Origin of the sequence: Campylobacter sp. 2014D-0259, from assembly GCF_008000505.1 — a bacterium.
In the GTDB taxonomy this organism is placed as follows: Bacteria; Campylobacterota; Campylobacteria; order Campylobacterales; family Campylobacteraceae; genus Campylobacter_D; species Campylobacter_D jejuni.
The window spans coordinates 463,713-566,677 of sequence record NZ_VOAQ01000024.1 but is presented as its reverse complement, the minus strand read 5'-3'; the positions used below and the strand labels follow the sequence as shown (position 1 = coordinate 566,677).

98 protein-coding genes, 1 tRNA gene and 6 pseudogenes (1 of these 105 only partly in view) are annotated in these 102,965 nt (G+C 30.4%); 68 read left to right on the top strand and 37 right to left on the bottom strand.

Annotated features, from left to right (window positions below; genetic code table 11):
- A partial coding sequence (locus SR63_RS07435; protein ID WP_187106438.1) for a cache domain-containing protein occupies window positions 1-1,081 on the bottom strand: 1,081 nt, incomplete at its 3' end.
- 78 nt (window positions 1,082-1,159) lie between these two features.
- Here SR63_RS07435 and SR63_RS07430 point away from each other — a divergent pair.
- Window positions 1,160-1,591 carry a MerR family transcriptional regulator gene (locus SR63_RS07430; RefSeq protein ID WP_002825971.1) on the top strand — a complete coding sequence of 144 codons (432 nt, stop codon included), beginning with the start codon at window positions 1,160-1,162 and terminating at the stop codon, window positions 1,589-1,591.
- A 7-nt stretch (window positions 1,592-1,598) separates the two neighbouring features.
- On the opposite strand, the gene SR63_RS07425 is transcribed toward SR63_RS07430, so the two are convergent.
- Both SR63_RS07425 and SR63_RS08755 read right to left on the bottom strand, forming a co-directional pair.
- Complete coding sequence (locus tag SR63_RS07425; RefSeq protein ID WP_014517134.1) at window positions 1,599-1,922, bottom strand: ArsR/SmtB family transcription factor; 324 nt, start codon at window positions 1,920-1,922, stop codon at window positions 1,599-1,601.
- A 9-nt stretch (window positions 1,923-1,931) separates the two neighbouring features.
- A pseudogene (locus SR63_RS08755) lies at window positions 1,932-2,036 on the bottom strand (permease); the annotation flags it as partial.
- On the opposite strand from SR63_RS08755, the pseudogene SR63_RS07420 reads away from it, so the two are divergent.
- The 4 genes and pseudogenes from SR63_RS07420 to SR63_RS07405 all read left to right on the top strand — a co-directional run.
- Window positions 2,026-2,121, top strand: a pseudogene (locus SR63_RS07420) (NAD(P)-dependent oxidoreductase); the annotation flags it as partial. The pseudogenes SR63_RS08755 and SR63_RS07420 sit on opposite strands and share 11 nt — an antisense overlap.
- Before the next feature lie 175 nt (window positions 2,122-2,296).
- On the top strand, window positions 2,297-3,472 hold the full coding sequence (locus tag SR63_RS07415) for an MFS transporter (RefSeq protein WP_002855517.1): 1,176 nt from the start codon (window positions 2,297-2,299) through the stop codon (window positions 3,470-3,472).
- Between the two features lie 57 nt (window positions 3,473-3,529).
- Window positions 3,530-3,949 (top strand): cupin domain-containing protein, encoded by a 420-nt coding sequence (locus tag SR63_RS07410; RefSeq protein WP_038402185.1) that lies wholly within the window; start codon window positions 3,530-3,532, stop codon window positions 3,947-3,949.
- Between the two features lie 106 nt (window positions 3,950-4,055).
- Window positions 4,056-4,811, top strand: coding sequence for a carboxymuconolactone decarboxylase family protein (locus SR63_RS07405; protein WP_014517132.1), 756 nt, complete (start codon window positions 4,056-4,058; stop codon window positions 4,809-4,811).
- A 77-nt stretch (window positions 4,812-4,888) separates the two neighbouring features.
- On the opposite strand, the gene SR63_RS07400 is transcribed toward SR63_RS07405, so the two are convergent.
- The 5 genes from SR63_RS07400 to hsdR all read right to left on the bottom strand — a co-directional run bounded on the left by SR63_RS07400 (window position 4,889) and on the right by hsdR (window position 12,075).
- Window positions 4,889-6,379: a class I SAM-dependent DNA methyltransferase gene (locus SR63_RS07400; RefSeq protein WP_014517131.1), complete on the bottom strand. Its 1,491-nt coding sequence runs from the start codon at window positions 6,377-6,379 to the stop codon at window positions 4,889-4,891.
- Between the two features lie 144 nt (window positions 6,380-6,523).
- Window positions 6,524-7,735: a restriction endonuclease subunit S gene (locus SR63_RS07395; protein ID WP_002858909.1), complete on the bottom strand. Its 1,212-nt coding sequence runs from the start codon at window positions 7,733-7,735 to the stop codon at window positions 6,524-6,526.
- Window positions 7,732-8,364, bottom strand: a complete 633-nt coding sequence (locus tag SR63_RS07390; protein WP_002867091.1) for an RloB family protein — start codon at window positions 8,362-8,364, stop codon at window positions 7,732-7,734. Before SR63_RS07390 ends, SR63_RS07395 begins: the two co-directional genes overlap by 4 nt.
- Window positions 8,354-9,676: an AAA family ATPase gene (locus SR63_RS07385; protein WP_002867090.1), complete on the bottom strand. Its 1,323-nt coding sequence runs from the start codon at window positions 9,674-9,676 to the stop codon at window positions 8,354-8,356. The genes SR63_RS07390 and SR63_RS07385 overlap by 11 nt, the downstream gene beginning before the upstream one ends.
- Window positions 9,677-9,765: 89 nt before the next feature.
- Window positions 9,766-12,075: an EcoAI/FtnUII family type I restriction enzme subunit R gene (gene hsdR / locus SR63_RS07380; RefSeq protein WP_002867089.1), complete on the bottom strand. Its 2,310-nt coding sequence runs from the start codon at window positions 12,073-12,075 to the stop codon at window positions 9,766-9,768.
- Window positions 12,076-12,205: 130 nt separating this feature from the next.
- On the opposite strand from hsdR, the gene SR63_RS07375 reads away from it, so the two are divergent.
- Window positions 12,206-13,282, top strand: a complete 1,077-nt coding sequence (locus tag SR63_RS07375) for an NAD(P)-dependent alcohol dehydrogenase (RefSeq protein WP_002867088.1) — start codon at window positions 12,206-12,208, stop codon at window positions 13,280-13,282.
- Between the two features lies 1 nt (window position 13,283).
- On the opposite strand, the gene SR63_RS07370 is transcribed toward SR63_RS07375, so the two are convergent.
- Both SR63_RS07370 and rrpA read right to left on the bottom strand, forming a co-directional pair.
- Window positions 13,284-13,733 (bottom strand): lipocalin family protein, encoded by a 450-nt coding sequence (locus SR63_RS07370; protein ID WP_002867087.1) that lies wholly within the window; start codon window positions 13,731-13,733, stop codon window positions 13,284-13,286.
- Window positions 13,721-14,067 (bottom strand): annotated as a pseudogene (gene rrpA, locus SR63_RS07365) (MarR family transcription factor RrpA). Before rrpA ends, SR63_RS07370 begins: the two are co-directional and overlap by 13 nt.
- A gap of 99 nt (window positions 14,068-14,166) precedes the next feature.
- Between rrpA and SR63_RS07360 the strand changes: the two are divergent.
- Both SR63_RS07360 and SR63_RS07355 read left to right on the top strand, forming a co-directional pair.
- On the top strand, window positions 14,167-14,745 hold the full coding sequence (locus tag SR63_RS07360; RefSeq protein WP_002858903.1) for an NAD(P)H-dependent oxidoreductase: 579 nt from the start codon (window positions 14,167-14,169) through the stop codon (window positions 14,743-14,745).
- 32 nt (window positions 14,746-14,777) lie between these two features.
- Window positions 14,778-15,674 carry a DMT family transporter gene (locus SR63_RS07355; RefSeq protein WP_002858902.1) on the top strand — a complete coding sequence of 299 codons (897 nt, stop codon included), beginning with the start codon at window positions 14,778-14,780 and terminating at the stop codon, window positions 15,672-15,674.
- Here the strand turns inward: SR63_RS07355 and SR63_RS07350 are convergent.
- The 4 genes from SR63_RS07350 to tupA form a co-directional block, all read right to left on the bottom strand.
- Window positions 15,671-16,636 carry a biotin-dependent carboxyltransferase family protein gene (locus tag SR63_RS07350; RefSeq protein WP_002867084.1) on the bottom strand — a complete coding sequence of 322 codons (966 nt, stop codon included), beginning with the start codon at window positions 16,634-16,636 and terminating at the stop codon, window positions 15,671-15,673. The genes SR63_RS07355 and SR63_RS07350 overlap by 4 nt on opposite strands.
- Window positions 16,617-17,357, bottom strand: a complete 741-nt coding sequence (pxpB, locus tag SR63_RS07345; RefSeq protein WP_002867083.1) for a 5-oxoprolinase subunit PxpB — start codon at window positions 17,355-17,357, stop codon at window positions 16,617-16,619. The genes SR63_RS07350 and pxpB overlap by 20 nt, the downstream gene beginning before the upstream one ends.
- Window positions 17,358-17,366: 9 nt before the next feature.
- Window positions 17,367-18,134 (bottom strand): LamB/YcsF family protein, encoded by a 768-nt coding sequence (locus SR63_RS07340; RefSeq protein WP_002867082.1) that lies wholly within the window; start codon window positions 18,132-18,134, stop codon window positions 17,367-17,369.
- Between the two features lie 141 nt (window positions 18,135-18,275).
- The gene (gene tupA, locus SR63_RS07335) at window positions 18,276-19,085 is read right to left on the bottom strand and encodes a tungstate ABC transporter substrate-binding protein TupA (RefSeq protein ID WP_002877290.1); all 810 of its coding nucleotides are present in this window, start codon (window positions 19,083-19,085) and stop codon (window positions 18,276-18,278) included.
- Between the two features lie 78 nt (window positions 19,086-19,163).
- Between tupA and tupB the strand changes: the two genes are divergently transcribed.
- The 7 genes from tupB to SR63_RS07300 all read left to right on the top strand — a co-directional run bounded on the left by tupB (window position 19,164) and on the right by SR63_RS07300 (window position 26,758).
- Entirely contained in the window at window positions 19,164-19,850 is a 687-nt protein-coding gene (tupB, locus tag SR63_RS07330; RefSeq protein ID WP_002873802.1) for a tungstate ABC transporter permease TupB, read from the top strand.
- Between the two features lies 1 nt (window position 19,851).
- Window positions 19,852-20,847: a tungstate ABC transporter ATP-binding protein TupC gene (tupC, locus tag SR63_RS07325; RefSeq protein ID WP_012006789.1), complete on the top strand. Its 996-nt coding sequence runs from the start codon at window positions 19,852-19,854 to the stop codon at window positions 20,845-20,847.
- Window positions 20,848-20,984: 137 nt separating this feature from the next.
- A complete protein-coding gene (acs, locus tag SR63_RS07320; RefSeq protein ID WP_002862181.1) occupies window positions 20,985-22,958 on the top strand; it encodes an acetate--CoA ligase in 1,974 nt (657 codons plus the stop codon).
- Between the two features lie 81 nt (window positions 22,959-23,039).
- Window positions 23,040-23,864 carry a UTP--glucose-1-phosphate uridylyltransferase GalU gene (galU, locus tag SR63_RS07315; RefSeq protein ID WP_063674809.1) on the top strand — a complete coding sequence of 275 codons (825 nt, stop codon included), beginning with the start codon at window positions 23,040-23,042 and terminating at the stop codon, window positions 23,862-23,864.
- Entirely contained in the window at window positions 23,858-25,078 is a 1,221-nt protein-coding gene (locus SR63_RS07310) for a glucose-6-phosphate isomerase (RefSeq protein WP_002867077.1), read from the top strand. The genes galU and SR63_RS07310 overlap by 7 nt, the downstream gene beginning before the upstream one ends.
- A 126-nt stretch (window positions 25,079-25,204) precedes the next feature.
- Window positions 25,205-25,654, top strand: a complete 450-nt coding sequence (locus SR63_RS07305; protein WP_002867076.1) for a Dps family protein — start codon at window positions 25,205-25,207, stop codon at window positions 25,652-25,654.
- Between the two features lie 66 nt (window positions 25,655-25,720).
- The gene (locus tag SR63_RS07300) at window positions 25,721-26,758 is read left to right on the top strand and encodes a DUF4143 domain-containing protein (RefSeq protein WP_002867075.1); all 1,038 of its coding nucleotides are present in this window, start codon (window positions 25,721-25,723) and stop codon (window positions 26,756-26,758) included.
- On the opposite strand, the gene SR63_RS07295 is transcribed toward SR63_RS07300, so the two are convergent.
- Genes SR63_RS07295 through coaE form a run of 3 tightly spaced genes read right to left on the bottom strand, consistent with a single transcriptional unit; the run spans window position 26,755 to window position 28,815 of the window.
- Entirely contained in the window at window positions 26,755-27,489 is a 735-nt protein-coding gene (locus tag SR63_RS07295; RefSeq protein WP_002877301.1) for a glucosaminidase domain-containing protein, read from the bottom strand. The genes SR63_RS07300 and SR63_RS07295 overlap by 4 nt on opposite strands.
- Window positions 27,464-28,213: a diaminopimelate epimerase gene (gene dapF / locus SR63_RS07290; protein ID WP_002867072.1), complete on the bottom strand. Its 750-nt coding sequence runs from the start codon at window positions 28,211-28,213 to the stop codon at window positions 27,464-27,466. Before dapF ends, SR63_RS07295 begins: the two co-directional genes overlap by 26 nt.
- A complete protein-coding gene (coaE, locus tag SR63_RS07285; RefSeq protein ID WP_002867071.1) occupies window positions 28,210-28,815 on the bottom strand; it encodes a dephospho-CoA kinase in 606 nt (201 codons plus the stop codon). Before coaE ends, dapF begins: the two co-directional genes overlap by 4 nt.
- A 60-nt stretch (window positions 28,816-28,875) precedes the next feature.
- Between coaE and purM the strand changes: the two genes are divergently transcribed.
- Both purM and SR63_RS07275 read left to right on the top strand, forming a co-directional pair.
- Window positions 28,876-29,865 carry a phosphoribosylformylglycinamidine cyclo-ligase gene (purM, locus tag SR63_RS07280; RefSeq protein ID WP_002877303.1) on the top strand — a complete coding sequence of 330 codons (990 nt, stop codon included), beginning with the start codon at window positions 28,876-28,878 and terminating at the stop codon, window positions 29,863-29,865.
- A gap of 59 nt (window positions 29,866-29,924) precedes the next feature.
- On the top strand, window positions 29,925-30,902 hold the full coding sequence (locus SR63_RS07275) for a glycosyltransferase family 9 protein (RefSeq protein WP_002779495.1): 978 nt from the start codon (window positions 29,925-29,927) through the stop codon (window positions 30,900-30,902).
- 24 nt (window positions 30,903-30,926) lie between these two features.
- Here the strand turns inward: SR63_RS07275 and dcuC are convergent, their stop codons facing one another.
- Window positions 30,927-32,384 carry a C4-dicarboxylate transporter DcuC gene (dcuC, locus tag SR63_RS07270; protein ID WP_012006787.1) on the bottom strand — a complete coding sequence of 486 codons (1,458 nt, stop codon included), beginning with the start codon at window positions 32,382-32,384 and terminating at the stop codon, window positions 30,927-30,929.
- Between the two features lie 206 nt (window positions 32,385-32,590).
- On the opposite strand from dcuC, the pseudogene cas9 reads away from it, so the two are divergent.
- The 3 genes and pseudogenes from cas9 to cas2 all read left to right on the top strand — a co-directional run bounded on the left by cas9 (window position 32,591) and on the right by cas2 (window position 36,855).
- A pseudogene (gene cas9, locus SR63_RS07265) lies at window positions 32,591-35,544 on the top strand (type II CRISPR RNA-guided endonuclease Cas9).
- Window positions 35,541-36,431 (top strand): type II CRISPR-associated endonuclease Cas1, encoded by an 891-nt coding sequence (gene cas1 / locus SR63_RS07260; protein ID WP_002867064.1) that lies wholly within the window; start codon window positions 35,541-35,543, stop codon window positions 36,429-36,431. The pseudogene cas9 and the gene cas1 overlap by 4 nt, the downstream one beginning before the upstream one ends.
- Entirely contained in the window at window positions 36,424-36,855 is a 432-nt protein-coding gene (cas2, locus tag SR63_RS07255) for a CRISPR-associated endonuclease Cas2 (RefSeq protein ID WP_002780988.1), read from the top strand. The genes cas1 and cas2 overlap by 8 nt, the downstream gene beginning before the upstream one ends.
- A 428-nt stretch (window positions 36,856-37,283) precedes the next feature.
- Here cas2 and SR63_RS07250 read toward each other — a convergent pair whose 3' ends face one another.
- Genes SR63_RS07250 through cueO form a run of 4 tightly spaced genes read right to left on the bottom strand, consistent with a single transcriptional unit; the run spans window position 37,284 to window position 40,689 of the window.
- Complete coding sequence (locus tag SR63_RS07250) at window positions 37,284-38,474, bottom strand: molybdopterin molybdotransferase MoeA (protein ID WP_002867063.1); 1,191 nt, start codon at window positions 38,472-38,474, stop codon at window positions 37,284-37,286.
- Between the two features lie 3 nt (window positions 38,475-38,477).
- The gene (locus SR63_RS07245; RefSeq protein ID WP_002867062.1) at window positions 38,478-38,924 is read right to left on the bottom strand and encodes a molybdopterin synthase catalytic subunit; all 447 of its coding nucleotides are present in this window, start codon (window positions 38,922-38,924) and stop codon (window positions 38,478-38,480) included.
- On the bottom strand, window positions 38,925-39,146 hold the full coding sequence (locus tag SR63_RS07240; RefSeq protein WP_002867061.1) for a MoaD/ThiS family protein: 222 nt from the start codon (window positions 39,144-39,146) through the stop codon (window positions 38,925-38,927).
- A gap of 1 nt (window position 39,147) precedes the next feature.
- Window positions 39,148-40,689, bottom strand: coding sequence for a multicopper oxidase CueO (cueO, locus tag SR63_RS07235; protein WP_002874621.1), 1,542 nt, complete (start codon window positions 40,687-40,689; stop codon window positions 39,148-39,150).
- Window positions 40,690-40,812: 123 nt separating this feature from the next.
- Between cueO and nspC the strand changes: the two genes are divergently transcribed.
- The 13 genes from nspC (at window position 40,813) to putP (ending at window position 58,230) form a co-directional block, all read left to right on the top strand.
- Window positions 40,813-41,961 carry a carboxynorspermidine decarboxylase gene (gene nspC, locus SR63_RS07230; RefSeq protein WP_002877469.1) on the top strand — a complete coding sequence of 383 codons (1,149 nt, stop codon included), beginning with the start codon at window positions 40,813-40,815 and terminating at the stop codon, window positions 41,959-41,961.
- 303 nt (window positions 41,962-42,264) lie between these two features.
- Window positions 42,265-42,978: a molecular chaperone gene (locus tag SR63_RS07225; RefSeq protein WP_012006785.1), complete on the top strand. Its 714-nt coding sequence runs from the start codon at window positions 42,265-42,267 to the stop codon at window positions 42,976-42,978.
- On the top strand, window positions 42,953-43,144 hold the full coding sequence (locus SR63_RS07220) for a twin-arginine translocation signal domain-containing protein (protein WP_002851537.1): 192 nt from the start codon (window positions 42,953-42,955) through the stop codon (window positions 43,142-43,144). The genes SR63_RS07225 and SR63_RS07220 overlap by 26 nt, the downstream gene beginning before the upstream one ends.
- A complete protein-coding gene (locus SR63_RS07215) occupies window positions 43,144-45,948 on the top strand; it encodes a formate dehydrogenase subunit alpha (RefSeq protein ID WP_022552433.1) in 2,805 nt (934 codons plus the stop codon). Before SR63_RS07220 ends, SR63_RS07215 begins: the two co-directional genes overlap by 1 nt.
- Complete coding sequence (gene fdh3B, locus SR63_RS07210) at window positions 45,945-46,586, top strand: formate dehydrogenase FDH3 subunit beta (protein ID WP_002851264.1); 642 nt, start codon at window positions 45,945-45,947, stop codon at window positions 46,584-46,586. The genes SR63_RS07215 and fdh3B overlap by 4 nt, the downstream gene beginning before the upstream one ends.
- Window positions 46,583-47,515: a formate dehydrogenase subunit gamma gene (locus SR63_RS07205; protein WP_002855824.1), complete on the top strand. Its 933-nt coding sequence runs from the start codon at window positions 46,583-46,585 to the stop codon at window positions 47,513-47,515. The genes fdh3B and SR63_RS07205 overlap by 4 nt, the downstream gene beginning before the upstream one ends.
- 166 nt (window positions 47,516-47,681) lie before the next feature.
- The gene (fdhD, locus tag SR63_RS07200) at window positions 47,682-48,464 is read left to right on the top strand and encodes a formate dehydrogenase accessory sulfurtransferase FdhD (RefSeq protein ID WP_002867056.1); all 783 of its coding nucleotides are present in this window, start codon (window positions 47,682-47,684) and stop codon (window positions 48,462-48,464) included.
- Window positions 48,457-49,194 (top strand): winged helix-turn-helix domain-containing protein, encoded by a 738-nt coding sequence (locus SR63_RS07195; RefSeq protein WP_063674803.1) that lies wholly within the window; start codon window positions 48,457-48,459, stop codon window positions 49,192-49,194. Before fdhD ends, SR63_RS07195 begins: the two co-directional genes overlap by 8 nt.
- A 113-nt stretch (window positions 49,195-49,307) precedes the next feature.
- Window positions 49,308-51,410, top strand: a complete 2,103-nt coding sequence (gene ccaA, locus SR63_RS07190) for an aspartate chemotaxis receptor CcaA (protein WP_002858883.1) — start codon at window positions 49,308-49,310, stop codon at window positions 51,408-51,410.
- A gap of 110 nt (window positions 51,411-51,520) precedes the next feature.
- Entirely contained in the window at window positions 51,521-52,093 is a 573-nt protein-coding gene (gene yedF, locus SR63_RS07185) for a sulfurtransferase-like selenium metabolism protein YedF (RefSeq protein ID WP_002860696.1), read from the top strand.
- Window positions 52,094-52,102: 9 nt separating this feature from the next.
- A complete protein-coding gene (gene selD, locus SR63_RS07180; protein WP_079254163.1) occupies window positions 52,103-53,125 on the top strand; it encodes a selenide, water dikinase SelD in 1,023 nt (340 codons plus the stop codon).
- 129 nt (window positions 53,126-53,254) lie between these two features.
- Window positions 53,255-56,743 (top strand): proline dehydrogenase family protein, encoded by a 3,489-nt coding sequence (locus SR63_RS07175; RefSeq protein WP_002867052.1) that lies wholly within the window; start codon window positions 53,255-53,257, stop codon window positions 56,741-56,743.
- Window positions 56,744-56,760: 17 nt separating this feature from the next.
- The gene (gene putP, locus SR63_RS07170; protein WP_002867051.1) at window positions 56,761-58,230 is read left to right on the top strand and encodes a sodium/proline symporter PutP; all 1,470 of its coding nucleotides are present in this window, start codon (window positions 56,761-56,763) and stop codon (window positions 58,228-58,230) included.
- Between the two features lie 15 nt (window positions 58,231-58,245).
- Here putP and yedF (SR63_RS07165) read toward each other — a convergent pair whose 3' ends face one another.
- Window positions 58,246-58,473, bottom strand: a complete 228-nt coding sequence (yedF, locus tag SR63_RS07165) for a sulfurtransferase-like selenium metabolism protein YedF (RefSeq protein ID WP_002867050.1) — start codon at window positions 58,471-58,473, stop codon at window positions 58,246-58,248.
- Window positions 58,474-58,476: 3 nt separating this feature from the next.
- The gene (gene yedE, locus SR63_RS07160) at window positions 58,477-59,685 is read right to left on the bottom strand and encodes a selenium metabolism membrane protein YedE/FdhT (protein ID WP_002877467.1); all 1,209 of its coding nucleotides are present in this window, start codon (window positions 59,683-59,685) and stop codon (window positions 58,477-58,479) included.
- 140 nt (window positions 59,686-59,825) lie between these two features.
- Here yedE and SR63_RS07155 point away from each other — a divergent pair.
- The 30 genes and pseudogenes from SR63_RS07155 (at window position 59,826) to SR63_RS07010 (ending at window position 88,319) form a co-directional block, all read left to right on the top strand.
- Window positions 59,826-59,923: transfer RNA gene (locus SR63_RS07155), tRNA-Sec, on the top strand.
- Between the two features lie 27 nt (window positions 59,924-59,950).
- Window positions 59,951-61,201: an adenylosuccinate synthase gene (locus tag SR63_RS07150; protein WP_002862151.1), complete on the top strand. Its 1,251-nt coding sequence runs from the start codon at window positions 59,951-59,953 to the stop codon at window positions 61,199-61,201.
- Complete coding sequence (locus tag SR63_RS07145; RefSeq protein WP_002867049.1) at window positions 61,198-61,626, top strand: flagellar export protein FliJ; 429 nt, start codon at window positions 61,198-61,200, stop codon at window positions 61,624-61,626. Before SR63_RS07150 ends, SR63_RS07145 begins: the two co-directional genes overlap by 4 nt.
- Complete coding sequence (locus tag SR63_RS07140; RefSeq protein ID WP_002851265.1) at window positions 61,619-62,137, top strand: MotE family protein; 519 nt, start codon at window positions 61,619-61,621, stop codon at window positions 62,135-62,137. Before SR63_RS07145 ends, SR63_RS07140 begins: the two co-directional genes overlap by 8 nt.
- Window positions 62,138-62,229: 92 nt before the next feature.
- A complete protein-coding gene (locus tag SR63_RS07135) occupies window positions 62,230-62,781 on the top strand; it encodes a DUF507 family protein (protein ID WP_002851269.1) in 552 nt (183 codons plus the stop codon).
- Complete coding sequence (gene carA, locus SR63_RS07130; RefSeq protein ID WP_002867048.1) at window positions 62,781-63,899, top strand: glutamine-hydrolyzing carbamoyl-phosphate synthase small subunit; 1,119 nt, start codon at window positions 62,781-62,783, stop codon at window positions 63,897-63,899. The genes SR63_RS07135 and carA overlap by 1 nt, the downstream gene beginning before the upstream one ends.
- A complete protein-coding gene (locus tag SR63_RS07125) occupies window positions 63,896-64,555 on the top strand; it encodes a sulfite exporter TauE/SafE family protein (protein WP_002867047.1) in 660 nt (219 codons plus the stop codon). The genes carA and SR63_RS07125 overlap by 4 nt, the downstream gene beginning before the upstream one ends.
- Window positions 64,552-65,763 carry a butyrate sensor histidiine kinase-like phosphatase BumS gene (gene bumS / locus SR63_RS07120; protein ID WP_002932343.1) on the top strand — a complete coding sequence of 404 codons (1,212 nt, stop codon included), beginning with the start codon at window positions 64,552-64,554 and terminating at the stop codon, window positions 65,761-65,763. The genes SR63_RS07125 and bumS overlap by 4 nt, the downstream gene beginning before the upstream one ends.
- A gap of 2 nt (window positions 65,764-65,765) precedes the next feature.
- Window positions 65,766-66,446 (top strand): butyrate response regulator transcription factor BumR, encoded by a 681-nt coding sequence (gene bumR / locus SR63_RS07115; RefSeq protein WP_002855907.1) that lies wholly within the window; start codon window positions 65,766-65,768, stop codon window positions 66,444-66,446.
- A gap of 125 nt (window positions 66,447-66,571) precedes the next feature.
- Window positions 66,572-68,038, top strand: a complete 1,467-nt coding sequence (gene ccoN, locus SR63_RS07110; protein ID WP_002851405.1) for a cytochrome-c oxidase, cbb3-type subunit I — start codon at window positions 66,572-66,574, stop codon at window positions 68,036-68,038.
- Window positions 68,039-68,050: 12 nt separating this feature from the next.
- Window positions 68,051-68,716 carry a cytochrome-c oxidase, cbb3-type subunit II gene (ccoO, locus tag SR63_RS07105; protein ID WP_002855439.1) on the top strand — a complete coding sequence of 222 codons (666 nt, stop codon included), beginning with the start codon at window positions 68,051-68,053 and terminating at the stop codon, window positions 68,714-68,716.
- A 4-nt stretch (window positions 68,717-68,720) separates the two neighbouring features.
- Window positions 68,721-68,984 (top strand): cytochrome c oxidase, cbb3-type, CcoQ subunit, encoded by a 264-nt coding sequence (locus SR63_RS07100; RefSeq protein ID WP_002851307.1) that lies wholly within the window; start codon window positions 68,721-68,723, stop codon window positions 68,982-68,984.
- Entirely contained in the window at window positions 68,984-69,847 is an 864-nt protein-coding gene (locus SR63_RS07095) for a cbb3-type cytochrome c oxidase N-terminal domain-containing protein (RefSeq protein WP_002851306.1), read from the top strand. The genes SR63_RS07100 and SR63_RS07095 overlap by 1 nt, the downstream gene beginning before the upstream one ends.
- Window positions 69,844-70,065: a DUF4006 family protein gene (locus SR63_RS07090; RefSeq protein ID WP_072224426.1), complete on the top strand. Its 222-nt coding sequence runs from the start codon at window positions 69,844-69,846 to the stop codon at window positions 70,063-70,065. The genes SR63_RS07095 and SR63_RS07090 overlap by 4 nt, the downstream gene beginning before the upstream one ends.
- Window positions 70,062-70,163, top strand: a complete 102-nt coding sequence (locus SR63_RS07085) for a hypothetical protein (protein WP_002858872.1) — start codon at window positions 70,062-70,064, stop codon at window positions 70,161-70,163. The genes SR63_RS07090 and SR63_RS07085 overlap by 4 nt, the downstream gene beginning before the upstream one ends.
- Window positions 70,160-70,762: a hypothetical protein gene (locus SR63_RS07080; RefSeq protein WP_002851454.1), complete on the top strand. Its 603-nt coding sequence runs from the start codon at window positions 70,160-70,162 to the stop codon at window positions 70,760-70,762. The genes SR63_RS07085 and SR63_RS07080 overlap by 4 nt, the downstream gene beginning before the upstream one ends.
- Window positions 70,749-71,270 (top strand): FixH family protein, encoded by a 522-nt coding sequence (locus tag SR63_RS07075; RefSeq protein WP_002877447.1) that lies wholly within the window; start codon window positions 70,749-70,751, stop codon window positions 71,268-71,270. The genes SR63_RS07080 and SR63_RS07075 overlap by 14 nt, the downstream gene beginning before the upstream one ends.
- The gene (locus SR63_RS07070) at window positions 71,267-73,633 is read left to right on the top strand and encodes a PD-(D/E)XK nuclease family protein (RefSeq protein WP_002877440.1); all 2,367 of its coding nucleotides are present in this window, start codon (window positions 71,267-71,269) and stop codon (window positions 73,631-73,633) included. Before SR63_RS07075 ends, SR63_RS07070 begins: the two co-directional genes overlap by 4 nt.
- Window positions 73,630-76,395, top strand: a complete 2,766-nt coding sequence (locus SR63_RS07065) for a RecB-like helicase (protein ID WP_002877438.1) — start codon at window positions 73,630-73,632, stop codon at window positions 76,393-76,395. Before SR63_RS07070 ends, SR63_RS07065 begins: the two co-directional genes overlap by 4 nt.
- A gap of 83 nt (window positions 76,396-76,478) precedes the next feature.
- Window positions 76,479-76,904: a 50S ribosomal protein L13 gene (gene rplM / locus SR63_RS07060; RefSeq protein ID WP_002779321.1), complete on the top strand. Its 426-nt coding sequence runs from the start codon at window positions 76,479-76,481 to the stop codon at window positions 76,902-76,904.
- Window positions 76,905-76,906: 2 nt separating this feature from the next.
- On the top strand, window positions 76,907-77,296 hold the full coding sequence (rpsI, locus tag SR63_RS07055) for a 30S ribosomal protein S9 (RefSeq protein WP_002851459.1): 390 nt from the start codon (window positions 76,907-76,909) through the stop codon (window positions 77,294-77,296).
- A 124-nt stretch (window positions 77,297-77,420) separates the two neighbouring features.
- A complete protein-coding gene (gene cadF, locus SR63_RS07050) occupies window positions 77,421-78,380 on the top strand; it encodes a fibronectin-binding outer membrane protein CadF (RefSeq protein ID WP_002867041.1) in 960 nt (319 codons plus the stop codon).
- On the top strand, window positions 78,380-79,021 hold the full coding sequence (locus SR63_RS07045; protein ID WP_002867040.1) for an HAD family hydrolase: 642 nt from the start codon (window positions 78,380-78,382) through the stop codon (window positions 79,019-79,021). Before cadF ends, SR63_RS07045 begins: the two co-directional genes overlap by 1 nt.
- A 92-nt stretch (window positions 79,022-79,113) precedes the next feature.
- Complete coding sequence (gene nifJ, locus SR63_RS07040; RefSeq protein WP_002877436.1) at window positions 79,114-82,674, top strand: pyruvate:ferredoxin (flavodoxin) oxidoreductase; 3,561 nt, start codon at window positions 79,114-79,116, stop codon at window positions 82,672-82,674.
- Window positions 82,675-82,697: 23 nt separating this feature from the next.
- Window positions 82,698-83,010, top strand: a pseudogene (locus SR63_RS08570) (transformation system protein).
- Entirely contained in the window at window positions 82,988-84,400 is a 1,413-nt protein-coding gene (gene mshL, locus SR63_RS07030) for a pilus (MSHA type) biogenesis protein MshL (protein WP_002867037.1), read from the top strand. Before SR63_RS08570 ends, mshL begins: the two are co-directional and overlap by 23 nt.
- Window positions 84,393-85,001 (top strand): ATP-binding protein, encoded by a 609-nt coding sequence (locus tag SR63_RS07025; RefSeq protein ID WP_002862129.1) that lies wholly within the window; start codon window positions 84,393-84,395, stop codon window positions 84,999-85,001. The genes mshL and SR63_RS07025 overlap by 8 nt, the downstream gene beginning before the upstream one ends.
- 3 nt (window positions 85,002-85,004) lie before the next feature.
- The gene (locus tag SR63_RS07020; protein WP_002867036.1) at window positions 85,005-85,592 is read left to right on the top strand and encodes a hypothetical protein; all 588 of its coding nucleotides are present in this window, start codon (window positions 85,005-85,007) and stop codon (window positions 85,590-85,592) included.
- On the top strand, window positions 85,582-87,141 hold the full coding sequence (locus SR63_RS07015; RefSeq protein ID WP_002867035.1) for a GspE/PulE family protein: 1,560 nt from the start codon (window positions 85,582-85,584) through the stop codon (window positions 87,139-87,141). The genes SR63_RS07020 and SR63_RS07015 overlap by 11 nt, the downstream gene beginning before the upstream one ends.
- On the top strand, window positions 87,138-88,319 hold the full coding sequence (locus SR63_RS07010) for a type II secretion system F family protein (protein WP_002851165.1): 1,182 nt from the start codon (window positions 87,138-87,140) through the stop codon (window positions 88,317-88,319). The genes SR63_RS07015 and SR63_RS07010 overlap by 4 nt, the downstream gene beginning before the upstream one ends.
- Here the strand turns inward: SR63_RS07010 and SR63_RS07005 are convergent.
- The 10 genes from SR63_RS07005 to SR63_RS06960 all read right to left on the bottom strand — a co-directional run bounded on the left by SR63_RS07005 (window position 88,312) and on the right by SR63_RS06960 (window position 96,011).
- The gene (locus SR63_RS07005; protein ID WP_002867032.1) at window positions 88,312-89,076 is read right to left on the bottom strand and encodes a TSUP family transporter; all 765 of its coding nucleotides are present in this window, start codon (window positions 89,074-89,076) and stop codon (window positions 88,312-88,314) included. The two genes, SR63_RS07010 and SR63_RS07005, sit on opposite strands and share 8 nt — an antisense overlap.
- 3 nt (window positions 89,077-89,079) lie before the next feature.
- Window positions 89,080-89,844 carry a TIGR02757 family protein gene (locus SR63_RS07000; RefSeq protein ID WP_002877433.1) on the bottom strand — a complete coding sequence of 255 codons (765 nt, stop codon included), beginning with the start codon at window positions 89,842-89,844 and terminating at the stop codon, window positions 89,080-89,082.
- Between the two features lie 16 nt (window positions 89,845-89,860).
- A complete protein-coding gene (gene flgK, locus SR63_RS06995) occupies window positions 89,861-91,687 on the bottom strand; it encodes a flagellar hook-associated protein FlgK (RefSeq protein WP_002867029.1) in 1,827 nt (608 codons plus the stop codon).
- A gap of 9 nt (window positions 91,688-91,696) precedes the next feature.
- Window positions 91,697-92,131 (bottom strand): flagellar protein FlgN, encoded by a 435-nt coding sequence (locus SR63_RS06990; RefSeq protein WP_002826016.1) that lies wholly within the window; start codon window positions 92,129-92,131, stop codon window positions 91,697-91,699.
- Between the two features lie 44 nt (window positions 92,132-92,175).
- Complete coding sequence (flgM, locus tag SR63_RS06985) at window positions 92,176-92,373, bottom strand: flagellar biosynthesis anti-sigma factor FlgM (RefSeq protein ID WP_002779262.1); 198 nt, start codon at window positions 92,371-92,373, stop codon at window positions 92,176-92,178.
- A 62-nt stretch (window positions 92,374-92,435) separates the two neighbouring features.
- Window positions 92,436-92,777: a hypothetical protein gene (locus tag SR63_RS06980; protein WP_002784057.1), complete on the bottom strand. Its 342-nt coding sequence runs from the start codon at window positions 92,775-92,777 to the stop codon at window positions 92,436-92,438.
- Window positions 92,777-93,823 carry a flagellar basal body P-ring protein FlgI gene (locus tag SR63_RS06975; RefSeq protein ID WP_002826014.1) on the bottom strand — a complete coding sequence of 349 codons (1,047 nt, stop codon included), beginning with the start codon at window positions 93,821-93,823 and terminating at the stop codon, window positions 92,777-92,779. The genes SR63_RS06980 and SR63_RS06975 overlap by 1 nt, the downstream gene beginning before the upstream one ends.
- 58 nt (window positions 93,824-93,881) lie before the next feature.
- Window positions 93,882-94,565 carry an RsmD family RNA methyltransferase gene (locus SR63_RS06970; RefSeq protein ID WP_002867028.1) on the bottom strand — a complete coding sequence of 228 codons (684 nt, stop codon included), beginning with the start codon at window positions 94,563-94,565 and terminating at the stop codon, window positions 93,882-93,884.
- On the bottom strand, window positions 94,558-94,941 hold the full coding sequence (locus tag SR63_RS06965; RefSeq protein WP_002826012.1) for a hypothetical protein: 384 nt from the start codon (window positions 94,939-94,941) through the stop codon (window positions 94,558-94,560). The genes SR63_RS06970 and SR63_RS06965 overlap by 8 nt, the downstream gene beginning before the upstream one ends.
- Window positions 94,938-96,011: a DUF5644 domain-containing protein gene (locus SR63_RS06960; protein ID WP_002867027.1), complete on the bottom strand. Its 1,074-nt coding sequence runs from the start codon at window positions 96,009-96,011 to the stop codon at window positions 94,938-94,940. Before SR63_RS06960 ends, SR63_RS06965 begins: the two co-directional genes overlap by 4 nt.
- Window positions 96,012-96,097: 86 nt before the next feature.
- On the opposite strand from SR63_RS06960, the gene SR63_RS06955 reads away from it, so the two are divergent.
- From SR63_RS06955 to SR63_RS06945, 3 genes and pseudogenes are all read left to right on the top strand, one after another.
- Window positions 96,098-96,919, top strand: a complete 822-nt coding sequence (locus tag SR63_RS06955) for a thiamine-phosphate kinase (RefSeq protein ID WP_012006780.1) — start codon at window positions 96,098-96,100, stop codon at window positions 96,917-96,919.
- Window positions 96,888-98,006: a tRNA pseudouridine(13) synthase TruD gene (gene truD / locus SR63_RS06950; protein WP_002867024.1), complete on the top strand. Its 1,119-nt coding sequence runs from the start codon at window positions 96,888-96,890 to the stop codon at window positions 98,004-98,006. Before SR63_RS06955 ends, truD begins: the two co-directional genes overlap by 32 nt.
- Window positions 98,007-98,123: 117 nt before the next feature.
- Window positions 98,124-98,435: pseudogene (locus tag SR63_RS06945) on the top strand (hypothetical protein); the annotation flags it as partial.
- A 162-nt stretch (window positions 98,436-98,597) separates the two neighbouring features.
- On the opposite strand, the gene prfB reads toward SR63_RS06945, so the two are convergent.
- Window positions 98,598-99,695, bottom strand: a complete 1,098-nt coding sequence (gene prfB / locus SR63_RS06940; RefSeq protein WP_002867022.1) for a peptide chain release factor 2 — start codon at window positions 99,693-99,695, stop codon at window positions 98,598-98,600.
- A 73-nt stretch (window positions 99,696-99,768) separates the two neighbouring features.
- Here prfB and rimO point away from each other — a divergent pair, with 73 nt between their 5' ends.
- Together rimO and tilS are read left to right on the top strand one after the other, a co-directional pair.
- Window positions 99,769-101,088, top strand: a complete 1,320-nt coding sequence (gene rimO, locus SR63_RS06935) for a 30S ribosomal protein S12 methylthiotransferase RimO (protein ID WP_002867021.1) — start codon at window positions 99,769-99,771, stop codon at window positions 101,086-101,088.
- On the top strand, window positions 101,078-102,043 hold the full coding sequence (gene tilS, locus SR63_RS06930; RefSeq protein WP_002867020.1) for a tRNA lysidine(34) synthetase TilS: 966 nt from the start codon (window positions 101,078-101,080) through the stop codon (window positions 102,041-102,043). The genes rimO and tilS overlap by 11 nt, the downstream gene beginning before the upstream one ends.
- Here tilS and SR63_RS06925 read toward each other — a convergent pair.
- Complete coding sequence (locus SR63_RS06925) at window positions 102,026-102,739, bottom strand: EI24 domain-containing protein (protein ID WP_014517120.1); 714 nt, start codon at window positions 102,737-102,739, stop codon at window positions 102,026-102,028. The genes tilS and SR63_RS06925 overlap by 18 nt on opposite strands.
- Window position 102,740: 1 nt before the next feature.
- A protein-coding gene (gene dut, locus SR63_RS06920; RefSeq protein ID WP_147498413.1) for a dUTPase crosses the window boundary here: on the bottom strand, window positions 102,741-102,965 show its final stretch. Its footprint extends 465 nt past the window's final position; the window shows 225 of its 690 coding nt (coding positions 466-690); its start codon lies beyond the right edge, outside the window; it ends in the stop codon at window positions 102,741-102,743.

Below are 102,965 nucleotides of genomic sequence, written 5' to 3'. Positions count from 1 at the left end.
CATTGATAGCATTTGAGATTTGTCCAAATTCATCATTGCTTTTTACTTCTATAGTAGAAACATTTTTTGTTTTATGGTTGATAAAATCAAAGAATGAAGTTAAACCTGTTTGGATAGCTGCAAGTGGAGAGAGGTATTTTGATACGATGAAATAAAGGAGGATTACGCTAAATACTACTACAATAATGACAACAATGGCTTGAATAAATGCAGCTTTATGAATAGGTTTATTTATAATATCAGCGCTTTCGGTAATACAAGCTGTATAAGCAAAGACTTTAGTACAAGTTCCAAGTCTTTCTTTGCCGTCTAATCCATAAGTAAAAAAGTTATAGTCTCCATGTGTTTTATATGCATTTAGAACAGGAGAATGATCAATGGATGGATTTAATAATTCTTTATTGGTTGCTGCAAATATTTTATTTTTTTGATCAAATAAAAAAGTATTTCCAGGAGTTTTTGCAACTAAATTTTGCAAATCTTCTGATGGTATATCGACACCCAGTACTCCTATGATTTTGCCATCTTTATAAATAGCTTTAGAATACGTTATTACATATTGTTTTAAATTTGTATCTAAATATGCTGGTGTAACAAAAATATCATTTGTTTTTAAGGCTTCTTGATACCAATCTTTTGTCTTTATATCTAAATCATCACGTAATTCAGGCATTTTTGCATCATTAGATTTTTGACTAAGTAAAACTTTTCCATTGTTTAAACCTAAATAAACATTTAGTGCATTTATACTATGACGATAATATTTCAATATTGGACCAACATTGTTAATAATATTTTCTTCAGTGATTAAAGATTGATAAGGTAAGTTCGTGATATCTTTTTCTAAAGCTCTAGTAAAAGATTGATTTGTGGAACGGAAATCTTCAACGGTAGACTGTGTGACTTTAAGTAGATCAGTTTGATTTTTAAGAGCGCTTTCATGTAGTGAGGTTTTTGTAAAATAAAAACTTACAATACCTAGAACAATTAAGGCAAAAATTGCAATTAAATTTGCAATGAGGGAAAGTTTGATTTTAATACTATTCATTATTTTCCTTTTAATCTTTGTTATTTTTAGCATAAAACTAATAATTTGGCTATTATTTTATCACAAAAAAAATAAAATAAATTTTTATTTTTATCTTAAAAAGGAGAAAATATGGCTTATACTATAAAAAAAGTAGAAAAAGAAACAAAAATTAGTGCTCATACTTTAAGATTTTGGGCTAAAAAAGGTTTGTTTCCTTTTGTTCAAAAAGATGAAAATAGTGTGAAATATTTTTCAAAAAGCGATATAGAATGGGCAAAATGGATAGAATGGCTTAGAATTTCAGGTATGCCAATAGAACAAGTCAAACATTATATAAAACTTTGCTCTTTGGGTATAAAAACTGCCAAAGAGAGACAAGAGATGTTAAAGCAAACAAAGAAAAAATTACAAAACCAGATTAAAACATTAAAAGAAAGTGAAAAAGTTTTAAGCAAAAAGATAAAAATTTATGAAGAAATGCTTGCAAATGAAGTCGATGGGTTTAATCCAGAAAGCAAGGACTATCAACCTTGTGATAAATTGCATAAGTTTAAGGGTTGATTTTATATTAAGGGCAAATTTGGGTAATAATATTTTCATTTTTTTTAATAGCATTTTTAAGTTCTAAATTTTTGATATTTTCAAAAAGATCTAAATGCAGTTTTAAAAGCTCATTATTAATCCCATAATACGCCCAAGTTCCTTGACGCCTTACATACAAAAAACCTGCATCTTTTAAAATTTTTAAATGTCTTGAAAGTCTTGATTGACCCATGTTTAAAAGTTCTTGTAAATCACAAACACAAAGTTCTTTGTATCTTAAAAGATGATACAAAATCAAAATCCTACTTTCATTATTGATTGCTGAAATAATGGTTAAAAATTTTTGCATTTTATTTCCTTAAATTAAATTAATAAAAATTCCAAAAGATATAGCCACGCCTAAAATAATCATAACCAATAAAAATAAAAATTTTATTTTAAACATTTGTTTGAGTAAAATAAGCTATAGTGATTATGCTAGTGCTATGATAGACATAGTGCTTAATTCTTGCGATAAAAATACACGCATTGGAGTAATAAGCCTATAAATAAAAGATATCTTATGCTTTTAAGGCATCTTTTATTTCTTTTAAATGCTTATTTTGAAGTTTTAGATTTTTCTAAAGATTTTATTTAATATAGATAAATATTTTTATTTTAGGTTATTGACTTAGACCTACTCTCATCTTTTATACTTTTAAAAATATTAATTGAAAGGATAAAATGAAAAATTTAAATAAAGCTTCAAATGCTCAAATTATTCTAGTATTTTGTTTAGGGGTATTTGGGATTTTGAGCACAGAACTAGGGATGATGGGTATAATTCCTATTGTTTCTCAAAATTTCAGTGTAAGTATTTCAGATGCGGGTTGGTGTGTGAGTATTTTTGCACTCGTGATAACTTTTTGCGCCCCTATTGTCCCGCTACTTTGTGCAAATTTCAATCCTAAAAAACTTATGCTTATTTGTTTAGCTGTGTTTATCTTAAGCTCGTTAACTTCTGCTTTTGTGGGTGAATTTTGGCAATTGCTTATTTTAAGAGCTATTCCTGCTTTTTTTCATCCTATTTATATAGCTCTTGCTCTAAGTATGGTTACAAATTTAGTCGAAGATAAGAAAGAAATTCCAAAAGCTACAGCTAAGATTTTTGCAGCAGTTAGTGCTGGAATGGTTTTGGGTGTACCTATGACTAGTTATTTTGGTGGAAATTTTAGTTTTAAAATGGCAATGTTATTTTTTGTATTTTTAAATACCTTATCTTTTATAGCAACTTTATTTTTTGTTCCTGATTTTAAAAAAGTAAATTCTGTAAAAATAAGCAAACAATTGCTTATTTTAAGATACCCGCTTTTATGGATTAGCATACTTTGTGTTATTTGTATAAATGCTGGAATTTGGGGTTTTTACTCTTATTTTTCTGATTTCTTACATAGTGTAGGAAAGATGAATTTTACTTTAATTAGTATTGTATTGGCTATTTATGGTTTTTCAAATATTATAGGCAATTATATAGCCGGAAAGACCCTTGTTAAAAACGCAAATTTTACTTTGATTTTAACACCTTTAATTATGATAGGATTTTATATTTTACTTTTTAGTTTTTATAGTGAAATTATACTTATAATATTTGCCTTTATATTAGGAATTTTAGCAGGTGTGATGAATAACGGCACGCATTTTATGATAAGTTATCCCTTTCCAAAGGCTGCTAATTTTAGCAATGGACTTTTTATAAGCGTGGCCAATATAGGATTAAGCACCGGAACTGCTATTTGTGGACTTGTGATTTCTTTGAGTGATACGCGTTATATTATCGTAAATACTATTGTTTTGTTGATTTTAGGAATTATCATGATTTTTGTAAGAAGTAGGATAGAAAAAATGAAATTAAGATTTTAAATTTTTACTTGACTTAGAGTAGCTCTCATGTTTTATAATACTAAAAAAGGAGGTAAAATGCAAGAATTAGAAAAAGCAGGAATTCATGGAAGTTTTAAAGGCGATAGTAAATTTTTTAGCAAAAATGTAAAAGTTTCTATGATGTTTAAATCAAATGAGTGGAGAAATTTTAGTGGGGCTTTGGTTGAATTTGAAGCCAGTGCTAGAAGTGCATGGCATACTCATCCTCAAGGACAAACCTTAATCGTAACAGAAGGCGAAATCATCACAAAAGTTCCAGGGCAAAAAGCCTTTATAGCTAAAAAAGGCGATGTGATAAGCTGTCCTATAGGAGTAAAGCATTTTCATGGTGCAACTAATACAAGTAGTGGAGTACACATAGCACTTACAGGCGAAAAAGAAGGTAAAAATGTAGAATGGCTTGAGCTTGTAAGCGATGAAGAATATGAAAATGCCTTAAAAGAAGCAAGAGAGTAAAGAAATTTGTAAATAAAACACAAAAATTTTATAAAAACTTTTATGTTTTTGGAGTATTTTAAATGCTCTTTTTTCACAAATTTTAAAAACCACAAAGGATAAAACCATGCAATTAAGACAAAAAGCAAGAGAAATTTTTGAAAAACTCTTAGGAGGAGCAAAAAAGGATCAACTTTTTGCAAGTGATAAGGAGTTTTTTACTAATCACATTAATTTTACTTTTGGCGAGAGTTTTGTAAAAGCAAATTTGGATACACAAAAATATTTTTTAATCACCCTTGCTTCTACTTTAGCAGTAGGTGGAAAAATAGAGTTTAAAGCTTTACTTCAAGGTGCAATCAAGAACGATATAAGTCCTATTGTCATTAAAGAAGTGATTTATCAAGCTACGCCTTATGTGGGTTTTGCTAGAGTATGTGATTTTTTAAGCCTTTGTAATAAAGTGTTTAAAAAACTAAATATCGCCTTAGTTTTAACTCCACAAGGTACTACTACGCAAGAAAATCGCAAAATAAAAGGCAGGGAAATACAAAATGCTATTTTTAGTGAAGCCAATATCACTAAAATGATAGAAACTACACCAGAAGATAAAGCTTTTATAAATGATTTTTTGAGTGCGAATTGTTTTGGAGACTACTATACACGCATGGGACTTGATCTAAAAACTAGAGAGCTTTTAACCCTTGTATATCTTATCTCACTTGGTGGGCTCGACAATCAAGTAAAAGCTCACATACAAGGCAATCTTAACATGGGGCAAAGTAGAAAAGATTTGCTAAATATCATTGCAGCTCTTATTCCATATATCGGTTATCCAAAAGCTTTAAATGCCCTAAATTTGTTTGATGATATTAAAAAGTAGAATACAAGCAATGAATATTTATTGTAAATTGAGCTTAGAAGTTATTTGTAAATTAGTTTTTATCAAAAAACTTGCAATTATTTTAGTATGCTTTTAAGTTCATTTAGATATTCTTGTTGTGTTTTTAGATTTTCTTCTAAAGAATTTAAAATCTCTTCGCTAGTTCTTAGGATTTTTTCTTCTTTTACATTTGGATTTTTAGCACTTAGATCATAGTTTCTTTCTTCAAGCTCTTTTTTGCTAACAAGCCAAGAATTAGCAGTGATTTTTCTTTCTTTGTAGTATTTTAGAAATTCGTTAAAATGTGCGTATTCTAAAGGCTTATTTTTAGTAAGTTTATAAGGCGGTATAAGTTCGTAGTAATACACCTTATCATCATTTGCTTTTAAAATACTATTTAAGCCTTTTGAGAAAAATAATACATTTGTTTTTACCGCACTATAAGGCAAAAATACTCCACTTGGCAAACTCAAAACGCATTCTAAATTAAAATCATCTAGTAAATCTTTTTTTACACTCACAAAGGCATTTGAATTTTGAAAAAGCACACCTTCAGGCACGATGATCGCACATCTTCCATTGTTTTTTAAAGATCTTAAAATGTGTTGTAAAAACAAAAGTTCAGTAGCGTTTGATTTTATAGGAAAATTTTCTTGAATTTGTTCTTTTTCTTTACCTCCAAAAGGTGGATTTGCAAGGATTACTTCGTATTTTTCTTGTTCTGTTATATCTGTGATTTTTTTACTTAAAGTGTTTGTTTTTATGATATTTGGACTTGAAATTTCATGAAGTATCATATTCATAACGCCCATTGCATAGCTAAGCGGAGTTTTTTCTTTACCAAAAAGAGCATCATTTTTTAAAAATTCAAGCTCTTCTACGCTTAAATTTGCTTTTTTGCCTTTGGTTCTGTCTTTATATAAAATATGTAAAAAACTCTCAACTAAAAATCCACAACTACCACAAGAAGGATCATAAATTCTTTCTTTTGGTTTAGGATCTATTACTTCCACCATAGCCTTTATCAAAGGACGAGGGGTGTAAAATTCTCCACTATTTCCACCATCGCTACCCATATCTTTTAGAAGTTTTTCATAAACTTCACCTAAGGCAAATACTTCATCTTCTTTATTAAAACTAATCTCATCAATGATATTTATCACTTCTCTTAAAGTATGTCCATTTGCTATGCGATTGTCTATAAATTCAAAAATTCCACCGATTTTATACTCTATACTTTTAAAATCATCATTATTTTTAAAATTTTTAAGATAAGGAAAAAGCTCTTTATTTACAAATTCAAGCAAATCCGATCCACTTAAAGCATTTTTTACATCAAGTTTGCCATCTTTTTTAGGTGCTGCCCAAACACTCCAGCTAAATTTTTCTTGCAAAATGCTTTTATAATCTTTGCCATCTAAAAACGCTAAATCTTTTAAATTTGTCTCATAATCATCTAAAAATTTTAAAAAAAGTATCCAGCCAATCTGCTCTGTATAGTGCATAGCACCACTTATGCCATCATCTCTTCTTAGAATATCTGTGATTTTATCGATTTTGTTTTGCATTTTCTCCCTTTAAAGCTTTTAAAATAGTTTTATCAAAGTCTAGTTTTATTTTTTATTTTTGTTTTTGAACTGCAATATGTTAAAAAAATCAAAAATTTTTAACATATCAAGCCAATGTGTTAAAATTTGGCAAATTTTTTAACATTATAATTCTCCCTTAAAAGCCTTATCAAGTAAGGATTGCTTAAGCTCTTCATAATCTTTTAGCTCTTTAGTGTAAAGCTCTTTTAAAGCCTTTGCCTTTTCAAACACAAAATCTAAATGCTCTGCGATTTGCTCTTGCTCTTGTAAAGGTGGTAGGGGGATTTGTAGGGATTTGCCATCTTTTGTTCCAAGTCTAGGCATTCTTGCACCATAGGTTAAACTTGAGATTCTATCGTGCAAAAAATTGGCAAATAAATAATAATAAATAAAATGATTTGTTATGGAATTACCCGTAGAAAATGGCATTATTTCAGAAGAGCAAGCCCCATTATCATCAGCTATAATCACTTTTTTAAGATATGGACGCAATGTTCCAAATAAAATATCACCCTTGTTAAATTTAATTTTATTGCTTTTACTTTGTCTATCCTGAAATAACACTTTTTGCAACAAAACACCGCTTTCTTTTTCTATATCTTCAAGTTCTAAAATCCAATCATTACCTTTTAATTGACTAGGTTTTACTTGTGATGTTTTTCCATAGTTGCTAGTATCCCCTAAGCTTTTCCATTCCCAAGATTGTGGGAGTTGATAATTTTCTTTAGTATTATCATTAAGTGGATTAAAAGCCTTTTGTAAAGCACTTTGCATAAGCTCATCAATATTTGCTAAATTTTCTTTTGCTTTTTTGATATTTTCATCAATCTTACTAAAAGCAAAATCCAAAATCCCCACTATCCTTTCTTGCTCTTTTATGTCTTTTGGATAAATAATTTCGAGTTTGGAAAATTCAGTCTTATTTAAAATAGCTAAAGTTGTTTGTGGTGCTTTTGAAAATAATATAGACTGAAATTTAGAAGATATGCAATAATAATAAATATACTCGGAAATTATATTTTTATGAGGAATAATTGCGTTTATTTGTTGGTTACAACTCCCAATAACTTTAGTTAGTGCTACTTTACCTAAAGAACCTATACAAACCACAAGAATTGTTTTAGGTGGAAGCTGTCTAGCTTTGCCAAAACCTAGTTTTGATAGATTATCTCCAGCATTTTCTAAAAAATATCCTTGCTCGAAATCACTCGGCTTAAAAAATGGATAATCTTTTCCATAAAAATCTAAATTACTTTTACTAGGTGTTGAACCCGTAACAATTTCACCTATCTCGCTAAGCGTTTTAACTTCCCAACCCTGCGGTAAATTTGTCATTGGTTTATTCTTGCGCTGTTTAATTCTTGAAATTTAAGTGCAAGTTTATCCATAAAAGTATATGAGCTTGTATAGTTATTTTTTTCTGCTTCTTTATTCGCTTTTTGAGCATTTGCAATAGCTGTACTAAGATTTTGCTTTATAATGCTTGTAAAATTATAATCCTTTTTATAATCTTTTATATGTTTTTTTAAATCGCTCTCAATTAATTCATTACAAGGACTATTTGTGCTAAATGATTTTGTAGTGTATGTAAAATGTAAAAGTATCCAAAATTCAAAACAAGGATTTGAGGTAATTGCTTCAAATTTGTATTTTTCACATTCTTGCCTTGCTTTGTCAAAATCTGAATGCGTATCTTTATCAAATACACAATAAACTTTATTATAGGAATAATCTTTATTTTTTTCTTTGGTAAACTCTACTATTTGTGAAGGGTTTGGTTTTTTACTTGAAATAATATTTATGCTTACATTGCTTAATCTAAAAAAATCTTTTAATTGATTTAAATAGTTTTTTTCCGTTTTTTCACCTTCGCATACTATAAGTATAATTTCATTTTTTTTTCTTTTTGCTTCTCTATCTCTTGTTTTTGTATTTCTTTTTTTGCGTAAATCATCAGTTCCCATTATCACTCCATGATGATAGTATTTCTTTAAAATAAGGCAAAGCCCCAAAACGCCCTAAAAGATAATCATTTTCCAAATTTGTTTTATCTCTTCTCTCTTCACTCTCTTCAAAATCACTCAAAGGATAAAGCTTGGTTGCTTTATTTTGTTTTTCGCAAAACCAAATTTGATCTCTTCTAAAGATATCTTGATTTAAAATGGAAGTATCATGAGTGGTAAAAATAAGCTGAGCATTTGATTTGTTTAAATCTTCATTATGAAAAAGATTTACTAAGAATTTTGTCATTAAAGGGTGTAAGTGAGTATTTAGCTCATCTATTATTAAAATGTTTCCTTTTTTTAAAGAATCAATCCAAATACCTGCTATATTAAAAAATTTTCTTGTGCCATCTGATTCATCGTTAAAATTTAAAAATTTTATTTGATTTTTTTGACTTAAGTGTATAAAAGATATATCTTCTAGTATTTTTACATTTTTTAAATTTTGAATATTTTTAACTTCTTGAATGATTTTTTCTTTGAGTTCTTGTGGAATATTTTGAAGATTTGATGGTAATGAGTTTTCATCAATATCGCTTGTTTTAATCTCTACACCTTCTATATCTAAATCAGCTATTTTAAAAAAACTATTGACTAATTCTTTGTCTTTTTTATATTCATTAATCGTGATACTTTTTCCATTACCCCAACCATTTGAATTTGCTATTTGGAGTTTAAGATTAAAAAAATCAAATACAGGTTTTAATTGCTCATTGTTTAATTGAATAGCCACAGATAAAAACAAGGCATTATCTCTAGTGCTATTTTCCCATAGTTGTTTATAAATTTCATCAGCTAAAAATTGATCCCCAAAAGAATAATTATATCTTCCTTCTTTTTTATTATAAATTCTTTCAAACCAATTTTGCTCGGTATTATTTTCATCAAAAGTTAAAAGCCATTCTTCTAAAATTTTTTCAGAATTTAAAATAAAGCCATATTGATACTTTGTGTCATTTTGTATAAAAATAATTTCAAATTTTGTAGGTTTATCATCTTCATCCCCTAGCAAGAAAGGTGTTATAGGTAACTTATCTCCCCTTTGCGTATTTGCGCTTGATATAACGATGGTTTTCATAGTTTGCAAAGCTTTTACAATATTCGATTTTCCAGAAGCATTTGCCCCATAAATCACACTACTTTTTAGCAAAGCTAATTTTTTATCGCCATTGGTATGAGAATCAAAAAAAGTATTATCCTTGCTTGCCATCATACTTAAAATTTGCTCATCTTGAATGGATAAAAAATTTTCTACTCTAAATTCTATAAGCATATTTTTTCCTACTTTTTTCTTAAAATATATAGATAATTATTTTTTAGAGATTATTTTAACTAAAAATCTCAAATTTATCTTTAAACATATCACCTCGCATAAATCTCCCTTTGTAAATCATCAAAACTTTGTTTTAGAATTTCTAAGCCACCAAATTCATCGGCCAATTCTCTTACATTGCCTAAAGAACTAAGCTCTATAAGCGGTTTTAAGCCATCATCAAAATCTTTTATGCCGTATTCTTGATATCTATTTAGTAAAAATTCTATAAATTTTATAGCCTTTTCTTTTTGAAAGCGTTTTAAAAACTCACCATTTTCTACTTGTAAAACACGCTCTTGCCTTGTTTTTATCTCGGCATTAAAGCTTAAATGCGCTAAAACATCGTATATATCACAATCTTTTTGAAAAATTTTTCTTAGATCTTTTAAAGCATCTTCATCTACTCCATCATTTGCAAGGGCTTTTAAAAATCTTTCTCTATTTTTTTGATCACTCCAAATTTCACGCAATTTTGCTTCATCATCATAATACTCACCAAGCTTTCCTATCAAAAATTCTAAAAATTCTTTAGTGCTAAGTGGCTTACCTTGTGCTCCTACATAGCTTGTAGTTATATCTAAAACCTTAAGCTTTGTGCCTTTTAAGTGTATAGTGACGCTCTTTTTTTCTTTGCTTTCTTCTTTTGTTTGTTTTATTTGCTCTTTAGTAATTTTTTCTTGTTTGTTTTGCTCTTTTAGTTCTTTTATTTTTTCACCATCCCATTTTGGATCATAAAAAAGCTTAGTAGCGCCAACAAAATCAAGTATGGTAAAAAAGTCTTTACCTTCATATACTCTAGTTCCACGTCCGATGATTTGCTTAAATTCCACCATAGAGCCTATATTTGCTAGTAAAACGATATTGCGGACATTCTTAGCATCCACGCCCGTTGTAAGCATTTTAGAACTTGTAAGTATGACAGGAAAGCTTTTATCATTGTCTTGAAACTGCTTTAGATAATCAAGCCCTATTTTACCTTCATCACTCGTAACTCTTACACAATAATCATCTCTTTTAACACTTTTATATTTATCTATGGCTCTTTTTACCTCGTTTGCATGAGCTTGATTTGCACAAAAAATTATAGTTTTATCCATGGGATTTATAAGCTCTAAAATTTTCTTAGCGATAAAGTCATTATAGTTTGGTAAAAAGATATTTCTTTCAAACTCACTTTGTTTATAAAAGCCTTTTTCAAGCTCACCTTGTATCAAATCATCAGGATTATAGGTATAACCATCACTCAAAGTTGTTTTTATGAGTTTGACTTTATAAGGGGTTAAAAATCCATCTTCAATACCACTTTTAAGACTATAATCATAAACACTCTCACCAAAATACTCATAAGTGTCTATATTTTCTTCTTTTTTTGGAGTAGCGGTTAAACCAAGCTGAGTTGCATAGGAAAAATACTCAAGCACAGCTCTCCAGCTTCCTTCTTCGTTTGCTCCACCTCTGTGGCACTCATCTATGATGATAAGATCAAAAAAATCTTTTGGGTATTGAAGATAAAATTTGCTCTCTTGTTCTTCTTGGGTGTTTTCTTGTTCTTTTGAATTTGCGGCTAAGCTTTGATAAATTCCAAAGAAAACATTTGCATTTGTTATGATTTTTCCATCATTTTTCTTTATTTCTTCAGCACTAATTGCCTTACAATCACTTTCTATAGGATTAAATTCTCCTAAGGCTTGATCTCTTAAGCTCACTCTATCACATAAAAATAGTATTTTAGGCTTTTGATCTTTGTTTTCTTTATTCCATCTTGCCTCTAACAAACGATAACACAAATTAAAAGCTATGGTTGTTTTTCCTGTGCCTGTAGCAAGAGTGAGTAAAATTCTATTTTTGTTATTTATAATAGCTTCTATGACTTTGTCTATGGCTATTTTTTGATAATACCTTAATTCTTTTTGCGGAATATACATAACATTTTGGGTTAAAAGCCTGTATTGCCATTCTTTGACATTGCCATAAATCCTATCAAAAAGCTCTTTAGGACTTGGGAATTTATCTATATATTTACCACTATGACTTCTTATATCGTATTCATAAATTTTTTCTCCATTGCTACTATATACAAAAGGCACATTTAAAATTTTTGCATATTCTATGCCTTGAGATAAACCATCTAAAGGATCTTTGCTAAATTTTTTAGCTTCTATTATAGCAAGGTTGTTTCCTTCATATCTAAGCAAATAATCTGCAAATTTTCTTTGTGCTCTTTTACCACCTAAAAGCTTTCTACCATCTGTAAAATAATAATTTCTTTTTATATTTTCTTCATTCCAAGAACTATCATAAAGCTTTGCATCTATAAATTTTACTCTAGTATCATCTTCTGAATACAAATTTTGCATTTTTACCCCAAAGTGAAATTAAATTTTATAATTATAGCATTTATACTAGTTTTTAAAAAAATTATTTTCACTCTTGACTTATAGCTACTCTAATGTTTTATAATTATAAAAAATCAAAAAAGGAGCGAAAATGCAATACAAAATTTTAGAAAACAATCGCATCGCAAGTAAAGGCTATGCAATGCTTAGTAAAGATGCGAAATTCACACCCTTTGAATTTAGCCGCCACGCTATTGGTGATAATGATATTTTGATTAAAATCCTATATGCAGGTATTTGTCATAGCGATATTCACACCGCAAGAAGCGAGTGGGGAGAAGCTACTTATCCTTGCGTACCTGGGCATGAGATAGCAGGAGAAGTTATCGCTGTGGGTAAAAATGTGAGCAAATTTAAAGTAGGAGATTACGCAGGGGTTGGTTGTATGGTAAATTCATGCGGTGAGTGCGATGCTTGCAAACGCTCACAAGAGCAGTTTTGCGAAAATGGCAAAACCATCTTTACTTACAATAGTTGCGATGTATTTCACGGCAATGAAAACACTTATGGGGGCTACTCAAACAACATAGTTGTAAGTGAAAAATTTGCCATTTGTGTGCCAAAAAATGCACCAATGCATAAGGTTGCGCCTTTGCTTTGTGCGGGCATTACCACTTACTCGCCTTTAAAATTTTCTAAGATAAAAGAAGGCTCAAGCGTTGCTATAGCAGGCTTTGGCGGACTTGGTATGATGGCTGTAAAATACGCTGTTAAAATGGGTGCAAAGGTTAGCGTTTTTGCTAGAAATGAAAACAAAAAAGCCGATGCTTTAGCTATGGGTGTAAGCTCATTTTACACAAGCACTGATAAAAACGCCGTAAAAGAACGCTTTGATTTAATCATCTCAACCATTCCAACGCCTTATAATCCTGCAATTTATTTGGATTTACTTAAATTTGGTGGCGAAATGGCTATAGTTGGCTTACCACCTGTGGAAGATAAGGTAAATATAGGCATAAACGAGCTTGTACATAAGGCAGGTAAAAAGGTTTATGGCTCGCTAATTGGCGGTATTGCTGAAACTCAAGAAATGCTTGATTTTTCTTTAAAACACGAAATTTATCCAGAAACCGAGCTTATCACACCACAAGAAATCGATAAAGCTTATGAAAATCTAACCTCAGGAAAGGCTAAATTTCGCTATGTTATTGATATGACAAAAGAATAATTTAATACTTATCAAAAATCACATCGCTAACGCTAAATCCCCTTTGCTTAGCGATGTCTAAAAGCTCTTTTATGCTTTTTTCATCAATTATATTTCTTGCTAAAATCCAAAGATATTTTTTATCAGGACTACCCACAATGGCAACTTTATACTCGCTATCAATAAAAATGATTTCATAATTCACCTTATTAAAAAGGTTCATAAAGATATTAAATCTCACTGCTAATTGCCTATTTGAAACGATTTTTGCCTTGCCTTTTATGCTTGAAATTTCATTTTCTTTACTGCAAAAATTCTCAATTTCTACATAAGGAACGCCATTTTTATATTTAAGCTCGTATTTTGCCTTTGAATTTAGGCAAGATTTTTGAAAAAAAGCAGGTTTTCTAGCCATTTCAAGCCATTCTCCCATATAATTTTGCAAAGAAAGTTCGCCAATTAATTCAAGCATTTTTTTCCTTTTTGTCTTTCTCGCCCCATTTGCACATAGCTTGTAAAATAGGAATTAAACTTTGTCCGCGTTTGGATAAGCTATATTCTACCTTGGGTGGAATTTGAGCGTATTCTTTTCTGATAATTAAACCATCATTTTCTAGTTCTCTTAAGGTATTGGTTAAAGTTTTAAAAGATATGGAGCTTAAAAAGCGTTTGAGTTCATTATAACGCACGATTTCATAGCGAAATAAGCAGTATAAAATACTCATTTTATATTTTCCATTAATTAATGCTAGAGTATAGTTAAATCCGCATTCTTCGAAATTGCACTGAGAATTCTCTTTAGTCATTTAACATTCCTTTAGTATAGTATCTTACTTTATTTTCTGTATTGAAAATGATATTATGCTAAGTTATAATTGTATCATAAAATTTAAAAAAGGATAAAAATGAAAAATATACTCTTGCTTAATGGCGCTAAAGAATTTGGAAATTCAAAAGGACAGCTTAATTTAACATTGCATAATCATGCTTTAGAAATTTTAAAAACATTAGGATACGAAGTAGATCAAACTCATATAGATCAAAGATATGATCCTAAAGAAGAGATACAAAAATTTATAAAAGCTGATGCTGTGATCTATCAAATGCCAGCTTGGTGGATGGGCGAGCCTTGGATAGTTAAAAAATATATCGATGAAGTGTTTGGTTTGGGTGCTGGAGTGCTTTTTAAAAATGATGGAAGAACTCATGAAAATCCTAGTAAAAACTATGGAAAAGGTGGTTTAGATCATGGTAAAAAATACATGTTTTCTCTCACTTGGAATGCACCTCTTGAAGCCTTTAATGATAAAAATGAATTTTTTGAAGGAAAGGGTGTGGATATGGTGTATTGGCATTTGCATAAGGCTCATGAATTTATAGGTATGAAAGCTTTACCAACTTTTATGTGTAATGATGTGGTAAAAAATCCTCAAGTGGAAAAATATCTAAACGAGTATGAACTACACTTGAAAAAAATTTTTTAAAAAATTTGACTTAAAAATTTCAAGGTGTAACATTGACTCGAACAAAGTATTTGTATATCTTGCTTGTTTTAGCTATGTTTTTATGGGGCTCATCTTGGCCTACTTCTAAGATTTTATCAGCTTATGCTGATACTTCTGTGATTACTTTTTGGCGTTTTTTCTTTGTTTTGCTAGGTTCTTTGATGGTATTGGGCTTTTTAAGAATTCCTTTAAGCCTTGAAAAATCCATTTTAAAATGGGTGCTGATAGCAGGAATTTTAAATGGGCTTTATACTTTTGTATTTTTTATTGCCATTAAGCATGGTTTAGCTGGAAAAGGCGGTGTTTTGGTTACAACTATGATTCCTATTTTTTCTTATTTGATATTTATGATAGCGATATTATTTCAAAAAGATAAAAAATCAACTCACAAGATCATAAAGAGTGAAATTCTAGGCTTATTTTTAGGTTTATTATCTGGATTTTGTTTGTTAAATTTAGGGAGTTTAGAAGATTTATTTGGCAAATTTAATATTTTATTTTTAACTTGTTCTTTTATTTGGGCTTTGATAGCAGTGTTTAATCATAAAGCCAAAGGAGTTCACCCTTTGGCGATTAACTTTTATATTAATCTCATTTCTGTTTTAATGTTTTCTTGGGTATTGTTTGATGTAAAAAGTTATGAAATTTTTCATTTTGAATTTAAATTTTGGATCAGTATGTTTGTCGTTGCTTTTTTATCAACTATTATAGGTACTAGTATTTATTATTATGGGATTCACATTTTAGGGAGCGTTAAGGCAAATTCTTTTGTTTTAATCACTCCTGCTAGTGCTTTAATTTGTAGTTATTTTATACTAGATGAGGTGCCAAATGCACTTACCTTGTTAGGTTGTGCCTTGGCTATAGGTGCTATATATTTTATCAATATTTATGGTAAAAAAGCTTAGATTAAATTTTCAAAATCAAGATTGATTTTTTGATCCATGGCTTTAAATTTCATTTCTCTTTGTTTATAAAGCTCTAAGGCTTCTTGCATGCTAATGCTTTGAAATTTAAAGCTAGAACCTAACTTAGCTTGTGCGAGTAAGCTTAGATCATTTTCTATAACCGTGCCTATTTTTGTATAACCTCCTGTGCTTTGTCTTCCTGCCATTAAAATGATAGGAATACCACTTTTTGGCACTTGTATGCTTCCAAAAACTGCAGGATCTGAGATGATATCTGCTGAGTTTTTATGCTCTATACTTTTGCTAGATTCTGCATAAATTGCCATTCTATCGCTTTTTGAACCTACTTTATAGCTAGTATTTAAAAAAGTATCTATGCCTTTTTGAGTAAAAGCATCTTCATTTGTTCCTAAAATAACGCGTATAATAGGCTCTTTATGGCTTTTAAAAAGAGGATTTTCACATTCTCTAGCTTCTAAATTAAAAGGTATAAAAGTATTATGAGTATTTAAAATATCATCTTTTTGCAAAGCTCTTCCTTCAAAAAATCCAACTCCCATTTTAGCATCGCTGGATTTAGAGTTTAAAAAGCTTTTTATTTCAAAGCCACCTGCTACGCATAAATATCCACGAAAACCTATTTTTGCTAAACCAAGCTCTAAAATATCGCCTTTATTTGCTTTATACACCTTGTAAGTTTTGATTTTTTGATTATTAAGCTTTGCCTCAAATTCAGCCCCACTTAAAACAAAATAATTCCCATCTAAAAATTCGTATTTTCCACCTTTTAAACAAAGTTCAACTCCTGCTTCATCTTGTTTGTTTCCAAGTAAGATATTTGCCATTCTTAAAGCATCTTCATCCATAGCCCCACTTCTTGCTATGCCAAATTTAGCAAATTTTTTTCTACCAAAGTCTTGCAAACTTGAATTTATAGATGCTTCAATGATTTTTATACTCATAAATTTCCTTTTGATAGACTTTTTTAGCAACTTGCTCTTGGATATCGAAAAATTCATCTTTTGAAATAGCTTTAAATTTTAAAAACATACCCGCTTTTAAAAGAGTAGGATTTTTTTCATCTTCTTTATCAAAAAATTCCAAAGGTGTTCTAGCAATGATTTGCCAACCCCCTGGGCTTGATATAGGATAAACTCCTGTTTGTTTATCGGCTATGCCTACACTTCCAGCTTCTATTTTTGCTCTAGGGCTTGAAAGGCGTGGGGTAAAAAGCCTTTCATCTAAACCTCCAAGATAAGGAAAACCTGCCATAAAACCTAGCATAAAAACAAGATAATAAGGCTTAGTGTGAAGAGATATAAGCTCTTCTTTTGAAATTTGATTGTGTTTGCACACAAATTCTAAATCCAGTCCAAATTCTTCATCATAACAAAGTGGAACTTCTATACAAAGACTTGAGTTTTGTTCTGCAAGTTTAATATCCTTTTTAATTTTTTCCAAAAAATCAAGCAAGGAATTTAAAGAAAGTATACAAGGATTAAAATATATAAGCAAGCTTGCATAAGCACTTACTAACTCATCAATACCATAAATTTCACCTTCTTTTAGGGCTTTTTGTATCCTTTGTTCTGTACTTAAAACATAAGCATTGATTTGAGGTGAAATTTCTTGCTCAAAACGTAAAAGCAAAGCCTTGCTTCCGCTAAAATGCACACTAAACATTGCTAAAACCTATATAAAATTTTCCAAAGCACAAATTTGAATTTGTTCTTTTTCTAAATTTTCTTTGATTTTTTTAACAAATTCTAAAGCTTTTATATTATCCCCATGAACACAAATACTATCGGCTTTCAAATCAATTTCTTTGCCATTTATGCTTGTAACTTTGCTTTCTTTTATCATTTTTATCACGCGTTTGATAGCTAAATTTTCATCGTGTATTAATGCCCCTTCTAATTTTCTTGAAACTAAAGTGCCATCATCATTATAAGCACGATCTGCAAAAACTTCATTAGCATATCTTAAACCTTTTTTCTTAGCCGCTTCATTCATAGCAGAATTACTAAGCCCTAGAAAAATAATATTTTCATCAAAACTCGCCACTGCCTCACAAAGTGCTAAGGCTAAATTTTCATCAATAGCTGCCATATTATAAAGTGCACCATGGGCTTTAAAATGCTGTATTTTCATACCTTTTGCCTTGGCAAAGCCAAATAAAGCTCCTAGTTGATACAAGGCATAGTTTTTAGCCTCTTCAAAGCTTATTTGCATATTGCGTCTTCCAAAACCCAAAAGATCAGGATAAGATGGGTGTGCTCCTATGCAAACACCATTTTGCTTGGCTAAATTTAAGGTTTTATCCATGACACAAGGATCACCCGCATGAAAGCCACAAGCGACATTTACTGAGCTTACAAATTTTAAAATTTCTTCATCCATTCCCATTTTATAGGCGCCAAAACTTTCCCCTAAATCACTATTTAAATCCACTTTGAACATTATTTGACCTTGTATATTTAATTATTGATTTTATTATATCTAAAGAAGAATTTTAAATAAGCTAAAAGTTTTGAAAAATAAATAAAAAAGTTACAATAAGTAAAAAATGATATTTTAAGCAGGTTAAAACCTGCTTAATTTTTAGTCTTTTCTCGTTTTTGCATCAATCACAAATAAAGGTTTATTAAGAAGTTTAAAATCAGCAATAAAATTTAAAGTCTTATCACTTGTTACCCATTTAATAAATTTGCTAGCTTCTGTATAATTTACATTTTTACAATGCTTAGGATTTGTTGCTATAACAGAATAGAAATTTTTAAGACTATCATCGCCTTCATTTACAATGACTAAGTTTGGATTTCCTTTTTCATTGGCTTCATATTTGATATAGGTACCACGATCGGTTAAAATCACACCTTTTTTTTCTTCAGCGATTTTAATGCTTGCTAACATGCCTTGTCCGCTTTGTTGATACCAGCTTTGTTTTTCAGGAACACCGCCAAGATTTTTCCAAAGACTTTTTTCTTTATTATCAGTGCCTGATTTATCACCTCTTGAGATGAAAGTGAGTTTTTCATTTTTGATAAGTTCTAAGCTTTCTTTTAAATTTTTACCTTTAAATTTAGAAGCTAAAGATTTATCTGCGATGATGATAAAATCATTATACATCACAGGAGTTCTATCTACACCAAAACCTTTTTTCATAAATTCTTTTTCAGCCTTTGGAGAATGCACAAAAAGCACATCAGCATTGCAATCTTCACCCATTTTTAAAGCTGCACCTGTTCCTACCGCAACCCATTTTAAGGTATTGCCACTTTCTTTTTCATAAAGAGGCTTTAGGGCATCTAAAAGTCCTGTATTGTCAGTGCTTGTTGTGGTTGCCATTTTAAGTTCTGCTGCACTTGCACTTAAAGCTAAAGCAAGGGCTAAAGAAATGATTTTTTTCATTTTTTCTCCTTATAAATTTACATAAAAAAATATTTTAGCATAATTATGCTAAAATTACTTATTTTAAAAAGGATATTTTTGGATTATATTTTTGATGGTTTTAAACAAGCTTTATTTTTACTTTTCAATGCCGATGAAAGCGTAATTTCGGCTATAAAAACTACACTTTTAAGCTCAAGTATTTCTATAGTTTTGGCTTTGCTTATAGGTTTTCCTTTGGGATTTATCTTAGGCTTTTTTGATTTTAAATTCAAACGCTTTATAAAACTTATCATAGATACTAGCCTCTCTTTTCCAACAGTTGCAGTAGGGCTTATACTTTATGCATTGATTTCAAGTCGAGGACCTTTAGGGGAATTTGGACTACTTTTTACTATAAAGGCTTTAATTTTAGGGCAGTTTATTTTAGCGCTTCCTATAGTGATTGCGCTTTTTTCAAATTTGATAGAAAATATGAATAAAAAACATTTTTTACTTATAAAATCTTTTCATCTAAGTCCTTTAAAACTTGTTTTAACCATGATTTATGAATTACGCTTTGCTTTGATTAGCGTCGTTGCACTAGCTTATGGACGCATTGTAGCAGAAGTAGGAGTAGCGATGATAGTAGGTGGAAATATCAAATACGACACTAGAACCATAACCACAGCTATTTCACTTGAAACCAACAAAGGCGAATTTGCTAGCGGTATAGCTTTGGCTTTGGTTTTAATTCTCATTGCCTTTTGTTTAAATTTCATCACACACAAACTCAAAAGAACATAAAATGATAGAAATTTCTAATCTTTTTTTCAACTATCAAAACAAAGAAGTTTTAAAAATCAAAAATTTAAAACTTGATACGAGTAAAATTAACATCTTAATGGGAGCGAATGGAAGTGGAAAATCTACATTTTTAAGAATATTAAAATTTTTAGAAGGAGATTTTTCAAAAAATATTTCTTATTTTGGAAATTTTAAACTTAATAATAAACAAAAGCGTGAAATTTATTTGCTTTTTCCAGAGCCTATTTTGTTAAATCGTAGCGTAAGGGCAAATTTTTTATTTACCTTAAAAACTTATGGGATTAAAGAAGATATTGAAGAGCGCATAAAAGAAAGTTTGATGTGTTTAAATTTAAATGAAAGTCTTTTAAATAAATATCCTAATGAACTTTCATCAGGACAAAGTCAAAAAATAGCTTTTGCTATAGCTTTAAGCGTAAGAGCGAAGTATTATTTACTTGATGAACCGAGTGCTTTTTTGGATAAAAATACTACACTTTTATTTAAAAAAGCTATTCTTAAAATGCACGAAAATTTCAATACAGGTTTTTTAATCGCAAGTCATGATAAACATTTTTTAGATTCTTTGGCTCAAAAAAAACTTTATTTACACAGTGGAGAAATTTTAGAATTTGAAAATACTAATGTTTTTGAACTAGAAAATCAAGGTGTGAAATTTTGTAATTTTATAGATTTTAGTAATTGTAAAAAATATAAAGATTTTAAAAAACCTCCAAGTAAAATTGCTATTGATCCTTATAAAATTTCTTTTTTTAATTCTAAAAATATCCCAAAAAATAATTATGAGTTTATTTTAGAAAAATGTTATATTATAGCACTTAGAAGCAGGAAAAGTGATGTTTTTATAAGGGTAAGTTGTATGGATAAAATTTTAGAATTTGCCTTAGAAAAACAAGAATTTTTAAAATTCGATTTAAAATTATACGAAGAACTCAGTCTTTATTTTTATGAAGATGCAATATGTTTCTTAAATTAACATACATTATAAATTTTAAATAAAATATTACAAATATTCCCATTTTTTATAAAATTTATCTTAATTATTTTTTAAATTTGTATTTAATACAAATAAACTCTTATATAATGTTTAAAAATAACCATAAAGGAGTTTTTATGCTTAATCAAAATAATCAAGAGCTTTTTAAGCCAAGTAAAGAATTTTCTCGTAATGCTCGTATAAAAAATTTATGTGAATACTATGATTTATGCGATGAAGCCAAGGAAGATTTTGAAGGTTTTTGGAAAAGACAAGCACTTGAGAAGATCGAGTGGTTTTCGCCTTTTTCAAGAGTGTTAAATGAGGATAAAGCTCCATTTTATAAATGGTTTGAAGGTGGAACTTTAAATGTAAGTTATCAATGTCTTGATCGTCATATGAAAACAAGACGCAATAAAGCTGCTTTGATTTTTGAAGGTGAAATGGGGGATTATGAAGTTTATACTTATAGAAGATTATTGCATGAAACTTGCAAGGCGGCCAATTTGCTTAAAAAATTCGGAGTAAAAAAAGGCGATAGGGTTGTAATTTATATGCCTATGATTCCAGAAACAGCTATAGTAATGTTAGCTTGTGCAAGGATTGGGGCTATTCATAGTGTGGTATTTGGAGGGTTTTCTCCTGAAGCCTTAAGAGATAGAATTATAGATGCAGGAGCTAAACTTGTAGTAACGGCTGATGGTGCTTTTCGTCGTGGCAAACCTTATATGTTAAAACCTGCAGTAGATAAGGCTTTAAGTGAAGGGTGTGAAAGTGTAGAAAAAGTACTTATAGTTATACGCAATAATGAGCCTATAGAATATATTAAAGGAAGGGACTATGTTTATAACGAACTTGTGAAAAATGAGTCTTATAAGTGTGAACCCGAAATCATGGATAGCGAGGATTTGTTGTTTTTGCTTTACACTTCAGGATCAACGGGCAAGCCAAAAGGAGTTATGCATGCAAGTGCAGGATATATACTTTGGGCACAAATGACTATGGAATGGGTTTTTGATATTAAAGATTATGATAATTATTGGTGTAGTGCTGATGTGGGTTGGATTACAGGACATACTTATGTAGTTTATGGGCCTTTAGCATGTGGAGCAACGACTATAATGCATGAAGGAACTCCTACTTATCCAAATTCTGGGCGTTGGTGGAGAATGATAGAAGAGTATCAAATAAGCAAATTCTACACTTCGCCAACTGCCATAAGAATGCTTCATGCTGATGCACCTGATGAGCCAAGAAAATATGATTTAAGTACGCTTGAAGTGCTTGGAACGGTTGGAGAGCCTATCAATCCTAGTGCTTGGAAGTGGTTTTATGATGAAATAGGGGGAACTAAAAGTCCTATAGTCGATACTTGGTGGCAAACAGAAACAGGTGGGCATATGATCACGCCTTTACCAGGCGCTACTCCTTTAAAACCAGGTTGTGCTACCTTGCCTTTGCCAGGAATTTTTGCAGAAGTTATTGATGAAGAAGGCAATAAAAAAGATGAAGGTGAAGATGGATTGCTTTGTATAACCAAACCTTGGCCTTCGATGATTCGTGGAATTTGGGGTAATGATGAACGCTATATAGAAAGTTATTTTTCTCAAGCTAAAAAAGATGGAAAAGCTGTATATTTTAGTGGCGATGGTGCTTTTTATGATAAAAATGGTTATATAACTATCACAGGAAGAACAGATGATGTGGTTAATGTTGCAGGACATCGTATAGGAACGGCTGAAATTGAAAGCGCTATTGCTAAACATCCAAGTGTAGCAGAATCAGCTGTAGTGAGTATTTTGGATGCGATTAAGGGCGAGTCACTGTTTGCTTTTGTGGTTTTAAGTCCTGCATCCAGTTGTGATCTTGGCGGAGCTATAGAAACTTTAAAAGAACTTAATGACATTTTAAGAGTAGAAATAGGACCTATAGCTAAAATAGAAAAAATTCTTTATACTCCAGGTTTGCCAAAAACTAGAAGTGGTAAAATAATGAGAAGAATTTTAAGAACTATAGCAAGAGGTGAAGAAATCAAACAGGATATTTCAACGCTCGAAGATTCTGGAGTAGTAGAAACTATTGTTAAATTAGCTAAGGCAGAGTTTGAATAACAAGGCAAAAAGAACTTTGCCTTGTTGCATAAAAATTCATAAAAATAAGCTATAATGATAAAAAAATAAAAGGAAATTTTTATGCTTCAAACTTGTATTTTCCCTGCGGCAGGTTATGGGACGAGATTTTTACCTGCAACAAAAACTTTACCTAAAGAGATGTTACCTATCTTAACTAAGCCTTTGATCCATTATGGGGTTGATGAAGCTTTGGAAGCAGGAATGGAAAATATGGGCTTTGTCACAGGGCGTGGAAAAAGAGCTTTGGAGGATTATTTTGATATTTCTTATGAACTTGAGCATCAAATTTCAGGTACAAAAAAAGAATACTTACTTGATGAAATTCGCTCTTTGATCAATCGTTGCACCTTTACTTTTACAAGACAAAATCAAATGAAAGGATTAGGTGATGCGGTTTTAAAAGGTAAACCTTTGGTTGGTGATGAAGCTTTTGGCGTAATTTTGGCTGATGATTTGTGTGTCAACGAAGAAGGCTTAAATGTTATGGCTCAAATGGTAAAAATTTATGAAAAATATCGCTGCACCATCATAGCTGTGATGGAAGTACCAAAAGAACAAGTTTCAAACTATGGAGTAATTTTTGGAAATTTTGCAGAAGAAAATCTTATCATGGTTAATTCTATGATAGAAAAACCAAGTCCTGATGAAGCTCCAAGTAATCTTGCTATCATAGGAAGATATATTTTAACTCCTGATATTTTTGGAATTTTAGAAAATACTAAAGCGGGAAAAAATGGCGAAATTCAACTTACCGACGCGCTTTTAACTCAAGCAACCAATGGTATGGTTTTAGCTTATAAATTTCAAGGGAAACGCTTTGATTGTGGAAGTGTAGAAGGCTTTGTAGAGGCTACAAATTATTTTTACGAGAAAAGTAAATGTTAAACAATACACTTTTTTTTAAACAAAGTGAAATTCACACTATAAGCTCTTATGCAAATCGTATTAATGATGAGGTAAAAAGTGGAGATATAGGGTATTATCATCTTATTGACACGAGCTTAAGCCTGATTGATGAGAGTTTGGCTTTTATCAAAGACAAAGAACACATAAAAAATATTGTTTTAGTGGGAATGGGTGGTTCAAGTTGCGGTGTAAAAGCCTTGCGTGATATGCTTTTTAATGAAAAAAGTAATCAAAGAGAACTTTTTATACTCGATAACACAAGTTCACATTCTTTTAATAAGACTTTAGAAAAAATCAAGCTTGAAGAAAGTTTGTTTTTAATCATCAGTAAAACAGGTAGCACTATAGAAGTCGTATCGCTTTTTAAACTTCTTATTGAACATTTTAAACTTGATATGCAAGAATTAAAAAAATACTTTGTTTTTATTACCGATAAGGATTCAAAACTTCATCAAGAAGGTGAAAATTTAGGTATTAAATGCTTTTTTATCCCTGCAAATGTAGGAGGTCGTTTTAGCATACTTTCAGCCGTAGGTATAGTTCCGCTTTGTTTTTGTGGCTATAATGCCAAAGCTCTTTTGGAAGGAGCTAAAGCTTGTTTTGAAGATTTTTTTACTCACAAAAAAGATGAAATTTTACAAAAAGCCTACCATTATTGCACGCATAAAAATGCCAATATCAATGTACTTTTTTCATATAGTGATGCTTTTAAAGGCTTTAATGAATGGTATATTCAGCTTATTGCTGAAAGTTTAGGTAAAAAGCAAGGCTATAAACGCATAGGTTTGACTCCTATTGCACTTATTGGCGCAAGAGATCAGCATAGTTTTTTACAACTCATCATGGATGGACCTAAAAATAAAACTGTAACTTTTTTAAAAATCAAAGACGCTCAAAAAGCACCTATTATCCCTGATATTCATTTTAAATTTTTAGATTCTTTAAGCAATAAAGTCAATCTTCACGAACTTTTAAACGCTCAATGTGATGCAACTATGCACGCTTTAATCGCTGAAAATTTGAGTGTTGATGTGATAGAACTTGAAAAACTTGACGCTTGGCATGCGGGATATTTGATGTATTATTATGAACTTTTTACTTCAACTTGCGGTGTTATGCTAGGGATTAACACTTATGATCAACCTGGTGTGGAAGTTGGAAAGTTGATCTTAAAAAATATATTAAATTCTTAATCAAAATTCATTAAAAAAGAGTATAATGATTTTAAGTTAAAATTATAATAAAAATTTTTAATTAATAATAATTATTATTTAAGAATTTTATGTTATAATTTTAAAAATTAAAAAAAGGAGTCAATCATGTCAGTTACAAAACAATTATTACAAATGCAAGCAGATGCTCATCATCTATGGGTTAAATTTCATAATTATCACTGGAATGTAAAAGGTTTGCAATTTTTTTCTATACACGAGTACACAGAAAAAGCTTATGAAGAAATGGCAGAACTTTTTGATAGTTGTGCTGAAAGAGTTTTACAACTTGGCGAAAAAGCTATCACTTGCCAAAAAGTTTTAATGGAAAATGCAAAAAGTCCAAAAGTTGCAAAAGATTGCTTTACTCCGCTTGAAGTCATAGAACTGATCAAACAAGATTATGAATATCTTTTAGCAGAATTTAAAAAACTCAATGAAGAAGCAGAAAAAGAAAGCGATACTACAACAGCTGCTTTTGCGCAAGAAAATATCGCAAAATATGAAAAAAGTCTTTGGATGATAGGCGCTACTTTACAAGGTGCTTGCAAAATGTAATTTAAGGGGCTTTATGCCCCAATTATACAAACTAGGTTATAATATCCTTTTTTAAAGGATAAAATTTTGAAAGTACTTAATTTTTTTTATGAAAACCACCCTAAATTTGAAGTAAGTTATGAAAGAAAAAATCAAATTTCAAAACCAAATATTATCATAAAAGGCCCACGATTTTGTGGTAAAAAAACACTTATTTTTAATTTTTTATCTCAATTTAAAGCAAGTGAAATTTTGTTTTTAGATTTATATGATACACGCTTTGAAAAACAAAGTTTAGAAAGACTTGCTGATTTTCTGAATGAAAATTTACAAATTAAAATTCTTTGCCTTTATAATTTGGATTTTATCCCTAATTTAGAAAAAATTAAAATTCCCATCATCTTAAGTACAAATATAAAAGATTTAAATATAAATGGGTTTGAAGAGCTTGAACTCGATTATTTTGATTTTGAAGAATTTATTAGTGTAAGTAAGAAAAATTTACCTATAAATAATTTAGTAGGTCTTTTTTTACAAAGTGGACGCAGTAAATTTGGAGAAAAAAACATACTTCTAAGACAAAGCTTCACTCTTTTAGAATTAGAAATTTTAAAGTATTTAGCTTTAAATTTGGGTCAGCAAATCAGTATTTCTAAGATATTTATAGAACTCAAAAAAAGATTAAAAACTTCAAAAGATAGTGTTTATCAAGCTATAAAAAAATTAGAAAATACTTATGTGATCTATACTTTAAAACATGATGAAAAAAAACTTCAAAAGATTTATTTTAAAGATTTTGGCCTAAGAAATAATCTTTGTATTTCAAAGGATTTTTCACATTTATTTGAAAATTTAGTTTTAAGCGAGTTGTTTAAATTTAAAGAAGAATTTTTTTATAACAAATACTTTAACTTTTATAGCCAAATATCTAAAATTGCTTATATTTCAAGTCCAACTTTAGATATTGATTTGATCAAGCTACGTGCTAAGAAAATTTTACCAAAGGCTTTAGAACTTGGAATTTTTCATGTGATTTTTATCACTCTTTCAAGCGAGGATAATTTTTTTGAGCAAGGGGTTAAATTTGAAGTCATATCTTTTGATAAATTTTCACTTGGATTTTAGGTGTTGTTTGAGTTTGTATCGTATTTTTCAAGGTTGTATCGTTTGATGATTTTTGTAATAAGATTGATATAATATCCCTTGCGTTCAGAATAAGAATCTAAAGTTTTAATAGCCTCTAGCCCTGTTATCTCTTTGCCTTCGCTTTCAAATTTAGCTCTTGCATCGCGAAACTTTTCATAAGCAAAATGACGATTTAAATTTAAAACATAAGAGTCAACACTATCTTGCAGACTATCAAAAATTTTAATTTTGTGTTTTTTATCTGGATGTCTTAAATCAGGAATTAAACCTTTCTCACCCCAAGTCCATTCTCCAAAAAGATTGTTTGCTTCTCTTGCGAAGCGACTGGTACCTGTAGCACTTTCAACTAAAGCTTGGGCTATACCCATGGATTTTGGAATTTTTTGAATACGTTTTTTATATTCTGCAAAATCATAAAGATTTTCAATGCGATATTTGTTTTTTATCGTGATAAGTTTTTCAAGATTTATTTGGTTTGAAGTCCTAAAGCCTGTTTTGTAAGCATCTTTAAAAAAGGCTTCGATAAAGGCTCTTTCTTGTTCAATTTTTTTAAAGCTTTGATCAAACATTTCATTCATTTTTGTAAAAAAAATTTGCCTTTTTTGATCTATATCAAGTTTGTAATATTCCTCTCCAAATCCACTCTTTAGATCATCAGCGGCAAAAAGTGGGATTAGAAAAAGACTAAGAAAAATTATAATTGGCTTCAAAACAATACTTTACCTTTCCTTCAAAAAACAATTCTTCATTTTTATATGCAAACCCTACCTCTTCACCACTTTTAGGAGTTATTTTAACTTTATTTTGTACTTTTTTATTTAAAAATGCCAGATAAAAACAAGCCCCCATTCCTGTGCCACAAGCTAAGGTTTCATCTTCAACTCCGCGTTCATAGGTGCGAACTTTTAAATGATTTTCATCTAAAATTTTTACAAAATTAACATTGGCATTATATTTTTGTCTCATTTTTTGACAAAGCATTGTATCAAATTCATCTAAATTTTGACAAAAATGTACTAGATGTGGAACTCCAGTGTTGCAAAGTTGCCAAGTTTTTCCTAATTCTTCAAAAGTATTTTGCACGCTTTTTATTTTGCCTAAAGATACTTCAACTTTATCTTGATTTACCTTTGCTTTTATTACTCCTGCACCAGTTAAAAAACTCATGTTAGGATTTATTTTGTTAATATGATGTACAAAATGTGCCGCAGCCCTTGAGCCATTGCCACACATAGCAGCCCTTGAGCCATCGTTATTATAAAATTCCCATTCAAAGTCGTATTTTTCATGAGGTAATATCACGATAAAGCCATCCGCGCCTATACCCTCATAACGATTACAAAGTTCTTTAGCTAAAGCACTTCTATCTTCTTTTCTATCAGCATTTGTTATGACAAAATCATTCCCACTTGCACAATATTTATAAAATTTCACATTTTTCCTTTAGAAATTTCTTGTATTACTTTAACACATTCTTGCCTAAAATCGGCATAAGAATTAGTATTTTTAATGATAAAATCTGCTTTTTTAAGTTTTTCTTCAATATCTATTTGAGAATCAAGTCTTGCTTTTGCAGCTTCTAAGCTAAGCTTATCTCTTTGCATGATTCTTTTAAGGCTTAATTCTTTAGGTGTGTAAATTACAATGACTTTGCCTAAATTTTCATAAGCACCGCTTTCAAAAAAAAGAGGAATTTCTACAAAAAAAGCTTTATTTTCCTTATCTAGAATTTGCATTTGTTCTAAAATTTTAGCTCGAATTTTAGGATGAGTGAAATTTTCTAAGATTTTTTTAGCTTCTTTGTTGTTAAAAACAATTTCTCCAAGGATTTTTCTATCGATTTTCTTTTCTTTTGTGAGTAAATTTTTTAAACTAAAGGGAGAAAAAATCTTTTCAAGCTCTAAAGCATTTTCATCTAAAATTTCATGAGCGATTTTATCTGCACTAATGCTTTTAAAGCCTAAAGAATTCGCTATTTCTATAAAGGTGCTTTTACCACAAGCAATTGAAGCGGTTACAAAAAAAGCATTTTTCATCTTATGCCTTATTAAAACTTTTTTCGTTAAAATACCTTTTTAGTTCTTAAAGGAAAATAAATGAAAATTTCATATGAAGATGCAGGCGTAAGTATAGATAATGGAAATGCCTTTGTAGAGGCTATAAAACCTTTGGTTAAAGAAACTTTTAATGATAATGTTGTAGGCGGAATTGGTTCTTTTGCTGGTGCTTTTAGAATGCCAAGTGGTTTTAAAAAGCCTGTGATTTTAGGTGCAACAGATGGGGTTGGTACCAAGCTTCGCTTGGCAATTGATGCTAAAAAATATGATACTATAGGGCAAGATTTAGTAGCAATGTGTGTGAATGATTTGATTTGTAATTTTGCTACACCTTTGTTTTTCCTAGATTATTATGCTACAGCCAAGCTCGAAGTAGAAGTAGCAAAGGCTGTTGTATCAGGCATTGCCAAGGGATGTAAGATGGCAAATTGTGCATTAATCGGCGGAGAAACTGCTGAAATGCCTGGAATGTATGCAAAAGATGATTTTGATCTTGCGGGTTTTGCAGTGGGTATGGCTGAAGAAGATGAGATTGATAGAAGTAAATTTGTTAAAAATGGTGATATTTTGTTGGCACTTCCTAGTTCAGGACTTCATTCAAATGGCTATTCTTTAGCCAGAAAAGTACTTTTTGAAAGTTTAAAATTAAAATTTGATGACAAGATAGAGGGTAAAAATTTAATCGATATTTTATTAGAACCTACAAGGATTTATGTGCGTGATTTTCTTACACTAAAGCCTTATATCAGTGCTCTAGCTCATATTACAGGGGGTGGTTTAGTAGAAAATTTACCACGCGTTTTACCTAGTGGTATGGGTGCAACTATACGCAAACATCATCTTAAAACTCCTGAAATTTTTTATACTATAGGACAGGCTGTAGAAGAAAGTGAAATGTATAGAAGCTTTAACATGGGAGTGGGTTTAGTAATGGTTGTAGATCCTTCTAATGTAAGTAAGGTTTTAGAAAATTCAGATGCCTTTATTATCGGCGAAATTTGCATTAATGAAGGTATTGTTTTAGAGTGAAAAGAATTTATTTTTTAAGATATTTTAAGAGTAAATTAAAAAAATAATAAGGAAAAGTGATGAAAAATATTGTCTTTCATTCGGATGGTTTTGGAGATTTATTAGTTTGTTTTAAAGCTTTGTATGCTATAAAGCAACTCTATCCAGAGTATAAATTATTTTTATTAACAAATGGATTAATGGAAAGTGATTTTTTAGAAAAAATTCCATTTATTGATGAAGTTTTGATTTATAAGGATGATTTTTTAGAAAAAATTCAAAGCAAAAATCCAGTAATTTTTATTACCACACGAAGACAAGGTTTATATTTTAAAAAATTAAAATTTTTAAATGTTCAAAAATGTATAGTATTCCCTCATCTTATTAGTATAATTTCTAAAAATTTAACCACACCTTTACCATTTTTTAGAGCTAAAAAACATATGAGTGAAATTGTTTTAAAATTGGTTAGGATGATTAATACTAGGCATTTTGATAAAAATTTTAATCAAATTGATTTTTCTAAAATTAAAAATTTATTACCTTATGATGCAAGATTAAGTGATAATTTTTTTAAACAAATTGATACAAAATATGAAAAAATTATAGGTATTAATGCTTTTTCAAATAATAGCGAATATAGAGGATTTAATTTTTTTATAAAAGATTGGATAGGGCTTGCAAGGCAACTTTCTTTAAAATATCCTAAATTTTTATTTATACTTTTAAATTTTAGTACGAATTCTATTCAGTATAATATTGATCAGAATGCAAATTTGAAAGTTTTCTGTAATAATAAAAATATTGCTTCTTTGGTAAGTATTTCTCAAAAGCTAGATTTTTTAATTACTGTTGATACTGGAAATTTACATCTTTGTGATATTTTACAAATTCCTACTTTGGCTTTTACAAGTAGTCTTGCAGCTTATAGATTTGGAGGTGGAAGTTATGGAGGTAGATTTGATAAATTGATAGTAAAACCAGCTTGGCAAAAAGAATATAGAAAAATTTATGAAATTTTTACTAAAAAAGCAGAAAATAATTTAGAAAATTTATAGTTTTTATAAAATAATAAATATTTATTATTTATTATTTAAAGATACTGCTATTTTTGTAGTGTTTTGTTCTTTTGGCAAAGGATTGGTTTGTGCTAGATAAAAGGCTACGAGTACATTTACAAGCATAGCGATAAGCAAAAGAGGAGTGGTTCGTTTTATAATATCCATTGGAGCTACTTTTGCAAATCCAGCTAAAGCTATGATTCCGCCTGCTATTGGTGAAGCTGCACGACCTAAACAAGATGCAATTTCTATAGGTAAAACTAGAGTAATAGGTGCAACGCCTAATTTTGTAGCTATATCAGGAGCTAGTTTTCCAAAAGCATTAAAAGCAGCAATTCCACTTCCCATAATCACTGTGGCAAAATAAACTAAAAAGCTTAAAATAGCTATACTTAAAAGAATTCCAAACCATGCAAAATTTCCTGTTCCAAGATTTGAAACCGCGTTAGCAAGGATATTAACTCCACCAAGTGCTTTAATGCCTTCAGCAAATACTCCAGCAGCGATGATTATGCTTACGACTGAGATAAAAATTTCAGCCATAGCTTTTAAAATCACCATCATATCTTCGCCTAATTTTCTAGCATTTCTGTGTCTTGCAAATTCAACAAGAAAAACTAAAGAAATGCTTACAAAATTTGCTGTTACAACATCGAGCTTGATAGTAAAAAAATACGCTGTAAATAAAAATACAACAGGTAACCAAGGAAAGAGTATGTAAAAAGTAGGGCATCTAGGATCAATGATTTGCGGAATTTCAACTTCATCATTTAAAACACCTTTTTCTTTATCTCTTTTATCAATCCAAGCAAAATAAAAAGGAATCAAGATGGCAATAACTACAACATAGGCAATCACACTATAAATTTGGTAATTTAAAAAAAGCCCTACGACATTATCACTTTGTCCTACCATATCTGCCATATTGATTGAATTTCCATCTTTTGGACCATAATCAAGCGCAATTAAAGAAAGCACACATACAGCTGTAATAGGACGGATTTTAAGTGAGATTAAAACAGGATAAATACATGCTAACAAAAGCAAAAGCAATCCAGCATAGCTAGAAATGACGATTTTTAAAGCCATTCCAACAACAAAAGTTCCACTTAAAATCAAGTATTTATTTTTGATTTTTCCTAAGGGTTTATTTGCCAAAAAAGCAAGTTTTGCCGAAGCATTGATATGTTTCATATAAGCAGCAAAACCTGCCACACTCATGATAATAAGTCCTACTCCAGAAAGCTGACTTTTAAAAGTCGCTGTGATAAAAGCATAACTATCAAGTAAAACATTCAAAAAGCTTGCATGTTCTCTGCTCGGGGCTTTTGGTATAGGTGTTCCTGTGATGTAAAAAGCAAAAATAAGCAAGATAATACCTGAAAGAAAAAATACAAAAATAGGATTGTATTTTTTAAGTATATAATAAGCAACGACAATTACCGCTAAAAGTGTAGAACATATCATAAAAATTGGCATGATTTCTCCTAAAGTTATTATTAGCTTTTATTTTATTTTAGCTAAAATTTAACTAATAAATATTTTTCATTTAAAATTTTACTTATTTTTTGCATTATAAAATTAATAATATGTATAGTTTGGTTACTGAAAAGTTTATGTTTGTATAAAAAATGATTTTTATATTATAATTATAAACAAATTATAAATATCAAAAAGGATCTAGTGTGGCAAGAATTTTGGCATTTGATATAGGAATAAGCTCTATTGGCTGGGCATTTAGCGAAAATGATGAGTTAAAAGATTGCGGAGTTAGGATTTTTACAAAGGCTGAAAATCCTAAAACAGGAGAATCCCTAGCCTTACCAAGACGCCTTGCAAGAAGTGCCAGAAAACGCCTTGCTAGACGCAAAGCAAGGCTAAATCACTTAAAACATTTAATCGCAAATGAGTTTAAGTTAAATTACGAAGATTATCAAAGCTTTGATGAAAGTTTAGCTAAGGCTTATAAAGGCTCTTTAATTAGCCCTTATGAGTTAAGATTTAGAGCTTTAAACGAGCTTTTAAGTAAGCAAGATTTTGCAAGAGTGATTTTACATATTGCAAAAAGGCGTGGCTATGATGATATTAAAAATAATGGTGATGAAGAAAAGAGCGAGATTTTAAAAGCTATCAAGCAAAATGAAGAAAAACTAGTAAATTATCAAAGTGTGGGAGAGTATCTTTATAAAGAGTATTTTCAAAAATTCAAAGAAAATTCCAAAGAATTTATAAATGTTAGAAATAAAAAAGAAAGTTATGAACGCTGCATAACGCAAAGTTTTTTAAAAGATGAATTAAAGCTTATTTTTCAAAAACAAAGAGAATTTGGCTTTTCTTTTTCAAAGAAATTTGAAGAAGAAGTGCTTAGTGTAGCATTTTATAAAAGGGCTTTAAAAGATTTTTCTCATTTAGTGGGAAATTGTAGTTTTTTTACTGATGAAAAAAGAGCGCCAAAAAATTCGCCTTTAGCTTTTATGTTTGTAGCACTCACAAGAATTATCAATATTTTAAACAATCTTAAAAATACTGAAGGAATTTTATATACAAAAGATGATTTAAACGCCCTTTTAAATGAAGTTTTAAAAAACGGCACTCTAACTTATAAACAAACAAAAAAGCTTTTGGGCTTAAGCGATGATTATGAATTTAAAGGAGAAAAAGGAACTTATTTTATTGAGTTTAAAAAATACAAAGAATTTATAAAAGCCCTAGGTGAGCATAATTTAAGCCAAGATGATTTAAATGAAATAGCAAAAGATATCACTCTTATAAAAGATGAGATTAAACTTAAAAAGGCTTTAGCAAAATACGATTTAAATCAAAATCAAATTGATAGCTTAAGCAAATTGGAATTTAAAGACCATTTAAATATAAGTTTTAAAGCCTTAAAACTTATCACTCCTTTAATGCTTGAAGGTAAAAAATACGATGAAGCTTGCAATGAGCTTAATTTAAAAGTAGCAATCAATGAAGATAAAAAAGACTTTTTACCCGCATTTAATGAAACTTATTACAAAGATGAAGTAACTAATCCTGTGGTTTTAAGGGCGATTAAAGAATATAGAAAAATCTTAAATGCCTTACTTAAAAAATACGGTAAAGTGCATAAAATAAACATTGAATTAGCAAGAGAAGTAGGTAAAAATCACAGCCAAAGAGCTAAAATAGAAAAAGAGCAAAACGAAAACTACAAGGCCAAAAAAGACGCCGAAATTGAATGTGAAAAACTAGGCTTAAAAATAAATAGCAAAAATATTTTAAAATTAAGATTATTTAAAGAACAAAAAGAATTTTGTGCTTATAGTGGAGAAAAGATTAAACTTAGTGATTTGCAAGATGAAAAAATGCTTGAAATTGACCATATTTACCCTTATTCTAGAAGTTTTGATGATTCTTATATGAATAAAGTTTTAGTTTTTACCAAGCAAAATCAAGAAAAGCTTAATAAAACCCCCTTTGAAGCCTTTGGCAATGATAGTACAAAATGGCAGAAAATTGAAGTTTTGGCAAAAAATTTACCTGAAAAAAGCAAAAAAGAATTTTAGATAAAAATTACAAAGACAAAGAGCAAAAAGACTTTAAAGATAGAAATCTAAACGATACTCGCTACATCGCAAGGCTTGTTTTAAACTACACTAAAGATTATTTAGATTTTTTACCTTTAAGCGATGATGAAAATACAAAATTAAACGATACGCAAAAAGGCTCAAAAGTGCATGTAGAAGCAAAAAGCGGTATGCTAACATCGGCTTTAAGGCACACTTGGGGCTTTAGCGCTAAGGATAGAAACAACCATCTTCATCACGCCATCGATGCAGCAATTATTGCTTATGCAAACAATTCTATCGTAAAGGCTTTTTCAGATTTTAAAAAAGAGCAAGAAAGCAACAGTGTAGAACTTTATGCAAAAAAAATTAGTGAATTAGATTATAAAAACAAAAGGAAGTTTTTTGAGCCTTTTAGTGGTTTTAGGCAAAAGGTTTTAGATAAAATTGATGAAATTTTTGTCTCAAAACCTGAGAGAAAAAAGCCAAGTGGAGCTTTACATGAAGAAACATTTAGAAAAGAAGAAGAATTCTATCAATCATACGGCGGAAAAGAAGGAGTTTTAAAAGCCCTAGAGCTTGGTAAAATCCGCAAAGTAAATGGTAAAATTGTTAAAAATGGCGATATGTTTAGAGTGGATATTTTTAAACACAAAAAGACAAATAAATTTTATGCTGTGCCAATTTATACTATGGATTTTGCTTTAAAAGTATTACCAAATAAAGCTGTAGCGCGAAGTAAAAAAGGTGAGATAAAAGACTGGATTTTAATGGATGAAAATTATGAGTTTTGCTTTTCTTTATACAAAGATAGTTTGATTTTAATTCAAACTAAAGATATGCAAGAGCCAGAACTTGTTTATTTTAATGCTTTTACAAGCTCTACTGTTAGTTTGATTGTTTCAAAACACGATAATAAATTTGAAACGCTAAGCAAAAATCAAAAAATATTGTTTAAAAATGCAAATGAAAAAGAAGTAATCGCAAAAAGCATAGGAATTCAAAATCTAAAAGTATTTGAAAAATACATAGTTTCAGCACTTGGAGAAGTGACAAAGGCTGAGTTTAGACAAAGAGAAGATTTTAAAAAATGAGTTACGATGAAGCTTTTAAAACACTGCTTATTAGCTCTAATGCCAAGCTAAATTTAGAGCTAAATCATCTTGTGATTAAGCAAGATGAAAATATAGCCAAATTGTTTTTAAAGGATATAAACATCATCGTTTTAGAAAGCTTACAAGTAAGCCTTAGTTCCGCACTTTTTAACGCTTTTGCAAGGCATAAAATTATCTTATTAACCTGCGATGAAACTCATAGTATAAATGGTGTTTTTACTCCTTTTTTAGGGCATTTTCAAAGTGCAAAAATCGCAAAAGAGCAAATGAATGTAAGTGCTCAAAAAAAGGCTATTTTATGGCAAAAAATCATTAAAAACAAAATCCTAAATCAAGCCTTTGTTTTGAAAAAACACAATAAAATAGGGCAAAGCAATGAGCTTATAAATTTGGCTAAAAAAGTAAGCTTAAATGATAGTAAAAATATCGAAGCTGTTGCAGCGGCGCTTTATTTTAAAACTTTGTTTGGCGTTTCTTTTTCAAGAGATGAGCTTTGCTTTGAAAATTCTGCTTTAAATTATGGCTATGCAATCATTAGGGCTTGTATTATTAGAGCAGTTTGTATAAGTGGGCTTTTGCCTTGGCTTGGCATAAAGCACGATAATATTTATAATTCTTTTGCACTTTGTGATGATTTGATAGAAGTGTTTAGGGCTAGTGTTGATGATTGTGTTTTAAAGCTTAAGGGTGAAAGTGAGTTTTTAAGCAAAGATGACAAAAGAGCGTTGATTGGCAATTTACAAAGCAAAATCAATTTTGATGGGCAAAATTATCCTTTAAACAGAGCGATAAATCATTATGTGGCGAATTTTAAAAATGCTTTATTGTATGAAGATGAGCTAAAGATAGTGAAATTTGATGATTGAAGATAAATTTATGCGCGTGCTTTTGATGTTTGATGTACCTACTAAAAGTAAAAAAGAGCAAAAACTAGCAAGTAAATTTAGAAACAATCTTATAAAATTAGGTTATTTTATGCTGCAATTTAGCGTTTATATGCGTATTTGCAAGGGTTTAAGTTCTGCAAAAAGTTCTATTGAAAATGTAAAAAAGATTTTGCCACCTTATGGAAATGTAAGGGCTTTAATCATCACTGAAAAGCAATTTGATAAAATGGAGCTTTTGCTTGGTGGCATAGTTTTTAATGAAAAAGTTAATAACGAAACTAATTTAACGCTTTTTGATATAGATAGTCATGGAGAATTTAAATACAAAAATTCAAATAATGAAGAAATACAACTAAACAAAAAACAAGAAAAATATCATCAGCAAAATTTATTTGAATTTTAAAAGCGGTTTTAGGGGATTGTAACCCCGCAGAGTCCCGCAAACTCTTTATTTTAGTCCCTTTTTAAATTTCTTATTGAGATTATAGCATAATTTTTGCTATTTTTCATGAAAAAACCCCGAAATTTTCATTATCTGGTAAATATCTATTTTACCATAAAGAAATTTAAAAAGGGACTAAAACTCCAAAGCGTTTTAAAGCATTTCCTAAAGCATTTTACCATAAAGAAATTTAAAAAGGGACTAAAACAAGCCAACTTGATGGGTTACTAATAAATCAATTTTACCATAAAGAAATTTAAAAAGGGACTAAAAACCCTAGTGGATTGAAACTCTGCTAGGGCTAATTACTTCACTAAAAGGAGGTGCAAATTTGAAACTTATTGAAATTTAGGGTTGATTAAAATCGAAATAAAATTATTTAAATAATTTTAAGGCATAAAGATAATATCTACTAAACTTTCATTTTCTAAAATTTCACATTCTTTTGGTACTACCATAAGGGCAGCTTTATTGTTAAGATTGTTTATAATCGCACTAGAGCCTTCTTTCTTACCTTCAAGATTGGCTAAAATGCGTCCATTTTTAAATTCCACATTACAAGCGACAAATTCCAAATAAGGTGTTTTTTTCTTGTAGCTTCCTTGTAAAAAGGCTTTGCAAATATAGTCTTTAGGCTGAAGTAACCAAGAGTTTAAAATCTCTCTTGCGTAAAGATTAAACATTACCATAGCCGAGTAAGGAAAACCTGGTAAGGCGATGATGAATTTTTCATTAGCCTTGGCTATTTTGATATGTCTACCTGGTTTTATGTCGGCTTTATCGATGATGATTTCGTATTCTTTTACAGCTTTTTTTAAAAAGTCAAAATCTCCCATAGAAACTCCGCCTGTTGTAATCAAAATATCACAACTTTGCAAAGCACTTTCAAGGGTAGAAAAAGTGGCTTTTTCATCATCTTTTAAAAGTGGAAAAACCCTTGTATCGCAATTTAAATTTTTAGCTAAATTAGCTATGGCGATATGATTTGAAGAGCGGATTTGAGCAGGATTTTCCAAGGCTTCTCCTAGATCTTTGATCTCACTTCCACTACTTAAAACCCCTACAATAGGCTTTATAAACACACTAATGTGAAAAAATCCAAGTTCAGCCAAAAGAGCTATTTCGCTATAATTTAACTTTGTGCCTTTTTTGAGTAAAATTTCATCTTTTTTATAGTTTTCTCCTACTGCACGCACGGCAAAAGCTTGGGGAACTTTTTTTTCTATAAAAAGAGTATCATTTTCTACGCGTACATTTTCAACAGGGACTAAAGTATCACTTCCTTCACTCATAAGTGAACCTGTAAAGGTTTTTACACAAGTACCATTTTGCACGCTAAATTGTGGCATAGTGCCTGCAGGTGTGAGGCCTAAAATTTTTAAAGGCTTATCTTGATCTTCAAATTTGATCGCATAACCATCCATAGCCGAAGTTGGAAATTCAGGCTGATTTTTAGGGGCTTTTATGTCTTGAGCTAAAATGCGTCCTAAACACTCTGTAAGAGCTATTTTTTCAATCTTTTCATAAGTTTTGATATGAGAGTGTAAAATTTTTAAACTTTCTTCATAAGACATTAACATTTTTTATCCTTTTAAAAGTCCTGCACCGCAAAGTTTGGTTGATCTTTCTTTGGCATAAATTCTTTCTTTGTTTATCACATCATACTTCCAAATAGGTGCACTTGCTTTAAAATCTTCAACAAATTCATTAAGAAGTTTAAGTCCTAATTTTCTTTGTTTGCTTAAAATTCCTGCAAAATAAGAGCTTTCATGAACCGCCACATCGCCTATAGAGTGAGCAAAAAGCAAGCTAATATCATCAAAATCTACTCTTTTTTGCCACTCATCAAACCATTTTTTTAAAAGCGGTTCATAAATATCAAAACTAAGTGCCTCAATGCCTCCTTCTTCACGCACAATACCACAAAAAGTCAGCAAAGCACCGCAGTTTTTATCCTTGGCAAATTCATACCATTGGCTATAAATTTTAGGAATATCTAAAGAACCTTGATAGAGTGTAAAATGTTTCATTTAACCCCCACAAACTGGCGGTAAAAGTGCTATTTTATCACCATCTTTTAACTTAGTGTTTTCATCAAAAATGATTTCATCGTTTAAAGATACGGCACAAAGTTCTAGCCATTCTTTTAAACTCTCATCTTTTTGCAAAATTTCTTTTAATTCTTTTAAATTTTTTACCTCAAGCTCTAAATTTTCTTTATTTATGGGGCCTAAAAATTCCACTTTTATCATTTTATTCCTTTACTTCTAAATTTCCCATCATTCCTAAATCTTCATGTTCTAAAATATGACAATGATACATTCTAAGTCCTTTAAAATCTTGTTTCATTCTAAGTCTTAACTCTTCATTAGGACGCACATTTATAGTATCTCTTAAGGCTCTAAATTCGGCTTTTTGAACTTTGCCATTGAGTTTTGATGAGATGAGTTCAAATTGCGTGCCGTGTATGTGGAAAGGATGATCCATGTGAGATTTGTTTATCACTATCCAGTCTTCAACTACTCCAAGTTTGGAGCTTAAATCAATGCGTTTTAAATCATAGCTTTTGCCATTGATTAAAAACATAGACGCAAGAGCGATTTTTAATTCGCTTTCACTTTTTCCCATCATACCATGCATTTGCATATGATCTTCACTCATGATTATTTCTTTAAATTCCTTAGGTTCTTCTGAAGGTTTGAAAATTTTTAAATTTTTTGGAAGTTCTACATTTTCTTTTTTTAGACTAATATTAGCTAAAAATAGGGTATTAGGTTCTTCTTTTACCATCATTTTATCCCTATCATAATAAGCACTTTCTAGCTTAAAATTCCCATCTTTTGGAGCGTCGATTAAAACTTCTACGCGAGAAGCAGGACTTAAGAAAAGTTCTTCTTTATAAATAGCTTTTTCTATAAGTCCACCATCAGTACCAACAAGTATAAACTTAGCTCCTTGTATGCGTAAATTTAAATATCTTGCTGCAGTAGCATTATAAATGCGTATGCGTTCGTTTGTGGCGAGTTTGATTTTAGGTTTAAATTGTCCATTAATGAGTACAAATTCTCCTTCTCTACCATTTAGCCAATCATTTAGGTTGTTGTTCGGAATTTGAGCGTTTTCATCAAGACGCAAATCGCTAATCATCAAATCTTTTTCTTTTAAATGACTTAAAGCATCTTTTTTTGCTTTGATCACAAAAGCCCCTGCTAAGCCCATAAAAACTTGTTTAGAAGTGGTATAATGAGGGTGTGGATGATACCAGTAAGTTCCTGCGCTATCTTGAGGAATTTCAAAACGATATATTCTTTCTTTTCCTGCTAAGATAGGATCATGTGGGCTTCCATCTTGATCAGGTGGCACAGGAACGCCATGCCAATGTATAGTTGTAGCTTCCTTGAGTTTGTTTTTGACTAAAATTTCAAGTTTATCTCCTTCAAAAACTTCTATTTTTGGAGCAGGTACTAGACCATTGTAAGTATAAAATAAGGTTTTTTTACCTTTGATAAGCTCTATATGATTTTCTTTGATTTCTAGGGTAGCACGAAAAATATTTTTTTCTTTACTTTCATTTTTGAGCAAAGGCAAGGCTTTTAAAATTTCTCCTTGGGGGAATTGTTTTGGATCTAAAAGTTTTAAATTTTTTGGAGCAAAGTTGATAAAAGAAGTATCTAAGTCATGATTTATAGAATGATTTTTATGCATAGAGTGCATATCGTGCATAGGATTTGCATAGGCTACACCCATACTTGCTAGAGTAAGTGCATTAAATTTTAAAAAATTTCTTCTATTCATTAGTTTTTCCTTTTGCTTGATTTTTTGTATTATAGTCATTATTTTTTTAGTTTTAGTAAATATTTATTTTGAAAATTTGATTTAATTTTGTTATGATTTTAGCAATTTAATCAAGGAAAAATAATGTTTTATGAAAAAATTCAAACTCCAGCTTATATTTTAGAAGAAGATAAATTAAGAAAAAACTGTGAGCTTTTAGCAAGTGTTGGTGAAAAAAGTGGTGCTAAAGTGCTTTTAGCTTTAAAAGGTTTTGCTTTTTCAGGAGCGATGAAAATTGTTGGAGAATACCTAAAAGGTTGTACTTGTAGCGGACTTTGGGAAGCAAAATTTGCTAAAGAATACATGGATAAAGAAATTCATACTTATTCACCTGCTTTTAAAGAAGATGAAATAGGTGAAATAGCCAGTTTATCTCATCATATAGTGTTTAATTCTTTAGCTCAATTTCATAAATTTCAAAGCAAAACACAAAAAAATTCCTTAGGTCTTCGTTGCAATGTTGAATTTTCTCTAGCCCCAAAAGAACTTTACAATCCTTGTGGAAGATACTCAAGACTTGGAATTCGTGCTAAAGATTTTGAAAATGTGGATTTAAATGCTATAGAAGGACTTCATTTTCACGCACTTTGTGAAGAAAGTGCTGACGCTTTAGAAGCTGTTTTAAAGGTCTTTAAAGAGAAATTTGGTAAATGGATAGGGCAAATGAAATGGGTGAATTTTGGAGGAGGACATCACATCACCAAAAAAGGCTATGATGTTGAAAAACTTATTGCTTTGTGTAAAAATTTCAGCGATAAATATGGTGTACAAGTTTATCTTGAACCAGGTGAAGCGGTAGGTTGGCAAACAGGAAATTTGGTTGCTAGTGTAGTAGATATCATAGAAAATGAAAAACAAATTGCCATTTTAGATACTTCAAGCGAAGCACATATGCCAGATACTATCATCATGCCTTATACAAGTGAAGTTTTAAATGCTAGAATTTTAGCCACAAGAGAAAATGAAAAAATTTCAGACTTAAAAGAAAACGAATTTGCCTATTTACTTACTGGAAATACTTGTTTAGCGGGTGATGTAATGGGAGAGTACGCTTTTGATAAAAAGCTTAAAATCGGCGATAAAATTGTTTTTTTAGATCAAATTCATTACACCATTGTGAAAAACACAACTTTTAATGGTATAAGACTTCCAAATCTCATGCTTTTAGACCATAAAAATGAACTTCAAATGATAAGAGAATTTTCTTATAAGGATTATTCTTTAAGAAATTAGTATTATTTATAATTTGCATAAAATATTAATTTTACTCGGAAGAGAATCAAAGATATAAATTTTATGCAAAGTATTTTATTTTTTCAAATATAAAATCAACTCAAATATCTAATTTTCAATACTTTGATATGATTTTTTAAGATTTTAAATCCTTGTGGAATTTTATTGAAATTCAGTGATTTTTAAATCAAATAGTATTAAGATAAATCGATTTAAAAATCGGCTTTAAAATGAATATTAGGTATATTTTGCATAATATTCATTCAAGCAAAATTTAAAGCTATTTTTGAAAATTTTGAATGCATGGAGGCTTTAATGGATTTGGAAAAATTAAGATTAGCTAGAAGTCTTTATTATCAATGTCTAGGAGAGCTTTTTGTTTTTTCATTTTCTGAAGAAAGATTGTCAAAATTACAAGAGTATTTAAAGACAATGCAAGAATGTTTATTTGATGAAAATTTAAAATCAAATTTTGATATCTTGCTTAAGCATTTAGATGATGAAAATTCTATACAAGCATTTTTTAAAGAATACGATTTGCTTTTTTTAAGTCTTAAAAACAGCATTCCAACGACTTTTTCTTACATAGAAGAAGGTTTTGAAAATTCAAATCCTTTACTTTGCGTGCGTCAAATTTTAGTCAAAAGTAAAATAAGACGCAATGAAAAATTTTTTAAAGAAAGTGAAGATAGTGTTGGATTTTGTTTATTGTTGATGAGTGAATTTTTAAGGCAAAATGAAGATGATTTAGCTAAAGAGCTTTTTGAAAAAGTGATCAATAAAAGCATTGATGAATTTTTAGGCGATGTTTTCATGAATAAAAATGCGAATTTATATAAGGAAATTGCAAGTATTGCGATGGCTTTTATGGAATTTGAAAGACTTTGCTTTGAAGTGGAAAAACCTGCAAAAATAAATTCTAAAAAAGTGCAAAATGATCTATCGCGTTCGGAATTTTTAAGAAGAGAAGCAAATAAACAAAGGAGGACTCGTGAAAAATCGCAGGGAATTTCTTAAAAAATCCGCTTTTGCCTTAGGGGCTGCTGGAGTGCTTGGTAGCACAACTTTAGCTCTAGCTAAAGATGAAGAAAGAAAAGATTTGGTTAAAGGTAAAAGCAAGAAAAAAGAAGTGCTTTTTCAAAGAAGTGCTAATTGGGAAAATTATTATATAAAGGCTGAGTAATGTCAAGTGTAGGTGAAAATATCAAGCTTACGCGTCGTTCTTTTCTTAAAATGGCAGCACTTTCAAGTCTAGCAACACCGTTGCTTGCTAGAAGTGAAACTTTAAGAGAAGCGAGTGCTGATGAGCTTAAAGAAGCTTATGAAGGTAGTAAAAAAGTAAAAACAGTTTGTACAGCCTGTTCTGTAGGCTGTGGGATTATTGCAGAAGTGCAAAATGGTGTTTGGGTGCGTCAAGAAATCGCTCAAGATCATCCTGTGAGTTCAGGTGGACATTGCTGCAAGGGATCTGATATGATCGATATGGTGCGTTCACATGTGCGTTTAAAATATCCTATGAAAAAAGAAAATGGAGAATGGAAACGCATAAGTTATGAGCAAGCTTTAAGTGAGATCGGAGAAAAACTAGCTGCTTATCGTAAAGAAAATCCTGAAAGTGTTATGTTTTTAGGTTCTGCAAAAATGAGCAATGAACAAGCTTATTATGTACGTAAATTTGCAGCGTTTTTTGGAACAAACAATGTAGATCATCAAGCTAGAATTTGACACAGCGCAACAGTCGCCGGTGTGGCGAATACATTTGGTTATGGCGCTATGACAAACCATCTTGGAGACATTCAAAGAAGTAAATGTATCATTATCATTGGGGCAAATCCAGCGGTAAATCATCCTGTGGGTTTTAGACATTTCTTAAAAGCAAAAGAAAAAGGTGCAAAGCTTATCGTTGTAGATCCTAGATTTACAAAAAGTGCAGCAAAAGCGGATATTTATGCAAGAATTCGTCCAGGAACTGACATTGCTTTCATGTATGGAATGCTAAAAATCATCTTTGATGAAGGTTTAGAAGATACAAAATATCTTGATGAAAGAGTTTTTGGAATCGATAAAATTCGTGAAGAAGCGGCAAAATGGACAGCTGAAGAGGTGGAAAATGTTACAGGAATTTCTAAAGAACTTTTGGTGCAAATCACTCACGAAGTAGCTAAAAACAAACCAACTACGCTTATTTGGGCTATGGGTTTAACTCAACACACTGTAGGAACTTCAAATACACGTTTAGCACCTATTGTGCAAATGGTACTTGGAAATATAGGTAAATTTGGTGGTGGAGTTAATATCTTACGCGGACATGATAATGTTCAAGGTGCTTCAGATATGGCTTGTTTGAGCGAAAATTTACCAGGTTATTATCCTTTAAATGAAGCGACTTGGAGATACTATGCCAAAATTTGGGGTGTGGATTATGAGTGGCTTTTAGGAAATTTTGTAAGCAAAGATTGGATGCATAAAACCGGACTTTCACTTGCTAGATGGTGGGCAGCGGCTTTAAATGGAAAAGATGGAAATGATGCTATCGATAACGCAGGAACGCCTTTAAAAGCTTTAGTAGTTATGGGAAATGGTATCACTTCGACTGCACAACAAGTAAAAGTTAAAGAAGGTTTGGAAGCTTTAGAGCTTTTAGTTTTAGCCGATCCTTTTGTAAATGAAGCAGGCATTATTGCAGAAAGAAAAGATGGAATTTATCTTTTACCTGCAGCAACACAGTTTGAAACAAGCGGAAGTGTAACAGCAACAAATCGTAGCGGACAATGGAGATTTAAAGTTGTAGATCCACTTTATGAAAGCATGGAAGATCAAGAAATTTTATTTGAGCTTGCTAAAAAATTAGGTTTTTATGAAGACTTTACCAAGACTTTACGCGATGAAAAAGGTGAGATTGTTTGGCCTGAAAATGCAACAAGAGAAATTGCAAAAGCAGTTAGAAGTATAGGGCTTAATGGTTGGAGTCCTGAAAGGCTTAAAAAGCATACTTTATACTGGGATAAATTTGATGAGGTAACTTTAGAAGGAAAAGATGAAGTTGCTGGTGAGTATTACGGGCTTCCTTGGCCTTGTTGGAGTGATAAGCACCCAGGTTCTCCTGTACTTTATAATACCGACATTGAAGTCGCAAAAGGTGGTATGGGCTTTAGAAATAATTTTGGACTTGAGTATGAAGGAGAGAGTTTACTTGCTAAAAATGCGCCTTTAAATTCACCTATTGATACAGGTTATCCACAAATTACTAAAGATAATATAGAAAAAGTTTTAGGTATTACTTTAAGTGCCCAAGAAAAAGAAAAAATGGGATCAACTTGGTCTTATGATGATAGCAATATCATAGCAACTAAATGTATAGAAAAAGGCATAGTTCCTTATGGAAATGCTAAAGCTAGAGCTGTAGTTTGGACTTTTAAAGATAAAATTCCACTCCACCGTGAGCCTTTACATTCTCCAAGAAACGATTTGGTGCAAAAATATCCAAGTTTTGAAGATCAAAAAGCGCTTTACCGCGTGGATACTAAATTTGTGTCTGTGCAACAAGCTAAGGATTATTCTAAAGAATTCCCGCTTAATCTTGTTACTGCAAGACTTGTGAATTTAAATGGTGCAGGTATGGAAAATAGAGCATCTATGTATCTAACGCGTTTAACACCTGAAATGTTTTGTGAGATCAATCCTGAATTAGCAAAAGAGCAAGACATTAAAGCAGGAGATATGATTTGGGTACATTCTCCAGAAGGTACTAAAATTCATGTAAGAGTGAAGGTTAATCCAGGTGTAGCAAAAGATATGATTTTCTTGCCTTTCCATTTTACAGGAGTTATGCAAGGCGTGGATTTAACGCACAATTTCCCTAAAGGAACAAAACCTTATGCAAGTGGAGAAAGTGCTAATACGGTAACAAATTATGGTTATGATATCATGTGTCAGATTCCAGAGACTAAAGGTGGGCTTTGTAGAATCAGTAAGGATGGAAAATGAGTAAGGTAAATTTTGCAAATTTAGAAAAAGAACGCTTGAAATTCTTTTGTGATAATGAGCGTTGTATTGATTGTAATGGTTGTGCGGTAGCTTGTGATGAAGCACATGAGCTTCCTATTCATATTCGCCGTCGCCGTGTGATTACTTTAAATGAAGGAATTCAAGGAAAAGAAGTTTCAACTTCTATTTCTTGTATGCATTGTGATGATGCTCCTTGTTCTATCGTTTGTCCTGTGGATTGTTTTTACATCCGTGCTGATGGTATTGTTTTGCATGATAAAGAAATTTGCATAGGTTGTGGATATTGTCTTTATGCTTGTCCTTTTGGTGCACCACAATTTCCAAAAGATAGTGTTTTTGGAAATAAAGGCATTATGGATAAATGTACTATGTGTGCAGGTGGCCCTGAAGCAACGAATTCAGAAAAAGAAAGAGAACTTTATGGGCAAAATCGTATCGCAGAAGGAAAAGTTCCTGTATGCGCTGCGATGTGTTCGACAAAAGCACTTTTAGTAGGTGAAAGTTCTAAAATAGAAGAGATTTATCATAATAGACTTATGAATAGAAATTATGGCATTCCAAATCCTTCGGAAAGTTTGGAGTGGAAGATTGCTTACACAGGAAAGGAACGCTTATGAGAAAAGTATTTGTAACGCTTTTATTAAGCGTAGCGAGTTTATTTGCTTATGGTAGCGAGAGAATGGGACAAGATACTCAAATTTGGGATTTTCATCGTATTACAAATATCCCAAATTATGATACTTTTGGCAAACTTTGGACAACTTTACAAGGTGAATATATAGCTACTATAGCTTTAATTGCTGTTATTGCGGTATTATCTGCATTTGCTTTGCATTATATGGTTATAGGACCTAAGCAATTTTCACACGATGGAAAGAAAATTTATGCTTTTACATTATTTGAAAGACTTTTTCATTTTATCGCGGCAATTTCTTGGGTGATTTTAGTGCCAACTGGTTTTGTGATGATGTTTGGGGCGACTTTTGGAGGCGGACTTTTTGTAAGGGTTTGTAAAAATTTACATGCTTTTGCAACGGTTTTATTTATCATCTCTATAATCCCTATGTTTTTATGGTGGATTAAAAGAATGCTTCCTGCAAGTTATGATATCAGATGGATGATGATAGTAGGTGGTTATTTAAGCAAAGTAAAACGTCCTGTACCTGCAGGTAAGTTTAATTTTGGTCAAAAATCTTGGTATTATATAGCTGTATTTGGTGGATTTTTGATGATAATCACAGGTGGATTTATGTATTTTCTTGATTTTAATTCCACGGCAATTCAAGGTCTTTTTGGTTTAACTCAAATTGAACTTTTAAGAATTTCAGCTATAGTGCATAATTTCTTAGGCATAGTGTGTGCAGTGTTTTTTGGCGTGCATATTTATATGGCAGTATTTGCAATCAAAGGCAGTATCCATTCTATGATTAGTGGTTATAAAGAAGAAGAAGAGGTTTATATTTTACATTCTTATTGGTATAAAGAATTAAGCAATAAAAAGCAAATTGAACCTAGTTTTTCTTATGATCCTAATGTAAAAATTTAATCTTTAACCGCTATGTTATTGCATAGCGGTAGTTTTAAGCTTTTTTGAAATAAATAGAACGAATTTTATTTTATAAGTTGAATCTAAAATCTATTTTTCCATATATAAATTTGTTATTTATGTTTTTTTGATATAATATTATTTAAAGATATTTAAAGGATAAGGTATGGATCCGTTATTTACAACTCAAATTTTAAAATATAAAGGTGATGATTCTTTTACATGTGATGATACTTTAGTGCGTGAAATTAAGCTTGAAATTTTTATTAATGATGAAAGAGTAGGTGCTTTAATGGCAACTCCTGTAGATGAACAGGCATTAGCAATAGGATATTTAATGAGCGAAAATATCATTGCGAAAGTAAGCGATATTGAGAGCATAGAAACAAAAGATGATGGTATGAGTGTGCATATTAAAGCAAAGATTGATAAAGAAAATTTAGCAAAGCTTAATGCTGAAGGTGTAGTTATAAGTGGTTGCGGTAGAGCACATACTGCCAATATCGATCCAGAAGCTATTGAAGCGAGTAAAATTAGTTCTGATGTAAAATTTAGCAAAGATGAAATTTTAAAACAAATGAGTACTTTTTATACTCAATGCGAGCTTTATGAGAAAACAGGCTGTGTACATACGGCTAAGCTTTTTGTAGATGAGAAAACTTTTTTTATAGGTGAAGATATAGCTCAGCATAATACCATAGATAAAGCTTTAGGAAAAGCACGTTTAGCTGGGGTTGATTTAAGTCAATGTTTTTTAATGGTTAGTGGAAGGCTAAGTTCTGAAATGGTAGCTAAAGCAGTTATGCATAAAATTCCAGTACTTGTTTCACGCACGGCTCCTACTTGTTTAGGAGTTATGATAGCAAGAAAATTTGATTTAACGCTTTGTGGTTTTGCTAGAGAAAATAAGATTAATATTTATAGTGGAGAATTTAGAATTCATGGATAAAAATCAAGAAAAAGAAATCATCTCATATATGAGAGAATTGTTAAATAGTAATGAAAAATTAGATTGTGGTACGGCTTTTAAAATTGCAAAGAAATTTAATGTAAATATAGAAAAAATCGGACAATTAGCCGATGAAAATCACATGAGAATTGATAATTGCGAGTTGGGGCAATTTGGACATTTAGATTTTGAAAAAGCAAAGATTGAAGTGCTTAAAAAAATAGAACCTAGTTTAGATGAAAAGCGTAGAATTTTTTGTAAAGATGCAAGAGATATTGCTAAAGAAGGTTGTGGACTTAAAAGTATGCGTTCAGCTTTAAAAACTTATAAGGTTGATGTAAAGTATTGTCAACTTGGTTGTTTTAAAGAAAAAAAAGGTAAGCAATTTATAGTAAGAACAAAAACTTGGATTGAAAATGCGGATGGAGATTTGCTTTTTGGTCGAGGAAAAACAGAACTTTTAGAACTTATCGGACAAACAGGTAGTTTATTACATGCTTCTAAACTTATGGGGATTAATTATAAAAAAGCTTGGATGCATTTACAAACCTTACAAAAAAATTCTCAAGAAATTTTAGTTAGCACAAGACAAGGACGCTCTAAAGAATCAGGAACAAAACTTACTCCTAGAGCTATGGAATTGATGGAAAATTACTCTATTTTGCAAAAAGACATAGAAGAATACGCTAATAAACGCTTTAAAGAATTGTTTTTAAAAGGAAAAAAATAAATCTTCTATCAAAAAATACTAATACATAATTTTTTTATAATTAATTAATATTATTTTTTTTAAAAATATGTTAAAATTAGAATCTAAATTTTTTATTTTTTAGGAGTTATAAGATGTTTAAATCTTTAAATATAGGTTTAAAACTTATTTTTTCTGTGGCAGCTGTTGTTGTTATTGGACTTGTTATTTTAATTTCATTAATCACAAAACAAGTAAGTCAAAATATTACCAAAAATACAGAAGATATTCTTGCTTCTATCACGAAAGAATATGCTACTCAAACTCAAGGAATTTTTGGGGAAATGATCGCTTTAAATAAAAGTATTTCAGGTACTTTAACAGAAATGTTTAGATCAACCTCTAAAGAAGATTTAGATATAGACAATATAACAAATATTATAACCAATACTTTTGATAATAGTGCTTATTCTAATTTTACTTATTTATATCTTATTGATCCGCCAGAATACTTTAAAGAAGAGAGTAAATTTTTTAATACTCAAAGTGGAAAATTTGTTATGCTTTACGCTGATGAAGAAAAGGATAATAAAGGCGGAATAAAAGCAATACAAGCTAGTGATGAAATAGCTAATCTGCAAGTTGTGCAAGATATATTAAAAAAAGCAAAATATGGGGAAAATAAAGTATATATAGGCCGTCCTATTAAGATGAATTTAGAAGGTCAAGATTTTGATGCTGTAAATGTTGCTATGCCTATTTTTGATCGAAAAAATCAAGTTGTAGGTGTCATAGGCATGACTTTAGATTTTTCAGATATTGCTACTTATCTTTTAGACCCTAAAGGTCAAAAATATGATGGTGAATTAAGAGTTCTTTTAAATTCAGATGGTTTTATGGCGATACATCCAAATAAAAATCTAGTTTTAAAAAATTTAAAAGATATCAATCCTAATAAAGGTGCACAAGAAACTTATAAGGCCATAAGTGAAGGAAAAAATGGAGTTTTTAACTATATAGCTTCTGATGGTGATGATTCTTATGCTGCGATTAATAGTTTTAAAGTGCAAGATAGTTCTTGGGCAGTTTTGGTAACTGCTCCTAAATATTCAGTATTTAAACCCTTAAAAAAATTACAATTAATTATTCTTGGTGCATCTTTTATTTTTATTTTTGTTGTTTTAGGAGTGGTTTATTATTGCGTAAGAAAAATTGTCGCATCTAGATTGCCTGTGATTCTTAGTTCTTTAGAATCATTTTTCCGTTTTTTAAATCATGAAAAAATTGAACCTAAGGCTATTGAAATTCGTGCTAATGATGAGCTAGGAGCAATGGGAAGAATCATAAATGAAAATATTGAAAAGATTCAAATATCTTTAGAACAAGATCAAAATGCTGTAGATGAATCGGTGCAAACTGCTAGAGAAATCGAAAAGGGTAATTTAACTGCAAGAATTACTAAAAATCCTATAAATCCTCAATTAGTAGAACTTAAAAATGTTCTTAATAGGATGCTTGATGTTTTACAAAGTAAAATTGGTTCTAATATGAATGAAATTAATAGAGTTTTTGATAGTTATAAGGCTCTTGATTTTAGTACAGAAGTATTTAATGCTAAAGGTGAAGTTGAGATTACAACTAATATTTTAGGCAAAGAAATTAAAAAGATGCTTTTGGCTTCTTCAAATTTTGCTAAAGATTTAGCCAATCAGTCAGAAGAGTTAAAAAATTCTATGCAAAAACTTGCTGATGGCTCTAATGCACAAGCGAGTTCTTTAGAACAATCGGCTGCAGCTGTGGAGGAGATTAATTCTTCTATGCAAAATGTAAGTGGAAAAACAGTTGAGGTTGCTTCACAAGCTGATGATATAAAAAATATTGTCAATGTGATTAAAGATATCGCTGAGCAAACGAATCTTCTTGCTTTAAATGCAGCTATTGAAGCTGCACGTGCTGGAGAACATGGGCGTGGTTTTGCAGTTGTTGCAGATGAGGTAAGACAGCTTGCGGAAAGAACAGGAAAATCCTTATCTGAAATCGAGGCAAATATTAATATACTTGTTCAAAGCGTAAATGAAGTAGCAGAATCTGTAAAAGAACAAACAGCAGGAATCACACAGATTAACGATGCTATAGCACAACTTGAAACTGTAACTAAGGAAAATGTCGAAGTTGCAAATGTCACCAATAATATAACAAATGAAGTCAATCAAATTGCTGCGGCAATTCTTGAAGATGTGAATAAAAAAAGATTTTAAAAAAGCTCATTTTTGAGCTTTTAAATTTTTTCTATATTATTTAAAATTTTTAAACACAAAACAAGTAATAAAATAATATTATTTTTCAAAGCTAATATCAAGGAAAAATAATGAAAATTGATTGTCGCAATCTATCTTGTCCTCAGCCTATAGTTGAAACAAAAAACGCTCTTGAAAAACTTCAAGAAAATGAAATTTTAGAAATTGTTTTAAATTCTATTATTTCAAAAAATAATGTTGTAAAATTTCTTAACTCTTTAAATTTAAACCCTGTTGTAGATGAAAATGCACAAGAGTTTTGCATCAAAGTACAAAAAAAGAATTTTGATTCTAGTAAAGTAAATATTCACGATTATAATGTTTTATTTTTAAAAACCGACAAAGTGGGTGAGGGTGAATTGGGACAAAATTTACTTGTAGGATTTTTAAGTACCTTAAAAAATTTAGATCATGCTCCAAGTAAAATTCTTTGCGTAAATGAAAGTGTTTTAATCAATGTTGATGAAAATCATAAAGCACATTTAGCTATGAAAGAACTTGAAAATTTAGGTATTGAGATCATAAGTTGTGGAGCTTGTCTAGAATTTTTTAATAAAAGCAAAGAACTTAAAATAGGAAATATAGGCAATGCTTATGAAATTTTAAACGAGCTTTTTGGTAAAGCAAAAATCATTACTCTATAAGGAAAAACACTGCAATATAAAAATCAAAATTTAACGCATTTTGTTAAAGCAGCAGGCTGAGCAGCGAAATTAAGCCCGGGTGGTCTTAAAACAATTTTAAATTTCATGCAAAAAACTCCTGCTTTACTTAGTGATATCGGAAATAATGAAGATGCAAGCGTATATCAAATCAGTCCCGATTTAGCTTTGGTGCAAACGCTTGATTTTATCACTCCTATAGTAGATAGTGCTTATCATTTTGGTGCTATTGCTGCAGCAAATGCTTTAAGCGATGTTTTTGCTATGGGTGCAGAGGTAATTAATGCCTTAAATATAGTAGGTTTTGATACTTGTAATCATGATATAAATATCTTAAAAGAGCTTTTAGAAGGTGCAAATGATAAGGTTCAAGAATGCAATGCTTTAGTTGTGGGTGGCCATACTATAGAAAGCACTGAGCTTTTTTTTGGACTTAGTGTTACAGGAAAAGTACATCCTAGTAAATTTATTGCTAATAATACGGCTAAAGTTGGAGATTGTATTATTTTAACCAAGCCTTTAGGAACAGGAATTTTAAGTACGGCTTTAAAGGCACAAATGTTAAATCAAAAACATTTAGATATAATGCTTAAAAGTATGATGGAGTTAAATTATAAAGCCAGTCAAATTGCTCTTAAATTTCATCCAAGTGCCATGAGTGATGTCACAGGTTTTGGACTTTTAGGACATTTAAAAGAAATGCTAAATAAAAATATTTCTTTTGAAATTTTTGAAAGTGAACTTCCTTTTTTAGATGGAGTAAAAGAGTATTTTAATATGGGTTTAATTCCTGCTGGAGCTTATAAAAATTTAGAATTTATAAAAGAACTTATCCCTGATTTAAATGAAGAAAAATTATTACTTTGTGATCCGCAAACTTCAGGAGGACTTTTAATTTCTATAAGTGAAAAAGAATCCTTAGAATGTTTAAAAAAACTAGAAGATGAAAATATTCAAGCTAAAATTATTGCTAAGGTTGTAAATAAGCAAGAAAATGATATTATCATTTCTTAATTTTTGTTACTTATATACCCATTAAAATTTTTTTTATCATTTTTTATACATTTTCTATGATTTAAAATATTATTTTTATCTTATTTATATATTATTTATTAAAATTTATTTTATCTTAGGAGATACGAAATGATACAAAAAGCTTTAGCCTTAGCTGAAGAATTGCAAGGACAAATAGAAGCCAATATTTCAAATTCTGAAAAAGAATTTCATGCTAAAATGCAAAAACTTCTTAACAATCCCAAAAATAAAGTTATGCTTATAGAACTTTTAGATCGTTCTTTTAGATGCAAAGATAAAAATGCAAGTTTTGAGCTTATAGAATATACTTTGAGTAAATATGGCATAGCGGATTTTTTTAGCACTTTTGAAAAATTTCTACTTTTTAGCTTTTTAAATTTTGGCAAATTTGCTCCTAATTTAAGTGTACCTTTTTTTGTCAAACATTTAAGAGAAGATACTAAAGCTATGGTTCTAGATGCAAACGCTAGTGTTTTAGAGCCGCATATTAAAAAAAGAAAAGAGCAAGATAAAATTACCTTAAATGTGAATTTAATCGGCGAAGAGGTTTTAGGTGAAGCTGAGAGTAAATATCGTATGCAAAAATATGAAGAGGCTTTAAAATCAAGTTATATCACTTATATTTCCATAAAAATTACTACGATTTTTTCACAAATTAATATTATAGATTTTGATTATTCCAAAGAAGAGGTAGTAAAAAGACTAGATTATCTTTATGCTTTAGCCTTAGAAGAAGAGAAAAAACAAGGTGTATCTAAATTTATCAATCTGGATATGGAAGAATTTAGAGATTTAGAACTCACCGTTGCAGCTTTTATGGAAAGTGTGGCCAAATTTGATATTAAAGCGGGCATTGTTTTGCAAGCTTATATTCCTGATTCTTATGAGTATCTTAAAAAACTTTTTTCTTTTTCAAAAGAGAGGGTTTTAAAAGGTATGAAGCCTATTAAGATCCGTTTTGTTAAGGGTGCTAATATGGAAAGTGAAGAAACCATTGCATCTCAAAAAGGCTGGGAACTTCCTACTTTTTATAAAAAAATAGATACTGATAGCAATTATAATAAAATGCTTGATTTTATTCTTGAAGGAGATAATCATAAATACATCAACATAGGAATTGCAAGTCATAATATCTTTGAGATTGCTTATGCTTATACACGCATAAGTGAAGCGGGTGCTTTAGATTCTTTTACTTTTGAAATGCTTGAAGGTATGAGTTTGCAATGTTCTTATGAATTATCTAAAATGCATGATTTAATCCTTTATGCTCCAGTTTGCGATGAAGCACATTTTAACAATGCCATTGCTTATCTTGTAAGACGCCTTGATGAAAATACAAGTGAAGATAATTTTATGCGTTATTTTTTCAATCTTAAAGTAGGAGATGAAAATTGGAAGGCTCAAAAAGAACTTTTTTTAAAATCTTTAGAAGGCATAAAAACGCTTGATAATACTACACATCGTAAGCAAGATAGAAATAAAGAATCAAATATCATAAGTTCTTATGAAAGTAAAAAATTTAGCAACGAAAGTGATACGGATTTTATTTTAGCGCAAAATAGAGCATGGGCTAAAGAAATTAAAGCTAAATATGAAAATTTAAAAGATTATGATGTTTATCCTGTTATAGGTGAGCTTGATTTTAAAGCAGAAAATTTAAATGTTTTAGAAGTTAAAGATAAGATTGAAGATAGAGTGATAGGAAAGGCTTATTTAGCCGGAGAAAAAGAAATCAAACAAGCTTTAGAAGTAGCTAAAAATTCCAAATTTACACAAAAAAGTCATGATGAAATTTATCAAATTTTAGCTAAAAGTGCAAAACTTATGAGAGAAAGAAGAGGGGATTTGATAGGTTTGGCAGCTTTAGAAGTGGGCAAAACCTTTTTAGAGATCGATCCTGAAGTAAGTGAGGCTATTGATTTTATAGAGTTTTATCCGCACTCTTTAGAAGAGCTTAAAAAACAAAATCCAAAAGTTAAATTCACACCTAAGGGCATAGGGGTTACCATAGCTCCTTGGAATTTTCCTATAGGGATTTCAGTGGGCACCATAGCTGCACCACTAGCTGCAGGTAATGTGGTGATTTACAAACCTTCTTCACTTTCAACTCTAACAGGTTATATGCTTTGTAAGTGTTTTTGGGATGCAGGTATTCCAAAAGACGCTTTGATTTTCTTACCTTCAAAAGGAAGTGATATTTCTAAATATTTACTTGTTGATGAAGCGATTAAATTTTCAATTCTTACAGGAGGGGAGGATACTGCTTATGCTATGTTAAAAGCTAATCCAACCTTGCTTTTAAGTGCTGAAACGGGCGGAAAGAATGCGACTATAGTTTCTAAATTTGCTGATCGTGATAGTGCGATTAAAAATATCATTCATTCTGCTTTTAGCAATAGTGGTCAAAAATGTTCGGCTACTTCTTTGTTAGTCTTAGAAGAAGAGGTTTATAATGATGAAGAATTTAAAAAGACTTTAGTAGATGCTGCAAGTTCTATGGCAGTGGGCAATCCTTTTGAATTTAAAAATAAATTGGGTACTTTGGCTGATAAGCCAAGTTCTAAAGTTCAAAAGGCCTTAGATGAATTACAACCTTATGAAGAATGGGCATTAAAACCTAAGTTTTTAGAGAATAATCCTTATTTGATGACTCCAGGTATAAAATATGGCACTAAAAAGGGTGATTTTACTCATATGAATGAACTTTTTGTACCGATTTTAAGTGTAATGAAGGCTAAAGACTTAAAAGAAGCTATTGATATAGTAAATTCCACAGGTTATGGTTTAACTGCAGGTTTTGAAAGCTTAGATGAAAGAGAATGGGAGTATTTTCACACTCATATAGAAGCAGGAAATATTTATATCAACAAACCAACCACAGGTGCTATAGTCCTTCGTCAGCCTTTTGGAGGGGTTAAAAAATCAGCTATAGGTTTGGGTAGAAAAGTGGGAATTTATAATTATATCACTCAATTTTTAGAGATTAAGCAAGAAGATTTTGATGATCATTTAATTGAAGATAAATTTTCAAAAAAATTAGCACAAATAGATTTAAAAGAAGCACAAGATTTTATGAACGATTTAATTAAAATGTCTCAATCTTATGCTTATCATTATAAAAATGAGTTTAGTGTTTCAAAAGATTATGTTAATATACGTGGAGAAGATAATCTTTTTTCTTATACTAAAATAAAGAATATGGTTTTAAGACTTTGTGGAAATGAAAGCTTAAAAGATGTTTTAGGGGTGATTTTAGGTGCAAATATTGCAAATATTGATCTAAGTATCAGTTATGATGAGCAAGATATTAGTATGATAGAACGAATTGTTCAAAGTATAGGAGCAAAAGTATTATTTTTAAAAGAAAATAAAGAAAATTTTATCAAGAGTATTAAAGAATATGAAAGAGTGCGTTATTTGGCAAAGCCAGATGTAAATGATGAGATTTATAAAGAGGCTGCAAAGCTTGCTAAAATCATCATAAGAGAAAAGCCATTGTTAAATGGTCGTTTTGAACTTTTAAATTATTTTAATGAAAAAGCTTTAAGTATATCTTTTCATCGCTATGGAAATTTAGGCATTAGAGCAATATCTTAATGATCAAGGAGAGATTGATGGAAGTAGTTCAAATTAATACCCCAATAGCAGTGATGTTTGTAGCTTATGCCTTATTGATGCTTTATATAGGTTTTTATTTTTATAAGCAAAATAAAAATTCAGAAGATTATTTTTTAGGTGGGCGTACTATGGGGCCTGTGATATCTGCACTTAGCGCAGGGGCTTCTGATATGAGTGGTTGGCTTTTAATGGGATTACCAGGAGCTTTATATGTAAGTGGCTTTATAGATTCTTATATTGCAATTGGACTTACTATAGGAGCTAGTTTAAATTGGATTTTTGTGGCAAAAAGACTTAGAATTTATACCAGCGTGATTGCAAATTCTTTGACTATTCCTGATTATTTTGAAACTCGTTTTGATGATGATAAACACATACTACGCATTGTATGTGCGGTGGTAATTTTGATATTTTTTACCTTTTATGTTTCATCAGGGCTTGTAAGTGGAGCAAAACTTTTTGAAAGTACTTTTGGTATCAGATATGATTATGCTTTAACTACTGGAACGATTATTATTGTTGCTTATACTTTTTTAGGTGGATATAAGGCAGTTTGTTGGACGGATATGATACAAGGGCTTTTAATGATGATGGCTTTAATCATTGTGCCTTTGGTTATGCTTTATCATTTAGGTGGCTTTGGTGAAGCGATGAATATAGTAAGAGAAATAAAGCCACAAGCTTTATCTATGGGCGAAGGAGTGGGAGTTATAAGTATTATATCTGCACTTGCTTGGGGTTTGGGTTATTTTGGTCAACCACATATTTTAGTGCGTTTTATGTCGATTCGTTCTACTAAAGATATTCCTATGGCCACTTTTATAGGTATTGCTTGGATGGCGGTTTGTCTTTTAAGTGCTTGTATGATAGGTATTTTGGGTATAGCTTATGTGCATAAATTTGAATTAAGTTTGCAAGATCCTGAAAAGATTTTCATCGTGATGTCGCAGCTTTTATTTAATCCTTGGATAGCAGGTATTTTACTCAGTGCTATTTTAGCGGCTATTATGAGTACGGCAAGTTCACAATTGCTGGTTTCAAGTTCTACTATAGCGGAAGATTTTTATAAAAAGATTTTTAGAGAAGATGCGCCAAGTCATGTTGTATTAAATTTAGGTAAATTAGGTGTTTTACTAGTAGCTGTAATAGCGTTTTTGATTTCTACTGATAAAAACTCAAGTGTTTTGAGTATAGTTTCTTATGCATGGGCTGGATTTGGAGCTTCTTTTGGTTCTGTAATGCTTTTTTCTTTATTTTGGAGTAGGATGACAAGAGTAGGAGCGATCTTAGGTATGATAACAGGAGCTGCTACTGTGGTACTTTGGAAGAATTTTGCAAATTCGGGTCTTTATGAAATAGTTCCAGGGTTTTTAGCAGCTTCGGTGGTGATTATTATTGCAAGTTTATTTACAAATGTAAGATCTGGAACTAAAGCAGCTTATGAAAAGATGTTAAAAGAGCTTTGAGAACAAAAGCCTTTTTTAAGGCTTTTGTATTAAAAATCTTAGCGTGGGTCCACTTTGATCGATTTCAAGCACTTTAAAACCACGGTTTTTTGCATCTTGAGGTATGGAATTGATACTTTGTGGGCAATCACAAAGCACTTCCAAAATTTCTCCGCTTTGAAGCTTAGGTAAGACATCAAGTGTTGCTATAGCAGGATAAGGACAAGCTTCACCTTGTAAATTTAAACTATAAGTAATTTTCACTGTTTATCCTTTAAGTTGATTTTTAAAGAAGTATTTTTTGTAAAATACTACAAAAGCAAATATTAAGATGAATAAAATAAGGTTGATAAAAAATCCATTTAAATTGCCAAATTCGGTTAAAAGATTGATTTTTATACCTTCTTTAAAAGCCTTTGGTAAAAAGTCATAACTTAAAGCTAAAATCATAGTTCCTATTATATTAGCAATTCCTACTATCATAAAATGACTTTGTCCTTCAAAGGCACGATAAGCCCAACCACACTCACAACCTCCGGCAAAAACTATGCCAAAACCAAACAAAAATGCTCCCACAGCTACAGCAGGAGAAAGTTCTATGAGTTTGCTAGTATGACCTTGCAAGATAAAAGCAAAAGCGATTAAAGAAGCGATAATCATGCCAATTAATGCGCCTTTTATAGCATTATCTCTACCAAATAAAAATAAATCTCTAAAGCAAGAAGTAAAACAAATTTGTCCTCTAGAAATAACAAAGCCAAAAACAAAACCAAAAATCAGTGCTAAAGCTAGAAGACTTTGTTTGTTTTGTGTGCTGATATTGCCATTTGTAAAAACAAGATAAAACACCCAAACTAAAAAGGCTATGAAAAGCAATATGCCTAAGTTAAAATATAGTTTTGTACGCAAACTTTGCTTATTTAGCGGCAAGTTTTCTTTATTTACCCGTTCTAATTTAGCTTTAGGTTTAAAAAAGGAAGTGTTGCAAATTTTCACTCCTAGATAAATTCCTAAAACCATAAAAACAGTAAAAAGCCAAGTGTGCAAAGAAAAATAAGGTAAACCTGTAAAAAAATTAGCTAAATTGCATCCAAATGCAAGTCTTGCTCCATATCCTGAAAGAATTCCACCTACTATTGCTTGAAAAATTCTTATATTGCTAGCAGGTAGACGAAATTTGACTTTGTTAGCTAAAAGTGCGGCTACTAAACAACCTATAAACATACCTATGAGCATAATACCATCAGTTCTTGTTAAAGGGGTTCCATTTAAATTTTGCTTTTGGTAATAAGAATACCCATCTAAATTCATACCTAAAAGTTCTAAAAATTCACCACCCCAACGCGTCATTTCTCCAGTAACAGCCCAAACGCCACCAAAAATCCCAAAATACACTGCACTTAAAATTCCAAGTGCAATCATAGAACGGGAATTGTCCCAAAAATTGATTAAATATTTTTGTTTAAAAGAATTCAAAGAAAGATCCTAAAAATGTAATCATCAAAACTTGATGCTAAAAAAAGAGTGAGATTATAGCTTAAATTTAACATGAAGTCAAAAAGAATATTGATAAATTTATTTTGTTTTTCATTAAAAATCGCTATAATTATCACTTTGGAAGATTAGCGTATCTGGTGATCGCCACTGACTTCAAATCAGATGAAAGGATAGTTGACTATTCTTTGGGGAGTTCGATTCTCTCATCTTCTCGCCAATATTAAGTAAAATCAAGGAAATTTTTATGAGCAAAGCAGATATTATTGTCGGCATTCAATGGGGCGATGAAGGAAAAGGTAAGGTAGTTGATAAATTATGTGAAAATTATGATTTTGTTTGCAGAAGTGCAGGTGGACACAATGCAGGACATACGATTTGGGTAAATGGTGTAAGATATGCGCTTCATCTTATGCCAAGTGGAGTTTTGCATCCAAGATGTATTAATATTATCGGAAATGGAGTTGTGGTTTCTCCTGAAGTATTGATTGCTGAAATGGCTCAATTTGAAAATTTAAAAGGTAGATTATATATCAGTGATAGAGCTCATTTAAATTTAAAACATCATTCTTTAATAGACATTGCAAAAGAAAAACTCAAAGGCAAAAATGCCATAGGAACAACAGGTAAGGGTATAGGACCTTCTTATGCAGATAAGATTAATCGTACAGGACATAGAGTTGGAGAGCTTTTAGAACCACAAAGACTTTGTGAGGCTTTGATGAAAGATTTTGAAGCTAATAAAACTTTTTTTGAAATGCTTGAAATTGAAATTCCAAGTGCTGAAGAATTGCTTGCTGATTTAAAACGCTTTAATGAAATTTTAACTCCTTATATTACAGATACTACAAGAATGCTTTGGAAGGCTTTAGATGAAGATAAAAGAGTACTTTTAGAAGGAGCTCAGGGCTCTATGCTTGATATTGATCATGGAACTTATCCTTATGTTACAAGTTCAAGTACTATTTCAGCAGGCGCTTTAACAGGACTTGGATTAAATCCTAAAGAAGCGGGAAATATTATAGGTATTGTAAAAGCTTATGCAACGCGTGTGGGAAATGGAGCTTTTCCTACTGAGGATAAGGGCGAAGATGGAGAAAAAATTGCACAAATTGGAAAAGAAATTGGCGTAAGCACGGGACGTAAAAGACGCTGTGGATGGTTTGATGCGGTTGCTGTAAGATATACAGCAAGGCTTAATGGTCTTGATGCTTTATCTTTGATGAAGCTTGATGTTTTAGATGGTTTTGAAAAGATAAAAATTTGTCGTGCTTATGAATATAAGGGCATGGAAATCGACTATATACCAAGTGATTTAGAAAATGTTCAACCTATTTATGAAGAAATGGATGGTTGGGATAAAGTTTTTGGTATAAAAGATTATGATTTATTGCCAGAAAATGCTAAAAAATATATAGCAAGACTTGAAGAGCTTGCAGGGGTTAAAGTAAAGTATATTTCCACTAGCCCTGAAAGAGATGATACTATCATCTTATGAAAAGTAAATATAATTCTGTTGTAAAAGTAAGAAAACAACAACTTGATAAAGCAGAATCAAATCTTAATCAAGCCAAACAAAGACAGCTTGAACATGAAAAAGCTTATGAACTTTCACGCCAAGAGTGTGAAAGTTTAGGCGTATTGCCAAAATCAGGATCTATAGCAGAATTAAGATCAAATTTAAGTATGGCGCAAGTAGGACGCGAGGCTTTGGCAAGAGCTAAGGAGAAAGTAGAACTTTCTAAAAAAGAAATGAATCATTATCAGTTTTTATATCAAAAAGCGCATTTAGATTATGAAAAAATGAAGGCTTTGGAAACTGAGGAAATTAAACAAAAACAAAAAGAATTTGCGAAGGCTGAAGAAAAATTTTTAGATGAAATTGCAATCAGTCGTTTTTTCAAAGGGGAAAAAGATGATTAAAAAATTTATATTGTTAGTTTTTATTTCAAGTGTAGTTTTTGGAGCTGAACAAGATTGTGAGCAGTATTTTGAAGCTAGAAAAGCTCAAATTGAATTGCAAACTAGAGAATTTGATGAAGCAAGACAATCTTTAGAAGCTTATAAAGCCTCTTTTGAAGCTTTGCAAAAAGAAAGGCTTGAAAATTTAGAAAAAAAAGAGGCTGAGGTTAATGCAACTTTGGCAAAAATTGAAGAATTAAAGCTTGAAAACGCAAGGCTTGTAGAAGAACAACAAAAGATTTTAAATTCAATCAATGATAAAACTCAAGGTAGGGTTAAAGAAATTTATTCCCAAATGAAAGATGCAGCCATTGCAGATGTTTTAAGTCAAATGGATGCAGAGGATGCAAGTAAAATAATGCTTTCTTTGGAATCGCGTAAAATTTCAGGTGTTTTATCTAAAATGGATCCAAAAAAAGCTAGCGAGCTTACTTTACTTTTGAAAAATTTAGATAATAATGCTAGTAATTAGGTGATTAAAAGAATGAAAATTTTTCATTTTTAACATTCTTTTACCAAAAATAAGCTATTATTTCAAACATTATTAAATAAAAGGTTTTCAAGATGCGTATAAAATTACCACATATTCCTTATATCGCAAATAAAATGATGTTAGATATAGCTAATTCTTCTTTTGTAGAAATTAAAGATCAATTAGAAAAGCTTAAGGTATGTATAATAGAAGTTTTAGAGAAAGATATTCTAAATGAAAGAAAATTAGATGAAAGAGTAAAAGAGCTTTTAGAGCAACAAGAAGATGAAATGGAGCTTATGCAAGTAGATCGTAAAAATATGTTTTGGCTTGTGAAGAAAAAGTTAGCTCCTGAATTTAATGTGATTTTAGATTCTGAAGATAGACATAATCATCTAGCGCATCAAATTTTGGAAGAACTTGTAGAGAATGATTATATTAATTTTATAGTGAGTGAAAATAGAGTTAAAAATTTAATCTTTTCAAGCATAGAGTCTTATCTTAAAATTTATGAAAAACTTGAAGATGAGGTTTATGAGAAAATTAGCAATTATAAAACAAAACCTATTCCAGGTAGCGAAGAATACGATCTTATCTTTGAAAAACTCTATCAAGAAGAGCTTAGAAAAAAAGGTATGTTTTAATGAAGGCTTATATTTATTTAGAAAATGATATTTTTTTAAGTGCTAAGGCTTTTGGAAAGAGCGGTACTTTTTTTGGAGAGCTTGTGTTTAACACTTCTTTAACAGGGTATCAAGAAATTATTTCAGATCCTTCTTATGCAGGGCAATTTATCGTATTTTCCATGCCAGAAATTGGTATAGTGGGAACCAATGAAAATGATAATGAAAGTAAGGAAATTTTTGCAAGTGGTGTTTTAATGCGTGAATTAAGTTCTAGTTTTTCAAATTTTCGCGCTAAAGAAAGTCTGCAAGATTATCTTGAAAAACATGGAAAAATAGGAATTTATGAACTTGATACGAGATATCTAGTAAAAATGATAAGAAATAATGGCAATTTAAGAGCTGTAATTTCAACTGAAATTTCAAATAAAGAAGATTTAAAAATCGCCTTAGAAAAATCAGCAAAAATTGATGAAGTAAATTTTGTAAAAGAAGTTAGCACTAAGAAAAATTATTCTCATAAACAAGGTGTTTGGAACGCTAGTTTTCAAAAATTTAATGATGCTAAAAGAAGTGAGAAAAAAGTTGCTGTTATAGATTATGGTGTTAAAACAAATATCCTAAATGAACTTGTAGAAGTAGGTTTTGAAGTAGAAGTTTATCCATATAATGTTAAAGCAGATGAGTTGATTACTCTGTATAAAAAAGGTGAAATCCAAGGCGTATTTCTTTCTAATGGTCCAGGTGAGCCAAGGATTTTAAAACAAGAGATTGCAGAGATTAAAAAACTTGCAGAAGCTAAAATTCCCATGCTTGGAATTTGCTTAGGTCACCAGCTTTTAAGTAATGCTTTTGGATATGCAACTTATAAAATGAAATTTGGACAACATGGAGCAAATCATCCTGTGATCAATCTTGATACAAAAACGGTAGAAATTACCGCACAAAATCATAATTATAATGTTCCAGAAGAATTAGCTCAAGTGGCTCATATCACTCATAGAAATTTATTTGGCGATAATGTTGAAGGAGTAAGATATAAAGACTATCCTATTATTTCAGTGCAACATCACCCAGAAAGTTCTTCAGGCCCTCATGAAAGCAAGTATATTTTTAAAGAATTTATGAATTTGATGTGAGTATAGATTTTTTAGCTATTATCAGCGTTGCTTTTTTATCTAGTTTTGGACACTGCTATTCTATGTGTGGTGGTTTTAATTTACTTTTTATAAATTTGAATTCAAAAAGCAATAATTTATTTTTATTAACTTTTATTTATCATTTGTTTAGAATTTTTGCTTATATTGCTTTAGGGATAATTTTTGGAACTTTTGGGAATATCTTAGCAATCAATGCTAAGGTTCAAAGTTTGTCATTTTTTATTCTTGGTATATTTATGATGATTTTGGGTTTTGCTCTTATTTTTAGAGGCAATATGTTATCTTTTATTGAAAATAATGTTTTTTTTGATAGTTTTATAAAGAAAATTATTAAAAAATCTAAAAATTTTAAAGGATTAAAATCAGCCATATTTTTAGGATTTTCAAATGGTTTTGTTCCTTGTGGATTGGTGTATTTTTTTATAGCCAATGCAATGAGTAAGCAAAATATTTTTAAAGGTATTTTGGTAATGATGATTTTTGGGATATCAACTTTACCTGCGATGTTATTTTTTTCTAAAATTTCACAGTTTTTTAGTGATTTTTTGAAAAATTTGTTTAATTATTTATCGTATGGCGTTATTGTTTGTTACGGTATGAATCTTGCCTATATAGGTTTTAAGGCTTTTCAATGAAAGATTTTTTTAAAGATCAGTTTTTTAAAGCTCTTGAAAAAAATACAATTTTTTCAAGAGCTGATGTTCAAGGAAATTTAATTTTTGTCAGTGATAAGCTTTGTCAAATAAGTGGATATAGTAAAAAAGAGCTTATAGGAAAAAAACATTCAATATTTAAACATCCAGATGTTGAGGAATGTTATATTGAAGAACTTTTAAAAAAACTTTCATATAAAAAACCTTATCAAGTTATTTTTAAAAATATTGATAAATTAGGCAAAACTTTCTATCTTGAAACTTTATTAATCCCCATATTGGATAAAAATAATGAATTAATAGAAATAGTAGCATTCTCTCATGATGTTAGTAATTCTTTTAAGCTTAATGAAGAGCTTGCTCTAAATCACGCTAAATTAAGAGAATTAAGTATTAATCTTGAAAATACAGTTAAAAATCACCAACAGGAATTTATACAGTTAGGTAAAAAATTTGAGAAAAAAATGCAAATTGCCTTGGAAAAAAATGAAAAAGATATTAAAATAGTCTATGAAGAGATTTTGAAATCTTCATTAGAGCAAATGATTAGTGATATAGCTCATCAATGGAGGCAACCGTTAAATGAGCTTGGTATTGCTATGTTTCAAATGAAACAAAATCTTAAAGATGAAAAAGGATTTGCTGAGATTTATTCACAATCAAAAGATATGATTAAAAATATGTCAGAAACAATTGATGTGTTTAGAACTTTGTTTAATAAGGGGGTAGAACAGTGTGTATTTATAAAAGAGACTTTAAATAAAGCCTTAGAAATTGCTTTTGAAACTATAGAAAAAAATCATGTAAATATCAATATTGTTTCGAAAAGTGATTATGAAGTTTTGGCATATGAGAATGGTTTAATAAGAGTTTTTCTTAACTTGATTTTAAATTCAATAGAAGCATTTAAAAACAAAAAAAGAAAAATCATAACAATAACTTTTTCAAAATTTGGAAAAAATTATCTGAAAATTACAATAAAAGATAATGCTGGTGGGATTGATAAAGAAAACTTAGATAAAATTTTTCAACCTTATTTTACAACAAAACATCCTAGTCAGGGTATAGGAGTAGGACTTTATATAAGTAGACAAATTATCGAAAGTTTCCAAGGAAAAATAAAAGTTAAGAATGGAAAAGATGGGGCTTGTTTTGAAGTATTTTTAAAGCTAAAAGAGAGGGTAGAGTAAAAATGTCACAAGAATGTAAAGAATTGATAATATTAGTAGTTGAAGATGAAATTAAGACTAGAGAATCATTGATTAATGTATTAAGCGAACGCTTTAGTAAAGTAATCGGAGCTCAAAATGGAGATGAAGGGCTTAAAAAATTTAAAAAATTTAAACCGGATTTAGTTATCACAGATATTGCTATGCCTATTATGGATGGATTGGATATGGCAAGAGAGATTAAAGAAATTTCAGATGATGTCCCAATTGTTGTTCTTAGTGCGTATTCAGAGAAAGAGAGACTTTTGCGTTCCATTGATATCGGTATAGATAAATATTTAATTAAACCTGTTGATATAGAAGAATTATTCAAAGTCTTAGATTGTTTAGTAGGTGAAAAAATTGAAGCAAACATGCTTGTAAAAATTTCCGAAGAATATCAATTTAACAAAACTAAACGAACTTTGATTCATAATGGTAAAGAGATTGTTTTAACTAAAAAAGAATTGGCTTTTATTTCTTTGCTTTTAAAACAACCTGGGGTTTTGGTTTTGCATGAAGATATTAAGAAAAATGTTTGGATAGGTGAGCATGTGAGCGATACTGCTGTTCGAACATTTATAAAAAGAGTAAGAGATAAAGTGGGTGAAGATTTTATAAAAAATGTGCCAAGTTTAGGTTATAAGATAAATATCAATAAATAAGACTGATTTAGCCTTAAAATATAAAGCATAACAAATGATTAACAAAATTATCATTTTTAAGAAAAAATGTATAATTAATATTCTATAATATTCTCTTGTTATCAAAAATTTTAAGGAGAAAGTCGATGCATCCAGGTAATGTATTAAATTACGACTATACGGTTGCAAGATATTTTATGTTTGCGACCATATTGTTCGGCATTGTTGGTATGGCTATAGGAACTCTTATAGCTTTTCAAATGGCATATCCTAATTTAAATTATTTAGCAGGAGAATATGCCACTTTTTCAAGACTTAGACCACTTCATACTTCAGGTGTGATTTTTGGTTTTATGCTTTCAGGGATTTGGGCAACTTGGTATTATATAGGTCAGCGTGTTCTTAAAGTGAGTATGGCTGAGTCAAGATTTTTAATGGCTGTTGGTAAGCTTCATTTTTGGCTTTATATGCTTACTATGGTTTTAGCTGTTATATCTTTGTTTATGGGTGTGACTACATCTAAAGAATATGCAGAGCTTGAGTGGCCTTTAGACATTCTTGTTGTTCTTGTTTGGGTTTTATGGGGTGTAAGTATTTTTGGACTTATTGGAATTCGCCGTGAAAAAACTCTTTATATTTCTCTATGGTATTATATAGCTACATTTTTAGGTATAGCTATGCTTTATCTTTTTAACAACATGGAAGTACCAACTTATTTTGTTACTGGAATGGGTAAATGGTGGCATAGTGTATCAATGTATGCAGGAACAAATGATGCTTTAGTACAATGGTGGTATGGACATAATGCTGTGGCATTTGTATTTACTGTGGGTATTATTGCTCAAATTTATTACTTCTTGCCAAAAGAAAGTGGTCAGCCGATTTTCTCTTATAAACTCTCTTTATTTGCATTTTGGGGCTTAATGTTTGTTTATCTTTGGGCAGGTGGTCACCATTTGATTTATTCAACTGTACCTGATTGGATGCAAACTATGGGTTCGGTTTTCTCTGTAGTATTGATTTTACCTTCTTGGGGTTCAGCGATTAATATATTGCTTACTATGAAAGGTGAGTGGAGTCAGCTTCGCGAGAGTCCATTGATTAAATTTATGATTTTGGCATCAACTTTCTATATGTTCTCAACACTTGAAGGGCCAATTCTTTCAATTAAATCTGTTAATGCTTTAGCACACTTTACAGATTGGATTCCAGGACATGTTCATGATGGAACATTAGGTTGGGTAGGATTTATGACTATGGCTGCGCTTTATCATATGACCCCTAGAGTTTTCAAAAGAGAGCTTTATAGCAAATCTTTAATGGAAGCTCAATTTTGGATTCAAACCACAGGTATAGTTCTTTATTTTGCTTCAATGTGGATTGCGGGTATTACTCAAGGTATGATGTGGAGAGCGACAGATGAGTATGGTAACTTGCTTTATAGCTTTATTGATACTGTTGTGGCTATTGTTCCTTATTATTGGATTAGAGCGATTGGTGGATTGTTGTATCTTATCGGTTTCTTTATGTTTACTTATAATATTTACAAAACAATTGCTTGTGGAAGAGTGCTTGATAAAGAACCAAAAAGCGCTTCGCCTATGGCAGCATAAAAAGGAGAAAATATGTTTAGTTGGTTAGAAAAAAATCCATTCTTTTTTGCTGTAGCTGTTTTTGTAGTGATTGCTTATGCAGGCATAGTTGAAGTTTTGCCAAATTTTGCAGAAAATGCAAGACCAATTGAAGGTAAAAAACCTTATACAGTTTTACAACTTGCAGGGCGTGCAGTATATATTAAAGATAGTTGTAATGCTTGTCATTCACAGCTTATTCGTCCATTTAAATCAGAAACAGATCGTTATGGTATGTATTCTGTAAGTGGTGAATTTGCTTATGATAGACCTTTTCTTTGGGGTTCAAAAAGAACAGGACCTGATCTTGCTCGTGTAGGAAATTATAGAACGGCTGATTGGCATGAAAATCATATGTGGGATCCTACTTCTGTTGTTCCAGATTCTATTATGCCTTCATATAAGCATATGTTTAAAAATAATGCAGATATTGAAACTGCTTATGCTGAGGCTTTAACTGTGAAAAAAGTTTTCAATGTTCCTTATGATACAGAAAATGGAACAAAACTTGGTTCTTGGGAGGATGCGCAAGCTGAAGTAAAAGCTGAAGCTCAGGCTATAGTTGATCAAATGAAAAATCAAGAAGTAAAAGATGCTTTTGCTAAAGGTGAAATCAAAGAAATAGTTGCTTTGATCGCTTATTTAAATAGCTTAAAGTAAGATGATGGAACATTTATCAATAGTTTTTGATGTGATTAAAAATTTAATCACATTTGATTTAGCAACAGTTCAAAAACATGAGTGGGAGATTTTCCAAGGTTATGGTTTTTTTGCACTCGTGATGTTTTTGTCAATAGTATTATATGCGTATTGGTATCATTTATATAGAACAGAAAAAAAAGGCGAGAGAAATTATGAAAATTATGCAAACCTTGCCTTAAAAGATGATATTGATGATAGTGTATTAGAAAGTAAAAGGAGTGCTTAATGCAATGGTTAAATTTAGAAGATAATGTTAATCTCTTATCTTTAATTGGAGCTATTCTTATCATTTTAATCACACTAGTTATTGTGGGTAGAATGTTTAAGCAAATGAAAGAAAAAAAAGGCGAGTCAGAGCTTAGTGAACATAGTTGGGATGGAATAGGAGAGTATAAAAATGCTGTTCCTACTGGTTGGGCTGTGGTATTTTTCCTGACTATTGTTTGGGCTATTTGGTATTTTCTATGGGGATATCCTTTAAATTCTTTTTCAAGTATAGGTCAATACAATGAAGAAGTAGCAACTCATAATACAAAATTCGAAGAAAAATTTAAAAATTTATCTCCTGAAGATAAAATAGCAATGGGTCAAAATATCTTTTTAGTTCAGTGTTCAGCTTGTCATGGAATTACAGGCGATGGTATCAATGGTAAAGCTCAAAATTTAAATATTTGGGGTAGCGAAGAAGGTATAATCAATGTAATTAAACATGGTTCAAAAGGTATGAATTTTCCAGGTGGAGAAATGCTTGGTGCTGCTGATTTAGGTGTGGCAGAAGAAGATATCCCTGCTATTGCTGCTTATGTAGCAAAAGATCTTTCAGCTATTAAGAAAACTGCAAATGAAAATTTAGTAGCAAAAGGTAAAGAAGCTTATGCAACTTGTGCAGCATGCCATGGAGAAGATGGAAAAGGTCAAGATGGAATGTTCCCAGATCTTACAAAATACGGTTCTGCAGCTTTTGTAGTAGATGTTTTACATAGTGGTAAGGCTGGTTTTATAGGAACAATGCCGAGTTTTCCAACACTTAATGATATTCAAAAAGAAGCTGTTGGCGAGTATGTAATTTCTCTTTCAAGGGGTGAATGATGGAAAATAATAATAGATGCGTGTTTTCTCTTTCAGGTGTTACAGGTATGTTAATTGCTACGGTTTTGTTACTTGCTATCTTAGTAGTTTTAACTATTTGGGGTCTTAAAGCTCAGCAAGAAGTGATGCAAAAGCCATATAGTCTTAAAGATGTACAAAGTGTAAAGATGTTTGGTTCAAAAGAACAAGATCATAGAAGTATAAAGGAAGCACAATGAGTAAGGCTTTGGAATATTTAATTGTTATTGGTTTAGTTGTTGCTGCTGCAATCACCGCTTGGTCGGTTTTGACCGTAAATCATCTTCATATAGGATGAAAAAAATATTACAAGATGGTTTTTTTTTAGCCATCTTCTTCTTTGTTTTATTGCCTTCTAGGGTTTTTGCTCTTGATGCTGTACTTTTTAATGAAAATATTTTAAGTCAAAAAGTAAGTAATGAGATTAATCTTATAGGAAAAGAGCTTTACCAAAAAAGTAATATTTTTATCGGTGTTATGGTTGGTGATAAAACTGAAATTGAAACTTTACTAAATAAACAAAAAGAACTTCCTCAATCTTATATATTGCTTCTTTTGTCAAAAAATTCTCACAAAGTTGATATAGTGGGCTCAAAAGGTGCTTTAGCTTTGATTGATAAAGAAGCTGTACTTAGTCCTTATCCTGGAACAGGATCTATTTTGCCGATATTAGCTACAAATAAAGGTGATATTTATAATGCTGCTATACTTAATGGTTATGCAGATATTGTAGATCGTGTGGCAAAATCCTTGGGATTACAATTAGAACATTCTATAGGCAATGCAAATCGTGATACTATCAATATCTTAAGAATACTTATCTATGGATTTATTTGCTTTGCATTGTTATACTATGCACAAAGAAGAATAAAGAGGAAAAAAAATGTTAGAAACTAAAAAAAGTTTTTGGCCTTATGGTATTTTGCTTTCACTTTTGGCTATAATTATTGCTTGTATTGTAACGATTTTTATAGCAAGTCACCATCCTGTGTATGAGGATGATTTTTATTTTGACTCTTATCAAAATGTTGAAAATAATTACAATCAAATACAAAAACAACAAGTAAATTTTGATAAATTTTTTAAAGTAAATTTTCAAAATGATAAAATCACTTTTATTGGTAAAAGAAAAATTCCTAGTTATGAAGTGGATCAAAATTCCTATGTTGCAAATTTTAAAATTTCTGCATTACAAAATATAAATTCTGATGATTTAAAAGTTCAAGCTCTTCTTACAAGACCATTCACTAAAAATTTTGATCAAAAGTTAGAAGGACAAGTTAAAAATGGAATTTTAAGTATCGCTTTACCTAAACTAGATAAAGGTAGATGGGAGCTTAAGCTAAAGTTTTATGCAAATCAAGAAACAGTGGGTTTTTTTAGCTACGAATTAAATGCTCAATGAAATTAAGAATTTTTAGTTCTTCAAGACAAATTAGAGAGTATTATAACCAAAAAAAACAGCAAAATGCTTTATTAGATAGTGCTATTCATATAGGTGAATTTTTAGATAAAGTTTGTTTGAGCAATTTTCATAAGGCAAGTTCTTATGAAAGTTTGCTTTTAATGCAAGAAGCTTGTCTAAAAAGTAAGGATTTAGAAAAAAAACTAGGAATTTCGGTAGAATTTTTTGCTTTTTTGAAAAATAACGAATATCTTTTTTCTTTTTTTAAAGAACTTAGTTTAGAAAAAAAAAGCATAGAAGATCTTAAAAACAATGATTATTATGCTACCTATAATGAACATTTGGAAATTTTAGATGAGGTATATAAGAATTATCTTGCTTTGCTTGAAAAAAATTCTTTTTATGATGATCTTTCTTTACCTAAAAATTACACTCTTAATAAAGATTTTTTAGATGAGTATGAAGCTATAGTTTATGATTTGCAAGGTTTTTTGAGTAAATTTGAAGAAAATTTATTAAGTGAAATTTCTCAGATTAAAGAAGTGGTTTTAAGTTTTAAAACAAGTAAATTTAATCTTGAATATCTTTTAAAACTTGATTTTTTAAAAACATTTGATTTAAAAATAAACACTTATTATGAAATCAATCTTTCAAAACAAGAGATTTTAAAAGAAGAAATTTTTAAAACAAAAAATTCAAAAATTAAACTCAAATCTTTTGAATTAAGGGCTTTACAATGCGCCTTTGTTATGGATGAAATTTCACATTTTGTACGCAAAGGTTTAAAGCCTGAAAATATTGTAGTTATAACTCCAGATGAAAGTTTTTGTGAGTTTTTAAGGCTTTTTGATAAAGACAATATGCTTAATTTTGCAAGTGGGATTAGTATTAAAGAAAGTTTATTTTATCAAAAATTTCAAGCACTTTATGAAAGTGCTAGTAGTGCTTCTTTTGTTTATAAAAATCAAGAGGATTATTTTGAAGATACGCAGATGATTTTTGATTATCACAATACGCTTTTACATTCTTTAAAGCTTGATTTTATAGAGTTTAAAAAGTATTTTGATGAGAAATGTGATTTTGAATATTTTGAAAAATTACTTGCTTTATTTTTAGAAAATGAAAAGCAAGAGCTTGTTTATTTGATACGAAAAGAACTTTATTTTATTAAAGATTTATTGAAAAATCAGTCTTTAACTCTTAAAGAGTTGATCCATCTTTTTTTCATGCAAATTTCACAACTTTCCCTTAGTGATGTAGGCGGAGGTAAGGTTACGGTAATGGGACTTTTAGAAAGTCGTGGGCTTTGTTTTGATGGGGTAATTTTGGTTGATTTTAATGAAGAATTTATTCCTAAAAGAAGTGTTAATGAACTTTTTTTAAACAATGAAGTGCGTAAAAAAGCAGGATTGATTAGCTATGATAGAAGAGAAAATTTACAAAGATTTTATTATGAAAGCTTGATGAAGAATGCTTTAGAAGTAAGTATTTGCTTTGTGGAAAATGAAGAAAAAAGCAAATCACGTTTTTTAGATGAACTTGATTTTGACTTTTTTTATGAAACTCATATCCATCAAAAAGCTTATCTTAATGCTTTAAAATTAGACTATGAAGGCATAAAACCTAATCTAACTCCTATAAAAGCTCCTATTTTAAAGCATAATCCTTTCGAGTTTGCGCTTTCTTTTAGTCGTTTTAATTTATTGGAAAATCAAAAAAGAACTTATTATTATCGTTATATTTTAAATTTAGCAGAACCTAGGGTTTTAAGCGAGGAAAGCAAAGCGAAAAATCAAGGAAATTTCATCCATAAAATGCTTGAAATTTATTATAAAAATTATGCAAATAATGATTTTGATATAAAAGTTTTTGCAAATTTATTGGATAAAGAATATCAAAAATACAATATTAGCGAACTTGATCTTGAAGTATTTAAATTAAAATTTATACAATTTGCTAAAAATGAAAAAGAGCATTTTTCAAAAGGCTTTTATGTTGCACATACAGAGCTTGAGTTAAATAATATTTTAAAGCTCGGAACAGATAGTATAAAACTTAAGGGCACTATAGATCGTATCGATAGTTCAAAAGAAGGCAATTTGATCATTGATTATAAAAGTGGAAAAGTACCAAGTAATTCTTATCAACTTGCTTTTTACCAAGCCTTATATGATGAAAATGCAAACGTGGGTTTTTATGATTTAAATAGTATGCAAATATTGCATCAAAAAGCTAAAAGTTTAGATGAGCTAAGAGAAAGACTTAAAGATTTGGTTCTTATGAGCAAGGAAGAAATAGAGTTTGAAAATGAACAAGATGAGCATTGTCCTTATAAACTCATTTATAAAAAGGAATTAAAATGAGTCAATTTGAGCCTTTTTTGGCATTAGAAGCGAGTGCGGGAAGCGGAAAAACCTTTGCCTTGAGTGTGCGTTTTGTAGCACTTATTTTAAAAGGAGCTAGGATTAATGAAATTTTAGCTTTAACTTTTACTAAAAAAGCTGCTAATGAAATGCAAAAAAGAATTATTGAGACTTTTTTAAATTTAGAAAAAGAAAATAAAACCAGTGAATGCAATGAACTTTGCAAGCTTTTAGGTAAAGATAAAGAAGAGCTTATTTCTTTAAGAGATGTTAAAAAAGAAGAATTTTTAAGAACAGAGTTAAAAATCAGTACTTTTGATGCTTTTTTCGGAAAAATTTTGCGTGTTTTTGCTTTAAATTTGGGCTTAAGTAGTGATTTTACAATGAGTGAAGAGAGACTTGATGTAAGAGAGATTTTTTTAAAACTTCTTAAAAAAGATGAATTAAAAGATTTGGCTTATTATATTAATTTAGTTGATGAGAAAGAAAATTTTTTTAACGAGCTTGAAAAATTTTATGAGAATGCTTATTTTCAAAATCTTCCTAAAATTCCAAATCCATCTAAAGCTTATATCAATAAAGCCTATAGTGAGTTAAGAAGTTATTGTTTGGGTCTTACTCATGTAAAAAATTATAAAAATTTGTGTGACAATTTCAAAAGTGAAGTTTTAGATTTATCCGTGTTTATGCAATCAAGTTTTATGACAAAATTTGAAAGTACAAAATATTTACAAGATTTAGAAAGTACTAACTTGCATTTTAGTGCAAAAAGAATGGAGCTTATAAATGCTTTAAATACCTATGCCATAGAGCTTGAAAATTATAAAATTGCTAATTTAATGAATCTTTTAAATCATTATAGTGAAGCTAAAAATATATTTCATAAAGATAAAAATACCTTAAATTTCCAAGATGTGAGTAAAAAAGTTTATGAGTTAATAACCAGTGAATTTAAGGATATGATTTATTTTCGTTTAGATGGTTTTATTTCGCATTTGCTTATTGATGAATTTCAAGATACAAGCGTGATCCAATATCAAATTTTACGCCCTTTGATCGCTGAGCTTGTTTCAGGAGAAGGGGTTAAGAAAAATCGCACTTTTTTTTATGTAGGAGATAAAAAACAAAGTATTTATCGCTTTCGTAAAGGAAAAAAAGAATTATTTGATTTGTTAAAACAAGAATTTAGTCAAATTAAAAGTGATAGTTTAAATACTAATTATCGTTCTAAAGAGCTTTTGGTTGATTTTGTTAATGAAACTTTTAAAGAAAAAATCAAAGATTATAAAGAGCAATTTGCCTTAGAAAGTAAAAAAGGCGGTTTTGTGCGTATTGTGGAATCTAAAGAACAAAAGGTTAAAAACCAAGCCCAAGAAATCAAGGAAAAGACTTTAGAAACTTTATTTGAGCAAATTAATTTTTTAAGATCTAAAAATATTTCTTATGATGATATTTGTATTTTGTGTTGGAAAAATAGCGATGCAGATATGGTTTTGGATTTTTTAAGAGAGCAAAAAATTCCTGCATTTACTCAAAGTAATGTTTTACTTGAAAATAAAGCAAGCGTAAGGCTTGTTTTAGAATATGCTAAATATTGTATTTTTGGTGATGAGTTTTACTTGGTATTTTTAAAAGAACTTTTAGGTTTTGAGCCGAGAAAAATCACCCTTGATTTTTCAAAAAATGCTATGGAAAATGTACTTTTTTTAATAAAGGAATTAAAACTTGATTTAAATGATATCGCTTTAATACAATTTATCGAATATGCTAAAACTAAGGAGAATTTTTTAAAGCTTTTATTTGAGCCTTGTACTTTGAAAATAGTAAGCGAACAAAATATGGGAATTAGTATTATGAGTGTGCATAAATCTAAGGGTTTGGAATTTGATCATGTGATTTTGCTTGATAGTTTATCTAAAAACAATTCAAACAATGAAGATATCATGCTTGAATATGATATCAATCAAGGTTGGCAACTCCATATTAAGGATAAAATTCGAGAGCTTACTAAAGAGCCTATTTATACCCTTTTTAAAGAAAATATTACAAGAGCAAATTATGAAGATGATATCAATAAACTTTATGTGGCTTTTACAAGAGCTAAGGAAAGTTTGATAATCGTAAAAAGAAGCGAAGAAAGTGTAAATGGAAATTATCCAAGTTATTTTAAGGGGGGATTTTTAAATATATATTCTCAAGAGAGAGGTTTTTTAGAAAGCAAAGAGCAAATTTTAAGTGTTAAAAAAGAAAGTATTCAAGCTTTACAAAAATTTGAAAAAATTAGCCCACAAGAAGTTCAAAGTGAAGAAAAGCTTGATAGTAAAGAGCTATATTTTGGAAATGCTTTTCACTTTTTTATGCAAAATTTAAAACTTCCTAAGGGTGAAAATTTTCAAATGCTTACTCAAAGATGCAAGAGCAAATTTAGACATTTTTTGGATGAGAGTGATTTTGAAAAGCTTTTTAAAAGAATTGAAATTTTACTTAAAAATACTCAATTTCAAAATTTGATTGGTGATGGAAAGCTTTTAAAAGAACAAGCTTTGAGTTTTAATGGAGAAATTAAACAATTAGACTTGCTTGCCTTAAAAGATGAAGAAGCTTTCATAATTGATTATAAAACAGGTCTTGCTATGCAAGATAAACATAAAGAGCAAGTAAGAACTTATAAGATCGCCATTAGTGAAATTTTGAAAAAAGATAAAGTGCGTGCTTTTATAGTTTATTGTTTGGAAAATGAAATTCAAATTTTGGAAATATAAACTTTATTTTTACTTAAATTAAGTAAAAATTAATATTATTTTTTATACAATCACATTTTAAATTTTTGGCAAAGGTAAAAATTATGACAAAGATAACAAAGCCAAACGAAGTAAAACGAGAATGGATTGTTTTAGACGCAGAAGGCAAACGCTTTGGTCGTCTTTTAACTGAAGTAGCAACAATTTTGAGAGGTAAAAACAAGCCTTGCTTTACTCCAAATGTTGATTGTGGTGATTATGTAATTATCATCAATGCTTCAAAAGCTGTATTTACAGGTGCTAATAAAGCAGAAGATAAGCTTTATCATAGACATTCAGGATATTTTGGAAGTGTAAAAAGCGAAAAATTTGGTGATTTACTTGAAAAAAATCCTGCAAAATTATATAAATTAGCAGTTAGAGGTATGCTTCCTAAAACAAATTTGGGCAGAGCTATGCTTAAAAAATTAAAAATCTATGCGGGTAGTGAGCACCCACACACTGCGCAAATTGCTAAAGAAGGAAAATAATCATGGCAACAACATACGCAACAGGTAAGAGAAAAACTGCTATCGCAAAGGTATGGGTAAAACCAGGTAGTGGTAAAATTAGTGTTAATGGTGTTGATTTAAACACTTGGCTTGGTGGACACGAGGCGATTAAGCTTAAAGTGGTTCAACCTTTACTTGTGACTAAACAAGAAACTTCAATGGATATTAAAGCAACTACTTTAGGCGGGGGCTATAGTGCTCAAGCTGAAGCTTTAAGGCATGGAATTTCAAGAGCTTTAGCAGCTATGGATGCTGATTTTAGAGCCTTATTAAAACCTAAAGGACTTCTTACTAGAGATAGTAGAACTGTTGAGCGTAAAAAATATGGACGCCGCAAAGCAAGAAGAAGTCCGCAATTCTCTAAACGTTAATATTTTTGGTGGGATTTTCCCACCTTTCTACAATTTTTTATAAAACTCATCCTTTTTTCTGTCATTTATGATATAATTGCAAAATTTAAATTTTTATTTTATAACACAATGAAAGGTTTTTTCTATGAAAAAAATATTCTTATGTTTAGGTTTGGCAAGTGTTTTATTCGGTGCTGATAACAATGTAAAATTTGAAATCACTCCAACTTTAAACTATAATTACTTTGAAGGTAATTTAGATATGGATAATCGTTATGCACCAGGGATTAGACTTGGTTATCATTTTGACGATTTTTGGCTTGATCAATTAGAATTTGGGTTAGAGCATTATTCTGATGTTAAATATACAAATACAAATAAAACTACAGATATTACAAGAACTTATTTGAGTGCTATTAAAGGTATTGATGTGGGTGAGAAATTTTATTTCTATGGTTTAGCAGGTGGAGGATATGAAGATTTTTCAAATGCTGCTTATGATAATAAAAGCGGTGGATTTGGACATTATGGCGCGGGTGTAAAATTCCGTCTTAGTGATTCTTTGGCTTTAAGACTTGAAACTAGAGATCAAATTAATTTTAATCATGCAAACCATAATTGGGTTTCAACTTTAGGTATTAGTTTTGGTTTTGGTGGCAAAAAGGAAAAAGCTGTAGAAGAAGTTGCTGATACTCGTCCAGCTCCACAAACAAAATGTCCTGTAGAGCCAAGAGAAGGTGCTTTGTTAGATGAAAATGGTTGCGAAAAAACTATTTCTTTGGAAGGTCATTTTGGTTTTGATAAAACTACTATAAATCCAACTTTTCAAGAAAAAATCAAAGAAATTGCAAAAGTTTTAGATGAAAATGAAAGATATGATACTATTCTTGAAGGACATACAGATAATATCGGTTCAAGAGCTTATAATCAAAAGCTTTCTGAAAGACGTGCTAAAAGTGTTGCTAATGAACTTGAAAAATATGGTGTAGAAAAAAGTCGCATCAAAACAGTAGGTTATGGTCAAGATAATCCTCGCTCAAGCAATGACACTAAAGAAGGTAGAGCGGATAATAGAAGAGTGGATGCTAAATTTATTTTAAGATAATGAATAAAACTATTTTATTTGATTTAGATGGCACTTTAATTGATTCTACTGATGCTATTTTAAATTCTTTCCAAGGAGCTTTTAAAGCCCTTGGATTAACTTCTAAAAATAATGAAGAAATCAAAAATCTCATAGGTTATCCTTTAGAGCAAATGTTTAGAATGCTTTATCCAGATAAAGTAAATTTAAGTAAAGAATTTGTATTAGCTTATCGTGAAATTTATGCACAAATTTATTTAGAACAAACTACTCTTTTGCCTAAAGCAAAAGAAGCATTAGAACTTGGAAGCGAAATTGCAGATCTTGGTATAGTTACAACAAAAGGAGGTAAATTTACTCCGATTTTACTTGATTATTTGGGAGTTAAAAAATTCTTTAAAACTTTAATTACTCTTGAAGATGTCACAAATCCAAAGCCAAGTTCCGAACCTATAATTTTAGCCTTAAAAAGACTCAATAAAACTCAAGAAAATGCCTATATGATAGGCGATACAATACTAGATATTCAAGCTGCAATTTCTGCTAATATCACTCCTTTGGCCTTAGCTTGTGGCTATGGCAATGAAAATGAATTAAAAGCCTATTCTATGGTATTTTTAAATGCATATGAGGCTGTTAATTATATAGCTAGATTAAACTAATTTCAAGTTTTCGTTAAACGCCTTTTAAGAGAATTTATAGTAAATTGATAGCTAAAAAATTATAAAAATTATCAATATAAAGGAAGGTCTCAATGGGTAAAATTATGAAAACTATGGACGGAAATGAGGCTGCTGCATACGCTGCGTATGCTTTTACTGAAGTTGCTGGAATTTATCCTATTACACCTAGTTCTCCTATGGCTGATTACACCGATATGTGGGCAGCTGCAGGCAAAAAAAATCTTTTTGGAGTTCCTGTAAAAATCGTAGAAATGCAAAGTGAAGCAGGAGCTGCAGGTAGTGTGCATGGATCTTTACAAGCTGGGGCTTTGACGACAACTTATACAGCTTCTCAAGGATTACTCCTTAAAATTCCAAATATGTATAAAATAGCAGGTCAATTACTCCCCTGTGTAATCCACGTAGCAGCGCGTTCTTTGGCTGCTCAAGCTTTGTCTATCTTTGGTGATCATCAAGATATTTATGCAGCAAGACAAATTGGTTTTGCTATGCTTTGTTCGCATTCTGTGCAAGAAACCATGGACTTAGCTGGTGTAGCACATTTAGCTGCGATTAAGGGAAGAGTGCCATTTTTACATTTTTTTGATGGTTTTAGAACAAGCCATGAAATTCAAAAAGTTGAAGTGATGGATTATGCGCATTTTGATAGATTATTAGATAGAGAAGCTTTGCTTGAATTTAGAAATAATGCTTTAAATCCAGAAAATCCAAAAACACGCGGAACGGCACAAAATGATGATATTTATTTTCAAACTAGAGAAGTAAGCAATCGTTTTTATGATGCTTTGCCTGATGTTGTTAATGAATATATGCAAGAAATTTCAAAAATTACAGGTAGAGAATACAAGCCATTTACTTATTATGGTCACAAAGAGCCAGAGCGTGTGATTGTTGCTATGGGTTCTGTAACTCAAGCACTTGAAGAGGTAGTGGACTATCTTAATGCTAAGGGTGAAAAAGTAGGGATTTTAAAAGTTTATCTTTATCGCCCATTTAGTTTAAAATATTTCTTTGATGTTATGCCAAAATCAGTGAAAAAAATTGCAGTTTTAGATAGAACCAAAGAACCAGGAAGTCTTGGGGAACCACTTTATCTTGATGTAAAATCAGCTTTCTATGGAAGAGAAAATGCTCCTGTTATAGTAGGTGGAAGATACGGACTTTCTTCAAAGGATGTTGATCCTGCTCAAATGATAGCAGTATTTGAAAATCTTAAACTTGATAATCCAAAAGATGGCTTTACTGTAGGTATAGTTGATGATGTAACTCATACTTCACTGAGTACTGGAGAGAAAATTTCACTTGGAGATGAAAGTACGATCGAATGTTTATTTTACGGACTTGGTGCTGATGGAACTGTGGGTGCAAATAAAAACTCGATTAAAATCATCGGGGATAAAACGGATTTTTACGCTCAAGCTTATTTTGCTTATGATTCTAAAAAATCAGGGGGTTATACAAGAAGCCATTTAAGATTTTCTAAAAAACCTATCCGTTCAACTTATCTTGTTTCAACTCCGCATTTTATCGCTTGTTCGGTAGCGGCTTATTTGGAAATTTATGATGTTTTAGCAGGAATTCGCAAAGGAGGAACTTTCCTTTTAAATAGTATTTGGAATGCTGAAGAAACCATAAGACAACTTCCAGATGCAGTAAAGAAAACTTTAGCTGAAAAAGAAGTAAATTTTTATATCATCAATGCAACCAAACTAGCTCGTGATATAGGTTTGGGAAATCGTACAAATACCATTATGCAATCAGCCTTTTTCAAACTTGCAAAAATCATTCCTTATGAAGACGCACAAAAATACATGAAAGAGCTTGCGTATAAATCTTATAGTAAAAAAGGCGATGCTATTGTAGAAATGAATTACAAAGCTATTGATGTGGGGGCTGATGGACTTGTAAAAGTTGAAGTGGATCCAAATTGGAAAAATTTAGAGCTTAAAGAAAAAGAACAAACCAATGCCTATAAAGGCACTGAATTTGTTGAAAAAATCGTAAAACCTATGAACGCAGCCAAGGGTGATGATTTACCTGTTTCAGCTTTTTTAGGTTATGAAGATGGAAGTTTTGAACACGGCACAACCGAATACGAAAAACGCGGTGTTGGGGTTATGGTACCAAGATGGATAGAGGCAAATTGTATTCAATGTAATCAATGCGCTTCAGTTTGTCCACATGCTGTTATCAGGCCATTTTTGATTAATGATGAAGAAATGGCAAATGCACCTCGTGGAGTAAAAGATCATGCTTTAGAAGCTAAAGGAACCAAAGGAGAAAAATTAAGCTTTAAAATCCAAGTTTCTCCACTTGATTGTACAGGCTGTGAGCTTTGTGTTCATGAGTGTCCTACTAAAGAAAAATCTTTGGTTATGGTACCACTTCAAGAAGAGATGGATTTTGGTGAGCAAGAAAATGCGGATTATTTATTTAAAGAAATTACTTATAAAGATGATATTTTAAATAAAGAAACCACAAAAGGAGCACAATTTGCCCAACCTTTATTTGAATTCCATGGGGCATGTCCTGGATGTGGGGAAACTCCTTATATTACTTTAATTACAAGATTGTTCGGTGAAAGAATGATTGTGGCTAATGCGACAGGTTGTAGTTCTATTTATGGGGGTTCAGCTCCATCAACTCCTTATAGAAAAAGTGTGAAAAATGGACACGGTCCTGCTTGGGGAAATTCACTTTTTGAAGACAATGCTGAGTTTGGTTTGGGTATGAAAATTGCAACTGAAAACACAAGACACCGCATTGAACATATCATGAATGAAAGTATGCAAGAAGTTCCAAATGCTTTATCAGCCCTTTTTAAAGATTGGATTGCAAATAAAGACAATGGTGCTATGTCTGTGGAAATTAAAGATAAAATGATCCCTATTTTAGAGCAAAATAAAAATATTAAAGCCGTACAAGATATATTAGAGCTTAAACAGTATTTAAGTAAAAAATCTCACTGGATTTTTGGTGGTGATGGTTGGGCTTATGATATAGGCTATGGCGGACTTGATCATGTTTTAGCAAGTGGAGAAAATGTAAATATTTTAGTGCTTGATACAGAAGTTTATTCTAATACAGGCGGTCAAAGTTCAAAATCTTCTAGAACAGGAGCTGTAGCACAGTTTGCAGCAGCAGGCAAACCTATACAGAAAAAAGATCTAGGTCAAATTGCTATGACTTATGGTTATATTTTTGTAGCACAAGTAAATTCAACGGCAAATTATACTCATCTTATCAAAGCTATCACTGCAGCTGAGGCCTATGATGGACCATCTTTGGTGATTTGTTATTCTCCTTGTATAGCTCATGGTATTAAAGGTGGGCTTGGTTATTCAGGAGAGCAAGGTGAGCTTGCTACAAAATGTGGTTATTGGCCACTTTATACCTTTGATCCTCGTTTAGAAGAGCAAGGAAAAAATCCTTTAACTCTAACAGGAAAAGAACCTGATTGGGATTTATATGAGCAATTTTTGATGAATGAAGTGCGTTATAATTCACTTAAAAAAGCAAATCCTGAACACGCTGCTGAGCTTTTTGAACGCAATAAAAAAGACGCTCAACGTCGCTATAGACAGCTTAAGCGTATCGCTATGGCTGATTATAGCAATGAGGTTGAAAGCTGATAAAATATATTTTTAGTGCTACATTGTGTTTTAGCACTTTGTTTGCACAAGATAATTTTGAAGAGTACTTTAAACTTATAGATAAAGAAAATCGCATAAATTTTAATACTCTTCAAAACCCATTTGTGAATCCTACTTTTGAAAAAATTAAGACATATTAAAATTACTGCAATTATGCTTGATAAAGTAAAAATTTATGATCGATGGTATAAAAAAGGTGATATGATTGATGATGCTATAATACATGAAATAAATACTAAAGAGATTAAATTCCAATATGATAATTTAGAAATTGCAATCCAAATAAATAAAAATGATAAGATTAATATTAATTAACATTCTTTTTTGCCATTATCTTTATGCTTTAGATTGTCAAAAGCGTCTTTTTGATATCAGTATTAATGAAAAATTAAGCATACAAGAAAGTCTTGATGAGCTTGCAAAATATTGTTCTTTTAGTATTATTGTTAAAGATAAAATTGCCAAAGAAAAATTAGAAACATTGCAAAACTCTGTCAATATTCATCAAATGAGTTTAGACGAAATTTTTAATTTTTTTATCAAAGAGCATGATCTTAGCTATGATTTTGATGGTAAAATTTTAAGAATTTCAGGCATTAATACGAAGATTTTTAAGATAAGTTATATCACTTCTATCAGAGAAGGACAAAGCATAACTAAAGCGTCTGTAGACGCTAAACCAAGGCAAAGTGAATATAGCGGTAGTTTTGATGACGCAGAAGACAATATGATTAAAAGTATGGAAAAATTTGATTTTTGGCAAAATATAGAAAAAGAGATTATTGTATTATTAAAAAATTCTCATGAAGATTATGAGGCTAAAACTCCCATTATAAATCCCAATGCAGGTCTTATTATAGTAACTGGAACAAATTCTCAGTTAAAAAGTGTGAAAAATTATTTGCAAAAACTAGAAAATCGTCTTAAAAAACAAGTTATTATCGATGTTAGCATACTTGCTGTGAGTTTAAATGAAAGTCATTCTAGTGGGATTAATTGGCAAAATTTTAATATAGGTTTAAATTCGCAAGTAAATAATGAAAATTCTTTTATTCAGTTTCAAAATGGGCAAGGTTTTGTTAAGAATTTGGGTTTAAGGGCGAATTTAAATTTTGATTCTATTATTAACTTCCTTTCTCAAAATGGAAAAACTAGCGTGCTTTCTAATCCAAAGCTTATGGCTTTAAATAACCAACAAGCCATTATTTCTGTAGGCGATACTATAAATTATCAAGTTAAAGAAAGTTCTAAAGGCACTGAAAATGGGACTACTGTTAGTGAAAGTTATAATAATTATTCTATTTTTGTAGGCATTTTACTCAATATCTTGCCTGAAATTTCTGATGATGGAAAAATAATGCTTAGGATTAATCCAAGCTTAAGTGATTTTAAGTATCCAGAAGATAATAAACGACAAAAAGAACCAAGAACTATTGCTCCTGATACCATACAAAAAAAGCTTTCTAGTGTTGTGCAAGTAGAGAATAATCAAACTTTAATTTTAGGCGGATTGATTTCTCACGATAAATCTAATGAGAAAAATTCTATCAATTTTCTATCAAAAATTCCAATCCTAGGTTCTTTGTTTAAAGGAGAAGTTTTAAATTCTAAAGTAACCGAAATTGTTTTTATTATCACTCCAAGTATAGTAGATAGTGTAAACGCTCCAAGTCTTAAAGATCTAGGATTTAAGCATTATGAGTAAAATTATTCCATTTAGAGAAGAAATTTTTCATCAAATCAATCAAATTTTAGAAAGCCAAAAAGCTTTTATTTTTTTATGGGGAAAAAGTGGTAGTGGTAAAAGTGTATTGTTGCAAAGATTGGCAAAAAAATATAATGTTGATTTTATTAATGAAAATTTTAAAGATCAGAGTTTCTTAAAAGAAAAAATTGAGTTTTTGATTTCACAAGGTCAGAGTTTAATCATTCTTGATGAAGTAGGAATGTATGATTATGCAATGCTAGAAAGCATTAGGATTTATAGTGATTCTATAAGTTTTGTTTTAAGTTCTCATAAAAAGTTAAATATACTTAAAAAAGAGCATTTTAAAAGTCGTTTAAGTGCTTGTTTTGAATTGAAAAATATTAGTCTTTTAGAGCTTGATGATTATATTAAATTGAAATTCGGAATGAATTTTTCAAATAAATGTCTTAAGTTTTTACAAAAAATTTCTCAAGGAAATTTAAGATATATTGATAAAACTTTAAAAAGTTTTTATGAGATAAATAGTTTTTTTGATAAAAATAAAAGTCAAGAGTATATTTTAAAGCTTAGTGCTTTAGAGAATGGCTTATTAAGGTAAGATATGCAAGAAAGAATTAAAGAGCTTGAGCTTAGGTATAAATACTTTTTACTTAAAAAATATTTAAAATATTTATTGTTAGTTATTTTAATATCAGTTATAGCATTTTGTTTTTTTGTGCTAATGCAAAAATATAATAAGCAAAAAAATATTTATTTGCAAGCTATTGAACATAAAAAGCATTTAGAGCAAAAGATTCTTCAAGCGCAAATTTTACAAGAAAAAAATAAGATTTCTAGGGAAAAGTTATATAAAGAACTAGAAGAAGTTAAAGCGGTGCAGGAAAATACACACATTAGTAAGATAGAAATTGATTCTAAAATTTTAAATATTTCTGATTTAAAAAAATCTTTTTATCAAAATCCAAGCTATGAAAAGGCTTTAAATTTAGCTAAGAAGTATTTTGATATTAAAGCTTATCAAAAGACAATATTTTGGACTTTAAAAGCCAATGAACTTGACAAGCAAAAACAAGATTCTTGGCTGATTTTTGCTCAGGCTAAAAGAGCTTTAGGTGAAGAAAAAGAAGCTCAAAGTGCTTTAGATGCTTATATAAATTATTATGGTTTAATGGAATTAGATGGAAAGTAGAATGGATAAAATTTTTCAAGCTTATATTGATAATGAAATAAGTCTTGATGAAATTTGCACTAAATTTAATATCACTTCTTGGGATTTTTTTAAAAAATTAGCAAATTTTTGTAATTTACATTTTGTTGATTTAGATGAAGATAATGATTTTATTTATGAAGGTATACCTTTTTCTTTACTTTTAAAATTTAAATTTCTGCTTATTAAAAACAATGACGGCTTTATGATTATTAGATCCAAACCTTGTTCTTTAGAGCTTTTAGAGCAAGTTAAGACTTTTATGATTTGTGAAAAAATCGACACTGCAATTGCCGATGAATTAAAGATAGCTAAAATTTTAAATCAAATTCGCATTCAAGAGGAGATTAAAAGATTAAGCATTAAGCTTAGACTTGAATGGCAAGAAAATCACAAAAGAGATGATCAAAGTTGCATCAGTCAAATTTTTGATTTTTTATTACATGAAATTTTATCTTTTCATGCGAGTGATATTCATATAGAAGCAAGGAATGATGATGCTTTGATTAGGTTTAGGGTTGATGGAATTTTGCGTGAATTTGCTATTTTTGAGAAGGATATTTATGAAGCTTTGGTTTTTCATGTCAAATTTTTAGCTTGTTTGAATTTAGCTGAATCAAGAAAAACGCAAGATGGAAGTTTTGAATTAGATTTTGAAAATGAAAGATATGATTTTCGTGTTTCATGTTTGCCTTTGATTTATGGCGAAAGTGTTGTTATAAGAATTTTAAAACATGATAAAGAAATTTTGGATTTGCATAAACTAAATCTTGGAGATAAAAATTTAGAAATTTTAAAAAAGATTTTACATCGTCCCAATGGAATGATTTTATTAACCGGTCCTACAGGTAGTGGTAAAAGCACAACTTTATACGCGTGTTTAAATGAATTGAAAAGTATTGAAAAAAAGATTATCTCCGCAGAAGATCCTATAGAATATAAAATTCCTTTAGTGCAGCAAATTTTGCTTAATTCAAAAGTTGGAGTCGAGTTTAATAGTGTTTTAAGAGCAATTTTAAGGCAAGATCCTGATATTATCATGATAGGAGAAATTCGCGATGAAGAAAGTTTAGATATTGCACTTAAAGCTTCTTTAACAGGTCATTTGCTTTTAAGCACCTTGCATACTAATGATGCTCTTAGTACCATTGATAGGCTTTTGGATATGCAAGCAAAAAGTTACTTGATAGCATCGGCTTTGAGTCTTGTTATAGCACAGCGTTTGGTTAGAAAACTTTGTCCTTGGTGTAAGCAAAAAAGCAAAAAACATTATATTGAATTTGAAGGTGAATTTTTTGAACCAAAAGGATGTGAGCGTTGTCATCATAGTGGATTTTTTGGCAGAGAATTAATCGCTGAATGCTTAGAGATCAATGAAGATTTAGCTTGTGCAATTAGGGAAAATCAAGATAAAACGATTTTAATGGAGCTTGCAAAAAAATATGGCTTTCAAACTATGTTTGAACAAGGTTTAAAAAAAGCCAAAGAAGGTCTTACAAGTATAGATGAGCTTTTAAGGGTTGTAAGATGAAATTTTATGAAGTAGAATTTCTTAAAAACAATCAAAATTATACAAAAACTATAAAAGCTGAAAATTTAAATACAGCACAAGCAAAAGCCTTATCAAAGAATTGGAAAATCATTGATATAAAAGAAATTCAAAAATCTAATTTTCAGAGATTAAAGGATGAAAATTTTATACTCTTTTTTAAAGAGCTAGCTTTGTTGTGTGAAGTTGGATTAAGTGTTCAAGAAGCGATTAGAGAATTATATTTTATGCATTCTTGCAAGATTATGAAAAAAATATTAGACAATTTAATTTTAGCTCAAAATCTAAATCAAGCTTTTGAAAATGCTAATTTTGGATTAAATCGTGCGGAGTTAGCTTTGATTAAAACGGCTGAAAAGACAGGAAAAATCAGTGAAGTGTTTAGTCAAATTTCTAAACTTCGAGAAAAAAGCTTAGAGAGTCAAAAACAATTAAAAAAGGCTTTTAGATATCCTACTTTGGTTTTTTTAAGTATTATCGGAGCATTTTTGTTTTTAATGCTTTTTGTAGTGCCTAATTTTAAAGATTTATTTGAAAATTTAGGCGCGAGTTTGCCTTTTATCACGCATGTAATGTTAGAAATTTATAATTTTTTAGATGACTATGGAATTTTTTGCATATTTTTGTTTGTTATTTTTATTGTTATGCTTATTTTAGCTTATAAAAATTTTCATTCTTTTGCTTTTTCTTGCGATTTTTTATTTTTAAAAGTACCTTTGATTTCTCGTTTGATTATTTATAATCAAAATTATTATTTTTTTATGGTTTTTTCTTTGCTTTTAAAAAATGGAATTTCAATATCTAAAGCTTTTGATTTAGCTATTATAGGGCTTGAAAATAAATTTTTAATTTTTCAGTATAAAAAACTTTTTAGTTTTATAGATTCTGGTCTTGAGTTAAGTCAGGCTTTTAAAAAGATTGATATTTTTGATTCTTTGGTGTTTTCTATGCTTAGTGTTGCGATGAAAAGTGGGAGACTTGAAGTATTAAGTGAAGAAATTGCCAAATATTATCAACAAAAAAGCGAAAATTTGATGGATAGATTTTTGATTTTTTTAGAGCCTATGATGACTTTATTTGTAGCGCTTTTAGTTTTGTTTTTGGCTTTAGGTATATTTTTACCTATGTGGGAGCTTAGCTCAGGGGTCAATTTTAACTAAAATAATCCCAAGCTACTTTAATAATAGTAGCTCCTACAACGATTAAAAATAAAGTTTTTATAAACTTTCCATTAGTTTTTAATACAAGTTTTGAGCCTAAATAAGCTCCTAAAACTTGTCCTACACCCATAAGCAAACCTACAGCCCATAAAAGTTCATATTGCCATAAAAATATAGCAAGAGCAATGATGTTGCTTGTGAAATTTAAAATTTTAGTATTAATGCTCGCTTTTCTCATATTAAAACCTAGTAGCATCACACAAGCAAAAATCCAAAATGAACCCGTTCCAGGCCCTAAAAATCCATCATAAAATCCTAAAGTTAAGCCACAAATTAAATGAAAAATTTTGATATTTTTTATTTTAGGTTCGCTTTCGTGTTTGCCTAAGTTGGGACGTAAGGCTGTATATAAGAAGGTAAGAGTTAAAAAGATTAAGATAATAAGCTTTAATTGCTCATCTTTTACAAAAAGAACACTATAACTTCCTATAGCTGCTCCTAAGGTTGTGAAAAAAACACCCCAAGCAAGATGAGGTAGAGTGGTGGATTTAAAATAAGTTAAAGTAGCTGTAAAAGAACCAAAGACGCTTTGGAGTTTGTTTGTTGCTAAGGATAAATGCGCAGGAATTCCACAGGCTATGAGTGCTGGTAGAGTAATAAGCCCTCCTCCACCTACAATAGAATCTATAAAACCAGCAAAAAGAGCTACAAAAAAAAGTATGAAATAATAAATTGTATTTAAGTGCTCAAAACCCATTCTTCACTCCTTAAATTTGTCAATTTCCTTACTTTGCCCTAAACGATAGAGTGCAAAGTCATATTTTATGGGATCATTTGCATCTAATTTTTTTAAATTTTGTGTGAGTTCTAAAACACTTTTATAATCATATATTTTACGCTTTAGAAGTCCTAAAGTCAAGGAAATTTTATGTGCATGTGTATCAAGTGGGATTAAAAGATCTTTGGTGTGAATTTTGGTAAAAAGTCCAAGATCAAGTTCATCTTTTCTAACCATCCATCTTAGATACATATTATAGCGTTTAAGAGGTGAAGTAGGGGTGTTTTGCCAAATTTTTCCAAAGAAAAAATCATATCCATAACTTGAATATGAATTTAAGGTTTTGATTTTTTGCATAAAAGCTAAGATGGCATCTGTGGTATTTTCTCTTTCTTGATAGGCTTGATAAAAAAGTTCGTAGAGTGAACTTTCATTTTTCAGCCTTGAAAGAGTGATAAAAATTTCTTGTATATCTTTTTCATTTTGGAAGCGGTATTTTAAATTTTTAAGTTCTTTTTTTATTTGTTTTTCTTGAAGGTTTAATAAAGAAAAATCAAGTTTCTTTAGAAAATTTACTATATTTTTAGCATTTCCATAGGCAAATAAAGCACAAATTAAGGCAATAAATTCATCATTGTGAATTTTAGCAATTTGCAAAGGATCTGGAGTTTCAAAAAGGGAATGATTGGTATTTTTTTGATTGGCTAAAAAATCAAGCTTAGCTTTAAGATGGATAAAATTTTTCATTTGATATTACTAGAGCTTAAGATTTAAGCCCTAGTAAGGTATCAAGCATTTGATCTACGGTAGAGACGATTTTTGCTGCTGCACCGTAACTTGATTGATATTGTATAAGGGCGGCTAATTCTTCATTTGTATTTACGCCACTTTTAGATTGGTACTCGCTATAAACAGAATTATAAAGAGTTTCATTGCTTGAATTGACGACATTGTTATTTTCACCATCTGAGGCTATTTTACCTGTAAGTTTGCGGTAATATTCTTCCATGGTAAGATTATCGATAGTGCCATCTTCATTATAAAAATTAACTTTTTCATATTGAAGTTGGATGATTTTATTTGCCATGTCATTTCCACTATCAACCCCACTTAAACTTGCTCTTACTGTGCTTGGATCATTTAAGATGGAATCTTTTACTTTCATATTACTTGCATCAGTTCCGCTGAAAAAACCACCTATGCTAAACGCACCTGCGAAATTTGTGCCCTTATCTTCAATGGCTACCTTAAAACCTGATTTTGCATTGATTTGAAATAAACCATCTCCAGTTTTTGCATCGTAGCTAAAACTTGCATTGATATGATCATCAACATCATTATTTGCATTATGGTCGTTATTATCATCTGTGTTAGCATTGATTTGACGCATGATATCATTCATGGTTGTATTTACATCTATGGTGATGGTTTTGGTGAGTTTTTTATCGCCTTTATCATCATAAATGACTATATCAAAACTTCCTGGTTGTATGGTTCTATCGTAATTAACTAAAGGAATATCTCCCTTAAGCCCAGATAGATAATCAGAAGTAACAGAACTTTTCGCAGAACTTGCATAAAGATTGTTAGTTTCATTGATCATGGTCTTAGCAAAAGTATCTAAAGAATCCATATAACCTTGGATAATTCCATCTTCATATTTTCCTTCGCTTTTGCTATAGTTTCTACCGCGTAAGTCAAGTTGAGCACCAAGCTGTCCACCGCTAATTTTTGCAGTAAGATCGCGAACTTTTTCATCAGGAGTTTCATAATAAATGCTATAAGATTTATTTTTATCATCATAATCAAGCTTTAAAGGATGAAAATTTATTCCATCTACTATACTAAAACCTTCTATACTTAGATTGTATTGATGTCCTGGATCAGTGATGGTTGTATCAAGGCGATTGTCTTGATTGATTTCATTTTTGCTTGCAACTGCACTAACTAGCTTTGAAAGAGTAAGCTCAAGTTCATCTCTTCTATCCCTAAGTTCATTTGCGTGTTCTGTTGGTAAGGCTTCTTGTCCATAAATTTGTTTATTTATAGTAGCAATTTCTTCGCCAATTCTATTAATCTCATCAACTGTATTTTTAATATCATCATTTACTTTTTTTTGGATTTTATCTAAGGTTGCAAAAGTGTTATTAACGCTTTCTGTTAAGGTCTGAGAAGCTTTTACAAGGGCTATTTTTGTGGCATTTTCGTTGGGGTTAGATGCAAAATCATTCCAAGCTTTGTTATAATTTTCTAAATCTTGCAAAATTCCAGTATTTTGTAAGTCGGGAAAACGCTGCGCAATTTCTTGTAAAGTGGAAGCCATATATTTAGTATATTCTAGTTGAGTAGATGCACCTTTTAATTTATAGTAAGAATACTCATCATGCAAACGCACTATACTTTCTACAGCAGTTCCTGTACCTACTTGAACTCCACCTGTTGTAATATATCCATTTGTAGTTTGCACCACTCTTTGGCGTGTATAAAAAGTTGCATTAGCATTTGAGATATTATTTCCAGTTGTTGCGATTTGAACTTCGCTTGCCTTTAAGCCTGTAACACCTGTGTATAATGTTCCAAAAATACCCATTATAAATCCTTATACATTGATCTTGAAAATTGACTCTGGATTTGTCTTTTTATCTCCATAAGCATTATTTGTTCCATCATTGATATTAAACATTTTATTTACTAAGCCATCAAGAAAATCTTTGACAATAAGAACAAATTTAGCATACTCTTTGTTTTTACTATGAAGGTTTTGAAGATTTTTTTTAAGTAGATCTAGTTTTTGTTTATCTTCATCATCTAAGAGTTCACTAAGCCCTTTTGTAGAGCTATTATTTAGCTCAACTAAGGCAACATCAAGTTGTTTTTTAGCTGTAATAAATTCCGCGATAAGTTTGTTTTTTTCTTCTACACTTGGCGTTACACTCTCATGTTTAGCCACTTTGATATTTTCTATATCTTCTTCGGTTAAAGCAATAAGTTTTGCTAAGATAGCATTTACTTCATCAAGTCTTTGTTTAAGCATATTTTCTCCTTTTCTCTCTCTCAAAAAAAGGAGAATGAAAGTTTTTAGATTAAAGAGTCAGCAATCGCAGCAGCCGTAGCTTTTGTATCGATTTTATAAGTACCGTTTTTAATCTGCTCTGCGATTTTACTCGCTTTATCATTTTCCGTTTTTTGAGTATCGTTTGTTTTAGTTTCTTTATCTATTCTATTTGTATTTAATGCGGTATTTGCCACATAACTTTGTTGTATAGGATTGATCATTTCTGCCTCCTTGATCTTAGTTATAATCCTCTACAAACCATATCGACCTAAATTTAAAAAACTTAACCCCTTTCTTTTAAAAAATCGTATAATAATTTTGAAAAACCCATACCTCCACTTAAAGCTTTACTCATGGTATCATTATACATGGAAGAGTATATTTCATCGCTGGCATCTTTTCCAAAGAGTGAATTTTGACTTTTTAAAGATACATCTAAAACTTGCTTTAAAAAAAATGCCTCAAAAGCATCCGTTTGTTCTTTTAAGGCTTCATCTTCTTTGCTCTTTGTAACTATATCATTGTCATTTATTTTGATGCTTGATTCTAAACTTCTTGCTTTGGCTGCACGATCAAGTAAAGCGCTATTCATACTATAAGTATTTAAAAAATTATCCACTTTCATTAGATGATCTCCAAATCCGCGTTAATTGCACCTGCGCGCTTTAAATTTTCCATAATAGCGATAATGTCATTTGGGGTTGCTCCAAGTTTGTTAAGCATTCTAGCTATATTTGCAACTGTGCTTTTGGCATTGTTGATTCTTAAGGTATTTGAACTTGGATCTACAAAACCACCATCTTTCATATCGATTTCATTTTGATTAGCTACTGCGTTATTGTTTGGATCTATTTTTATAGTGATATCTTTATGAGTGATTAAAACAGGTTCTACCTCTACATCAACTCCAGCAATCACTGTTCCTGTTCTTTCATCGATGATAACTTTGCTTTGTGGTTTATAAGCTATATCTTGTTCTAAAACTCTTGCCATAAAATCAACATTTGAAAGATCTTCGGGTTTTTTGAGTTTTACTGTGCGAGAGTCGATGGCTTTAGCTACTTCTTCGCCAAAGACAGTATTTAAAACTCTTTCTATATCGTTTGCGGTTTTAAAATCCGCTACTTTTAAACTTAAGGTTAGATCATTGTTTTGGCTAAAATTTTGTGGAATTTCTCTTTCTACATTAGCTCCGCCCATTACAGTTGCAGCAGTTGAGTGAGAACCTGCTCCTCCTGGTCTAGGTGTTAAACCTCCTGTTGAGATAGAGCCTTGTGCTATAGCATAAATTTCACCATCAATCCCACGAAGTGCAGTTAGTAAAAGTGTTCCACCTTGTAAAGATTTTGCATCACCCATAGATGAAACGGTAATATCAAGTTTATCTCCGCTTTTTGCAAAGGCTGGAAGTTTGGCTGTAACCATAACAGCTGCGGTATTTTTTGATTTGATATCATTAGGATCTACTTTGATATTCATACCTTGCAAAAGGTTTGAGATAGATTGTAGTGTAAATTTAGAGCTTGTTCCATCGCCGCTTCCATTAAGCCCTACAACAAGTCCATAACCTATAAGTTGGTTATCTCTTACACCTACAGTATTTGCTACATCCTTGATTTGCACTGCAAAAATGCTTGTCATAAAGAGTAAAAATATCGTTAAAACTCTCATGGATTCTTCCTTTAATCTATTGTTGATGATAGATCAAGCAAAAAGTGTTCCAAGTGAGTTAAGAAGAGTAAAAACTTAAGCTAGTTGATCCAAATTTCTTTTCTTTGACTTTTTGAAAATTTTGGATTTTTTCGGGAGTTTTTATGGTTGAGTGGTGTTCAAAAATGATTAAATTTAAAGTCTTTAAATCTAAATTTTCTAAAAAATGATAAATTTTTTCATAAATATCACTAAAACCTTCTCTGATATCAAAAGGTGGGTCAAGATATAAGATGATTTCATTTTTTGAATTTTCTATGAGTTTAGGTAAAATTTCAAAAGTATTTGCATGGATCACTTCTAAATTTGGATCTATATTTTTAGCATTTTCTAAAGCAATTTTATAAGCTTTTATATCAAGTTCTATAGCATAAGCTTTTAAAGCATAATTACTTAGTGCTTCAGCCGCTATTAAAGCACTTCCGCCAAAGGCTTCAATGAAAATTTTACTTCTTAAATCTTCTCTTATTACATTAAAAACACAACTTTTGACTATGCTTTTAGTACTTCTTGTTGTTGTAAGACTAGGTAAAAGTAGTTTTTTCCCTTTGTATTTACCACTTTCTATATTTGTATAAAGCTTTGTTTCTTTAGTTTTTTTTGTTTTTTCTTTAGGAGGTTTAATTTCTTGTTTTTGAAGAAATTTTTTTCTTTTTTCATTGTGATTAAAAAAGTCTTTAACGCTTATAAATTCATCATTCATCATTAAGTGCTTTTACGAGTTTGTTTTTAAGATCTTTTATGGCAAGATCGATTTTATTTTCATAATCTTTTTTAAATTCCAAAGCAATAGCGTCAATTTTTTCTTCAAGCAGTCGTTTTTGTTCAAGTGCAAGTTGCAAAGCTGCTGCTTTTAAGGCATTATCAAATTCATTTAAAGACTCAAACAAGGCTTCTTTGCTAAATGGTATGCTTAAAAATGGAGAGTTTTTAGAGATGATAAATAAGGGTTTTGCGGTATGAATTTTTTCATCGCTAATGATGAAATCACAATTTTTTTTCATTACCAAATGATCTTTTAAAAAAAGTTCTAAAGTTTTTTCTATGATGAGATCTTTGCATTCTAAAGAGATTTTCATATCAAACTAACCTTTAAAGTGTGATTTTTTAATGATGGAGCTTGTATGCCTTCGATAAGGGCTAAAAACTCAAAACGGCTCAAAATATAAAAGTCTTCAAATTCCCTTCCACTTGTTTGCATAAGTTTTTTAGCACAAGTATCAAAAAGATAAAAATCTTTTTCTTCTTTTACTACCATAAAATCAGCCCCGCTATCATAAGCGTCCAAAACAATATCTGCGGCTATTTTATAGCTTAGCGTAGGATTTAGATTAAGCAAGCTAAAGCCATTATTTTTTATACTGTTTTCATAGGAAATAAATTTAGCCTTAAGTTTGGATTTTAAAGTATCGCAAGCATTAAAACCATAAAAAGCTATATTAAAATCTTTAAAATTATGTTTAATTTCTTTAAGTTCTTTGATCTCATTATCAAAAGCATTGGTTTTAGGTAAATCAAAGTGTAAAATATTTTTATCAAAAAGCCCTAAATTTAAAATTTCATTTTGTAGGTTTTTGATCGTTGTTTCTAAAATTTCATTTTTGCTTTCAAGATGATAAAAAATACCCTTTTCTTTATCTGCTAGAGTTTTTAAAATTTCTATCTTTTTTTCAGGATATTTTTCTATCATTTTTGAAGCCAAATAAAACACTCCATCGCCCATATATTCAGGAAGATAGTCTAAAATTTCACTTGCATAATATAAATAATCATATTTTGCATAAAGTTTTTTATCCTCTTCATTACCAAATTTTTCAAGATATTTGTATTTGTCTAAAAAATCATTTTTATCGATGATAAGATCTTTAATGGCTCTTTTTGTGCTTAAAGGCTCGATACAAAGACTAAAATCAAATTCTTTTGCTATTTTTTCTAAAGGTGTAAAAAGTGGTATGATTTGCTTATTTACAACTATGTAAGTATCTTCATCTTTATCAAAATCAAAATAAATATCATCATCTTGAACTTGCAAAAGCAGATCATAAAAACTTGCAAAATTTTCATAATTATCATAAATATAAGGTTTATAATAAGCCTCATAATCCTTGGTTTTATCAAATCTAAAAATTCTTAATTCTAATTTTTTCATGGTTTTTCCTTAAATATTTTTATATTATATAAAATTTTTCTAAAATTCACTAGAATTTAAAAGGAAATTTTATAAAATCACGCATTATGAACAAAGAAGATTTTATTATCAAAGCTTTTTTAAATGAAAAAAATGGCGATGATGGAGCTATTATTGATGATTGGTGTTTTAGTAAGGATTTGTTTTTTGAAAATGTGCATTTTAAAAGAGAGTGGTTTAGCTTAGAGCAAATTGCTACAAAAGCAATGCTTGTTAATATCTCAGATGCTATTTCAATGAATGCTGTACCAAAATACGCACTTTTAGGACTTGCTTTACCAAAAAATTTAAGCGAAAATGAGATCAAAGCCTTGCAAAAAGGTTTTTTAAAAACAGCTAGGAAATTTAATATAAAAATCATAGGCGGTGATACTATAAGCAATGATAAAATAGACATTAGTCTTACTATCATTTCAAAGATTAACGATAAAGCTGTTTTTAGAAAAGGTTTAAAAAAGGGGCATTTACTTGCTTATACGGGAAAATTAGGACGAAGTTTAAAAGGGCTTGAAATTTTACAAAATGGGGGCACTTTAAAACCAAACCATGTATTTATAAAGCCAAAATTAAGAGCTAGTTTTTTTTATGAAGTCGCACCTTTAATTTCTTGTGCTATGGATATTTCAGATGGTTTAAGCAAGGATTTATCAAGACTTTTAGCCTTAAATAAATGCGGTATTTCTTGGTTTAAAAAGCTTGATGATTATACGCTTTATAGCGGAGAAGAATATGAAATTTTGTTTGCTTTTGATGAAAAAGAGCGTCAAAATATAAAAACAATAGCCAAAAAACACGGCGTGAAATTAAATATCTTTGGAAAAGCAGTGAAAGGAAAATATGAATTTAGAGGAAGAGAACACCATTTTTAAGCCTTTGTATAGTTTAAAACACAGTCCTATTAATGCGTATTTTAGTAAAAATAGCGATGATTTTGTAGTGCGTGAAAGGCCTTTGTATGAATTTAGCGGTAAGGGTGAACATCTTATTTTGCATATCAATAAAAAAGATTTAACCACAAATGAAGCTTTAAAAATTTTAAGCGAAACAAGCGGGGTTAAAATAAGAGATTTTGGTTATGCAGGGCTTAAAGATAAGCAAGGATCAACCTTTCAATACCTTTCTATGCCTAAAAAATTTGAGAGTTTTTTGTCAAATTTTTCTCATCCTAAACTTAAAATTTTAGAAATTTTTACCCATGAAAACAAGCTAAGAATAGGGCATTTAAAAGGAAATACTTTTTTCATACGCTTAAAAAAAGTTTTACCAAGCGATGCTTTAAAACTAGAACAAGCTTTGATGAATTTGGATAAACAAGGTTTCGCGAATTATTTTGGTTATCAGCGTTTTGGAAAATTTGGGGATAATTATAAAGAAGGGTTTGAAATTTTGCGTGGTAAAAAGATGAAAAATGTAAAAATGAAAGAGTTTTTAATTTCAGCTTTTCAAAGTGAGCTTTTTAATCGCTATTTGAGTAAAAGAGTGGAGTTGTCACATTTTGCAAATGATTTTAGCGAAAAAGAATTGATCCAAATTTATAAAATTTCTAAAGAAGAAGCTAAGGAGCTTAAAAAACAAGAACAATTTTTTAAGCTTTTAAAAGGTGAGGTTTTAGGGCATTATCCTTTTGGAAAATGTTTTTTATGTGAGGATTTGAGTGCTGAGCTTGAGCGTTTTAAGGCAAGAGATATAAGCGCTATGGGGCTTTTAATCGGTGCTAAGGCTTATGAAACAGGAGAAGGTTTGGCCTTAAATTTAGAAAATGAAATTTTTAAAGATGCTTTGGAGTTTAAGGCTAAAATGCAAGGTTCAAGACGCTTTATGTGGGGATATTTAGAAGAGTTAAAATGGCGTTATGATGAAGAAAAAGCTCATTTTTGTATAGAGTTTTTCTTGCAAAAAGGTTCTTATGCCACTGTGGTTTTAGAAGAAATTTTGCATAAAAATTTGTTTGAATGAAATGATTGTGAGTTAAATTTTATGTGATTTTTACTTTAGAATTTATTGCAAAAATGATATTTAAATTTTAAATTTAGGTATGATTATATCAATTTAATTTTTAAAATAGGAGTAAAAATGAAAAAGATTTTAACAAGTGCTTTGGCTTTAGGAGCTATGACTTTGATTATAGGTTGTGGCGATGGCGATTTAGTCGAGTTAAAGAACAATGGCAACGATCAAGCTATGTTTGATTTAGGTAATCAAGAGATTATGAAAAAATATCCAAATTATAAGCTTTATGATTATACTTCAGTCAGAGCAATTAGTGATTTTAAAGATCCAGAAGGTAAAATCAAAGAAATGAAGCGTGATTTAGAAATAGATAAAACTCCATACTCAAACTATGTTTTCTTATTAAATCCAAACGATAAAAAAGACTATAAAGTTGTGAGTGTTTATTGCGATAAAGACTTTAAGAAAAGAATTTATTGTTCTGTGAATGATGCTTTTAGGTTTTATGCAAGATAATAAAACAAGCGGGAAATTCCCGCTATCTTTCTAATTCTTTTTATACCGACACTTTGCAGAAATTACTTATTTTTAAGCCTGTTACTCCGCTTTTAAGGCAATTAAAACGCCTTCTATCATTTTTTTGATATCTCCATCAAGGATATTATCCACTTGAGAAAAAGCTTCTCCGCTGCGATTGTCTTTGACTTGCTGATAAGGGAAAAGTACATAAGAGCGGATTTGATGCCCCCAGCCTATCTCGCTTTTTTCTCCGGCATTAGCACTATCTTGTTGTTTCATGAGTTCAAGTTCATAAAGGCGAGATTTTAGCATTTTAAAAGCGGTAGCTTTGTTTTTGTGCTGACTTCTGTCATTTTGGCATTGTACAACTATGCCGGTTGGAAAATGCGTGATTCTCACAGCCGATTCTGTTTTATTGACATGTTGTCCGCCTGCACCACTTGCTCTGTAATAATCTATTCTTATGTCTTTTTCTTCGATTTCAATTTCTATATCATCATCAAGTTCAGGGCTTACCATAACACTTGAAAAGCTTGTATGGCGGCGTCCTGCACTATCAAAAGGAGAAGTTCTTACCAAACGATGGATACCATTTTCAGCTTTTAAATAACCATAAGCATTTTCTCCTTTAACTAAAAAGCTCACATCTTTAAGTCCTGCTTCTTCGCCTTCTTGAAAGTCTAAAGTTTCGACTTTAAAACCTTCTCTTTCACAAAATCTTAAATACATTCTATAAAGTATGCTTGCCCAGTCATTACTTTCCGTTCCACCCGCACCTGGGTGAATGGAAACAATAGCATTTTTACCATCATTTTCTCCGCTTAAAAGCATGGAAATTTCAAGACTTGTGATGGTATCTTCAAGTTTTGGTGCGTCATTAAATAAAGCTTCAAGCGTTTCTGTATCGTTTTCGCTATTAGCCAGATCAAAAAGTTCGCTTGCGTCATTTAGGGCATTAAAAGCATTTTCATAGTTTTTAAGTAGATTGGTGATTTTGGTTTTTTCTTTGCCTATGATCCCTGCTTGTTTTACATCGCTCCAAAAAGAAGGAGAATTTTCAAGCTCTTCGATTTCTTTAAGCCTTGTTTGGATATTTTCAGGCTTGATGATGGAGGCTATGTTGCCGACTTTGTTTTTTAAAGTTTTTAAAAGTTCGCTAAATTCGTAATTATCCATAAAATTTCTTTGCTATAATTATATTTTTAAAGTCAAAAATTATATCAAAAGAAAACTTTAATATAGGAAAAAAATGTCAAAACTTTATCTTATGTCTTTAGGTTGTAATAAAAATTTAGTCGATAGTGAGATCATGCTAGGGCGCCTTAGTGCTTATGAACTTTGCGATGAACCAAGTAAAGCCGATGTTTTAATCGTAAATACCTGTGGTTTTATCGATAGCGCAAAAAAAGAAAGTATTAATGCGATTTTGGATTTGCACGAACAAAGAAAAAAAGATTCTCTTTTGGTGGTTACGGGTTGTTTGATGCAGCGTTACCGCGAAGAACTTATGAAAGAACTTCCTGAGGTTGATCTTTTCACAGGTGTGGGTGATTATGAAAGAATCGACGAAATGATACTTAAAAAAACAAATTTATTTTCAAATTCGACTTATTTACAGAGTGAAAATTCCAAACGCATTATCACAGGTTCAAATTCCCATGCTTTTATAAAAATTGCCGAAGGTTGCAACCAAAAATGTTCTTTTTGTGCTATTCCAAGTTTTAAAGGCAAGTTAAAATCTCGCGAAATAAGTAGCATTGTAGCTGAGCTTAAAGATTTGGTAGCTAGAGGTTATAAGGACTTTTCTTTTATTGCACAAGATACAAGTTCTTATTTGTTTGATAAGGGTGAAAAAGATGGACTTATACGCTTAATCGATGAGGTCGAAAAAATCAAAGGTATAAGAGCGGCTAGAATTTTATATCTTTATCCTACGAGTGCGAGTGAAGCTTTGATCAAACGCATTATAGCTTCTGAAATTTTTGTAAATTATTTTGATATGCCTTTGCAGCACATAAGTGATAATATGCTTAAAATCATGAAGCGTGGGGCAAATAACACAAGACTTAAAGAAATGCTAAATTTAATGAAAAGTGCGCCAAATAGCTTTTTACGCACGGGCTTTATCGTAGGGCATCCAGGTGAAAGTGAGGCAGATTTTGAAGAGCTTTGTGAGTTTGTTAAAGATTTTGGTTTTGATAGGATAAGCGTTTTTGCGTATTCTAAGGAAGAAGATACAGCCGCTTTTGATATGGAGCAAGTGCCTTTTAAAGTGATCAATAAAAGACTTAAAATCATAGAAAAAATTGTTGATGAAGTGATAGAAAAAAGTTTTGAAAAAGAAGTAGGGCAAAAGCGTTTAGTAGTTTGCACAGGAGAAAGTAGCGAGGGAGAGTTTTTTATCGCAGCTAAAGATCTAAGATGGGATAGAGAGATTGATGGGGAAATTCTTATTAATGAAAGCGAATGTGGAAATTTGGAAATGGGGCAAATTTATGAATGTGAAATTTTACAAAACCTTGATAAAAAACTCCTTGCTAAGGCTTTAAGAAAAGTAGATGCAAATTAAAGATGAAATTTTAGCCCTTTTAAAAAGGGGTAAAAATTTACTCGCTTTTTCTTATGGAAGTGATTCTAGTGTGCTTTTTTATCTTTTAATGCAAGAAAAGATCGACTTTGATCTTGTGATGATAAATTACAAAACTAGAAAAAATAGTGATTTAGAAGAGTTAAAAGCCAAAGAACTTGCTTTAAAATTTCATAAAAAAATTTTCATAAAACACGCTCCTAAATTTCAAAGTAACTTTGAAAAAAAAGCCAGAGATTTTCGCTATGATTTTTTTGAAAAAATTTGTCTTGAGCAAGGTTATGACCATCTTATCTTAGCCCATCATTTAAACGATCAATTTGAATGGTTTTTGATGCAACTTTCACGAGGCGCAGGTTTGGCTGAAATTTTAGGTATGCAAGAGTGTGAAAAACGCTCAAATTATACACTTTTACGCCCTTTACTCTTTATAAGTAAAGATGAAATTTCATCTTTTTTAAAAGAAAAAGATATTTTTTATTTCCATGATGAAAGTAATGAAAATGAAAAATATTTTAGAAATTATATAAGAAAAAATTTCTCTAATGCCTTTGTGAGTGAATTTCATCAGGGTTTAAAAAGAAGTTTTTCTTATCTTGATAAAGATAGGAAAAAACTTTATGATTTTGAAAATATCAAAGAAATTCAAGGACTTCTTATTTGCCCTAAAAATGAAAGTTTGATTGCTAGAGCGGTGAAAATGAAAGGTTTGCTTTTAAGCACGGCACAAAGAAAAGAGCTTTTAAAAGGTGATTGTGTTTTAGGTGGTAAAATAGCACTTGTATATAAAAACGAACAAGCTATTGTTTTTGAGTATGAAACTTGTCAAAAATTACCTAAAAATTTTAAAGAAGAGTGTAGAATAGCTAAAATTCCAAGACTTTTAAGAGCTTATTTATACAATCATAAAATCGATATTTCAAGCCTTAGCTTTTAGTTTTAAAATTCTTTGATAGCCTAAATGTGTGAGAAAAATCACAAAAAACACTTGCAAAAAAAGTCCTAAAAGTGGTACTGATGAGAGTAGATAAAAACAAAGAGTGCTAAATTTAAACTCTAAAGGCGAAAAATCAGAATGAAAATTTTTAAAACTTTCTTTGTCTAAAATCGTGCTTGTAACATCAATCATTAAAAGTTTGTGAAAGAGATAATAAAAAGCAAGATAATATACAAAAATATTGATAAAAGGTAAAAATAAAGCCAAGGTGCAAAGCAATAAAATCCCTATAAATTTTATAAATATTTTAAAAATTTCAAAGATAGTTTTTAGGGTTGAAACTTCGTTTGTATTATCATAATGGTAATATTTTTGGTTGATTTCTTTAGCGATAAAAGGAGTAAGAAAAGAAGTGATAAAAAGGGCTAAAAAAACCGAAGCAAAAACAACAATAAAACCTGAAAATAAAAAACTTATGATGGTGATTAAAATTTGTACAAAATGAAGGGCATAAAACCACGCCCAAAACGAATCTTCTCCAACGCTAAATAAAGAATTAAAATAATCAAGCAAGGCCGAAAAGCCAAGTACTCCTAAAAAAAGCATCAGTATAAGGCTAAAAATCAAAGGAATTAAGGCAAATTTTAAAAATTTAAGACTTAAAAAATCTTTGATTGCAAGTTTTAAAATATCCAAATTATGCCTTTTTGTAGCATTCTTCTAGTTTTTTATAAATAGTATCAAAATCAAGCTCTTGTTCTAAAATTTGAGCTAAAACTTCATTGTCTTCTTTGCCATTCCAAGTTTTTTTATAGCTACCATCTTTGTAACCATGGTTTTGTCTAAAGATATTTAAAAAATTTTTACCTATGTAGGTTTTATAAAGAATTTCAAGATTAAGCCCACATTTAATAGCTAGGGT

What these genes read in the sequence shown, in the direction of transcription:
- SR63_RS07430 (WP_002825971.1), top strand. Translation starts at nt 1,160, where the DNA reads ATGGCTTATACTATAAAAAAAGTAGAAAAAGAAACAAAAATTAGTGCT.
- SR63_RS07425 (WP_014517134.1), bottom strand. Translation starts at nt 1,922, where the DNA reads ATGCAAAAATTTTTAACCATTATTTCAGCAATCAATAATGAAAGTAGG.
- SR63_RS07415 (WP_002855517.1), top strand. Translation starts at nt 2,297, where the DNA reads ATGAAAAATTTAAATAAAGCTTCAAATGCTCAAATTATTCTAGTATTT.
- SR63_RS07410 (WP_038402185.1), top strand. Translation starts at nt 3,530, where the DNA reads ATGCAAGAATTAGAAAAAGCAGGAATTCATGGAAGTTTTAAAGGCGAT.
- SR63_RS07405 (WP_014517132.1), top strand. Translation starts at nt 4,056, where the DNA reads ATGCAATTAAGACAAAAAGCAAGAGAAATTTTTGAAAAACTCTTAGGA.
- SR63_RS07400 (WP_014517131.1), bottom strand. Translation starts at nt 6,379, where the DNA reads ATGCAAAACAAAATCGATAAAATCACAGATATTCTAAGAAGAGATGAT.
- SR63_RS07395 (WP_002858909.1), bottom strand. Translation starts at nt 7,735, where the DNA reads ATGACAAATTTACCGCAGGGTTGGGAAGTTAAAACGCTTAGCGAGATA.
- SR63_RS07390 (WP_002867091.1), bottom strand. Translation starts at nt 8,364, where the DNA reads ATGGGAACTGATGATTTACGCAAAAAAAGAAATACAAAAACAAGAGAT.
- SR63_RS07385 (WP_002867090.1), bottom strand. Translation starts at nt 9,676, where the DNA reads ATGCTTATAGAATTTAGAGTAGAAAATTTTTTATCCATTCAAGATGAG.
- hsdR (WP_002867089.1), bottom strand. Translation starts at nt 12,075, where the DNA reads ATGCAAAATTTGTATTCAGAAGATGATACTAGAGTAAAATTTATAGAT.
- SR63_RS07375 (WP_002867088.1), top strand. Translation starts at nt 12,206, where the DNA reads ATGCAATACAAAATTTTAGAAAACAATCGCATCGCAAGTAAAGGCTAT.
- SR63_RS07370 (WP_002867087.1), bottom strand. Translation starts at nt 13,733, where the DNA reads ATGCTTGAATTAATTGGCGAACTTTCTTTGCAAAATTATATGGGAGAA.
- SR63_RS07360 (WP_002858903.1), top strand. Translation starts at nt 14,167, where the DNA reads ATGAAAAATATACTCTTGCTTAATGGCGCTAAAGAATTTGGAAATTCA.
- SR63_RS07350 (WP_002867084.1), bottom strand. Translation starts at nt 16,636, where the DNA reads ATGAGTATAAAAATCATTGAAGCATCTATAAATTCAAGTTTGCAAGAC.
- pxpB (WP_002867083.1), bottom strand. Translation starts at nt 17,357, where the DNA reads ATGTTTAGTGTGCATTTTAGCGGAAGCAAGGCTTTGCTTTTACGTTTT.
- SR63_RS07340 (WP_002867082.1), bottom strand. Translation starts at nt 18,134, where the DNA reads ATGTTCAAAGTGGATTTAAATAGTGATTTAGGGGAAAGTTTTGGCGCC.
- tupA (WP_002877290.1), bottom strand. Translation starts at nt 19,085, where the DNA reads ATGAAAAAAATCATTTCTTTAGCCCTTGCTTTAGCTTTAAGTGCAAGT.
- tupC (WP_012006789.1), top strand. Translation starts at nt 19,852, where the DNA reads ATGATAGAAATTTCTAATCTTTTTTTCAACTATCAAAACAAAGAAGTT.
- acs (WP_002862181.1), top strand. Translation starts at nt 20,985, where the DNA reads ATGCTTAATCAAAATAATCAAGAGCTTTTTAAGCCAAGTAAAGAATTT.
- galU (WP_063674809.1), top strand. Translation starts at nt 23,040, where the DNA reads ATGCTTCAAACTTGTATTTTCCCTGCGGCAGGTTATGGGACGAGATTT.
- SR63_RS07310 (WP_002867077.1), top strand. Translation starts at nt 23,858, where the DNA reads ATGTTAAACAATACACTTTTTTTTAAACAAAGTGAAATTCACACTATA.
- SR63_RS07305 (WP_002867076.1), top strand. Translation starts at nt 25,205, where the DNA reads ATGTCAGTTACAAAACAATTATTACAAATGCAAGCAGATGCTCATCAT.
- coaE (WP_002867071.1), bottom strand. Translation starts at nt 28,815, where the DNA reads ATGAAAAATGCTTTTTTTGTAACCGCTTCAATTGCTTGTGGTAAAAGC.
- purM (WP_002877303.1), top strand. Translation starts at nt 28,876, where the DNA reads ATGAAAATTTCATATGAAGATGCAGGCGTAAGTATAGATAATGGAAAT.
- SR63_RS07275 (WP_002779495.1), top strand. Translation starts at nt 29,925, where the DNA reads ATGAAAAATATTGTCTTTCATTCGGATGGTTTTGGAGATTTATTAGTT.
- dcuC (WP_012006787.1), bottom strand. Translation starts at nt 32,384, where the DNA reads ATGCCAATTTTTATGATATGTTCTACACTTTTAGCGGTAATTGTCGTT.
- cas1 (WP_002867064.1), top strand. Translation starts at nt 35,541, where the DNA reads ATGAGTTACGATGAAGCTTTTAAAACACTGCTTATTAGCTCTAATGCC.
- cas2 (WP_002780988.1), top strand. Translation starts at nt 36,424, where the DNA reads ATGATTGAAGATAAATTTATGCGCGTGCTTTTGATGTTTGATGTACCT.
- SR63_RS07250 (WP_002867063.1), bottom strand. Translation starts at nt 38,474, where the DNA reads ATGTTAATGTCTTATGAAGAAAGTTTAAAAATTTTACACTCTCATATC.
- SR63_RS07245 (WP_002867062.1), bottom strand. Translation starts at nt 38,924, where the DNA reads ATGAAACATTTTACACTCTATCAAGGTTCTTTAGATATTCCTAAAATT.
- SR63_RS07240 (WP_002867061.1), bottom strand. Translation starts at nt 39,146, where the DNA reads ATGATAAAAGTGGAATTTTTAGGCCCCATAAATAAAGAAAATTTAGAG.
- cueO (WP_002874621.1), bottom strand. Translation starts at nt 40,689, where the DNA reads ATGAATAGAAGAAATTTTTTAAAATTTAATGCACTTACTCTAGCAAGT.
- nspC (WP_002877469.1), top strand. Translation starts at nt 40,813, where the DNA reads ATGTTTTATGAAAAAATTCAAACTCCAGCTTATATTTTAGAAGAAGAT.
- SR63_RS07225 (WP_012006785.1), top strand. Translation starts at nt 42,265, where the DNA reads ATGGAGGCTTTAATGGATTTGGAAAAATTAAGATTAGCTAGAAGTCTT.
- fdh3B (WP_002851264.1), top strand. Translation starts at nt 45,945, where the DNA reads ATGAGTAAGGTAAATTTTGCAAATTTAGAAAAAGAACGCTTGAAATTC.
- SR63_RS07205 (WP_002855824.1), top strand. Translation starts at nt 46,583, where the DNA reads ATGAGAAAAGTATTTGTAACGCTTTTATTAAGCGTAGCGAGTTTATTT.
- fdhD (WP_002867056.1), top strand. Translation starts at nt 47,682, where the DNA reads ATGGATCCGTTATTTACAACTCAAATTTTAAAATATAAAGGTGATGAT.
- SR63_RS07195 (WP_063674803.1), top strand. Translation starts at nt 48,457, where the DNA reads ATGGATAAAAATCAAGAAAAAGAAATCATCTCATATATGAGAGAATTG.
- ccaA (WP_002858883.1), top strand. Translation starts at nt 49,308, where the DNA reads ATGTTTAAATCTTTAAATATAGGTTTAAAACTTATTTTTTCTGTGGCA.
- yedF (WP_002860696.1), top strand. Translation starts at nt 51,521, where the DNA reads ATGAAAATTGATTGTCGCAATCTATCTTGTCCTCAGCCTATAGTTGAA.
- SR63_RS07175 (WP_002867052.1), top strand. Translation starts at nt 53,255, where the DNA reads ATGATACAAAAAGCTTTAGCCTTAGCTGAAGAATTGCAAGGACAAATA.
- putP (WP_002867051.1), top strand. Translation starts at nt 56,761, where the DNA reads ATGGAAGTAGTTCAAATTAATACCCCAATAGCAGTGATGTTTGTAGCT.
- SR63_RS07150 (WP_002862151.1), top strand. Translation starts at nt 59,951, where the DNA reads ATGAGCAAAGCAGATATTATTGTCGGCATTCAATGGGGCGATGAAGGA.
- SR63_RS07145 (WP_002867049.1), top strand. Translation starts at nt 61,198, where the DNA reads ATGAAAAGTAAATATAATTCTGTTGTAAAAGTAAGAAAACAACAACTT.
- SR63_RS07140 (WP_002851265.1), top strand. Translation starts at nt 61,619, where the DNA reads ATGATTAAAAAATTTATATTGTTAGTTTTTATTTCAAGTGTAGTTTTT.
- SR63_RS07135 (WP_002851269.1), top strand. Translation starts at nt 62,230, where the DNA reads ATGCGTATAAAATTACCACATATTCCTTATATCGCAAATAAAATGATG.
- carA (WP_002867048.1), top strand. Translation starts at nt 62,781, where the DNA reads ATGAAGGCTTATATTTATTTAGAAAATGATATTTTTTTAAGTGCTAAG.
- bumS (WP_002932343.1), top strand. Translation starts at nt 64,552, where the DNA reads ATGAAAGATTTTTTTAAAGATCAGTTTTTTAAAGCTCTTGAAAAAAAT.
- bumR (WP_002855907.1), top strand. Translation starts at nt 65,766, where the DNA reads ATGTCACAAGAATGTAAAGAATTGATAATATTAGTAGTTGAAGATGAA.
- ccoN (WP_002851405.1), top strand. Translation starts at nt 66,572, where the DNA reads ATGCATCCAGGTAATGTATTAAATTACGACTATACGGTTGCAAGATAT.
- ccoO (WP_002855439.1), top strand. Translation starts at nt 68,051, where the DNA reads ATGTTTAGTTGGTTAGAAAAAAATCCATTCTTTTTTGCTGTAGCTGTT.
- SR63_RS07100 (WP_002851307.1), top strand. Translation starts at nt 68,721, where the DNA reads ATGGAACATTTATCAATAGTTTTTGATGTGATTAAAAATTTAATCACA.
- SR63_RS07095 (WP_002851306.1), top strand. Translation starts at nt 68,984, where the DNA reads ATGCAATGGTTAAATTTAGAAGATAATGTTAATCTCTTATCTTTAATT.
- SR63_RS07090 (WP_072224426.1), top strand. Translation starts at nt 69,844, where the DNA reads ATGATGGAAAATAATAATAGATGCGTGTTTTCTCTTTCAGGTGTTACA.
- SR63_RS07085 (WP_002858872.1), top strand. Translation starts at nt 70,062, where the DNA reads ATGAGTAAGGCTTTGGAATATTTAATTGTTATTGGTTTAGTTGTTGCT.
- SR63_RS07080 (WP_002851454.1), top strand. Translation starts at nt 70,160, where the DNA reads ATGAAAAAAATATTACAAGATGGTTTTTTTTTAGCCATCTTCTTCTTT.
- SR63_RS07075 (WP_002877447.1), top strand. Translation starts at nt 70,749, where the DNA reads ATGTTAGAAACTAAAAAAAGTTTTTGGCCTTATGGTATTTTGCTTTCA.
- SR63_RS07070 (WP_002877440.1), top strand. Translation starts at nt 71,267, where the DNA reads ATGAAATTAAGAATTTTTAGTTCTTCAAGACAAATTAGAGAGTATTAT.
- SR63_RS07065 (WP_002877438.1), top strand. Translation starts at nt 73,630, where the DNA reads ATGAGTCAATTTGAGCCTTTTTTGGCATTAGAAGCGAGTGCGGGAAGC.
- rplM (WP_002779321.1), top strand. Translation starts at nt 76,479, where the DNA reads ATGACAAAGATAACAAAGCCAAACGAAGTAAAACGAGAATGGATTGTT.
- rpsI (WP_002851459.1), top strand. Translation starts at nt 76,907, where the DNA reads ATGGCAACAACATACGCAACAGGTAAGAGAAAAACTGCTATCGCAAAG.
- cadF (WP_002867041.1), top strand. Translation starts at nt 77,421, where the DNA reads ATGAAAAAAATATTCTTATGTTTAGGTTTGGCAAGTGTTTTATTCGGT.
- SR63_RS07045 (WP_002867040.1), top strand. Translation starts at nt 78,380, where the DNA reads ATGAATAAAACTATTTTATTTGATTTAGATGGCACTTTAATTGATTCT.
- nifJ (WP_002877436.1), top strand. Translation starts at nt 79,114, where the DNA reads ATGGGTAAAATTATGAAAACTATGGACGGAAATGAGGCTGCTGCATAC.
- mshL (WP_002867037.1), top strand. Translation starts at nt 82,988, where the DNA reads ATGATAAGATTAATATTAATTAACATTCTTTTTTGCCATTATCTTTAT.
- SR63_RS07025 (WP_002862129.1), top strand. Translation starts at nt 84,393, where the DNA reads ATGAGTAAAATTATTCCATTTAGAGAAGAAATTTTTCATCAAATCAAT.
- SR63_RS07020 (WP_002867036.1), top strand. Translation starts at nt 85,005, where the DNA reads ATGCAAGAAAGAATTAAAGAGCTTGAGCTTAGGTATAAATACTTTTTA.
- SR63_RS07015 (WP_002867035.1), top strand. Translation starts at nt 85,582, where the DNA reads ATGGAAAGTAGAATGGATAAAATTTTTCAAGCTTATATTGATAATGAA.
- SR63_RS07010 (WP_002851165.1), top strand. Translation starts at nt 87,138, where the DNA reads ATGAAATTTTATGAAGTAGAATTTCTTAAAAACAATCAAAATTATACA.
- SR63_RS07005 (WP_002867032.1), bottom strand. Translation starts at nt 89,076, where the DNA reads ATGGGTTTTGAGCACTTAAATACAATTTATTATTTCATACTTTTTTTT.
- SR63_RS07000 (WP_002877433.1), bottom strand. Translation starts at nt 89,844, where the DNA reads ATGAAAAATTTTATCCATCTTAAAGCTAAGCTTGATTTTTTAGCCAAT.
- flgK (WP_002867029.1), bottom strand. Translation starts at nt 91,687, where the DNA reads ATGGGTATTTTTGGAACATTATACACAGGTGTTACAGGCTTAAAGGCA.
- SR63_RS06990 (WP_002826016.1), bottom strand. Translation starts at nt 92,131, where the DNA reads ATGCTTAAACAAAGACTTGATGAAGTAAATGCTATCTTAGCAAAACTT.
- flgM (WP_002779262.1), bottom strand. Translation starts at nt 92,373, where the DNA reads ATGATCAATCCTATACAACAAAGTTATGTGGCAAATACCGCATTAAAT.
- SR63_RS06980 (WP_002784057.1), bottom strand. Translation starts at nt 92,777, where the DNA reads ATGAAAGTGGATAATTTTTTAAATACTTATAGTATGAATAGCGCTTTA.
- SR63_RS06975 (WP_002826014.1), bottom strand. Translation starts at nt 93,823, where the DNA reads ATGAGAGTTTTAACGATATTTTTACTCTTTATGACAAGCATTTTTGCA.
- SR63_RS06970 (WP_002867028.1), bottom strand. Translation starts at nt 94,565, where the DNA reads ATGAATGATGAATTTATAAGCGTTAAAGACTTTTTTAATCACAATGAA.
- SR63_RS06965 (WP_002826012.1), bottom strand. Translation starts at nt 94,941, where the DNA reads ATGAAAATCTCTTTAGAATGCAAAGATCTCATCATAGAAAAAACTTTA.
- SR63_RS06960 (WP_002867027.1), bottom strand. Translation starts at nt 96,011, where the DNA reads ATGAAAAAATTAGAATTAAGAATTTTTAGATTTGATAAAACCAAGGAT.
- SR63_RS06955 (WP_012006780.1), top strand. Translation starts at nt 96,098, where the DNA reads ATGAACAAAGAAGATTTTATTATCAAAGCTTTTTTAAATGAAAAAAAT.
- truD (WP_002867024.1), top strand. Translation starts at nt 96,888, where the DNA reads ATGAATTTAGAGGAAGAGAACACCATTTTTAAGCCTTTGTATAGTTTA.
- prfB (WP_002867022.1), bottom strand. Translation starts at nt 99,695, where the DNA reads ATGGATAATTACGAATTTAGCGAACTTTTAAAAACTTTAAAAAACAAA.
- rimO (WP_002867021.1), top strand. Translation starts at nt 99,769, where the DNA reads ATGTCAAAACTTTATCTTATGTCTTTAGGTTGTAATAAAAATTTAGTC.
- tilS (WP_002867020.1), top strand. Translation starts at nt 101,078, where the DNA reads ATGCAAATTAAAGATGAAATTTTAGCCCTTTTAAAAAGGGGTAAAAAT.